109 protein-coding genes and 3 riboswitches (1 of these 112 running past the window's edge) are annotated in these 112,025 nt (G+C 63.9%); of the genes, 42 read left to right on the plus strand and 67 right to left on the minus strand.

Annotated features, from left to right (window positions below; all coding sequences use genetic code 11):
* Window positions 1-638: 638 nt before the first annotated feature.
* The 7 genes from NCT32_RS17785 to norR all read right to left on the minus strand — a co-directional run bounded on the left by NCT32_RS17785 (window position 639) and on the right by norR (window position 7,803).
* Complete coding sequence (locus NCT32_RS17785) at window positions 639-1,448, minus strand: cytochrome c (protein ID WP_061115746.1); 810 nt, start codon at window positions 1,446-1,448, stop codon at window positions 639-641.
* Entirely contained in the window at window positions 1,445-3,070 is a 1,626-nt protein-coding gene (locus NCT32_RS17790; RefSeq protein ID WP_061115745.1) for a b(o/a)3-type cytochrome-c oxidase subunit 1, read from the minus strand. Before NCT32_RS17790 ends, NCT32_RS17785 begins: the two co-directional genes overlap by 4 nt.
* Window positions 3,060-3,626: a cupredoxin domain-containing protein gene (locus NCT32_RS17795; RefSeq protein WP_061115744.1), complete on the minus strand. Its 567-nt coding sequence runs from the start codon at window positions 3,624-3,626 to the stop codon at window positions 3,060-3,062. Before NCT32_RS17795 ends, NCT32_RS17790 begins: the two co-directional genes overlap by 11 nt.
* 45 nt (window positions 3,627-3,671) lie before the next feature.
* Window positions 3,672-3,842: a hypothetical protein gene (locus tag NCT32_RS17800; protein WP_086960614.1), complete on the minus strand. Its 171-nt coding sequence runs from the start codon at window positions 3,840-3,842 to the stop codon at window positions 3,672-3,674.
* Between the two features lie 14 nt (window positions 3,843-3,856).
* Window positions 3,857-5,074 carry a cytochrome c gene (locus NCT32_RS17805; protein ID WP_061116061.1) on the minus strand — a complete coding sequence of 406 codons (1,218 nt, stop codon included), beginning with the start codon at window positions 5,072-5,074 and terminating at the stop codon, window positions 3,857-3,859.
* A 58-nt stretch (window positions 5,075-5,132) separates the two neighbouring features.
* The gene (locus tag NCT32_RS17810) at window positions 5,133-5,744 is read right to left on the minus strand and encodes a c-type cytochrome (RefSeq protein WP_250477494.1); all 612 of its coding nucleotides are present in this window, start codon (window positions 5,742-5,744) and stop codon (window positions 5,133-5,135) included.
* Between the two features lie 457 nt (window positions 5,745-6,201).
* Window positions 6,202-7,803 carry a nitric oxide reductase transcriptional regulator NorR gene (gene norR, locus NCT32_RS17815; protein WP_061115743.1) on the minus strand — a complete coding sequence of 534 codons (1,602 nt, stop codon included), beginning with the start codon at window positions 7,801-7,803 and terminating at the stop codon, window positions 6,202-6,204.
* Between the two features lie 122 nt (window positions 7,804-7,925).
* Here norR and hmpA point away from each other — a divergent pair, with 122 nt between their 5' ends.
* The 6 genes from hmpA to NCT32_RS17845 all read left to right on the plus strand — a co-directional run bounded on the left by hmpA (window position 7,926) and on the right by NCT32_RS17845 (window position 12,214).
* Window positions 7,926-9,107: an NO-inducible flavohemoprotein gene (hmpA, locus tag NCT32_RS17820; RefSeq protein ID WP_250490464.1), complete on the plus strand. Its 1,182-nt coding sequence runs from the start codon at window positions 7,926-7,928 to the stop codon at window positions 9,105-9,107.
* 212 nt (window positions 9,108-9,319) lie between these two features.
* On the plus strand, window positions 9,320-9,757 hold the full coding sequence (locus NCT32_RS17825; protein WP_061115741.1) for a carboxymuconolactone decarboxylase family protein: 438 nt from the start codon (window positions 9,320-9,322) through the stop codon (window positions 9,755-9,757).
* Window positions 9,758-9,773: 16 nt separating this feature from the next.
* Entirely contained in the window at window positions 9,774-10,178 is a 405-nt protein-coding gene (locus NCT32_RS17830) for a cupin domain-containing protein (protein ID WP_086960666.1), read from the plus strand.
* A 255-nt stretch (window positions 10,179-10,433) separates the two neighbouring features.
* A complete protein-coding gene (locus NCT32_RS17835; protein WP_061116059.1) occupies window positions 10,434-11,663 on the plus strand; it encodes an NnrS family protein in 1,230 nt (409 codons plus the stop codon).
* A gap of 75 nt (window positions 11,664-11,738) precedes the next feature.
* A complete protein-coding gene (locus NCT32_RS17840; RefSeq protein WP_250477428.1) occupies window positions 11,739-11,879 on the plus strand; it encodes a hypothetical protein in 141 nt (46 codons plus the stop codon).
* Window positions 11,880-12,037: 158 nt separating this feature from the next.
* Window positions 12,038-12,214 carry a hypothetical protein gene (locus NCT32_RS17845; protein ID WP_250477429.1) on the plus strand — a complete coding sequence of 59 codons (177 nt, stop codon included), beginning with the start codon at window positions 12,038-12,040 and terminating at the stop codon, window positions 12,212-12,214.
* Window positions 12,215-12,436: 222 nt separating this feature from the next.
* On the opposite strand, the gene oxlT is transcribed toward NCT32_RS17845, so the two are convergent.
* From oxlT to NCT32_RS17880, 7 genes are all read right to left on the minus strand, one after another.
* Window positions 12,437-13,750 (minus strand): oxalate/formate MFS antiporter, encoded by a 1,314-nt coding sequence (oxlT, locus tag NCT32_RS17850; RefSeq protein ID WP_250477430.1) that lies wholly within the window; start codon window positions 13,748-13,750, stop codon window positions 12,437-12,439.
* Window positions 13,751-14,096: 346 nt separating this feature from the next.
* On the minus strand, window positions 14,097-15,431 hold the full coding sequence (locus tag NCT32_RS17855) for an OprD family outer membrane porin (RefSeq protein WP_250490465.1): 1,335 nt from the start codon (window positions 15,429-15,431) through the stop codon (window positions 14,097-14,099).
* Between the two features lie 273 nt (window positions 15,432-15,704).
* Window positions 15,705-16,688 (minus strand): murein tripeptide/oligopeptide ABC transporter ATP binding protein OppF, encoded by a 984-nt coding sequence (oppF, locus tag NCT32_RS17860; protein WP_061115686.1) that lies wholly within the window; start codon window positions 16,686-16,688, stop codon window positions 15,705-15,707.
* Complete coding sequence (locus NCT32_RS17865) at window positions 16,681-17,667, minus strand: ABC transporter ATP-binding protein (protein WP_250477432.1); 987 nt, start codon at window positions 17,665-17,667, stop codon at window positions 16,681-16,683. Before NCT32_RS17865 ends, oppF begins: the two co-directional genes overlap by 8 nt.
* Before the next feature lie 3 nt (window positions 17,668-17,670).
* Window positions 17,671-18,561 carry an ABC transporter permease subunit gene (locus tag NCT32_RS17870; RefSeq protein ID WP_061115684.1) on the minus strand — a complete coding sequence of 297 codons (891 nt, stop codon included), beginning with the start codon at window positions 18,559-18,561 and terminating at the stop codon, window positions 17,671-17,673.
* Window positions 18,562-18,572: 11 nt separating this feature from the next.
* Entirely contained in the window at window positions 18,573-19,493 is a 921-nt protein-coding gene (gene oppB / locus NCT32_RS17875) for an oligopeptide ABC transporter permease OppB (RefSeq protein WP_061115683.1), read from the minus strand.
* A gap of 39 nt (window positions 19,494-19,532) precedes the next feature.
* On the minus strand, window positions 19,533-21,170 hold the full coding sequence (locus tag NCT32_RS17880) for a peptide ABC transporter substrate-binding protein (protein ID WP_086960599.1): 1,638 nt from the start codon (window positions 21,168-21,170) through the stop codon (window positions 19,533-19,535).
* 438 nt (window positions 21,171-21,608) lie between these two features.
* On the opposite strand from NCT32_RS17880, the gene NCT32_RS17885 reads away from it, so the two are divergent.
* Window positions 21,609-22,619 (plus strand): LysR substrate-binding domain-containing protein, encoded by a 1,011-nt coding sequence (locus NCT32_RS17885; RefSeq protein WP_250490466.1) that lies wholly within the window; start codon window positions 21,609-21,611, stop codon window positions 22,617-22,619.
* Window positions 22,620-22,634: 15 nt separating this feature from the next.
* On the opposite strand, the gene NCT32_RS17890 is transcribed toward NCT32_RS17885, so the two are convergent.
* Window positions 22,635-23,102, minus strand: a complete 468-nt coding sequence (locus NCT32_RS17890) for a VOC family protein (protein ID WP_061115682.1) — start codon at window positions 23,100-23,102, stop codon at window positions 22,635-22,637.
* A gap of 206 nt (window positions 23,103-23,308) precedes the next feature.
* Between NCT32_RS17890 and NCT32_RS17895 the strand changes: the two genes are divergently transcribed.
* The 3 genes from NCT32_RS17895 (at window position 23,309) to NCT32_RS17905 (ending at window position 27,619) form a co-directional block, all read left to right on the plus strand.
* Window positions 23,309-24,070, plus strand: coding sequence for an SDR family NAD(P)-dependent oxidoreductase (locus tag NCT32_RS17895; RefSeq protein WP_061115681.1), 762 nt, complete (start codon window positions 23,309-23,311; stop codon window positions 24,068-24,070).
* A 141-nt stretch (window positions 24,071-24,211) separates the two neighbouring features.
* Window positions 24,212-25,879, plus strand: a complete 1,668-nt coding sequence (ggt, locus tag NCT32_RS17900; RefSeq protein ID WP_409219296.1) for a gamma-glutamyltransferase — start codon at window positions 24,212-24,214, stop codon at window positions 25,877-25,879.
* A gap of 333 nt (window positions 25,880-26,212) precedes the next feature.
* Window positions 26,213-27,619, plus strand: coding sequence for an NCS2 family permease (locus tag NCT32_RS17905; protein ID WP_061115679.1), 1,407 nt, complete (start codon window positions 26,213-26,215; stop codon window positions 27,617-27,619).
* 84 nt (window positions 27,620-27,703) lie between these two features.
* Here NCT32_RS17905 and NCT32_RS17910 read toward each other — a convergent pair whose 3' ends face one another.
* The 10 genes from NCT32_RS17910 to NCT32_RS17955 form a co-directional block, all read right to left on the minus strand.
* The gene (locus tag NCT32_RS17910) at window positions 27,704-28,426 is read right to left on the minus strand and encodes a hypothetical protein (protein WP_250477434.1); all 723 of its coding nucleotides are present in this window, start codon (window positions 28,424-28,426) and stop codon (window positions 27,704-27,706) included.
* Window positions 28,427-28,621: 195 nt separating this feature from the next.
* The gene (locus tag NCT32_RS17915; protein WP_061115677.1) at window positions 28,622-29,059 is read right to left on the minus strand and encodes an SRPBCC family protein; all 438 of its coding nucleotides are present in this window, start codon (window positions 29,057-29,059) and stop codon (window positions 28,622-28,624) included.
* Window positions 29,052-29,375 (minus strand): helix-turn-helix transcriptional regulator, encoded by a 324-nt coding sequence (locus NCT32_RS17920; RefSeq protein WP_250477435.1) that lies wholly within the window; start codon window positions 29,373-29,375, stop codon window positions 29,052-29,054. Before NCT32_RS17920 ends, NCT32_RS17915 begins: the two co-directional genes overlap by 8 nt.
* Before the next feature lie 140 nt (window positions 29,376-29,515).
* Complete coding sequence (locus tag NCT32_RS17925) at window positions 29,516-29,665, minus strand: hypothetical protein (RefSeq protein WP_250490467.1); 150 nt, start codon at window positions 29,663-29,665, stop codon at window positions 29,516-29,518.
* A gap of 114 nt (window positions 29,666-29,779) precedes the next feature.
* On the minus strand, window positions 29,780-30,241 hold the full coding sequence (locus NCT32_RS17930) for an RbsD/FucU family protein (protein WP_061115676.1): 462 nt from the start codon (window positions 30,239-30,241) through the stop codon (window positions 29,780-29,782).
* A gap of 59 nt (window positions 30,242-30,300) precedes the next feature.
* Window positions 30,301-31,422, minus strand: a complete 1,122-nt coding sequence (locus NCT32_RS17935) for a succinylglutamate desuccinylase/aspartoacylase family protein (RefSeq protein WP_061115675.1) — start codon at window positions 31,420-31,422, stop codon at window positions 30,301-30,303.
* Window positions 31,423-31,496: 74 nt separating this feature from the next.
* Window positions 31,497-32,285 (minus strand): ABC transporter substrate-binding protein, encoded by a 789-nt coding sequence (locus NCT32_RS17940; protein WP_061115674.1) that lies wholly within the window; start codon window positions 32,283-32,285, stop codon window positions 31,497-31,499.
* Window positions 32,286-32,388: 103 nt separating this feature from the next.
* Window positions 32,389-33,483 (minus strand): calcium:proton antiporter, encoded by a 1,095-nt coding sequence (locus tag NCT32_RS17945; protein WP_061115673.1) that lies wholly within the window; start codon window positions 33,481-33,483, stop codon window positions 32,389-32,391.
* Window positions 33,484-34,002: 519 nt separating this feature from the next.
* Window positions 34,003-34,746 carry an SDR family NAD(P)-dependent oxidoreductase gene (locus NCT32_RS17950; RefSeq protein WP_061115672.1) on the minus strand — a complete coding sequence of 248 codons (744 nt, stop codon included), beginning with the start codon at window positions 34,744-34,746 and terminating at the stop codon, window positions 34,003-34,005.
* Window positions 34,743-35,588 (minus strand): fumarylacetoacetate hydrolase family protein, encoded by an 846-nt coding sequence (locus tag NCT32_RS17955; RefSeq protein ID WP_061115671.1) that lies wholly within the window; start codon window positions 35,586-35,588, stop codon window positions 34,743-34,745. Before NCT32_RS17955 ends, NCT32_RS17950 begins: the two co-directional genes overlap by 4 nt.
* A 132-nt stretch (window positions 35,589-35,720) precedes the next feature.
* Between NCT32_RS17955 and NCT32_RS17960 the strand changes: the two genes are divergently transcribed.
* On the plus strand, window positions 35,721-36,659 hold the full coding sequence (locus NCT32_RS17960) for a LysR family transcriptional regulator (RefSeq protein ID WP_061115670.1): 939 nt from the start codon (window positions 35,721-35,723) through the stop codon (window positions 36,657-36,659).
* A gap of 45 nt (window positions 36,660-36,704) precedes the next feature.
* Here the strand turns inward: NCT32_RS17960 and NCT32_RS17965 are convergent, their stop codons facing one another.
* Window positions 36,705-37,136, minus strand: a complete 432-nt coding sequence (locus tag NCT32_RS17965; protein WP_061116053.1) for an OsmC family protein — start codon at window positions 37,134-37,136, stop codon at window positions 36,705-36,707.
* 346 nt (window positions 37,137-37,482) lie between these two features.
* Between NCT32_RS17965 and NCT32_RS17970 the strand changes: the two genes are divergently transcribed.
* Window positions 37,483-38,823 carry an FAD-binding oxidoreductase gene (locus tag NCT32_RS17970; RefSeq protein WP_061115669.1) on the plus strand — a complete coding sequence of 447 codons (1,341 nt, stop codon included), beginning with the start codon at window positions 37,483-37,485 and terminating at the stop codon, window positions 38,821-38,823.
* 128 nt (window positions 38,824-38,951) lie between these two features.
* Window positions 38,952-39,605, plus strand: coding sequence for a DsbA family protein (locus NCT32_RS17975; RefSeq protein ID WP_250477437.1), 654 nt, complete (start codon window positions 38,952-38,954; stop codon window positions 39,603-39,605).
* A gap of 29 nt (window positions 39,606-39,634) precedes the next feature.
* Here NCT32_RS17975 and NCT32_RS17980 read toward each other — a convergent pair whose 3' ends face one another.
* The 3 genes from NCT32_RS17980 to NCT32_RS17990 form a co-directional block, all read right to left on the minus strand.
* On the minus strand, window positions 39,635-40,537 hold the full coding sequence (locus NCT32_RS17980; RefSeq protein WP_061115667.1) for a flagellar brake protein: 903 nt from the start codon (window positions 40,535-40,537) through the stop codon (window positions 39,635-39,637).
* A 174-nt stretch (window positions 40,538-40,711) separates the two neighbouring features.
* Window positions 40,712-41,725, minus strand: a complete 1,014-nt coding sequence (waaC, locus tag NCT32_RS17985; protein WP_061115666.1) for a lipopolysaccharide heptosyltransferase I — start codon at window positions 41,723-41,725, stop codon at window positions 40,712-40,714.
* Window positions 41,726-41,915: 190 nt separating this feature from the next.
* Window positions 41,916-42,788, minus strand: coding sequence for a neutral zinc metallopeptidase (locus tag NCT32_RS17990; RefSeq protein ID WP_061115665.1), 873 nt, complete (start codon window positions 42,786-42,788; stop codon window positions 41,916-41,918).
* Window positions 42,789-43,136: 348 nt separating this feature from the next.
* On the opposite strand from NCT32_RS17990, the gene NCT32_RS17995 reads away from it, so the two are divergent.
* From NCT32_RS17995 to NCT32_RS18005, 3 genes are read left to right on the plus strand one after another with little or no spacing between them, the layout of a single operon-like run.
* Complete coding sequence (locus NCT32_RS17995) at window positions 43,137-44,534, plus strand: cytochrome ubiquinol oxidase subunit I (RefSeq protein WP_061115664.1); 1,398 nt, start codon at window positions 43,137-43,139, stop codon at window positions 44,532-44,534.
* Between the two features lie 4 nt (window positions 44,535-44,538).
* Window positions 44,539-45,540, plus strand: coding sequence for a cytochrome d ubiquinol oxidase subunit II (gene cydB / locus NCT32_RS18000; protein WP_061115663.1), 1,002 nt, complete (start codon window positions 44,539-44,541; stop codon window positions 45,538-45,540).
* On the plus strand, window positions 45,518-45,655 hold the full coding sequence (locus tag NCT32_RS18005; RefSeq protein ID WP_250477438.1) for a hypothetical protein: 138 nt from the start codon (window positions 45,518-45,520) through the stop codon (window positions 45,653-45,655). Before cydB ends, NCT32_RS18005 begins: the two co-directional genes overlap by 23 nt.
* 18 nt (window positions 45,656-45,673) lie before the next feature.
* Here the strand turns inward: NCT32_RS18005 and NCT32_RS18010 are convergent, their stop codons facing one another.
* Together NCT32_RS18010 and mnmH are read right to left on the minus strand one after the other, a co-directional pair.
* On the minus strand, window positions 45,674-46,726 hold the full coding sequence (locus NCT32_RS18010; RefSeq protein WP_061115662.1) for a permease: 1,053 nt from the start codon (window positions 46,724-46,726) through the stop codon (window positions 45,674-45,676).
* Window positions 46,727-46,752: 26 nt separating this feature from the next.
* Window positions 46,753-47,820, minus strand: a complete 1,068-nt coding sequence (gene mnmH / locus NCT32_RS18015) for a tRNA 2-selenouridine(34) synthase MnmH (protein WP_061115661.1) — start codon at window positions 47,818-47,820, stop codon at window positions 46,753-46,755.
* Window positions 47,821-47,960: 140 nt separating this feature from the next.
* Here mnmH and NCT32_RS18020 point away from each other — a divergent pair, with 140 nt between their 5' ends.
* Together NCT32_RS18020 and eutC are read left to right on the plus strand one after the other, a co-directional pair.
* Window positions 47,961-49,337, plus strand: coding sequence for an ethanolamine ammonia-lyase subunit EutB (locus NCT32_RS18020; RefSeq protein ID WP_061116051.1), 1,377 nt, complete (start codon window positions 47,961-47,963; stop codon window positions 49,335-49,337).
* Window positions 49,334-50,104 carry an ethanolamine ammonia-lyase subunit EutC gene (eutC, locus tag NCT32_RS18025; protein ID WP_061116052.1) on the plus strand — a complete coding sequence of 257 codons (771 nt, stop codon included), beginning with the start codon at window positions 49,334-49,336 and terminating at the stop codon, window positions 50,102-50,104. The genes NCT32_RS18020 and eutC overlap by 4 nt, the downstream gene beginning before the upstream one ends.
* A gap of 155 nt (window positions 50,105-50,259) precedes the next feature.
* On the opposite strand, the gene NCT32_RS18030 is transcribed toward eutC, so the two are convergent.
* From NCT32_RS18030 to NCT32_RS18040, 3 genes are all read right to left on the minus strand, one after another.
* Entirely contained in the window at window positions 50,260-52,122 is a 1,863-nt protein-coding gene (locus NCT32_RS18030; RefSeq protein ID WP_061115660.1) for a sigma-54-dependent Fis family transcriptional regulator, read from the minus strand.
* Window positions 52,123-52,249: 127 nt separating this feature from the next.
* Window positions 52,250-52,423, minus strand: coding sequence for a DUF1328 family protein (locus NCT32_RS18035; RefSeq protein WP_086960659.1), 174 nt, complete (start codon window positions 52,421-52,423; stop codon window positions 52,250-52,252).
* 157 nt (window positions 52,424-52,580) lie between these two features.
* A complete protein-coding gene (locus NCT32_RS18040) occupies window positions 52,581-53,738 on the minus strand; it encodes an OpgC domain-containing protein (protein ID WP_061115658.1) in 1,158 nt (385 codons plus the stop codon).
* Window positions 53,739-54,029: 291 nt separating this feature from the next.
* Between NCT32_RS18040 and NCT32_RS18045 the strand changes: the two genes are divergently transcribed.
* A complete protein-coding gene (locus NCT32_RS18045; protein WP_061115657.1) occupies window positions 54,030-54,779 on the plus strand; it encodes a TerC family protein in 750 nt (249 codons plus the stop codon).
* 107 nt (window positions 54,780-54,886) lie between these two features.
* Here NCT32_RS18045 and NCT32_RS18050 read toward each other — a convergent pair whose 3' ends face one another.
* Genes NCT32_RS18050 through NCT32_RS18065 form a run of 4 tightly spaced genes read right to left on the minus strand, consistent with a single transcriptional unit; the run spans window position 54,887 to window position 58,009 of the window.
* Window positions 54,887-55,291 (minus strand): DUF4186 domain-containing protein, encoded by a 405-nt coding sequence (locus NCT32_RS18050; RefSeq protein WP_061115656.1) that lies wholly within the window; start codon window positions 55,289-55,291, stop codon window positions 54,887-54,889.
* A 7-nt stretch (window positions 55,292-55,298) separates the two neighbouring features.
* On the minus strand, window positions 55,299-56,024 hold the full coding sequence (cobM, locus tag NCT32_RS18055) for a precorrin-4 C(11)-methyltransferase (RefSeq protein ID WP_061115655.1): 726 nt from the start codon (window positions 56,022-56,024) through the stop codon (window positions 55,299-55,301).
* Window positions 56,021-56,779, minus strand: coding sequence for a cobalt-precorrin-6A reductase (locus NCT32_RS18060; RefSeq protein ID WP_061116050.1), 759 nt, complete (start codon window positions 56,777-56,779; stop codon window positions 56,021-56,023). The genes cobM and NCT32_RS18060 overlap by 4 nt, the downstream gene beginning before the upstream one ends.
* Before the next feature lie 18 nt (window positions 56,780-56,797).
* Complete coding sequence (locus NCT32_RS18065; protein WP_061115654.1) at window positions 56,798-58,009, minus strand: bifunctional cobalt-precorrin-7 (C(5))-methyltransferase/cobalt-precorrin-6B (C(15))-methyltransferase; 1,212 nt, start codon at window positions 58,007-58,009, stop codon at window positions 56,798-56,800.
* A gap of 76 nt (window positions 58,010-58,085) precedes the next feature.
* Window positions 58,086-58,275, plus strand: a riboswitch (cobalamin riboswitch).
* Between the two features lie 33 nt (window positions 58,276-58,308).
* Between NCT32_RS18065 and cobG the strand changes: the two genes are divergently transcribed.
* From cobG to cobJ, 4 genes are read left to right on the plus strand one after another with little or no spacing between them, the layout of a single operon-like run.
* On the plus strand, window positions 58,309-59,604 hold the full coding sequence (gene cobG, locus NCT32_RS18070) for a precorrin-3B synthase (RefSeq protein ID WP_250477439.1): 1,296 nt from the start codon (window positions 58,309-58,311) through the stop codon (window positions 59,602-59,604).
* The gene (locus NCT32_RS18075) at window positions 59,597-60,223 is read left to right on the plus strand and encodes a precorrin-8X methylmutase (protein WP_061116048.1); all 627 of its coding nucleotides are present in this window, start codon (window positions 59,597-59,599) and stop codon (window positions 60,221-60,223) included. Before cobG ends, NCT32_RS18075 begins: the two co-directional genes overlap by 8 nt.
* Window positions 60,220-60,948, plus strand: coding sequence for a precorrin-2 C(20)-methyltransferase (locus NCT32_RS18080; RefSeq protein ID WP_061115653.1), 729 nt, complete (start codon window positions 60,220-60,222; stop codon window positions 60,946-60,948). Before NCT32_RS18075 ends, NCT32_RS18080 begins: the two co-directional genes overlap by 4 nt.
* Window positions 60,936-62,588 carry a precorrin-3B C(17)-methyltransferase gene (gene cobJ, locus NCT32_RS18085; protein WP_061115652.1) on the plus strand — a complete coding sequence of 551 codons (1,653 nt, stop codon included), beginning with the start codon at window positions 60,936-60,938 and terminating at the stop codon, window positions 62,586-62,588. Before NCT32_RS18080 ends, cobJ begins: the two co-directional genes overlap by 13 nt.
* Here cobJ and NCT32_RS18090 read toward each other — a convergent pair.
* The 4 genes from NCT32_RS18090 to cobW all read right to left on the minus strand — a co-directional run bounded on the left by NCT32_RS18090 (window position 62,564) and on the right by cobW (window position 69,130).
* Window positions 62,564-63,124 (minus strand): VWA domain-containing protein, encoded by a 561-nt coding sequence (locus NCT32_RS18090; protein ID WP_086960656.1) that lies wholly within the window; start codon window positions 63,122-63,124, stop codon window positions 62,564-62,566. The two genes, cobJ and NCT32_RS18090, sit on opposite strands and share 25 nt — an antisense overlap.
* 146 nt (window positions 63,125-63,270) lie before the next feature.
* The gene (locus NCT32_RS18095) at window positions 63,271-64,266 is read right to left on the minus strand and encodes an ATP-binding protein (RefSeq protein WP_061115650.1); all 996 of its coding nucleotides are present in this window, start codon (window positions 64,264-64,266) and stop codon (window positions 63,271-63,273) included.
* On the minus strand, window positions 64,263-68,039 hold the full coding sequence (cobN, locus tag NCT32_RS18100; protein ID WP_250477440.1) for a cobaltochelatase subunit CobN: 3,777 nt from the start codon (window positions 68,037-68,039) through the stop codon (window positions 64,263-64,265). The genes NCT32_RS18095 and cobN overlap by 4 nt, the downstream gene beginning before the upstream one ends.
* A 5-nt stretch (window positions 68,040-68,044) precedes the next feature.
* Window positions 68,045-69,130, minus strand: a complete 1,086-nt coding sequence (gene cobW / locus NCT32_RS18105; protein ID WP_061115648.1) for a cobalamin biosynthesis protein CobW — start codon at window positions 69,128-69,130, stop codon at window positions 68,045-68,047.
* A 121-nt stretch (window positions 69,131-69,251) separates the two neighbouring features.
* A riboswitch (cobalamin riboswitch) is annotated at window positions 69,252-69,510 on the minus strand.
* Between the two features lie 108 nt (window positions 69,511-69,618).
* On the opposite strand from cobW, the gene NCT32_RS18110 reads away from it, so the two are divergent.
* The 4 genes from NCT32_RS18110 to NCT32_RS18125 all read left to right on the plus strand — a co-directional run bounded on the left by NCT32_RS18110 (window position 69,619) and on the right by NCT32_RS18125 (window position 72,459).
* Window positions 69,619-70,023 carry a cobalamin biosynthesis protein gene (locus NCT32_RS18110; RefSeq protein ID WP_250477441.1) on the plus strand — a complete coding sequence of 135 codons (405 nt, stop codon included), beginning with the start codon at window positions 69,619-69,621 and terminating at the stop codon, window positions 70,021-70,023.
* Window positions 70,024-70,313: 290 nt separating this feature from the next.
* Entirely contained in the window at window positions 70,314-70,916 is a 603-nt protein-coding gene (cobO, locus tag NCT32_RS18115) for a cob(I)yrinic acid a,c-diamide adenosyltransferase (protein ID WP_061115646.1), read from the plus strand.
* 5 nt (window positions 70,917-70,921) lie between these two features.
* Complete coding sequence (locus tag NCT32_RS18120; protein WP_061115645.1) at window positions 70,922-72,220, plus strand: cobyrinate a,c-diamide synthase; 1,299 nt, start codon at window positions 70,922-70,924, stop codon at window positions 72,218-72,220.
* Window positions 72,217-72,459, plus strand: coding sequence for a DUF1289 domain-containing protein (locus tag NCT32_RS18125; protein ID WP_061115644.1), 243 nt, complete (start codon window positions 72,217-72,219; stop codon window positions 72,457-72,459). Before NCT32_RS18120 ends, NCT32_RS18125 begins: the two co-directional genes overlap by 4 nt.
* 54 nt (window positions 72,460-72,513) lie before the next feature.
* Here NCT32_RS18125 and NCT32_RS18130 read toward each other — a convergent pair whose 3' ends face one another.
* Complete coding sequence (locus tag NCT32_RS18130) at window positions 72,514-73,290, minus strand: CbtA family protein (protein WP_061115643.1); 777 nt, start codon at window positions 73,288-73,290, stop codon at window positions 72,514-72,516.
* A gap of 9 nt (window positions 73,291-73,299) precedes the next feature.
* Entirely contained in the window at window positions 73,300-73,533 is a 234-nt protein-coding gene (locus NCT32_RS18135; RefSeq protein WP_061115642.1) for a CbtB-domain containing protein, read from the minus strand.
* Window positions 73,534-73,561: 28 nt separating this feature from the next.
* Window positions 73,562-73,688: riboswitch (cobalamin riboswitch) on the minus strand.
* Window positions 73,689-73,736: 48 nt separating this feature from the next.
* Between NCT32_RS18135 and NCT32_RS18140 the strand changes: the two genes are divergently transcribed.
* The 3 genes from NCT32_RS18140 (at window position 73,737) to NCT32_RS18150 (ending at window position 75,124) form a co-directional block, all read left to right on the plus strand.
* Window positions 73,737-74,318 (plus strand): histidine phosphatase family protein, encoded by a 582-nt coding sequence (locus tag NCT32_RS18140; protein ID WP_061115641.1) that lies wholly within the window; start codon window positions 73,737-73,739, stop codon window positions 74,316-74,318.
* 79 nt (window positions 74,319-74,397) lie between these two features.
* Window positions 74,398-74,769: a DUF1428 domain-containing protein gene (locus tag NCT32_RS18145; protein ID WP_061115640.1), complete on the plus strand. Its 372-nt coding sequence runs from the start codon at window positions 74,398-74,400 to the stop codon at window positions 74,767-74,769.
* A gap of 40 nt (window positions 74,770-74,809) precedes the next feature.
* Entirely contained in the window at window positions 74,810-75,124 is a 315-nt protein-coding gene (locus NCT32_RS18150) for an antibiotic biosynthesis monooxygenase (protein ID WP_061115639.1), read from the plus strand.
* 94 nt (window positions 75,125-75,218) lie between these two features.
* Here NCT32_RS18150 and NCT32_RS18155 read toward each other — a convergent pair whose 3' ends face one another.
* The gene (locus NCT32_RS18155; RefSeq protein ID WP_061115638.1) at window positions 75,219-75,530 is read right to left on the minus strand and encodes a hypothetical protein; all 312 of its coding nucleotides are present in this window, start codon (window positions 75,528-75,530) and stop codon (window positions 75,219-75,221) included.
* A 129-nt stretch (window positions 75,531-75,659) separates the two neighbouring features.
* Complete coding sequence (lhpI, locus tag NCT32_RS18160) at window positions 75,660-76,592, minus strand: bifunctional Delta(1)-pyrroline-2-carboxylate/Delta(1)-piperideine-2-carboxylate reductase (RefSeq protein WP_086960595.1); 933 nt, start codon at window positions 76,590-76,592, stop codon at window positions 75,660-75,662.
* A gap of 259 nt (window positions 76,593-76,851) precedes the next feature.
* On the opposite strand from lhpI, the gene ppk2 reads away from it, so the two are divergent.
* The gene (gene ppk2 / locus NCT32_RS18165) at window positions 76,852-77,748 is read left to right on the plus strand and encodes a polyphosphate kinase 2 (RefSeq protein ID WP_061116047.1); all 897 of its coding nucleotides are present in this window, start codon (window positions 76,852-76,854) and stop codon (window positions 77,746-77,748) included.
* 21 nt (window positions 77,749-77,769) lie between these two features.
* Here ppk2 and NCT32_RS18170 read toward each other — a convergent pair whose 3' ends face one another.
* The 5 genes from NCT32_RS18170 to NCT32_RS18190 all read right to left on the minus strand — a co-directional run bounded on the left by NCT32_RS18170 (window position 77,770) and on the right by NCT32_RS18190 (window position 85,004).
* Window positions 77,770-77,994, minus strand: coding sequence for a hypothetical protein (locus NCT32_RS18170; protein WP_061116046.1), 225 nt, complete (start codon window positions 77,992-77,994; stop codon window positions 77,770-77,772).
* 172 nt (window positions 77,995-78,166) lie between these two features.
* Window positions 78,167-79,666, minus strand: a complete 1,500-nt coding sequence (locus NCT32_RS18175) for an efflux transporter outer membrane subunit (RefSeq protein WP_409219293.1) — start codon at window positions 79,664-79,666, stop codon at window positions 78,167-78,169.
* A 5-nt stretch (window positions 79,667-79,671) separates the two neighbouring features.
* Window positions 79,672-82,872 carry an efflux RND transporter permease subunit gene (locus tag NCT32_RS18180; RefSeq protein WP_061115635.1) on the minus strand — a complete coding sequence of 1,067 codons (3,201 nt, stop codon included), beginning with the start codon at window positions 82,870-82,872 and terminating at the stop codon, window positions 79,672-79,674.
* Between the two features lie 31 nt (window positions 82,873-82,903).
* A complete protein-coding gene (locus tag NCT32_RS18185) occupies window positions 82,904-84,106 on the minus strand; it encodes an efflux RND transporter periplasmic adaptor subunit (protein ID WP_061115634.1) in 1,203 nt (400 codons plus the stop codon).
* 79 nt (window positions 84,107-84,185) lie between these two features.
* Window positions 84,186-85,004 carry an alpha/beta hydrolase fold domain-containing protein gene (locus NCT32_RS18190; RefSeq protein WP_250490468.1) on the minus strand — a complete coding sequence of 273 codons (819 nt, stop codon included), beginning with the start codon at window positions 85,002-85,004 and terminating at the stop codon, window positions 84,186-84,188.
* Window positions 85,005-85,222: 218 nt separating this feature from the next.
* Between NCT32_RS18190 and NCT32_RS18195 the strand changes: the two genes are divergently transcribed.
* The 3 genes from NCT32_RS18195 to NCT32_RS18205 all read left to right on the plus strand — a co-directional run bounded on the left by NCT32_RS18195 (window position 85,223) and on the right by NCT32_RS18205 (window position 86,991).
* On the plus strand, window positions 85,223-86,233 hold the full coding sequence (locus NCT32_RS18195; RefSeq protein WP_061115632.1) for a LysR family transcriptional regulator: 1,011 nt from the start codon (window positions 85,223-85,225) through the stop codon (window positions 86,231-86,233).
* Between the two features lie 204 nt (window positions 86,234-86,437).
* Window positions 86,438-86,809, plus strand: a complete 372-nt coding sequence (locus NCT32_RS18200; RefSeq protein WP_061116045.1) for a DUF4148 domain-containing protein — start codon at window positions 86,438-86,440, stop codon at window positions 86,807-86,809.
* Window positions 86,810-86,841: 32 nt separating this feature from the next.
* The gene (locus tag NCT32_RS18205; RefSeq protein WP_250477442.1) at window positions 86,842-86,991 is read left to right on the plus strand and encodes a hypothetical protein; all 150 of its coding nucleotides are present in this window, start codon (window positions 86,842-86,844) and stop codon (window positions 86,989-86,991) included.
* A 48-nt stretch (window positions 86,992-87,039) separates the two neighbouring features.
* On the opposite strand, the gene NCT32_RS18210 is transcribed toward NCT32_RS18205, so the two are convergent.
* Complete coding sequence (locus NCT32_RS18210) at window positions 87,040-89,562, minus strand: adenosylcobalamin-dependent ribonucleoside-diphosphate reductase (RefSeq protein WP_061115631.1); 2,523 nt, start codon at window positions 89,560-89,562, stop codon at window positions 87,040-87,042.
* 173 nt (window positions 89,563-89,735) lie between these two features.
* Between NCT32_RS18210 and mobB the strand changes: the two genes are divergently transcribed.
* Entirely contained in the window at window positions 89,736-90,278 is a 543-nt protein-coding gene (gene mobB, locus NCT32_RS18215) for a molybdopterin-guanine dinucleotide biosynthesis protein B (protein WP_061115630.1), read from the plus strand.
* Here mobB and NCT32_RS18220 read toward each other — a convergent pair.
* The 4 genes from NCT32_RS18220 to NCT32_RS18235 all read right to left on the minus strand — a co-directional run bounded on the left by NCT32_RS18220 (window position 90,257) and on the right by NCT32_RS18235 (window position 94,095).
* A complete protein-coding gene (locus NCT32_RS18220) occupies window positions 90,257-90,466 on the minus strand; it encodes a DUF2783 domain-containing protein (protein ID WP_061116044.1) in 210 nt (69 codons plus the stop codon). The genes mobB and NCT32_RS18220 overlap by 22 nt on opposite strands.
* A complete protein-coding gene (locus NCT32_RS18225) occupies window positions 90,466-92,145 on the minus strand; it encodes an FAD-dependent oxidoreductase (protein WP_061115629.1) in 1,680 nt (559 codons plus the stop codon). Before NCT32_RS18225 ends, NCT32_RS18220 begins: the two co-directional genes overlap by 1 nt.
* A 608-nt stretch (window positions 92,146-92,753) precedes the next feature.
* Window positions 92,754-93,536, minus strand: coding sequence for an IclR family transcriptional regulator (locus NCT32_RS18230; protein WP_061118122.1), 783 nt, complete (start codon window positions 93,534-93,536; stop codon window positions 92,754-92,756).
* Between the two features lie 49 nt (window positions 93,537-93,585).
* Window positions 93,586-94,095, minus strand: coding sequence for a cupin domain-containing protein (locus NCT32_RS18235; RefSeq protein ID WP_061118121.1), 510 nt, complete (start codon window positions 94,093-94,095; stop codon window positions 93,586-93,588).
* Window positions 94,096-94,184: 89 nt separating this feature from the next.
* Here NCT32_RS18235 and NCT32_RS18240 point away from each other — a divergent pair, with 89 nt between their 5' ends.
* Both NCT32_RS18240 and NCT32_RS18245 read left to right on the plus strand, forming a co-directional pair.
* Window positions 94,185-94,922, plus strand: coding sequence for an ABC transporter substrate-binding protein (locus NCT32_RS18240; protein WP_061118120.1), 738 nt, complete (start codon window positions 94,185-94,187; stop codon window positions 94,920-94,922).
* A 10-nt stretch (window positions 94,923-94,932) separates the two neighbouring features.
* Window positions 94,933-95,355 carry an N-acetyltransferase gene (locus tag NCT32_RS18245; RefSeq protein ID WP_061118119.1) on the plus strand — a complete coding sequence of 141 codons (423 nt, stop codon included), beginning with the start codon at window positions 94,933-94,935 and terminating at the stop codon, window positions 95,353-95,355.
* Between the two features lie 57 nt (window positions 95,356-95,412).
* Here the strand turns inward: NCT32_RS18245 and NCT32_RS18250 are convergent, their stop codons facing one another.
* A complete protein-coding gene (locus tag NCT32_RS18250; RefSeq protein ID WP_061118118.1) occupies window positions 95,413-96,102 on the minus strand; it encodes a DJ-1/PfpI family protein in 690 nt (229 codons plus the stop codon).
* Window positions 96,103-96,161: 59 nt separating this feature from the next.
* Here NCT32_RS18250 and NCT32_RS18255 point away from each other — a divergent pair, with 59 nt between their 5' ends.
* Together NCT32_RS18255 and NCT32_RS18260 are read left to right on the plus strand one after the other, a co-directional pair.
* On the plus strand, window positions 96,162-97,220 hold the full coding sequence (locus tag NCT32_RS18255; RefSeq protein WP_061118117.1) for a GlxA family transcriptional regulator: 1,059 nt from the start codon (window positions 96,162-96,164) through the stop codon (window positions 97,218-97,220).
* A 174-nt stretch (window positions 97,221-97,394) separates the two neighbouring features.
* A complete protein-coding gene (locus tag NCT32_RS18260) occupies window positions 97,395-100,316 on the plus strand; it encodes an EAL domain-containing protein (protein WP_061118116.1) in 2,922 nt (973 codons plus the stop codon).
* Window positions 100,317-100,328: 12 nt separating this feature from the next.
* Here the strand turns inward: NCT32_RS18260 and NCT32_RS18265 are convergent, their stop codons facing one another.
* Window positions 100,329-100,565: a hypothetical protein gene (locus NCT32_RS18265; protein ID WP_061118115.1), complete on the minus strand. Its 237-nt coding sequence runs from the start codon at window positions 100,563-100,565 to the stop codon at window positions 100,329-100,331.
* A 118-nt stretch (window positions 100,566-100,683) separates the two neighbouring features.
* Here NCT32_RS18265 and NCT32_RS18270 point away from each other — a divergent pair, with 118 nt between their 5' ends.
* Both NCT32_RS18270 and pqqA read left to right on the plus strand, forming a co-directional pair.
* Window positions 100,684-100,917 carry a DUF2795 domain-containing protein gene (locus tag NCT32_RS18270; protein WP_061118114.1) on the plus strand — a complete coding sequence of 78 codons (234 nt, stop codon included), beginning with the start codon at window positions 100,684-100,686 and terminating at the stop codon, window positions 100,915-100,917.
* A 317-nt stretch (window positions 100,918-101,234) separates the two neighbouring features.
* Window positions 101,235-101,309, plus strand: coding sequence for a pyrroloquinoline quinone precursor peptide PqqA (pqqA, locus tag NCT32_RS18275; protein WP_008353049.1), 75 nt, complete (start codon window positions 101,235-101,237; stop codon window positions 101,307-101,309).
* A gap of 62 nt (window positions 101,310-101,371) precedes the next feature.
* Here the strand turns inward: pqqA and NCT32_RS18280 are convergent, their stop codons facing one another.
* The 9 genes from NCT32_RS18280 to NCT32_RS18320 form a co-directional block, all read right to left on the minus strand.
* Window positions 101,372-101,605, minus strand: a complete 234-nt coding sequence (locus NCT32_RS18280; protein WP_250477444.1) for a hypothetical protein — start codon at window positions 101,603-101,605, stop codon at window positions 101,372-101,374.
* A gap of 119 nt (window positions 101,606-101,724) precedes the next feature.
* Window positions 101,725-103,143, minus strand: a complete 1,419-nt coding sequence (locus NCT32_RS18285) for an aspartate aminotransferase family protein (RefSeq protein ID WP_061118113.1) — start codon at window positions 103,141-103,143, stop codon at window positions 101,725-101,727.
* 46 nt (window positions 103,144-103,189) lie between these two features.
* The gene (locus tag NCT32_RS18290) at window positions 103,190-104,668 is read right to left on the minus strand and encodes an NAD-dependent succinate-semialdehyde dehydrogenase (protein WP_061118158.1); all 1,479 of its coding nucleotides are present in this window, start codon (window positions 104,666-104,668) and stop codon (window positions 103,190-103,192) included.
* A gap of 256 nt (window positions 104,669-104,924) precedes the next feature.
* Window positions 104,925-105,407 carry an Lrp/AsnC family transcriptional regulator gene (locus tag NCT32_RS18295; RefSeq protein ID WP_061118112.1) on the minus strand — a complete coding sequence of 161 codons (483 nt, stop codon included), beginning with the start codon at window positions 105,405-105,407 and terminating at the stop codon, window positions 104,925-104,927.
* A gap of 1 nt (window position 105,408) precedes the next feature.
* Entirely contained in the window at window positions 105,409-106,431 is a 1,023-nt protein-coding gene (gene doeB / locus NCT32_RS18300; RefSeq protein WP_061118111.1) for a N(2)-acetyl-L-2,4-diaminobutanoate deacetylase DoeB, read from the minus strand.
* A gap of 4 nt (window positions 106,432-106,435) precedes the next feature.
* Entirely contained in the window at window positions 106,436-107,662 is a 1,227-nt protein-coding gene (gene doeA, locus NCT32_RS18305) for an ectoine hydrolase DoeA (RefSeq protein WP_061118110.1), read from the minus strand.
* 11 nt (window positions 107,663-107,673) lie between these two features.
* Window positions 107,674-108,678 (minus strand): cyclodeaminase, encoded by a 1,005-nt coding sequence (locus NCT32_RS18310; RefSeq protein WP_061118109.1) that lies wholly within the window; start codon window positions 108,676-108,678, stop codon window positions 107,674-107,676.
* A gap of 4 nt (window positions 108,679-108,682) precedes the next feature.
* Window positions 108,683-109,648: a hydroxyectoine utilization dehydratase EutB gene (gene eutB, locus NCT32_RS18315; RefSeq protein ID WP_061118108.1), complete on the minus strand. Its 966-nt coding sequence runs from the start codon at window positions 109,646-109,648 to the stop codon at window positions 108,683-108,685.
* Window positions 109,649-109,728: 80 nt separating this feature from the next.
* Complete coding sequence (locus tag NCT32_RS18320) at window positions 109,729-111,126, minus strand: PLP-dependent aminotransferase family protein (RefSeq protein WP_061118107.1); 1,398 nt, start codon at window positions 111,124-111,126, stop codon at window positions 109,729-109,731.
* A 234-nt stretch (window positions 111,127-111,360) separates the two neighbouring features.
* On the opposite strand from NCT32_RS18320, the gene ehuB reads away from it, so the two are divergent.
* Window positions 111,361-112,025, plus strand: the 5' portion of a protein-coding gene (gene ehuB, locus NCT32_RS18325) for an ectoine/hydroxyectoine ABC transporter substrate-binding protein EhuB (protein WP_061118106.1). The gene runs 190 nt beyond the window's last position; the window shows 665 of its 855 coding nt (coding positions 1-665); the start codon lies at window positions 111,361-111,363; its stop codon lies off the right edge, out of view.

Consider the following 112,025-nt stretch of genomic DNA (forward strand, 5'->3'; position numbering starts at 1 on the left):
TTGGTTTATTAGCACTGCCCCTGTGCGGGGCGGCAGTCACTTTCTTTGCTGCTGCAAAGAAAGTAACCAAAGAAAGCAGCTCGATAGGCCCGCGGTCACACGCAGTTTGGCCATGCTTGCCATGTGATCGTGGGCTGCCTAAGTGTCGCCCTCATAGGCCACACCGGGCTTGGATCGCGCACGGTCTGTCTCATCGCACCACTCCACTTGCTGGTTCAGCACCAAATAGCTTCGGCACAGCGCTGCGCGCTGCCGACGGGTCTACCAGGGAAACCAACCTATCGCACATGCAATGAGATGGATGCGTTAGCGACGAAGCGCGCGCAAACCCGATGAACCCATCGGCCGCGAAGCGGGCCAGAGCCTTTTGGTGCTGAACCGCTCCGCTGTGCGGCGCGCGGCGACAGACCGTGCGCGAGCCAAGCCCGATTAGTCTTGTGAGGGCGACACTTAGGCAGCCCACGATCGGCTGGCAAGCGTGGCCAAACTGCGTGTGACCGCGGGCGTCTCGAGCTGCTTTCTTTGGTTACTTTCTTTGCAGCAGCAAAGAAAGTGACTGCCGCCCCGCATAGGGGCAACGCTAATAAACCACAAAGAAAACGGGATCCGGCGAAATCAAAGTCAACCCCAAAAACAAATCACTTAGCATTCGCATTCAACTCCCGCGCGTAATACATCGCCGCCGCATCGATCTCCTCCGGCGTCATGTTGCGCGCAACATTGCGCATCACCTCGTTAACATCGTTCGTCCGCGTGCCATTGGCAAACGCGATCAATTGCGACTTGGTATAAGCCGCCGGCAAGCCATCGAGCCAAGGGCTACCGGCCTTGTTATCGATGCCCCCATGACACGCCGCACATGGCGCGATATTGCGCATCGGCGCACCATGCGCGACGATCGCCGGCGCGAGCGCGTCGCTCACCTTCCGCTGCGCCGGCGGCCGCGGCAAATTCGCGTAATACGCCGCGAGATCGCGCATATCCTGATCGCTCAGGTTCATCGCCATCGGCGACATCACCGCGTTGGTGCGCGCGCCCTTCTGGAAATCGATCAGCTGCTTGTAAATCACCGACGCATACTGCCCCGCCAGATTCGGCGAATTCGCGTCGCTCATGCCGCGTTCCCCGTGGCACATCGTGCAGCGCAAGGCCAGCGTCGCGCCACGCCCGATCGAATTCGCGCTTACGTTAGTGAGCAACTGCGGGGTGATCTCGACGCCCGTGAGCTTCACCTTCGGCTCGACGGCCGCGCCGCCCGCATACCACTCGCGCGGCACGCCCGCCGCGCTGCAGATCGCATTCCAGATACCGGTGAACGGCGCGTCGCGCTGCACGGAAGGCAGCCATACGAAACCGATCAGCGCCGACACCACGGCGATGCCGATCGTCCCCAACACGCTGACGGCGAACCAGCGGTTGCGGAAGGTGAAGAGGCGTTCGTCGCTCATCGCTGCGCTCCGATCGGCACTGCGGGCACCGCCGTATCCGAACGCGCGAGCAACTGCGCAATCGGGTAGCCGTAGTTGACGAGCGTAAGGCCGATCATCAGCACGAGCCACAGCGCAAAACTGTTCAACGCCACGGGAAGCGTGCGCGGCTCATGCACCGCGCGGCTGAAGCGGAACTCCTCGATCGCCGTGCGCGGCGCGCGATGCGCCTTGATCAGGACGATGAAAAACAGCACCGCCGATACGACCAGAATCAGCCCGCCCAGCACTGAGATCACCACATAGACCGCTTGCGCGGCGATCGCCGGATCGCTGTAGTCGTAGAACGCCATGCGCCGCGGCATCCCCAGAATGCCGACGAAATGCCACGGGAACGTGAGCACGATCATGCCGATGAACCATAGCCACAACTGCCAGCGCATCAGCTTCACGCTCTCGAGTGCGCGCCCGGTCAGATGCGGCCACAGATCGTACGCGATCACGAAATACATGATGACGATCGCGCCGCCGAAGATCAGATGAAAGTGCCCCGTCACCCATTGCGTATTGTGGACCGTCGAGTCGAGCTGATAGCTCATGTTGATGAGCCCGCCCGCCCCGCCGAAGCCGAGCATCACGAAAGAGAACGCGACGGCCAGCATCATCGGGTTGTCCCACGGCAAAGCCTTAATCCAGCCGAGCGGCCCGCGTCCGCCGCGCAGCCGCGCTGCAATCTCCACCGATGCGCAGATCGTGAACACGGTGAGCAGTGTCGGCACCGCGACGAGCGCGGTGAACACCGAGTGCATGAACTTGAAGCCCGAGCCCACTTGCGGATCGGCGAAAAGGTGGTGAATGCCGATGGGCATCGACACGACGAGGAACAGGATGAACGAGATGCGCGCCATCGAATCGCTGTAGAGACGGCCGCCGATCGCACGCGGAATGATGGTGTAGTACGCGATGTACGCGGGCATCAGCCAGAAGTAGACGATCGCGTGCAACGTCCACGAGAAGAACACGCGCGCGAGGCCCGCGTCAATCGTCGACTTCCAGCCGATCGCGACGGGCAGGATCATGAACAGCACTTCGATCGCCGCGCCCACCGCCGTCCAGCCCCACAGATAGGCACCGGCGACGGTCGCGAACATCGCGAGCGGCACCGGCTTGCCCGCGTTCTCGCGCTTCCACGACGCGAGGTTCACCGACATCAGCGCGACCCACACCCACGAGCCGACCACCACGAACACGACGCCGATGTAATAGAACACGTTGCCGATCATCGGCGGATAGAAGGTGTAGAGCACGGACGCGAGGCCCATTGCGACGGGCACCGTCGCCGTGACCGCGCCCACCGCGACCAGCCAGAAGCCGAGCCACGCCCAGCGCAGGCCGACGAGCGGGCGCTTCAGCGCAAGCTCGCTCACCGCGTAGCCGAAGCCCATCGCGATGAGCGTCGGGAACGCATAGCCCATCACGGTGCCGTGCTCCGTCACCGAGCGATAGTAGAGTTCCGGATTCTGCAGCCACGGATGCAACGGGCTGCGCACGAGCATCTGCCATGCGCCGAGCAAAAGCGCGACGCCGAAGGCGATGAAAGCCAGCCAGAAATGCGCGAGTACGAGGCGCTTGCTATTGAACACAGGACACTCTCCGCGAATTGGCCGGCATCTTGTCGGCCATCTGCATGAATTCGGCGCGGTCCACCACCTTCACGTGCGCCCACATGTTCTGATGCCCGGTGCCGCAGTACTCGTGACAGGGCATCAGATGCTCGCCGGGCTTGTCGAAAGTCGTCTTGAACGTCGAGACATAGCCCGGCTCCAGCATCGAATTGATATTCGTGTCGGTGATCAGAAAGCCATGCACGACATCCGAGCTCGTCGCGCGGAAGGTCACCGGCACGCCCGCCGGCACCACCAGGCATTGCGGCGTGAACGAGTACTGCTGCGCGACGATGCGCACCGTCACCGAGCCATCCGCCTCGGGCGCGGCGCCGAGATTGCTTTCGATGAATTCGCCCGACACATGCAGCGTTTCAGGGCGAATCGTCTCGACGCGCGACGGCGGCATCATCGACCAGTGCACGCCGGTATAAACGACCATGCCGACGAGCACGACGACGATCGCGAGCACGAGAATCGCCCAACGCCGTTCGACCCGTTCGGCGATGTCGTGCGAGCTTGGATTGATGGCCATATGCGATGCCTTAGTGAACCTTCCGAATCGTTGAGGTCGCTGAGATCACTGAATCACGCCACGCGGCAGGAACACGGCGAAATAGAAGACGAACCAGAGGCCGATGACGATCGCCGTCGAGATGCCCGCGAGCGCAATCGCGCCCGATGGGCCGCGCTTCACGATCTCGTCGAGCTTCGCGTCCTGCCTCGCGATTTCATTCGGGTCTTCAGTCATGGTGTCGTCGATGCTCAGTAAAGTGGCGCCGAACGCAGCTCGTTCACTTCCTTCACGCTGACCGGCGTGCCGCGGTTGCCCCACGCGGTGCGGATATACGTGACCACGGCCGCGACCTCGACATCCGAGAGCGACTGCGCGAACGGCGGCATGCCGTAGGGCTTCGGGTTTTTGAAAGTGCCGGGCGGATAGCCGCCGTTCAGCACCATTCGAATCGGGTTCACGGCCGAACTCATCACGATCGACTGATTGTTCGCGAGCGGCGGAAAGTCGGGTGGCTTGCCCTGGCCCTGCGCGGCATGGCATTCGGCGCATTGCGCGTCGTAGATCTTCTTTCCGAGCGGCGAGAGGCTCGTCTTTTCTTCGACGGCCGCCTGGCTCGGCGGCGCCGACTTGTCGCCGGAGCGCGCGGGCAGCGCCTTCAGATAGACGGCCATCGCGCGAACATCTTCCTCGGTCAGATATTGCAGGCTGTCGTAGACAACTTCGGCCATCGGCCCGTACACGGCGCCGCGATTCGACACGCCCGCATGCAGAAGACCGACGATGTCGTCGAGGCTCCAGTCGCCCAGACCCGCTTCCTTGTTCGACGTGAGCGACGGCGCATACCAGTTCTGGATCGGGATCAGGCCGCCTTCGAACGCCTTCGATTTCACGTTGCCGCCGAGCGCGTTGATGGCCGTATGGCACATCGAGCAGTGTCCGAGGCCTTCCACCAGATACGCGCCGCGATTCCATTCGGCCGATTGCGACGCATCGGGCTCATACACGCCTTCGCGGAAGAAAAGCGAACGCCAGCCGAGCAACAGCTCACGACGATTGAAGGGGAAACGCAGCTCGTGCGGCCGGTTCGGCTGATGCACCGCCGGCGTGGACATCAGGAATGCGTAGATCGCGTCGGAGTCGGCGCGCGTGACTTTCGTGTATGACGTGTAGGGCATCGCCGGATAGAGCAGCGAGCCGTCGCGGGACTTGCCCGTGTGCATCATCGCGAAGAACTCTTCGGCGGTCCATTTGCCGATGCCCGTCTCCTTGTCCGACGAAATGTTCGGCGTATAGAGCGTGCCGAAGGGCGTGTCCATCGGGCGGCCGCCGCCGAACGTCTTGCCCGCGGGCAGCGTATGACACGCGATGCAGTCGCCCGCGCGCGCGAGATATTCGCCGCGCTTGACGGTGGCGGCATCCGCGCCTTGCGCCGCGGCCTGGCCGATCGGCGCGGCGCACGCCGCAATGAAGACCGCGACGGTCAGCGCTCGGAAATGTCGAAAACGGAGCACGTTGGGGTCTCGGTTAGTTATGGACGCTGCCGCAGGCGAGCGGCATCCTGAGCGAGCCGGCGGCGACCGGCACCGGATTCGCCGGCGCGGGCAGCGACGCGAGATAGGCCGCTATCGCGGTGATGTCGCGGTCGTTCAACAGTTTCGCGACCTGCCCCATGCAATCCGGCGCGACGGTCGAGCGCGTGCCGTAACGCCACGCGCCGAGTTGCGCGCTGAGATAGTCGGCATGCAGGCCGAGAAGGCCGGGAATCGCGGGCTCCATGCCCGTCATCGCCGCGCCGTGGCAACTCACGCAGGCGGGCACATTGCGCGATGCATCGCCCTTCGTGACGAGCGTCTTGCCGAGATCGAGCGTTTTCTCGTCGACCCTCACGGCCGCGGGCGGCGCGAACGGCGGGCGTTCGCCCGCGAAGTAATCGGCCATCTGCTTCAGGTACGCGTCGGGCAGATAAGCGAGCAGGTAGTTCATCGGCGGATATTTGCGCCGGCCGTCGCGGAACGCGAGGAGCTGGTTGTACAGATAACCGGCGGGTTTGCCGGACAGGCGGGGGAAATAGTCGTTGTCGGTGCCCTCGCCGTGCGCGCCGTGGCAGGCCGCACAACCCATCACGCGGGCCTGCATGGTATCGGGGGCGCGTTCGAGCGCCGCGCCTCGCGCGGGGGCGTCCGCCGCGAGTACGCCGAAGCTGAAAAACGCGAAAAGCGCGGACAAGAAGAAAGCGCAGAGCTTTGCCACGTTTCGCACGTAACCCCCGTTGTCTTTGCCGTGTTCGATTTGCCGGGCGTGTGAGGCATGCGTCCGACGCGGTTTTTCAAGGCGCTGCGATGTTCTTGATGCCGATGGGTTGCGCTTGGCTTTTCTGATCTTAGAAGAGACGGCCTCTTTTTCCCAGTCTGGAGATTGTCTCAATGCACGACGTCGATGCGCATGACACAACGCATCGTTATTTGCGCTCGAACAATGAATCGCACATTTTTGAGATGGGCAATTGCGCCAGATCAACCCGCTGGGGATTGCATACAGCAGCTTTGAACGATCAGGTCGATTATTTCGAGACGGGTAATGAGTTGCGGCGCGTTCACTTGAGGCCGAGGCGCCGGGCGAGGCGATTGAGATTGGCGCGATCCAGACCGAGCTCGCGCGCCGCCGACGCCCAGTTCTGGTTGTGACGCTTCAGCACATCGAGAATGAGCGTGCGTTCGTAGGCGGTCACCGCGTCGCGGAAGTCCGTGCCCGGCGCGGGCAACGGCGATGCCTCCGCCCGCGGCGCGCTAACCGTGGCTGTCGCGCCATCGCCGTTGAGCGTCAGATCGGCGGCGGTGAGCGTGAGGATGCGCGGACGCTCCCGATGCGCCGCGAGCGCCTTCAACGCGCTGCGCCCGATCAGATGCTCCAGTTCGCGCACGTTGCCGGGCCAGCGATACGCGAGCAGCGCGGCCTGCGCGTCGGCGGAAAGACGCAGACTCAGGAGGCCGAGGCGCGAGCGGTTCTCTTCGAGGAAGTAACCCGCGAGCAGCAATACGTCGCGCCCGCGCTCGCGCAGCGGCGGCACCACGAGCGGATACACCGACAGGCGATGATAGAAATCCGCCCGAAAGCGCCCTTCGCGCACTTCCTCGGCGAGATCGCGATTGGTTGCGGCGATGAGCCGCACGTCGACCTTGTGCTCGTTGTCCGAGCCGATGCGCTGCAACTGCCCGTTCTGCAGCACGCGCAGCAGCTTCGCCTGGACGGGCAGCGGCAGTTCGCCCACTTCGTCGAGAAAGAGCGTGCCGCCATCGGCGAGCTCGAACTTGCCGCGCCGATCCGACGACGCCCCCGAGAAAGCGCCGCGCACGTGCCCGAAGAGCTCGCTCTCGACGAGCGTATCCGGCAGCGCCGCGCAATTGAGGCTGACGAGCGGCTTGTCCGCGCGCGGCGACAGCGCGTGGATCTCGCTCGCAACGAGCTCCTTGCCGACGCCCGTCTCGCCGGTGATCAGCACGGTCAGATCGCTCGACGCGACGATCGCGATTTCCTCCAGCAAGCGGTTATGCGGCCCGCTGCTGCCGATCATTTCTCGCCGCCGCGGCCCGTTCGCCTGCCGATACACCTCCGCGCGCTGACGCTCCGCCTCGCCTCGTCTCGCGAGCGTGTCGATGCGCTCGGCCACGCGCACGGTCGCCGCCGCGAGACTGAGAAACGCCTGGAGCGATGCCATGTCGATACCGTCGAAGCGCGCAGGATCGAGCGCGTCGAGCGTCAGCAGACCCCACGCGCGCCCGTCGATGATGAGCGGACAACCGAGGCAATCGTGCACTTCGAGATGGCCGCTTACGCCCTTCACGAGGCCATCGTACGGATCCGGCAGGTCGGAGCCGGCGGCAAACCGCGTCGGCGCCTCGCGCGCGAGGATGCGCGCGAATCGCGGATGCTCGCTGACGCGAAACCGCCGGCCGAGCGTATCGCTCGACAGACCGTCGATGGCAAGCGGCACGAGTGTGTCGCCATCGAGCCGCAAAAGCGCAGTGGCGTCCCCCGGAAAGAGCGCGCGCAGCGTGTGCAGCAAACGACGGTAGCGCTCGGTGTCGGGCATCTCGCTCGACAGGTCCTCGATCAGCGGCACGAGGGCGTCGAGCAGCACCCTTGAAGTCATTGCGACTACTTCTGTAGTCTTTTGGACCAGAGTCGAATCGACCATGAATTTCGATAAACGATTGATTTAACGCCAATTCTACTCTGGCACGGAACGTGTATTGGTCTTGCCCGAGGAATTCGACGCGGAAGCGCCCGCTTCCGCCTTTCATCATGAGGAACCGAAGAATGCTGTCAGCCGAACACCGAGCCATCGTCAAGGCAACCGTCCCCCTGCTGGAAAGCGGCGGCGAGGCGCTCACCAGGCACTTCTACAACAAGATGCTCACCGAATACCCCGAAGTTCGCCCGATGTTCAATCAGGCGCACCAGGCAAGCGGCGCGCAGCAGCGCGCGCTCGCCAACGGCGTGCTGATGTATGCGCGGCATATCGACGAACTGGAGAAGCTCGGCGGCCTGGTCGGTCAGATCATCAACAAGCACGTCGCGCTGAACATCCTGCCGGAGCATTATCCGATCGTCGGGCGCTGCCTGCTCGCGTCGATCCGAGAAGTGCTCGGCGAGGAAATCGCCACCGACGCCGTCATCGAGGCATGGGCCGCCGCCTACGGGCAACTCGCCGATCTGTTGATCGGGCTCGAGGAAGGCATCTATAGCGAGCGCGAAAAGGCGCCGGGCGGATGGCGCGGCACGCGGCGGTTCGTCGTCGCTCGCAAGGAGCAGGAAAGCGACGAAATCACGTCGTTCTATCTCGTGCCCGAGGACGGCGGCGCCCTGCTCGACTTCCATCCGGGCCAGTACATCGGCCTGCGCCTTGTCATCGACGGCGAGGAACTGCGTCGCAACTATTCGCTCTCGGCGGCGCCCAACGGCCGCGACTATCGCATCAGCGTGAAGCGCGAGGCGAACGGCAAGGTGTCGAACTTTCTGCATGCGAACGTCCGCGAAAACGACGTGCTCGAGCTTTATCCGCCCGCAGGCGACTTCAGGCTGGAAAAGAGCGAGAAGCCGCTCGTGCTGATCAGCGGCGGTGTCGGCATCACGCCGACGCTCGCGATGCTTCAGGCCGCGCTCGAAACCAGGCGCCCGGTGCACTTCATCCACTCGGCGCGGCACGGCGGCGTCCATGCGTTCCGCGCGGTCATCGAAGAGCTGGCGGCGCGTCACCCGCAGCTCGAGCGCTTCTACTGTTACGAGCACAAGCGCGACGGCGATCACGAAGCGCATGGCATCGGCTTCGTCAACGAAAATCTGCTCGACGCGTGGCTACCGAAGAACCGTGATGTCGATGCGTACTTCCTCGGCCCGAAGGCGTTCATGAAGGCGGTGAAGAAGCATCTGAAGGTGCTCGGGGTGCCCGAGGCGCAGAGCCGCTACGAGTTCTTCGGCCCCGCCGCCGCGCTCGACTGATTCCGCGCGCGAGGCTGCGCCTGTGGACCCGCGGCGCGTGCCGCCGTGGGTTTTTTTGCGTCCTGATTCGAGCGGAAAGCAGTCCGGCGCCGATGCGGTGGCTACCTGAAATTCCATAAAACCGGTCATTTCAAACAGCCACTCCGAGGCCTAATCTTCTCTTGCCGCGCCGCTCTGGCGCGCTTTCCGAACCAAGCAAAGAGGATACGTCAATGGAACCCCGTCTCGACTTCTACAAGGCCAGCCCCGCCGCGATCAAGGCGCTCGTCGGTGTCGAAGAGCGCATCGCCAAGTCGGCGCTCGAAAAATCGCTGACCGAACTGGTGCGCCTGCGCGCATCGCAGATCAACGGCTGCGCGTTCTGCGTCGACATGCACACGACCGATGCGCGCAAGGGCGGCGAAACGGACCGGCGTCTGGCGACGGTCGTCGTGTGGCGCGAGACGCCGTTCTTCACCGATCGCGAACGCGCCGCCCTCGCATGGACAGAAGCGTTGACGCTGGTGTCGCAGGATCACGTACCCGACAGCGTGTGGGAAGCCGTGAAGCCGCACTTCAGCGACGAGGAAATCGTGGACCTGACACTTCTCATCTCCGCGATCAATAGCTGGAACCGCTTCGCCATCGCGTTCCGCAAGACGCCTGCATGAGGACATGGACATGAGCATGCGCAAATCTTTCGTTCTGGCCGCTGCGCTGATGATCGGTGCGGCGAATGCCGGCGCGCACGATACGAAGGGCGCGGAGGTCGTCGCGCCGGTGATGAAGCAGGCCATTCCCGAGGCAGCCGGCAAGAACGTGCTCATGGCGACCGTCTCGTACAAGCCGGGACAGGCATCGGAAGCGCACATGCATCCGGGGTCGATCTTCGCTTACGTGCTCGCAGGCCACGTCACATCGCAGCTCGAAGGTTCCGCCGCGAAGACGTATGGTCCTGGGCAATCATGGTACGAGCCGCCGGGCGCGCATCACATCGTGTCGAAAAATGCGAGCGCGACGAAGCCGGCGAAGCTGCTCGTGTTCGCGATCGTCGGCGACAACGATCCGGTCAAGCAGCCGATTCCGCACTGATCGAGGCGATGACATCGTGAACCGTCCGCGCGTTGCCGCTTGGCTCTTGAGCATCGTGCCCGGGCTCTGCGGGCTCGGGCAAGCGTGGTGTGTCCCGGCGCGGCTGTGACGCGCCGGTGCAGCTTCGGCCTGGCCTTGGGGACGCTCGCATGCGTGAAGCTAGCGCTCGCGTTGCCGATGTTCGCCGGCGCGAACCTGTTCATCGGTTACCCGTGCGCGCACTCGCGCGCACGGCGGTTCCATCGTGAGGATGTCATGAAGATCGCAGAACCCAGCACCGTTTTTGTCGCGGCGTCGCAAAAGCGCGAGCCGAGCCATTATCAGCGCGGCGCGCTATTCAATCTCGGCTTCCGGCCGTTCTATTTGTGCGGCGCGGCGTTCGGCGCAGTCGCGTTGACGGTGTGGTTGCTCGTGCTGTCGGGCGTGCCGCTTTCCGGCGGCTATCTGCTGCGTGCGGACCCGATCGGCTGGCACGCGCATGAAATGGTGTTCGGCTTCGCGGCGGCGATCATCGCCGGTTTTCTGCTGACGGCCGTGCGCGCCTGGACCGGACGCGACACGGCCAAAGGCGCGGTGCTCGCAGCGCTCACGCTGCTGTGGCTTGCCGGGCGCGTGCTCGTGTGGAGCGGTCCCGCGCTGCCGGCTGCGATCGTCGATAGCGCGTTCTTGCCCCTCGCCGCACTCCTGCTGCTCCGCGTGCTCATGAAGGCGGGCAACCGGCGCAACTATTTCCTCGCCGTCGTGCTGCTTGCGTTCGGCGCGCTGAACGCCCTGTTTCACGGCTTCGCGATCGATACGCGCGCCGATCTCTCGATGCGCGCCGTGTATGCATCCGCGGGCATCGTCGTATTGCTCGTCAGCGTGATCGGTGGACGCGTGATCCCGATGTTTACCGCCAACGCGATCCCCGGCTTCGTCGCGCGGCGCCGGCGCATCGTCGAGGCGACGGTCGCGCCGCTCACGCTCGCGGCGTTTTTCGCCGATGCCCTCGCGCTCGATGGCGCGATCGTCGCGCCGCTCGCCTTGCTGGCGTGCGGGGTGCATCTCGCGCGGATGATCGGCTGGCGCTCGTACGCCGTGCGCGGACGGCCCATTCTCGCGATTCTGCATCTGGCTTATGCGTGGTTGCCGCTCGGCTTCGCGCTGCTCGCTGCGTCCTCGCGAGGATGGACGCGCGTGCCCCATGGCCTCGCGATGCACGCGTTCGCGGCCGGCGCGATCGGCGGCGCGATCATCGCGATGATCACACGCACCGCACGCGGACATACGGGACGCCCGCTCGTCGCGGACAAGCGCGATATCGCGTGCTATGCGCTCGTGATCGCGGCAGGCGCGCTGCGCGTGCTCGGGCCGCTCGCCGCGCCTGCATGGCATTCGACGTGGATCTTCGCCGCGGGCATCTGCTGGGTGCTCGCGTTCGCGCTGTACGTCGCGGCGTACGCTGCGCCGCTATTCAGACCGCGTGCGGATGGCAAGCCGGGTTGAGAGGCAACACGTTTTGACATCGGGATGCGCCGGTTCCGCGAGAATCGCATCCCGCTTTCCCATTCCGATGTCACCATGAAGCACCTTCGTCATATTTGCGCCGTGGCGCTCGCCGTCGCTGCGCTCACGCTTTCCGGCTGCGGCCTTCTCGGTTGCAGCGCCTTCGCCACCAATGGCGGCGGCTTCGGCGGCTGTAGCGTCGGCACGCGGTTCTGATTCACCGTCCCTCCATATGCGGGGCTCGCTTCATCCGTCTCCTGAATAATCGTGCGTTCCCCGCGCGAGCCGGGTTGGCCCGCGCGCCCTTCGCGACGACACTACGTTCATTGGACAACCGTCGGCGACATCTAGCGCCGACATCGACTGGAGACAGCATGAGCGCTCACGTAAGTCTGGTTCTTCTCGCTCTCGTGTCGCCGGCGTGCGCGCTGGCATTGCGGGCGGGGATCGCCAGCATCGATACACGCGTGCCCCGCCTGGCGTTCTGCGCCGCGCTTCGAGGCGTGTCGAATCCGCGGCGTCATCTGCTTTCGTTTCGCGCGTCGCCGTAGCCCGCGACGGCGCTGAACGCCCATCCTGCTGCCGCAGGATCGCTCGAATCACGGGGATAAGGGAGCGAGGAGACCACCTGCCGGCGGCAAGACGAAACGCGCATCCGCAACGCGGCCTCGAGCGCCGCATCATCAGTCGCAAGCCGCGGAAAGCGCGAGCTCGATAACTAGAAACGGGCGACACGCCGGGTCGCCCGCCCAGCCGACCTCACGCCGTACGCATCACTCCTTCACCGCCGTGTAGGACATGTCCAGCGACGCCGCGCGCGCGTGCTTCTGCGAATGCGCGTTACGCATCGGCTTCAGCACGAAGAGCGCGAGCAGCGCCGATATCGCCGCCATGCCCGCCGCGAGCATGAACACCGCGTGCCAGCTTCCGGTCGTCGTCGTGATCACGCTCGAGAATGGCACGAGCAACGCAGCCGTGCCCTTCGCCGTATAAAGCAGACCCGCGTTGGTCGCCGCGAACTTCGGACCGAACGTGTCGCCGCACGTCGCCGGGAAAAGGCTGTAGATTTCGCCCCACGCGAAGAACACGATGCCGGTCAGCACGACGAACGCCGTCGGATTGTGCCCGTACTTCGACAGCGCGACGATGCCCACCGCTTCGATTGCAAACGCGACGAACATCGTGTTTTCCCGCCCGATGCGATCCGACACCCAGCCGAAAAACGGTCGCGTCAGGCCGTTGAGCACGCGGTCGATGGTGAGCGCGAAGGTCAACGCGGGCAGCGTCAGACCGAGTATCGACACGGGCGAATCGTGCAGCCCGAAGTCCTTCGCGATCGGCCCGAGCTGGGCCGTCGCCATCAGTCCGCCGGCTGCCATCATGACGAACATCAGATACATGACCCAGAAGATCGGCGATGCCAGCACCTGTTTCGGACTCGCGTTGTAGACCGCCGCCTTGACCGCGCTCTTCACCGACGCGATCATCTGCGCGGGCGGCGCGTAGAGCGCCATGCCGAGCAGGAACACCACGAGTCCCTGCCCCAGACCGAACCAGAGGAACGTCGCTTCGTAGCCGCTCGACTTGATCATGTGCGCGATCGGCACGACCGTCGCGGCGGAGCCCATCCCGAAACCCGCCGCCGTGATGCCCGCAGCCAGTCCGCGTCGCGCCGGGAACCACTTGAGCGCATTGCCGACGCACGTGCCGTACACCGCGCCCGCGCCGACGCCGCCGACAGCGGCCGCGAAGTACAGAAGCGGCAGCGACGACGCCACCGAGTTGATCGCCCATGCGATCGCGCACAGCAGGCCGCCGCCGACCACGACCGGCCGCGGCCCGTACTTGTCGACGAGATAACCTTCCACGGGCACGAGCCATGTTTCCGTCACGACGAAGATCGTGAACGCCACCTGAATGGCCGCGCGGCCCCAGTGATATTTCTCGTCGATCGGGTTGACGAAGAGCGTCCAGCCATACTGCATGTTCGCGATCATCGCCATGCAAATCACGCCGAAAACCAATTGCACCCACGGCGACGCCAGGCGCGACGCCTTGTCGTCGCGGTCCATCTGGTTCATTCCCATGCCTGTCTCCTTGGCAAATTGCCTTGTGTATTCGGACGCCGAACGGCGCCTCACGCGACGCATTTCATGTCGCATCGCATATACACAGTATGTGATATATCAAGTAAGTCAAGCGAAAGAAATGGCGGGGTTTTCACTAAGCGGATCTTGCTTCGAAAGCGCATGAAAGCTGCAGTGAGGAACAACCGCGCAGACAAAAAAAAGCCCGGCAGAAACAGGCCTGCCGGGCGATGAGCGTGGGCGAGACATGGCAATCCGCAGCACGCCCTTCCTTTATAAATGAAAGTTAAACGTAATGTAAACGGGTATTTCTGTAGGGTTTACGCTTTACCGCGTTTCGACAATTTCAGAAGATGTTGACGGGCACGTTGACCATCAGCCGGTACACATCGCTGGTGCCGTCCGGGTAGTAGGCGCTATTGCTGTGATGGTGCATGTAGTAGAACTTGACCGACGTGTTCTTGAACTTGCCATCCGGAATCGTATAGCTCGGAATCACGCCGATTTCATAGTGCGTGCCGTGGATCGGTTCACCGTTGACGAGATAGTTGGCCGCCTGAGCCGTGCCGCTGTTGGCCATCGCACTGCCATCGGCGTCCCAGCCATATGCACCCCACATCGTGAACTTGAGTCCCGGCACGCCGTACTGCTTCATGTTGAGCGTGTAGGACAGGCTCAACGACTTTTCATGCGGCTGGTTGTAGTCCACGTCGAGCGAGTTCGAGAGATAGTCGCCCGCCGACTGGCCCATGTAGTCGAACGTCTGATCGCTCACGATCTGCTGGAACGCGACCTGCACCGTATGCGCGCCGTGCGTGCCGGCAAGTGCCAGCGAATACGCGTTGTTGTTGATCGCGCCTTGCCGCTTGTCGCCGATCGCGCCCGTGTAGTAGTAGTTCAGCGAGCCGGTCCAGCGCACGGTCTTGGGATCGCCGATGCTCTGCGTCGCCGTCAGGTAGTACTGTTGCCACACGTTGTTCGCGACGCTGCCATACAGCGACACCGACGTATCGTCACCGTGCGTCCAGTCGCCGCCGAAGTACGTGAACTGCGAGACGTGCGTGCCGCCGTATTCGGTCGTCAGGCCGGTGACGGTCGTCATGCCGCGCGCGAGCACGCCATCCACCGTGCCGGCCTTGAGCGTCAGGTTCTTGATTTCATCGCTCGCAAGCGAGAAGCCGCGATAAGTCGGCGGCAACGCGCGGTTGTCGTGCGGTACGAGAAACGGGTTGTCGAAGAGTTGCTGACCGTACTTGAGCACCGTGTTCGACACGCGCGCCTTGACGTCCCACACGCCCGGATAGGCCCACGCCAATTGATTCGATCCGCCGCCGTCCGTGCCCACGTGCACGCGATTACCCGCCCCGTTGCCGCCGTTCAGCTTGAACGCGCCGAAGAGCGACACGTCGCCGCCGAGCCCGATCAGGCCCTTGGTATAGCCCGATTCGAAGACGGCCTGCGCGCCGAGCACCCACGCGTCCTTCTTGCCCGCGCCCTTGAATTCGTCATGCTCGGTAAAGGAGCGCATCAGCACGTTGAAGTGCGAATCCTCGAGGAAGCCCTTCGACTTCGCCTGACTGCTCACCGGCGCGTCCGCTTCGGTGTTGGGCGGCGCTTCGGTGTGACGCGAAACAGGCTGAGTTTCGGCTTCATCGGCGTGCGCGGCGACTGTCGCGGCCATGAAACCGCTGAACAACAAAATCGATAGCGCTAGTGAACGTTTTTGTTTTGTCACGAAAAAGATCTCCACTTATTTTGATTCAACTGCTGACGGCTTGATCGAAACGAAGGATTGCGAAACACCTCGCCCGGCGACGCTAGAAGCGTCGAGGCGTACAGGCGGATGAGCAAACGGAGCAAAGGACGGGCGACGCGTGTACTTTATTTATTGCGGGTGTGTCTTCCTCGAATATCGTTGATTTTCTGATTGGCGCGGATTGGCGCGAATCGCCATTCAAGCAAACAGGCACGCCGCCGATGAATCCGCCCCGAACGTGCGCAGCGCCGGCACTTCGCGCGAGCAGCGCGTCTGTGCCATCGGGCAGCGCGTATGGAACACGCAGCCCGAAGGCGGATCGATCGGGCTTGGAATGTCGCCCGACAGGATCTGCACGGTCTTGGCGCGCTCGACCGACGGATCGGGCACCGGCACCGCCGACAACAGCGCGCGCGTGTACGGATGGCGCGGCGTGCCGTAGAGCGCATGTTTCTCCGCGAGCTCCATCACGCGGCCGAGGTACATCACCATCACGCGATCGGAGATGTGACGCACCACGGCCAGATCGTGCGCGATGAAGATGAGCGCGAGCTTCATCTCCTTTTGCAGCGACTTGAGCAGATTCACGATCTGCGCCTGAATCGACACATCGAGCGCCGACACGGGTTCGTCGCAGATGACGAGCTTCGGCTCGACGATCAGCGCGCGCGCGATGCCGATGCGCTGGCACTGCCCGCCGGAAAACTCATGCGGATAGCGGTTGATCATCTGCTCGCGCAGGCCGACCTTCGCCATCATCGCGCGCACGCGTTCGTCCATGTCCCGCTTTGCGATACCAGGCCGATGCTCGACGAGCGGCTCCGCGATGATCTGTCCGATCGTCATGCGCGGATCGAGCGATGCGAGCGGGTCCTGGAAGATCATCTGCACGTCGCCGCGCACGCGATGCCATTCGCGCGCCGATGCACCCGAGAGCGTGGCGCCCATCCATACGATGTCGCCGGCCGTCGCGGGAATGAGGTTCAGGATCGCGCGCGACAACGTGGATTTGCCGCAGCCCGATTCCCCGACGACGCCGAGCGTCTCGCCCGCCTTTAAATCAAAGCTCACGCCGTCGACGGCCTTCAGCGTGCGGCGCGGCGCCCACGGCAGGCGGTTTTTCGACTTCACCTGAAAATGCACGCGCATGTCGCGCACGGAGAGGATCGTCGCGTCAGACATGGCTCGTTTCCTTCGTGACTTGATGAACCGGACGATGACAGGCCCGCAGCCAGCCCGGTCCGACGGCCTTCAGCGCGGGCGCATCGACGGCGCATTCGTCGCCGGCATCGGCGCAGCGCTCGTGGAACGGACAGCCCGCCGGCGGATGCGCCATGTTCGGCGGATTGCCCGGAATGCCGGTCAGCTCACCACCCTCGTGATCGAGGCGCGGCAGCGCGCGCAACAGGCCGATGGTGTACGGATGCGAAGGCTTCGCGAACAACGTGGCGGCATCGCACTGCTCCATCACGCGGCCGCCGTACATCACCATCACCTTTTCGCACAACCCGGCGACGACGCCGAGATCGTGCGTGATCAATACGATCGACGTGCCGAAATCGTGTTGCAGGTTGCGCAGCAATTGCAGGATCTGCGCCTGCACGGTGACGTCGAGCGCGGTGGTCGGCTCGTCGGCGAACAGCACTTCGGGTTCGCACAGCAGGGCCATCGCGATCATCACGCGCTGGCGCATGCCGCCGGACAGCTCGTGCGGATACTGCCCGATGCGATGCGCCGCCTCCGGAATGCGCACGGCTTCGAGCATCGCAATCGCGCGCTTCTTCGCTTCACGGCGCGTGACGTTCTTGTGCAGTTCCAGCACTTCGGTCATCTGCCGCTCGATCGTGAGATACGGATTGAGCGAGCTCATCGGATCCTGAAAGATCATCGAAAGGCGATTGCCGCGGATGCGGTTCATCGCGCGATCCGACATGCCGATGAGATTCTCGCCGCGATACATCGCCTGTCCGCGCGCGCGCCCGTTCGATGCGATGAGGCCCAGCATGGCAAGCACGCTCTGGCTCTTGCCCGAGCCCGATTCGCCGACGATGCCGAGCGTCTCGCCCTCTTCCAGCGAAAAGTTCACGCCGTTCACGGCGCGCACGGTGGCGTCGTGCGTCCTGAACTCGACCTGCAGGTCATTGACTTCGAGTAACGGCATGGCTCACCTGTCCTTCGGATCGAGTGCGTCGCGCAGCCCGTCGCCGACAAAATTGATGCAGTAAAGCGTGATCGACAACAGCGCCGCCGGGAACAGCAAGATCCACGGCGACGATTCCATCACGCCGACGCCGTCCTGAATCAGCACGCCCCAGCTCGTCATCGGCTCCTGCACGCCGAGTCCGAGAAACGACAGCACCGATTCCGTGAGGATGACGGCGGGCACGGTGACGGTCGTGTAGATCGCGACGATGCCGAGCAGATTCGGCACCACATGCCGCGCGATGATGCGTCGCGTCGGCACGCCGATCGCGCGCGCCGCCTCGACATACTCCTTCGAGCGGATCGAAAGCGTCTGGCCGCGCACGACGCGCGCCATGTCCATCCACGAAAAAATGGTGATGGTGACGACGACGAGATAGAACTCGCGGCCGAGCAGCGTCACCATCAGGATCGCGATGAGCAGGTACGGGATGGCGTACATCATGTCGACGATGCGCATCATCGCGTTGTCGACGCGTCCGCCGACGAAGCCCGCGATCGCGCCCCACACGATGCCGAGCGTGACGGACGTGAGCGTGGCGAGCGCGCCGATCATCAGCGAGACGCGGCCGCCGATCAGGCAGCGCACGAGCAGATCGCGGCCGGTGTCGTCGGTGCCGAAGAGGTGCCAGTTCGCGAGCGTGGGCGCCGCGCTCGTCGCGTTCCAGTCGGTGGAGTCGAATTCGTTCGGCAGGAGCCACGGCCCGACGATGCACGCGAGCGTGACCAGAACGAGCAGGATCAGGCTCACGACGGCGGCCTTGTTGCGCAGGAAACGCGCGCGCGCGTCCTGCCACGGGCTGCGGCCCGCGACGGCCTTTTCGAGCATGGGTGCAAGAGAAGCAGATTTCATCGCGCGCCCTTTCAATAACGGATCTTAGGATCGAGCCACGCATACGCGAGATCGACCAGCAGGTTGAGCACCACCGCCACGACCGTGACCAGCACGACGAGGCCGAGCACGAGCGTGTAATCGCGATTGGCCGCGCCGTTCACGATCAGCTTGCCGATGCCCGGCAGCGAGAACACCGATTCCGTGACGACCGCGGCCGTAATCGACGAAATGGCGAGCGGCCCGATCACCGAAACGACCGGAATCAGCGTCGGCTTCAGCGCATGACGCAGCACGACGGTGCGCATTGGCAGTCCCTTTGCGCGCGCGGTGCGGATGTAGTTCGTGTTCAGCACCTCGATCAGGCTCGCGCGCGTCACGCGGCCGACTGTCGCCACGTTGATCATCACGAGCAGCGCGACGGGCAGCGCCATGTAGCGCAGCTGGAAGTCGTTCCAGCCGCCCGCGGGCAGCCACTTCAGCAGGATCGCGAAAACGAGGATCAGCACCGGCCCGAGCACGAACGACGGGAACACGTTACCCGCGTTGCTGACGAGCATGAGCGCATAGTCCGCGATGCTGTTGCGATAGAGCGCCGCCGCGACGCCCAGCGCCACGCCGATCACGATCGCGAGGAGCATCGACACGCCCCCGATCGTGAGCGACACCGGCAGCGCCCGCAGCACGAGGTCGTTCACGCTCCAGTCGGCATAGCGGAACGACGCGCCGAGATCGCCGTGCATGAGACCGTCGAGATAAAACAGATACTGCTTCCACAGCGGCTCGCCGAGGTGGTACTTCGCCTGCAGGTTCGCAAGCACTTCGGCGGATACCTTGCGCTCGCCGTCGAACGGTCCGCCGGGCGTCGCATGCAGCAGCAGATAGCAGATCGTCACGACGATCAGCAGCGTCGGCAGCGTGAGCAGCACGCGCCGCAACGTGTAGGACCACATGAGCGTTCCCCTTCGCCTATGGCAGTGAATTCAGCGATGTCAGTGCTTGACGATGTAGAGATCCTTGCTGCCGTAGTGATCCATCGGGTTCTTCAGCGAGTAGCCGCCGACATAGCTCTTCACGAGACGCGGCAAGCCGTATTGCAACAGCGGCAGCATCGGGTAGTCGTCCATCACGAGCTTCGCGGCCTCAGTCTGCAATTGCGCGCGCTTCGCGAGATCCGCGGTTCCGGCCGCATTCTTGATGAGTGCGTCGGCCTTCGGGTTGCAGTTGAAGTTATCGTTCTGCTCCGACTTGCATTGCACGAGCGTAAGGAAGGTCGTCGCGTCGTTGTAGTCGGCCACCCAGCCATTGCGCGCGATCTGATAGTCGCCTTCATGGCGCTTCTTCAGCAGCACCTTGAACTCCATCGACTCGATGTCCATCGTGAGGCCGAGCTTCGTCTTCCATTCCGACGCGACGAAGATCGCCATCTTCTTGTTGTAGTCGCTCGTGTTCATCGCGAAACGCAGCTTCGTGCCCGGCTTCACGCCCGCCTGTTCCAGCAGCTTCTTCGCTTCCTCGACGCGCTTCGCCATCGGCCAGGCCGACCATTCGTAGTTCGAGACGTCCGCGCCGCTCACGCCCTTCGGCAGCAGGCCGTACAGCGGCGTCTGGCCATCGGCGGTCACGCGCTGCGCGAGCAGATCGCGGTCGATGACCATCGAGAGCGCCTTGCGCACGCGCACGTCCTTCAGCAGCGGATCGCGATTGTTGAAGCTGTAGTAGCGCGTGCCGAGAATCAGCGAGTTGCGGATGTCCTTCGGAAATTGCTGGCTGTACTTCGCGTACGTGCCCGTCGGCAACTGATACGTCATGTCGTTCTCGCCGGACTGGAACAGCTTGACGTCGGTGTTCTCGTCCTCGACCGGCAGGTAGGTGACCTGCGTCAACTGGACGTTCTTCTTGTCCCAGTAGTTCGCGTTCTTCGTCAGCACGAGCTTGCTGTTGACCTGCCAGTCCTTGAGCTGAAAGGCGCCGTTGCTGACGAGATTGCCTGGCTTCGTCCAGTCCTTGCCGAATTTTTCGACCGTCGCGCGATGAACCGGCCCGAAGTTCGGATTCGACATCAGTTCGGGCAGGAACGGCACGAGGCCGTCAGTCCTGACTTCGATCGTGTTCGCGTCGATGGCGCGCACGCCGAGCGCGCTCGCCGGCTTCTTGCCCGCCACGATATCCGCGCCGTTTTGCACGAAGGGGCCAAACACGCTCGCATACGACGACGCCGTTTTCGGATCGACGAAGCGCTGGCAGCCGTACACGAAATCGTTTGCGGTGACGGGATCGCCATTGGACCAGCGCGCGTTCTTGCGCAAGTGGAAGATCCAGGTCGTCGCGTCCTTCTGTTCCCACTTTTCCGCGACGCCCGGCACAACTTTGCCGTCCGGGTCGGTGGCGGTCAGGCTCTCGAACAGGTCACGCGAAACGTTGGCCGCCACCACGCTTTCGACCAGCGCGGGATCGAGCGTTTCGACCTCGGAGCCGTTGTTGCGCACGAGTTCCTGCTTCGCGGCGAGCGTAACGCCAGTCGGCACGATGGCGGCCGTCGCGTGCAGCGCGGAGAGGGCCAGCAGCGTCGCGGCGGCGGCGAGCTTCGTGCGTCGGATCGATACGTGGGGAACAGCAAAAAACGTCATGGGGAATCCTCTTTCTTTGTCTCGACTATTGGTTGTTGACTTTCGTTTTCCTTGCGTACGTTCGCAGTCCTTCGTGTAAGGGGTGTTTATCGCAAGTAGGATAAACAAGCTGACCGCAAACTTGGCAAATCTAACGAAAAGCTTTCTTGATGCCACCGCGTCGCTGCGGCGAAGTCACGTACAGATCACGCGCCTGGCGGACGATTCTTTTGCGGGACGCTTTCATTCGCGCTTCAGGCTGGCGGCGAGTATTTCGCATCAATAAGTCAGATGCCACTCACATGTGCTTATAGTCACTAAATTTTTCGAATAGTCGTTCAATTTGTTGAATCGAGGCACTTTGCGGTTTTTGCTGCATAGCTGGCCTTAAGGCAGCAAGTGCTTGTTTCCTATAAGATTGCGTCGCCGTATAACTGCCGCTTCAATGCCGTCCGAAAGATGATCCGTTTTCGCCAGATCGAGGCTTTTCGCAGCCTCATCATGACCGGCACCAGTGTCGGTGCAGCAAAAAAACTCCATGTGACGCAACCCGCGATCAGCCGGCTGATTGCCGACCTCGAAGCCGATCTCGGTTTCAGCCTGTTTTCGCGCATCGGCGGCCGTCTGAATCCGACGACCGCAGGGCTGCGCTTCTACAAATCCGTCGAGGAGAACTTTCTCGGCCTGGAGCGCCTGAAGCAGGTCGCCGACATGATCCGCGAGGAAGCGTCCGATGGCCTCACGGTCGCGTGCATGCCCGTGCTCGCAACGACGCTCCTGCCGCCCGTGCTCGCCGATTTCACCGAGCGGCACCCTGGCGTGCCGATCAAGGTGGACTCGGTGAAGGTGCCCGAGGTGCTCGTGAACCTGCAGAATCACAAGGCCGATATCGCGCTGAGCCTCGCGTTTCCGGCGGTCGCGGGCATCGAGGTCGAGACGCTGCTCAAGGCGCGCGCTTCCTGCGCGATGCCCGCCACGCACAAGCTCGCAAAAAAGAAGATCGTTCGACCATCCGACTTGCGCGGCGAGAAGCTGATCGGCTGGTTGCCGAATTCGCGCCAGCCTTACGAAGCCGAGCAATCGCTCATTTCATCCACCGAGGACCGGCCGCGTTATACGGTCTTCACCGACACGGCCCACACCCGCTATGCGATGGTCGCGGGCGGCCTTGGCATTTCGATCGTCGAGCCCTTCGGGGCGAAGGTCTGGCGCGCGCATGGTGTCGTCGTGCGGCCGTTCGAGACCGACATCGAGTATGAATATGTGTTGTCGTATCCGAGCAGCGGAATTCGCTCGGACCTTGTCGCGTCGTTCCGCAATTCGGTGAAGCGCGTCGTCGAGCACTATTCGTTCGAGGCCCCGCAGGAAGTCCTCTCGGGGGACGCCCCGAAGCGAGTCCCCCAAAACGACGCGCCGCACGATGACGCCGCAAGTGATACACCGGACGCGGTTTCTTCGAGCGCCGACTGACGCCCTGCGCGCCGTTCAGCCGCCGAGCAGTTTTCGCGCGCGCTCGCGCATCTGCCCGGCGGAGACATCCTCGATGTGAGTCGCGATCCACCAGACGTGCCCGAACGGATCGCGCAGCTTGCCACCGCGGTCGCCGTAGAACTGGTCTTCGACCGGGCGCAGGATCGTCGCGCCTTCGTCGGTGGCGCGTTGCGCGACCGCGTCGACGTCCGTCACGTAGAGATGCAGCATCACGGGCGTGCCGCCGACCGAGAGCGGCCCGATCGTCCCGTGATCGGGAAACTCGTCGCACAGGTAGATGACGTTGCCGCCGATTATCAACTCCGCATGTCCGATACGTCCGTCCGGCTGCTCGATCCTGAACGTTTCGGTCGCGCCGAACACTTTCGTGTAGAAGTCGATGGCGCTGGCGCAGCCCGCTACCGCCATGTAGGGAATCACGCCACGACGGTCATGTGGAATCGGATCGACTTGCGAGGCCATGTCACTCTCCTGGAATGTCGCGGACGCCCTGCCCGCGTCTGCTTCGACACGCATGCACCGCCGATGGTGCCCGGCCTTGATCCGGCTCCGCGTCTCGGGCATGCTGTGGGCCAATTCCGGCGGCCTCGCCTCGAACGCGCATTCGCGCTTCGCTTCATACTCTTGCTTGTCGTAGTCGCTTCAAACCCCATCCACACGGAGCACTCATGCACGATCTGAAAGGCAAAACGATCCTCATTACCGGCGCGAGCACCGGCATCGGCGCGGCGGCAGCAAGGGCGTTCGCGCAGTATGGCGCGAATGTCGCGGTGCACTACAACAGTTCGAAGGACAAGGCCGAGGAAGTCGCGAAGGACGTGCGCGCGCTCGGCGTCACGGCCATCACGGTCGGCGCGGACGTACGCGACTCGAAGGCAATCGACGCCGCCGTCGCGCAAGTCGTCGATACCTTCGGCAAGATCGACGTGCTCATCAACAATGCGGGCAGCCTCGTGAAGCGCGAGCCGATCGCATCCGCGAGCGACGAACTCTTCGACGAGATCATGCACATCAACGCACGCTCGGTGGTCGCGTTCACGCGCGCGGCGCTGCCGTCGCTGCGCTCGGGCGGCGGCGGGTCGATCATCAACGTGACGTCGGTGGCGGCGCGCAACGGCGGCGGCCCCGGCGCGCTGCTCTATGCGGCATCGAAAGGCTTTGTCAGCACGATCACGAAAGGCATGGCGAAGGAACTGATGCCTGACCGCATCCGCGTGAACGCGGTGGCGCCGGGCGTGATTCAGACGCCGTTCCAGGAACGCTTCACGACGCCCGAGCAGCTCGAATCGTTCCGCAAGTCGATTCCGATGGGCTTCATCGGCGAGCCCGACGATTGCAGCGGCGCGTTCCTCTACCTCGCGTCCGAGGCGATGTCGCGCTATGTGACGGGGCAGATCATCGACGTAAACGGCGGGCAGCTGATGCCCTGATCGTCGCACCGCGGCGCTCGTGGTATATAAAACGTCTGCTCTTTCGTCGCATGCAATAAAGGAGAAATACAGGAGATGCTTTTGAAAAAAGAACCGCGCATCCGGTCCCTCGCGCTCGGCGCCATCGTCGCGTCGGCGCTCATGACGGCGGGTTTCGTCGAGACAGCGCCGGCCTATGCGAAAACCGCCGACAACCAGCCGGCCGTTCTGACCGCGTCGGCGGTCGCCGTCGCGGACAAATACGCCGCCGACACCGCCGAGCAGATCTTCAAGCAGGGCGGCAATGCGGTCGATGCAGCCGTCGCCATCGCCTTCACGCTCGCCGTGACGTATCCGGAGGCGGGCAATATCGGCGGCGGCGGCTTCATGACGCTCTACGTCGATCATCGCCCGTACTTTCTCGACTACCGCGAGCGCGCGCCGCTTGCCGCCACGCGCAACATGTACCTCGACGACAAGGGCGAGGTCATCAAGGGCATGAGTCTCTACGGGCACCGCGCGGTCGGTGTGCCCGGCACGGTCGACGGCATGTGGGAAGCGCAGAAGCGCTTCGGCAAGCTGAAGTGGAAGCAGGTGCTCGCGCCCGCCATCAGGTACGCGCAGGACGGCTTCGAAGTCGACGATCAATTGATCAAGCGCCGCGACGACGCCTCGAAGGATTTCGCCGGCAAGACCAACTTCGACCTCTACTTCGGCGGCATGAAGGCGGGCCAGGTGTTCAAGCAGCCCGACCTCGCGAAGACGCTGCAGCGCATCTCCGACAAAGGCGCGAAAGGCTTTTACGAAGGCGAGACCGCCAACCTGATCGCCCGGTCGATGGAAGGCCACGGCCTCATCACCGCGCGCGACCTGAAGGACTACAAGGCCGTGTGGCGTCAGCCGATCACCGCGAGCTGGAACGGCTATCGCGTGATCACCGCGCCGCCGCCGAGTTCGGGCGGCGTCGGCCTCGTGCAGTTGCTGAAGATGAAGGCCGATATCAAGGACAAGTTTCAGGACGTGCCGCTCGATTCCGCGCAGTACATTCACCTCGTCTCCGAAATCGAAAAGCGCGTCTTCGCGGACCGCGCGCAATATCTCGGCGATCCCGATTTCTACAAGGTGCCGGTCGCGCAGCTCATCAACGACGACTACATCCTGAAGCGCGCGCAGGAAGTGAATCCCGATACGCCTTCGGACACGAAGAGCGTCCAGCCGGGACTCGGCACGTCGATGCCCGAGAAAGCGGAGACGACGCACTTCTCGGTGGTCGACAAGTGGGGCAACGCGGTATCCAACACCTACACGATCAACGGCTACTTCGGCTCGGGCGTGGTCGCGGAAGGCACGGGCGTCGTGCTCAACGACGAAATGGACGACTTCGCGTCGAAGCCGGGCGTGCCGAACATGTTCGGTGTCGTCGGAAGCGATGCGAACTCCATCGCGCCGAAGAAACGCCCGCTTTCGTCGATGACGCCGACCATCCTCACGAAGGACGACAAGGTCGCGATGGTGATCGGCACGCCGGGTGGATCGCGCATCTTCACGTCGATCTTCCAGGTCATCACCAACGTCTACGACTTCAACATGCCGCTCGCCGAAGCCGTGGGCGCGACGCGCTTCCATCATCAGCTGCTGCCGCCGAACACGATCTTTCAGGAGCCGTTCCATCAGCTCGATCCGGAGGTCATCAAGCAGCTCGAGGAGAAGGGCTACAAGTTCACGATGCAAGGCTTCAACGGCGACATTCAGGCGATCCGCATAGACGGCGACAAGCCCGAGCCGATGTCCGACCCGCGCGGACGCGGCGTGTCGCGCGTCATCCAGTAATGCGCCGCACAACGGCGAGCAAGTAAAATAGCGGACCGCGCCGGACTAGCGTTTGCCCTAGTCCGGCGTCGTGCCGGTCTTGCCAAAGCCCCGCCCCGCGAGCGATTCCGGGCATATAAGCCCCTCGGCATGACCGGCATGTTTTTCATGGGATTGGACCCCGCGTTCTGTTCCCCTAGTCTCTGTCCTGACCGAGTGCAGCCGCAAGCGCACGTCACTCGGCATCATCCAGAACTACATACGAGACGACCCTGACGATGGCCCCGCAGTGCCCGCCCCGCCACGAGCGCGGCGCACGGTTGCCGTTTCAGCGTGCTGATAAAGGAGCAGCTCATGATGGAATCCCCCGCCCAGCAGCTTGGCGACATCGATATCACCTCCACGGAACGAGACGAAAGCGAGCAGGCCGCGAGCGGCGGATTTCTCGATCGCTACTTCGGCATTTCGCAAACCGGCAGCACGGAAAAGCGTGAGGTCGTGGCGGGCGTCACGACGTTCCTCGCGATGGTCTACTCCGTGTTCGTCGTGCCGGGCATGCTCGGCAAGGCGGGTTTCGACACGAGCGCGGTGTTCGTCGCCGTGTGTCTCACCACCGCATTCGGCTCGCTCCTGATGGGCGTCTGGGCGCGCCTGCCGATCGCCATCGGCTGCGCGATCTCGCTGACCGCGTTCACGGCCTTCGGCCTCGTGCTCGGCAAGGGACTCCCGCCGGCGATCGCGCTCGGCGCGGTGTTCCTGATGGGCGTCGTGTTCACGGCGATCTCCGTCACCGGCGTGCGCTCGTGGATCCTGCGCAATCTGCCGACGGGCGTCGCGCACGGCACGGGCATCGGCATTGGCCTGTTTCTGCTGCTGATCGCGTCGAACGATGTCGGCCTGATCATCAAGAATCCCGCGCCCGGCATGCCGGTTTCGCTCGGGCATATCACGGCGTTTCCGGTGCTGATGTCGGTCGCCGGTCTCGCCGCGATCTTCGGTCTGGAGCGCCGGCGCGTGCCGGGCGGCATCCTGCTCGTCGTGGTCGGTCTGTCGGCAATCGGCCTGATCTTCGATCCGTCCGTGCGCTTTCACGGCATCTTCGCGCTGCCGTCGCTGTCGGCGCCGGGCCATGCCTCGCTGATCGGCGCGATGGACATCAAGGGTGCATTGTCGATGGCCGTGCTGCCGAGCGTGCTGGCGCTCGTGATGACCGCCGTGTTCGACGCGACCGGCACGATCCGCGCCGTGGCCGGCCAGGCGGGCCAGATCGACAAGAACGGTCGCATCGTCAACGGCGGCCGCGCGCTGACCGCCGATTCGCTCAGCTCGATCTTCTCCGCGTGCTTCGGCGGCGCGCCGGCGGCGGCATACATCGAATCGTCGGTGGGCGTCGCGGCAGGCGCGAAGACGGGCCTCGCGGCCACGGTCGTCGGCGTGTTGTTCCTCGTGGTGATGTTCCTCTCGCCGCTCGCCGCGCTCGTGCCCTCCTATGCGACGGCGCCCGCGCTCATGTACGTCGGTCTGTTGATGCTCGGCAATGTCAGCAAGCTGCATTTCGAGGATACCGTCGACACGATGTCGGGCCTCGTCTGCGCGGTGTACATCGTGCTGTCGGCGAATATCGTGACGGGCATCATGCTCGGCTTCACCACGCTCGTGATCGGGCGCATCGTCGCGGGTGAGTGGCGCAAGCTGAATGTCGGCACCGTGGCGATTGCGGTCGTGCTCGCGGTGTTCTATCTCGGCGGCTGGGCGATCTGAACGCTGGCTGCATCGTTTGAAACGCAAACGGCGCGCTGTCCGAAAGGACAGCGCGCCGTTTTTTCTCTGAAGCCCGCGGGCCCGTCAGCCAGCGACGCGCGTGCCGGCCATCTTGCGAATGCTGCGATCGACACGGAACATGATCAGCGAAAGCACCAGCGTAATGAACAGGGCTGTCGCACCGGCGACTACGCTGAGCGACTGAAGCGCCGAAATACGCTTTTCGGAAGCCTCTTCCTCCGCCGCGGTCTTTTTCAACGCGATGGCGGCGTGTTGCGTCTCCCACTCGGAACTGAACTGCGTGATGGCCGAACTGACCACCGAGAAGAATTGGTCTTGCGAGCCGTTGACTTTCTTGCCCACGTCGGCCCGCGACAGCACGTCGTCCAGATACTTCGTTTCCGCTTTCCCGAAGTTTGCGCCGCGATCGGGATTGTCCATCCATGAACCGACGAGTCCTTGCAGGTCGCTCTTCTCCAAGGCGAATCCGGTCCCCACGAGACGCTTTCCATGCTTGAGCAGGACGGTATGCACGCCGTCGACGAGCGCGGCTCTTTCCTTTTCCGCCGGGTCTGTCGGCGCGGCGTCGGTTTCATGCTGATCGGCGGCTGGTTCTGCGTTTTCCAGATGGAACGCCGACGCGCTGACTGAGATATCCGAAGGTACGGCCACTGCCTTCGCTTTGTAATTCATCGCGGCCGGCACGCCAGCCACGACCGCGACGATCAACGCCAGTGTCGCGAGCACCAGAAAGATGATTCTGACGAGTTGCAAATAGCCGTTCTCCAGCTTGCTTATGAAGTACATCGTGTGCGCCCTCTTATTCGAGATTTTTTGTCATGCCGACCACGTGGCGCGGCGGCATGGAGTCGAGACCGTCCGCTCGCGCGAACCGGTACGATTATCTCTGAGAGGAATCCTCACGATCCAGGCTTTCTGTAAATTTTCGAATTACCTGCGCGCTGGCGACACGGGCCGCCAGCACGCGTTGCTCGGGCGCTTCTACTTGTCGACGAGCGCCACTTGCCCCGTCTCCAGCAACGACTTGAGATTCGACAGAATCTTTGGCCACCCGCCCGACACGGCCTCGATGAACGGTTTGCTGTCGCTCACGTGCGTAATGGTGAGTTTGACCGCATCGCCCTGCTGCTCCAGTTCGTAAGTGCAGCGCGAATAGCCCGCGTCCTTCAGATCCTCGCGAAACTCGTTGCGCCATTTGAGCACGAGGCGTTTGCCCGGCTCGGCTTCGAGCACTTCGCCCGCGTCCGCGACGCGCCCGTCGGAGAACAGCATCTTCCATGACGAACCGGCCTGCCAGTCGGATTCCTGGTGCATGCCGAACCAATAACGTTTTATATGTTCCGGCGTCGTCAATGCTTCCCATAATTTATCGGGCGTCGTGCGGATGTAGGTCACATATACAAAGGTGTCGCTACTCATGATCGTCTCCTTCAAGCGTGCGTTTGAGGTCGGACAGAGCGTCCAGGCGCGGACGCTCGAACTTGCTGATCCAGCGTTGCGCGATCTCGTGGATCGGCACCGGATTGAGGAAATGACGCTTCTCGCGGCCGTGACGCTGCGTCGACACAAGATTCGCGGCCTCGAGTATCGCCAGATGCTTCGACACGGCCTGTCGTGTCATGCGAAGGCCATCGCATAGTTCGCCGAGCGTCTGCCCATTAGCTTGATGAAGCCTGTCGAGTAGTTGCCTGCGGCTGGCGTCCGCGAGTGCGCGAAAAACCGAATCGTCATCCATGAGCGCATTATGCAACCATTTGGTTGCATGTCAAGCGGCTTCGTTCGATAAAGCAGCGGCCCGAATGCAACAACGCCCCGGAAGCCTTGCGCTTCCGGGGCGTTGTTCGATGCTCTGACCGGGATGCAGTCGCGCGGTGCTTACTTGCGGCGATAGGATTCGACGAGAATCTCGCAGTTTTGCAGATGCAGTTGCAGCGCACGGTTCCACTCGCGACGCACCGCAGCCTTCGACGCGCGCAGCCAGGAACCGAACGAAACGAGCGGGGATTGTTGTGCAGTGGTTTTCATGAGCGGCTCTCAGGGTAAGTAGCTAGGGAATAACCCTAACTATACGCCGTTTACGCTGCATTGCAACAATTTCACAAAAATGCAACAGGGTATCCCCTAGGTCGCCGGTCAGACTTACTGCGGCACGTCCGGCGCGAGTTGCACGCCTTTCTTGAAAATGAAGCAGCCGTAGCCGCGCGTCTCGCCGGTGGCGATCACGCAATACGCCTTCTTCGCGCGCTCGTAAAACGCGAAGCGCTCGACCGACGCAAACGGCACGGCGCGACCTTCGGCGACGTCGATCTCGCGCTGGGCCTCGCGTTGCACGGCGGGCAGCGCGGCCGCGTCGCCGACGACTTCCATCCGCTCGGCGGGATGATCGACGAAGGTATCGAGCGGCAGCACCGAGAGCACCGCCTGCACCGCGCGCGGCGCGCCAACGCCATCGAGCCGCAGCACGCGGCCGAGCACGGTCTGACGAGCGACCGAATCGGCGGGAAAGTTGGCGTCGCAGATCACGACCTCGTCGCCGTGGCCCATCGCGCAAAGCGCGTGCAGGATGTCGGCGTTGAGCAGCGGATCGATATTCTTCAGCATGTTTTCTTGTTCTCCATGACGTTAGGCCCAGTCGATTTATGGTACGCGCCGCCGCGCCGCTAGGGCACGAGCAAGTCGCCCTGCCGCGCCGCGCCGTCGCCCGCGATGCGCGCGACCAGCATTCCCGCCGTCGCGAAACGTGTCCAGTGCCGCGCGTACAGCACGCCCTCGGTCTGCGCGACGAGCGGCACGAGCCGGTCATCGAGCGGGTCGAGCACGTCGGCGATGACGTCGCCCGCGCGCACCGTCTCGCCGATATCCCGCCGATGCAGAATGACGCCCGACACCGGCGCGTGCACGTATTCGCATCCGGCGAGTGGGGTCGCGCGATGACGCAGCGGCGGCGGTTCCTGCGCCTCGCCCGCGATCATGCCGATATGCGTCAGATAATCGACGATGGCCTGAGCATCGCGCGCAGCCATGTCGTGCGACACGTCGCGCACGCCGCGCAGTTCGAGCGTGACGGAGCGCGTGGCCATCGGAATCGGGAAACGATCTTCGAACGCGCCGCGCAGATAGCGCCACGCCGCCGTGCACGCCTCGTCGAACGGCTCGCCGCCCGACACGTCCGCGAGCAACTGCGCCTCGCTGCCGAGATAGCGCGCGAGCGGCTCGATCGCGGGCCACGCGTCAGGCGTCGTATAAAGATGCGCAACGGCTTCCCAGTCGCAATGAAGGTCGATGACGAGATCCGCATCGCACGCGAGCTTCATCAGTTCGAGGCGCTGCGACTCCAGTTCGGTCGCGGGCCGGCGCGCCGCGAGCGCATCGGAAAGCGCCGCGCGGATCACGCGCGCGTTGTGCGCTTCGTCATCGGCGAGACGGTCTTTCAGTTGCAACGCGAGTCCGGCGCCGAACTCGGGAAAGCGCCGGTTGAAGTCCTGACCCGAGCGCATCTCGAAGCGGCCCATCTGCGCGCCGAACCAGTGCTGATTCAGGCCCGCCGGATTCGCGACCGGCACGAGCACCACGCGCGCACCCAGACGTCCCGCGGCTTCCAATCCGGCAAAGTGCTGCTTGAGAATCCACGCGACGACCATGCCGGGCAATTCGTCCGCATGCAGCGACGCCTGGATATAAACCTTGGGCAAATCGCCGTCCTGCGGACCGAACCGATAGCTCGTGATCGCCCGCCCGGTGCCCAGCGACGCACCGACGAGCGGATGGTGATGAATCTGCATCTGCGAAAGTTCTCTCGTCGAAAAGAAAAGGCATCGCGAGCGATGCCTTTGCGGTCGAATGCGTCGGACGGCGATTAGTGGATCGAGATATCCGTCTCGAAGTACTTCGCCATGATGCGCTTGAACGTGCCGTTCTTCCTGATTTCGACGAACGCGTTGTTCAGGCCGTTCTTCAGATCGGCGTCGCCCTTGCGCAGCCCGATGGCCGTGCCCGGACCGATGATCGCCTTATCCTCCACGATCGGCCCGACGAGCGCGAACGGCTTGCCTTGCGGCTTCTTCAGAAAGCCGATGGCGGCTTGCGCGGCGTCGGTAAACATTGCGTCGATACGGCCCGCGACGAGATCCGCCTCGACCTGTTCCTGATCGCCGTACGGCACGACCGTCACGCCCTGCGGCTCCCACTTCACCTTCGCGTAACGCTCCTGCACCGTGCCCTGCTCGACGCCCACGCGCTTGCCCTTGAGCGATTGAGGCGTCGGCAGAATGCCCGAGCCGGCGCGCGCGACGAGTTGCGCGTGAGTGTCGTAGAGCGGCTCGGTGAAATCGATCTGCTTGAGGCGCTCTTCGGTGATGCCCATGTCGGACAAGACGGCGTCGAACTTGCGGGCCTTCAGGCCGGGAATCATGCCGTCGAAATTGTTTTCGACCCACACGCACTTGACCTTCATCTGCGCGCAAAGCGCATTGCCGAGGTCGATGTCGAAACCGGCGAGTTTGCCGTCGGCCTGCTTGGATTCGAACGGGGGATAGGAGGGATCGACGGCGAAGCGGATTTGCGTGATCTCTTTGGCGTGCGCCGAGAATGACACAGCGGCGAGTGCGGCCAGCACCGCCAATGATGCGGACTTCTTGAATGACATGCTTTTCCTTCTGGACTTTCGATGAGACGGCGAACCATCGCGCGCGAACGCGCGAAAAACCGTGAATGGTAACAAAAGCACACGATTGGCCGCACGACGCCGGTCAAGGCACGACCGAAAGAAACAGGAAAGTCGCAAATATCACGAGATGCACGACGCCTTGCAGGACCGTCGAGCGCCCGGTGCCGAGCGTGATGACGGACACGAGCAGCGTCAGCGCCAGCATGACGATTTCCTTGGGCGCGAGCCCGAGCGAAATCGGCTGGCCGATGACGATGGACACGACCGCGACCGTCGGAATCGTCAGGCCGATGCTCGCGAGCGCCGAGCCGAGCGCGAGATTCAGGCTCGTCTGCAGCCGGTTCAGGCGTGCCGCGCGCACGGCGGCCAGGCCTTCGGGCAGGAGCACGAGCGCGGCGATCACGATGCCGACCACGGCTTCGGGCGCGCCCGCCGCCGCGACGCCCGCCTCGACCGCCGGCGAAAGAAGCTTCGCGAGGCCGACCACCGACACGAGCGACAACATCAGAAAACCGAGCGCAAGCCACGCCTCGCCGTTGCTCGGCGGGGGCGCGTGCGGCGCGTCGTCTTCGTCGTGCGCGCCGGCGGCGACGGGCGGGGTGAACGGCAGGAAGTAATCGCGATGGCGGATCGTCTGCACGAACACGAACGTCACATACAGCACGAGCGAGATCACGCCGACGAAAATCAGTTGCGATGTGGACAGCGCAGGACCGACGACCGTGCTCGTGAAATTCGGCAAAACGAGCGTGAGCACGGAAAGCGCGCAGAGAATCGCGAGCGCGGCCGCCGCGCCCTGCAGTTGAAAGTCCTGAACGTGATGCCGCAAGCCGCCGATCAGCAGACACAAGCCGACGATCGCGCCACTGCAGATCATGATCGCGGCGAACACGGTATCGCGGGGCAGTCCGGCTTTTTCGGGGCCGCCGGAGAGCATCACCGAGACGATCAGCGCGACCTCGATCACCGTGACCGCGATGGCGAGCACCAGCGTGCCGAACGGCTCGCCGACGCGGTGCGCCACCACTTCCGCGTGATGCACGGCCGCGAACACGGCGAACGCGAGCGCAATCGCCGCGAGCACGATCATCACGGTGCTGTGGATGAACGCGGCGGCGGCCAGCACGACGAGCGCGAGAATCGGGGTGGCGAGGGTCCAGTCCAGCTTGAGTTTCATCGGCGCTCCGGGCGGATCGGGTGAATGGGATCGTCGGCTCAATGCGATGTGGCCGCAAGGTCTGCAAATCGCGCCGAATGAATCGGACCCGCTCGGGCGCCGGGCGTGCGAAGTGACTGCCGTGACAAGGGGCCGCAGACCCATCGGCATGATAGCGAAAACGCGGCGTGGCGCGTTCGCCCGTGTGCACGGTCGGTTATGCCGGGAAACTCGAGAGACTTGCTCCTCGCGCCGGCACGCCCGCCGGACAGCGCGCGAACCGGCGGAGGTGCCGATTGCGGCCGTGCGCCTCGCCGTCGGTCACGCCGCCTTGCGGGAGGCGTTGCGGGAAAGAGATGTGATCGAACCAAAGGGCGGCGAACGAGTTCGTCGCCCTTCTGACTACGAGAACACGAAGCACGCGACGAAAAGCGGCACGAAGCGCCCGAACACTTCGCGGTGGACCGGAGCGAAGTCGCGCGGCGCGGCTATGCAATCCACGTGCCTTCGATCTTGTGTCGGGTGCGACGCTATCCGCTATCAGTAAGTCGCGCGTCCTCCGGACAAGTCGAACACCGCGCCCGTCGTGAACGAATTTTCCGACGACGCCAGGAATGCAACCATCGCCGCGATCTCCTTCACTTCGACGAAGCGCCCGCGCGGAATCTTCGACAACATGTAGTCGATATGCTCCTGCTTCATCTGATCGAAAATCTTCGTGCGCGCGGCGGCCGGCGTCACGGCGTTCACCGCGATATCGAGGCCCGCGGTTTCCTTGCCGAGACTCTTCGTCAATGCGATCACGCCCGCTTTCGCCGCGCTGTACGCCGATGCGTTCGGATTGCCCTCCTTGCCCGCAATCGACGCGATATTGACGATGCGTCCGTAGCCGCGCGCGATCATCGTCCTGACGACTGCCTGATTGACGTGAAACGCGGCGTTCAGATCGACGTCGATCACGCGCGACCATTCTTCCGGCGCGTAGTCGGCGACCGTCGCGTTCGCGCCCGCGATGCCTGCGCTGTGCACGAGGACGTCGATCTTGCCGAAGCGATCCAGCGTGCGCGAAGTGGCGTTGGCGACCGCATCGCGATCGGTCAGATCGACGTGCATGGTCTCTACATCGCCCAGACAGACCCGCGCCTCGGACAGCGCGCCTTCATCGCGGTCCCACAGCGCGACGCGTGCGCCGCCTTCTCGCAGACGCTCCGCCACCGCGTAGCCGATGCCTTGCGCGCCGCCCGTCACCACGGCCGCGCGATTCGTGAAGTCGTACTGGTTCATGCGTCGACCGTCCGTTGCCGTTGTTCGCCGAGCCCTTCGATGCCAAGGCGCATGGTCTGCCCGGCGCGCAGATAGACCGCTTCGGGCTTCTGTCCCATGCCGACGCCCGGCGGCGTGCCCGTCGAGATGACATCGCCCGGTTGCAGGCTCATGAAGCGCGACAGATAGGACACGATTTCGCCGACCTTGAAGATCATCGTGCTGGTGTTGCCGTTCTGATAGCGCTTGCCATCGACTTCGAGCCAGAGCGGCAGCTTATGCGGATCGGGCACTTCGTCGGCGGTGACGAGCCACGGCCCGATCGGGCCGAACGTGTCGCAGCCCTTGCCCTTGTCCCAGGTGCCGCCGCGCTCGATCTGATACTCGCGCTCGGACACGTCGTTGATCACGCAATAACCGGCGACGTGGCTCATCGCATCGGCTTCCTCGATGTATGCGCCGCCTTTGCCAATCACGACGCCCAGTTCCACTTCCCAGTCGGTCTTCTTCGAGCCGCGCGGAATGCGCACGTCGTCGTTGGGGCCGACGACCGCCGACAGCCACTTGTTGAACACGACCGGCTCGGTGGGCACGGGCAGATTCGATTCCGCCGCATGATCGGCATAGTTCAGCCCGATGCAGATGAACTTGCCGATGCGCCCGACGCACGGGCCGATGCGCTCGCCCGAAGGCACGACCGGCAGCGTCGACACATTGAGCTTCGCGAGGCGCGCGAGCGATTCGGGCAGCAGCGCGTCGCCCGCAATATCGCCGATTACGCCGGACAGGTCGCGGATCGCGCCGCTGGAATCGAGAATGCCGGGCTTTTCCCGGCCGGGCGCGCCGTATCTAAGCAGCTTCATGAGTCGGTGTTTCCTTGACGGTTGGACAGAAGCCCACAATGTAGAGAAGCGGCTCACGCCTGGATAATGAAAGCTGCTGCCTGGGTGATAACTTTCAGTTATCTTCTCGTAGCCCCCTAGCCGCTCTCAGCCATGCTGCCGAATGCCGATTCCATCGCCGCGCGCCTGCGGCTCAAGCAACTGCGCCTCCTGATCGCCCTCGACGATCATGGATCGCTTCATCGCGCCGCCGACGAAATGGCGCTCACGCAGCCAGGCGCCACGAAGTCGCTGCGCGAAATCGAAGCCACGCTGGGCGCAACGCTCTTTACGCGTTCGCCGCAAGGCATCCAGCCCAACGAACTCGGTCGCTGCGTGATCCGCTATGCGCGGCTGATTCACATGGACGTTGCGCACCTGCGCGAGGAAATGGCGGGGATTCTGCAAGGCACGGGCGGGCGGCTCGCGATCGGCGCGATCACGGGTGCGGTCTCGGGCGTGCTCGTCGATGCGCTCGCGCGCCTGCGCGAGCGTCAGCCTCTGCTTACCGTCGAAGTGGTCGAAGACACGAGCGCCCGGCTTCTGGCCCTGCTCGATCAGGGCAGACTGGATGTCGCGATCTGCCGGGCGAGCGTCGCGCGCCAGCCGGATCAATATCACTACGTCGAATTGCGAGATGAGCCGCTCGCGATCGTCGCGGGCGTCGCGCATGCGCTCGTCGATGCGCCGCGAGTCGAACTGAGCGAACTGGCGTCCAGCCGATGGATCGTCTATCCGGCCATCATGCCGATCCGCAGCCTCTGCGAGCGCGAGTTCAAGGAAGCGGGCCTGCCGCTGCCGTTGCATCCGATCGAGACGGCATCGACCATCACCACCGTCCTGTTGCTGCAACGCGACCCCACGCTCGTCGCGATGATGCCGCTCGATATGGCGAGCTTTCTCGCCGATCACGGACTTGCAAGGCGGCTCGCAATCGCCGTGCGATCGCGCACGGAGCCGTATGGCGTCGTGACGAGGAAAGGCGCGACGCTGCCGGCGCCCGCGCGCCTCGTCATCGAAGAACTGACGCGCGTAAAAAACGCGGACGGGTGATGTGCCCGTCCGCGCCTTTGCATTTCTGTCCGACTGCCCGCCCGATTACGACACGAGTTCCGCGTTCAGCGTGATCTTCGCGTTACCCGCGAAGAGCTTCGACACCGGACAGCCTTCTTTCGCGGCCTGCGCGGCCTTGTCGAAGGCGGCTTTATCCGCGCCGGGAATCTTCGCCTTCAGATCGAGCTGGCAGGCGGTGATCGTGAAGCCTTCGCCGTCTTTTTCCAGCGTGACCGTCGATTTCGTTTCGAGGCTCTCGGCCTTCATGCCGGCCATCTCCAGTTGCAGCGAAAGCGCCATCGTGAAGCAGCCCGCATGCGCCGCGCCGATCAGTTCTTCCGGATTCGTGCCCGGACCTTCCTCGAAGCGCGATTTGAAGCCGTACGGCGCTTCGTTGAGCACGCCGGTTTGCGTCGAGATGAAACCCTTGCCGTCCTTGATGCCGCCGCTCCATTTTGCCGATGCTGTCTTTTGCACGAGAGTTCTCCAGAAGATGAAGTGGAACTGCGATGAACGGCGCCGCGCGATGTCGGCGCACGCGTAATGCACGTCTTGGTAATTCGCATGCGCCGTGCCCGGACCGGCACGCTCCGAGCGCGTCGCTTGCATCGTAGCGGATCGCGCCAGCGGGCGCAGAGAGCTTGCGCACCGGCCTATGGCGTTCGGACTATGCCGCCCGCTTTGCCTTGTGCAGCGAGGATTCTCGGGGTCCGGCTGCCGCTGGTCGATTTCATTCGTATGGTCAAAAGCGCTTGCTTCACTTAGCATCCTCTGACCCGCGGATCGACACGCCGCAACCACACGATAACGAACACCACCTCACATGGGTCCACCCACCGAACGCATCCCCGAAGATCGCACGCTTCCCAGTCACGTCGATGTCGTCATCGTAGGCGGCGGCGTCATCGGCATCAGCACCGCGCGTGCGCTAATCGAGAAAGGCCTGTCTGTCGCCGTATGTGAAAAGGGGTACATCGCCGGCGAGCAGTCGAGCCGCAACTGGGGCTGGTGCCGCGCGACGCACCGCGACTTGCGCGAGCTCGAGCTGAGTCTGGAAAGCCTCAAGCTCTGGCGACACATCGATGCCGAACTCGGCATCGACACAGGGTTTCGCCAATGCGGCATCCTCTACGCCGCCGACGATGCGAAAGCGCTCGCCGATCACGAAGCATGGCTCGCGCGCGCCGTGGCGCTCGTCGGCCGCGACGCGCTCGATTCGCGCATCGTTTCGCCGGATGAGACCGGCACGTTGATGTCGGGCGCCGCGCGGCGCTTCGCGGGCGGCATCTACACCCCGAGCGATGGCCGCGCCGAGCCGCAACGCGCCGTGCCTGCGATGGCCGTCGCATTGCGCGAACGCGGCGTGAAAGTGCTGACGCCCTGCGCGGTGCGCGGCATCGAGACGAACGGCGGCGCGATCAGCGGCGTCGTCACTGAGTACGGACGCATCGCGTGCGGGAGCGTGGTCGTCGCGGGCGGCGCATGGACGCGATATTTCGCCGGCAGCATCGGCGTGGATGTGCCGCAACTCATGGTGCGCTCATCGGTGATGCGCACGTCGCCGCTGGAGAATGGCCCCGACGTGAGCGCATGCAATCAGGAGATGGGATACCGCAAGCGTCTCGACGGCGGCTACACGATCGCCAACGCGTTTCATAGCTATCACGACATCACGCCGGACAGTTTTCGCCTGTTCACGAAGTTCCTGCCTGCGCTGAAAAGCCAGTTCGGCTCGACCAAGCTCGCACTGAATGCGCGGTTCTTCGAGGAATTGCGCCGGCCGCGCCGCTGGCCGCTCGATCGGCCGACCGTCTTCGAGACCTCGCGCACACTCGATCCCGCGCCCGTCGAGGCCTTCAACAAGGCCGCGGTCACGGAGTTCCGCGCGCTCTTTCCGGCGCTTGCCGGACTGCGCATCGAACAGGCGTGGGCCGGATACATCGACGTGACGCCGGATGCCGTGCCGGTCATCTCCGCCGTCGACGAAAAGCGCGGGCTCTTCATCGCGACGGGCTTCTCGGGGCACGGCTTCGGCATCGGGCCGGCTGCGGGCAGGCTGATGGCGGACCTCGTCGCCAACGACGCACCGCTCGTCGATCCGCGCGCGTTTCGCCTGTCACGATTCTTCGATGGCAGCAAGATCGAGATGGACGGCGGCTTCTGATACATCGGGCATGCGCGCGCCTGCGGTCGGCACGCGCTAACATACCGGTTTTGCGGACGCCGCCGTCTCGTGGCGTTCGCCCGGTTCAGTTAAACGGCGCACACGCGCCGTTCGTTTTTGAGGCTTACATGGCATCCACGTCTGTCCTTTACATCGACGTCTGGTCGGACTTCGTGTGTCCGTTCTGCTATCTCGAGACGCCCGTGCTCGATCAGTTCCGCAATGCCTACGGCGATGCGGTCGAGATCCGCTGGCACGCGTTCGAGTTGCGCCCCGAGCCCGCGCCGCTGGTCGATCCGAACGACGAGAAGATCGTCGAGTCCTGGGAAAACTCGGTCCGTCCGCTCGCGGAAGAACGCGGCGTGACGATGCGCTTGCCGCCGGTCACGCCGCGCAGCCGCAAGGCCTTCGAGACGGCCATGTTCGCGCGTGAATCCGGCCGCTTCGATCTCGTGCATCGGGCGATCTTCAAGGCGTATTTCGAGGAAGGCATCGATATTGGCGACACGGACTCGCTGCTCGACATCGCGGCAACCTGCGGTGTCGATCCGGAGATGCTCGAAGAAGCGCTCGATGACGGCACGTACACCGATCTCGTGATCGAAGATGAAGAGTTCGCGAAGAAGCTGGGCGTGAGCGGCGTGCCGTTCGCGGTGCTCTCGCGAGAGGCCGCGCCCGGCCAGGAACCGCCGCCGCCGATCGCGCTGCGCGGCGCCGCGCCGATCCAGCATTTCGAGGCGGCCGTCGAGCGGCTCTTTCCGGACGGCTTTCCGGGGGTCTGAACCGCCTTCGCGGTCGGTCGCGCGCGAGCCTAGCTGTGCTCGGCCATGAACGATTTCAACGCGATGCGCTGCGCCGGTTCGAGCGATTCGAACTCGAGCCCGTAGGCCGCACTGCCGTCGACGGGATCGGTCGAGCCCACATGACGCACGATCGCGATGGTGTCGATCTTCACGTCGACTCCATCGGTCTTGAACTGAAACGCGAGGTGCAGACGACCGCCCACTTGCGCGGCGGGATTGGCGACGGTCAAGGACATCCCGTAAGGGCTGATGTCGCTGACACGGCCCAGTTGCCGCGCAGTCTGCGGCTCACCATCGGCCACAAAGTGCGCGGCAAGCCGCGTCGGCATGCGCGCGAATTTGCGCGTGCGCAATCTGCGGATCGCGCCCGGCGCGGACAGCACCGCGTAGTTGAACGGCTCGCGACAGGTGGCATCGACGGTACAGGCGAAGCGGAACACGCCCCGCCCCGTGAGCGCGACCAGATCGACTTGCTCGCCGAGCGTCAAATCGAGCGGATCGAACCCGGCCATCAACGGTTGCGTCACGAATAGCGAGCGCTCTCCATTGCGACGCGGCGTCGAGAATCCGATCACCCGGCTCGCGTACATTGCGGAGCCCGTACCGCCGGTGCCGCGCAACCCGACCCGCGCGCCGATGGTGAGACCGATGTCTTCGAGCGTCAGCGGTCCGTCCTTGACGGCGTCGTCTTCAGCCACGCTCGGTGCCGGCTCCCGGAGCGCGCGGTGCGGCTCGAAATGGCGGAACATGAATTCGAGCGAGTGAGTGTCGGGCACGGTGGCGCCCGCATCGAAGAGCAGGGCGCCATCGGCGGCGACGATCGGCCATTCGAGGCAGGCGTTGAGCGGAATCTCGGAAGCTTCAAGGCGCACCAGCGACTGGCGCGCGTCCACGGCGGTTTCGGCGGTCATCTTTCGGACGATTCTTAAGTTTTTCGCAATCGTCGTGCTTGCCGAGTTTGCCGTCAAGTGCCGCCTGGCAAATTTTACGTTGGCGCACTTAGGTTTTTATCGCCAAATGGACTTCCTACCGGTTAGCGGCGGCCGCCGGTTTATGCGCATAAACGTTTTGATGCGAATGCGTTCTCAGCGAATCGTCGCGCCGGACTCGGCTGAACGAGAGAGCGGCGTGGAGCGCGCATTCGTCACGCTCTCGATCGCGGCGAGTACTTGCGGCACATCGGGTGGCGCGCCCTCTTCGCCGACCGAAATGGAACGCCCCGGATCGTCTACGCCGAAATGTTCGCGCGAGGTCGCGGCGAACAGCATGACCGTGCGACGCTGCAGCGCATGCGCGAGATGCACGAGCCCGGTGTCCGTGCCGACAACGAGTTCCGACGCCTGAATCCAGTGCGCGCATTCGACTACGGATAGCTTCGGCAGAACGACGGCGCCCGGCACGAGCGCTGCAATGGCTTGCGCTTCGCCCTGCTCGCGTTCCGTGCCCCACGGCAGCGCGATCGAGTAACCACGTGCGGCGAGCCAGCGGCCCACCTCGCCCCAATGCTCCTTCGGCCACTTCTTCACATCTGCCGACGTCGCGTGAAAAAGCATCGCAAAACGCGCGTCACGCGGAATATTCAGTTCGCGTGTGAGAGCCGGAAGGCGAATGTTGTAGTCCGGCGTGTCGTCGAGTTGATAGCCGAGTGCGTCGGCGACACTCACGCGCATGCCGCGCCACGCGTCGGTGAGCGGCCGAGGGCCGAAGCGCGCGTTGTACGCGAACGCCGCGCCGCGCTCGCCGAGATCCTGATTCTGGTAGCCGTAGCGCCGCCGCCCACGGGCGATGAACGCAATGATCGCGCTCTTGTACACGCCGTGAATATCGACGATAACGTCGTACTTCTCTGCCCGCAACTCGCCGATCGACGCCGCGATCTCCTTGAGATCGTTCCAGCTGCGCGCCTTCTTGAACTTGCGCAGCGGTGCGCTCAGCACGCGGTCGACGCCCGGATTCCAGCGGATGATATCGGCGAAGGCGGCGTCCGCTGCCCAGTCGATTTTGGCGGACGGAAACGCGCGCCGCAGATCGGACACGACCGGGAGCGTCTCGACGATATCGCCGAGCGACGTGACTTTGACGATCAGAATTCGCTTCATGGATGGTACGGGAATGCTCCGGTGCATGTTTCGGCACAGCAACACGCTGTGCCAGGACCGGAAAACCAGCGATTCTAATGAATTTGAGACAAAGGCACTGTCAGCGTTTGTAAGCGTCGTGCGTAAGCGGACGCGGCGACGGTTCCAGAATAGTCCAATCGGGCATGCCCGTCGCCGCGCGCGATGACGATCAGAGCGAGCGCGCCGAGAAGGTGTCGCACTGGCCGACGTCGCCCGACGACATGCCGCGCCGCAGCCAGCGCTGGCGCTGCGCGCTCGTGCCGTGCGTGAACGCTTCGGGCACGACACGCCCTTGCGACTGCTGCTGCAGACGATCATCGCCAATCGCGGCAGCCGCGTTCAGCCCTTGCTCGAAATCGCCCGGTTCGATCAGCTTCGCGTTGTCGCGTTGCGCGACCGCCGCCCAGACGCCCGCGAAGCAGTCCGCCTGCAACTCGACGCGCACCGACAGCCCATTCGCCTGCTCGCGCGTCATCCGCGAGCGCGCCTGATCGACCTTACCCATGATGCCGAGCACGTTCTGCACGTGATGCCCGACTTCATGCGCGATCACGTACGCCTGCGCAAAGTCGCCGCCCGCGCCGAAGCGGTCGCGCAACTCGCGATAAAACGAAAGATCGATATACACCTTGCGGTCGCCGGGACAATAGAAGGGGCCCATCGCCGACTGTCCCGTACCGCACGCGGTCTGCGTCGCGCCCGAGAACATCACGAGCCTGGGCGCCGGATAATCCTGATTCAATTGCGCCCGGAAGATGTGCTGCCACGTCTGTTCCGTGTTGCCGAGCACGCGGCGCACGAACACGGCGCCGGGATCGTTGGCGGGCTGCGCGTTGCGCGGCGCGGCCTGTTGTTGCGGCGCGTTGCCCTGCAAGACTTGCGCGCCGTTGATGATCGTCATCGGATTGATGCCGAAGAAATACGACGCTGCAAGCGCCACGATGATCGTCCCGATGCCGAGCGACCCGCCGCCGATGCGCAAGCCGCCTCCGCCGCGCCGGTCTTCTACGTTCTGACTTTCTGGCTGGTCATCGAGGCGCATGATGCTTCTCCTACCCGCGCGGTGCGCGTGGTCAAAAGCCATTATGGTACCCGCGCCCGCCGCACGTCTCGTGCCGCTTCAACGTAAAAGTTGTTTCTCAGCGCTTCATCGTGCGGCGTGCGATCAGTGCGGTCGATTGTCGCGAAAGCGTGTGCGCGCTCGTGCCGCACTGCACTATGCCGTCGCCCCGAAATAATCGAGGAATCAACCTCATAGCACCGCTAACCCCTTGAAACCGCGGCATTTGCGCGCAATGCACATTCACTGACGCAGCGCAACACTTTCTCGAAATAGCGCTAAGCTCCGCCCCGTTACACGTCTGGTGTGAACTTCAAGGCACAAGTCATCATGCATTCGACTCCCGAAGCACTCGATCTGGCGCGGATCCAGTTCGCGTTTACCGTCTCTTTCCACATCATATTTCCTGCGCTTTCCATCGGACTCGCGAGTTTCATCGCGGTGCTCGAGGGCGCCTGGCTCAAAACCGGCAAGCCGGTCTACAAGGAGCTGTGTCTTTTCTGGTCGAAGGTCTTTGCTGTCGCATTCGGCATGGGCGTCGTGTCGGGCGTCGTGATGGCGTACGAATTCGGCACCAACTGGGGCGGCTTTTCGAGCTTCGCCGGTCCCATCACCGGGCCGCTGCTCACGTACGAAGTGATGACCGCCTTCTTCCTCGAAGCGGGCTTCCTCGGCATCATGCTGTTCGGCTGGAACAAGGTGGGTCCGAAGGCGCACTTCGGTGCGACGCTGATGGTCGCCATCGGGACGATCATCTCCACGTTCTGGATTCTCGCGTCCAATAGCTGGATGCAGACGCCGCAGGGCTTTCGCATCGAAGGCGACCATGTGGTGCCGGTGGACTGGTGGGCGATCATCTTCAACCCGTCCTTCCCGTACCGGCTCGCGCATATGGCGATTGCGGCGTTCATCGTCGCGGCGCTCGTCGTCGCCGCTACCGGCGCGTGGCATCTGCTCAAAGGCCGGCGCGATCCGGCCATCAGAAAGATGTTTTCGATGTCGCTCTGGCTGCTGCTCGCATTGACGCCGGTCCAGGCGCTCGTCGGCGACGCCCACGGCCTGAACACGCGCGAACATCAGCCGGCCAAGATCGCGGCGATCGAAGGCATCTGGGACACCGAGAAAGGCGGCACCGCGCTCAATCTCTTCGGCATTCCCGACATGGAAGCCGAAACCACGAAGTACGCCGTATCGATTCCGCATCTCGGCAGCTTGATCCTCACGCATAGCTGGGACGGCGAGATTCGCGGACTGAAGGAGTTTCCCAAGCAGGACCGCCCGAATTCGACGCTCGTGTTCTGGAGCTTTCGCGTGATGGCGGGTCTCGGCGTGCTGATGATCGTGATGTCGGTTGCCGCGTGGTGGCTGCATCGCAAGCGCAGGCTGTTCGATGCGCGCTGGTTCCATCGCTTTGCACTGGCGATGGGCCCGACCGGATTCATCACGCTGCTCGCGGGCTGGGTCACGACCGAAGCCGGGCGCCAGCCGTGGGTCGTGTACGGCGTGATGCGCACGGCCGATGCCGTGTCGCCGGTCACCGCGCAGCAAGTCGGCGTGTCGCTGCTCGCGTTCGTCATCGTCTACACGATCGTGTTCGGCACCGGCATCTACTACTTGCTCAAGCTGCTGCGTCACGGTCCCGCGTTGCCGGGGTCGCACACGCCCACATCCGACGGCAGCGCGCGCCGGCCGCTCAGCCTTCCGCATCAGTCCATCGAAGGAGCCTAAGTATATGGACCTCACACTCGCCTGGGCCGCGATCATCGCGTTCGGTCTTTTCCTCTACGTGGTGCTCGACGGCTTCGATCTCGGCATCGGCATTCTCTTTCCGTTCTTCCCCGACCAGCGTGATCGCGACGTGATGATGAACACCGTCGCACCCGTCTGGGACGGCAACGAGACCTGGCTCGTGCTCGGCGGCGCGGGACTCTTCGCCGCCTTCCCGATGGTCTACTCGACCGTGCTGTCCGCGCTTTATCTGCCGCTCGTGCTGATGCTCGTGTGCCTGATCTTCCGCGGCGTGTCGTTCGAGATCCGCGCGAAGGCGCAGCGCACGAAGCCCATGTGGGATCTCGCGTTCATCGGCGGATCGGCGGGCGCGACCTTCTTTCAGGGCGTGGCGCTCGGCGCGTTCCTGGGCGGCATTCCCGTCGCCGATGGCCGTTTCGCCGGCGATCCCTTCGGCTGGTTCTCGCCCTTCTCGATCTTCACGGGCGGCGCGCTCGTCGTCACGTATGCGCTGCTCGGCGCGTGCTGGCTGATCGCGAAAACCGAAGGCGATCTGCAGCGGCGGATGTATCGCGTGGTATGGCCGCTGACGCTTTTGCAGCTCGCGACGATCGCGGTGGTCAGCGTCTGGACGCCGCTGCAGGATGCGGGCATCGCGTCGCGCTGGTTCGATTCGCCGCTGTTCTACCGCCTGCTGCCGGTGCCGGTGCTCGTCGCGGCTTGTGCATGGGCGATGCGCCGCTCGATTCAGTCGCGTCACGAGAAGCGTCCGTTCGCGGTGGCGCTCGGCTTCGTGCTGCTCGGCTACGCGGGACTCGTCGCGAGCATTTCACCGCACGAGATTTTCCCCGGCGTGTCGATCTGGGACGTGGCCGCGCCCCGTTCGAGCCAGCTCTTCACGATCATCGGCGCGGCGGTGATCCTGCCCGTGATCGTCGCTTATACGACGTTCGGTTATTGGGTCTTCAGGGGAAAGGTACGTCATGGCGAACATCATTACCACTGAACGCGCACGGAAGATTTTCTGGTTCGTCGCGCTGTGGATGGCGGGCGTCGGCGGCACGATGCTGCTCGCGCTCCCGTTCAAGTTGCTGATCCGGGCGGGAGCCGCGATTCACTGACGCGCGAAGCCCGCCCGCTCAGAACCACGCCGCCGCGATCAGCCCGCCCACGATCCCGAACACCACCACCGCGGCCGCCACGAACGCGAGCACGCGTGGAGGAAACGACCGCGCGAGCATCGCGAGCGACGGCACGCTGACGGGCGGCAGCGTCATCAGGAGCGCGCCGGCCGGGCCCGTCGCCATGCCGAGCGACAGCATCGCCTGAATGATGGGCACCTCGCCCGCCGTCGGAATCACGAAAAGCGTGCCCGCGACGGCAAATGCGGCGATCCACAGCATGCCATTGCCGATATCCGGCCCGATGTGCGGAAAGAGCCACGCGCGCGCCGCGCCGAGCAGCAGCACGAGCACGATGTACTCCGGCACGAGCCGCAAGGTCATGCGGCCGAGGATCTTGACCCAGCGGGAGAACGCAGTGCCGGGCTCGTCTTCTTCGATCAGCTTCGCGAGCGCCTGACGCGACGCTGCCGCCTGCGCCGGCGTCACCATGCGGTTCACCGCGTAGCCAAGGCCGAACACCATCAGAACGCCGAGCACGAGGCGCAAACCGGTCCATTGCCAGCCGAGCACGAAGCCCATGAAGACCAGCGCCGCCGGATTGAGCACCGTATTGCCGAGCCAGAACGCGACAGCCGCGCCCGGCGCCGCCTCGCGCGCGCGCAGGCCCGCGACGACCGGCGCCGCGCAGCACGTGCACATCATTCCCGGCAAGGACATGAGGCCGCCATTCACGACGCTGCCGAAATTGTGCTCGCCGAGCGCCCGCGCGACCCAGCGCGGCGGAATCAGCGCCTGCACCGCGGAGCCGAGCAGCAGGCCGAGCACCATGGCCTGCCAGATCGCTTTGCCGTAGGCCATCGCGTAGTCGAGCGCAGCTTGCCATGAAGGTTCCGGCGCGCTGGCGGACGTGCCCATCAAAATTGACTTACCGATCGAATGCTGGCTCGCCGCGACGAACGCGCGGTTGTAGTAGGGAAACCATTTCACGTAGAAGAGGCCTGCGACGGCGATCAGCAGGAACACCATCCAGCCGAGGGCGACGCGCGGTTGTCGGAGCGTGGTCATAATTTTTTGTTTCGTGGGGTGAAAATGGGTCAGCCGAGCGCGGGCGTCGTCTCGGCAAGTTGCGCGAGAAGGGCCTTCGCCTGCTCGATGTTGTCGGCGTCGTTCGGACGGAACAGCACGTGCGCCGCGTGCGGCAATTGCGTGTAGAGCGCCTGATTGCTGCGCCGGTACGCGGGATCGTAATGGTGGTCGATCAGTTCGGCAAAGAGCGCGGCGCGCGCGTTCTCATCGATCAGCCGATGCCAGTGCGCCACGCGCTCGCGGCTATGCAGTGCGACGAGCTTCGTCAACTGCGCCTTGAAGAACGCGGGATCGTCGAAGAGATGGCCGTAGTCCTGCAACAGAAACGCGATGCGGTCCTCGCGGCGCGCTTCCACCTGCACGCACGACGCCACGTGCAGATTGTCGAGCACGGCATCGGGCATCGTGATCGAGCCGATGCGCCGCCCTTCCGCCTCGACGAAAACCGGCTTGGCGGGATCGAAACCCGAGAGCGCGTGCACGAGCGCCGAATCGAATGCTTTTTGCGACGGCTGCGCGCGCCCCGGCAGCGCGCCGAGCAGCGATCCGCGATGCGCCGCGAGCGCTTCCAGATCGAGCGTCTGCGCGCCCGCCGAGTCGAGCGCCTGCAATAGCCGCGTCTTGCCGCTGCCGGTATGGCCGATCAGTGCGATATAGCGAAACCGCCCGGGCAGCGTGCCGAGCCGCTCGATCACGTCGCGCCGGTAGCTTTTGTAGCCGCCGTCGAGTTGGCGCGCCTGCCAGCCGATCATGTTGAGCCACGTCGTCATCGAGCCCGAGCGTTTTCCTCCGCGCCAGCAATAGACGAGCGGCCGCCAGTTGCGCGGCTTGCCGGCGAAGATCGTGTCGAGATGCGTTGCGATGTTGCGCGCGACCATCGCCGCGCCGACGCGCGTCGCCTCGAACGGCGACACCTGCTTGTACATCGTCCCGACGATCACGCGCTCCTCGTTGCTGAGCACGGGCGCGTTGATCGCGCCGGGAATGCGGTCTTCGGCGAATTCGAGCGGCGTGCGGACGTCGACGATTTCGTCGAAATCGCTCAGACGATCGATGGAAACGAGCAGGTTTTTCACGGGCTGCGGGCGGGTTTTGGCTGAATCAAGCGGAAAATTATCGCATGCAGGCGGATTTCGGCCCGACGGCGCATTTTTGAGCGCGGCGCGGCGCGCGCGAAGCGGCTAAAGTGCATCAATCGATCCATCCGGGGGAAGCGATGAGCTATCACGAGACGATCGGCGCGCGCCGCTACCGCTTCGACGATCTGAAGACGCTGCTCGCGCGTGCCAGCCCGCGCCGCTCCGGCGACGAACTCGCGGGCGTCGCCGCGGCGACGGAGGAAGAGCGCGTCGCCGCGAAAATGGCGCTCGCGCAGGTGCCGCTCGCCGCGTTTCTCGACGAGCCGCTCATCCCCTATGAAGACGACGAAGTCACGCGCCTGATCGTCGATACGCACTCGCGCGAGGCCTTCGCACCGATCGCGCATCTGACCGTCGGCGAATTCCGCGAGTGGCTGCTCGCCGACAGCACCGACACCGCCGCGCTCGAAAGCATCACCATGGGCGTCACGCCGGAAATGGCCGCGGCCGTTTCCAAGCTGATGCGCAACCAGGACCTGATTCTCGCTTCCAGGAAGCGCCCGGTCGTCACCCGCTTTCGCACGACCATCGGATTGCCCGGACATCTGTCGGTGCGCCTGCAGCCGAATCACCCGACCGACGATCCGAAGGGCATTGCCGCATCCATGCTCGACGGCCTCCTTTACGGCTGCGGCGATGCGGTCATCGGCGTGAATCCCGCCTCGGATTCGCCCGCCGCCATCGGCAAGTTGCTGGCGATGATGGACGACTTCCGCCAGCGCTACGACGTGCCGATGCAATCGTGCATTCTCACGCACGTCACCAACACGCTCGCGGCGATCGAGCAAGGCGCGCCCGTCGATCTCGTGTTTCAGTCGGTCGCGGGCACCGAGCGGGCGAACGCGAGCTTCGGCGTATCGCTCGGGCTGCTGGAGGAAGCGCACGATGCGGCGCTGTCGCTTCGGCGCGGCACAGTTGGCGACAATGTCATGTACTTCGAGACGGGACAAGGCAGCGCACTGTCGGCGAATGCGCATCACGGGCTCGATCAGCAAACGTGCGAAGCGCGCGCATACGCGCTCGCGCGGCGCTTCAGACCGCTTCTGACGAACACGGTGGTCGGCTTCATCGGCCCGGAGTATCTTTTCGATGGCCGGCAGATCATCCGCGCCGGACTCGAAGATCACTTCTGCGGCAAGCTGCTCGGTGTGCCGATGGGCTGCGACATCTGCTACACCAATCACGCCGAAGCGGATCAGGACGACATGGACACGCTGCTCACGCTGCTCGGCGTGGCGAACGTCAACTTCATCATGGGCGTGCCGGGCGCGGACGATGTCATGCTCAACTACCAGAGCACGTCGTTTCATGACGCGCTCTACATCCGCCGCGTGCTGAACCTGAAGCGCGCGCCGGAGTTCGAAGCATGGCTTGCGAAGATGCGCGTCACCGATGGTCACGGCAGCCTTCTCGCGGCGCCCGCGCAACCTCTGCTCGAATGGATCGACTCATGACGGACGCCGACGCATGGAACGCGCTGCGGCGCTTCACCAACGCGCGCATCGCGCTCGGCCGCGCGGGCAGCAGTCTGCCGACCGCGCCCTTGCTCGCGTTCGAACTGGCGCATGCCCAGGCGCGCGACGCGGTGCATCAGCCGCTCGATACGGCCGCGCTGGGCGCGACACTGCGCGCCGCCGGTTTCGAGACGCTGGACGTGCAAAGCGCCGCGCCGGATCGCGATCATTATCTGCGTCGCCCGGATCTCGGCCGCATGCTCGACGAGGCGAGCGTTGCCCGTTTGAGCGCGCACTCCGCCGCGACCGACGATCCGCCCGAACTCGTCTTCGTCGCCGCCGATGGCTTGTCGGCTTTTGCTGCGCAACGTCATGTCGCACCGTTGCTTATGTGTCTGCGCGGAACATTCGACGGCTGGAAGGTGGCGCCCGTCGTGATCGCGACGCAGGCGCGTGTCGCGCTGGGCGATCGCATCGGTGAGCTTTTACGGGCGAGGATCGTCGTCGTGATGATCGGCGAGCGGCCGGGACTCAGTTCGCCCGACAGCCTCGGGCTTTATGTGACTTACGCGCCGCGCGCCGGGCGCCACGATGCCGAGCGCAACTGCATCTCGAACGTGCGGCCCGAAGGACTCGATTACGAGAATGCGGCCTTCAGGCTGATGTGGCTGTTGAATGAAGCGCGCAGGTTGAAGCTCACAGGTGTCGGTCTGAAGGATCATAGCGGCTCGTTACCCGCGCGGGATGATGGGATTGTTGAGGGTTAGGTTTTTGTTTCGCCGGATCCCGTTTTCGTATTGGTTTATTAGCACTGCCCCTGTGCGGGGCAACGCCAATAAACCACAAAGAAAACGGGATCCGGCGAAAAAAACCAGCCATCCACGGCAATCTCGCTGGCCGAGCAAAAAAAACCGAAGCGTCGTCAAACCCGCAACTTCCGATACAACGTCGTACGCGAGATGCCGAGCGCCCGCGCCGTCGCCGACACATTGCCCCCGTGCGCCCTGAGCGCCGCGGCCACCGCGCTCGCTTCGATATCCACGAGACGCGCCCCGCTCACCGGCAGCGGCGCGTCTTCGATCAAACCGCCTTCACCGAGCTCATCGAGAAAATCATGCGGCAGATGTTCGACACCGATATGCGTGTCGTGATCGTCGAGCATGGCCGACGCGGTGCGCAGCACATTGCTCAATTGCCGGAAGTTGCCCGGCCACGGATGACGCGCGAAGAGCGCGAGCACGTCGTCATCGATGCCGACGATGCGGCCCGCGAAACGCTCGTGGCGCAGCATCTCGTCGACGACCGCGCGCAGATCCGTCCGTTCCGCGAGCGGCGGCAGCGTCACCGAAAGGCCATTGATTCGGTAATACAGGTCCTCGCGAAACGTCCCCTGCGCAACGCACTCACGCAACCGGCGGTTGCTCGCGCAGACGAGCGTGAAATCGACCGGCACCGCGCGCGCCGCGCCGAGCGGCTCGACGACGCGTTCCTGCAGCACGCGCAGCAAGCGGCTTTGCATCGCGAACGGCATATCGCCGATTTCATCGAGGAAGAGCGTGCCGCCGTTCGCCTGCACGATCTTGCCGATCGCGCCGCGCTTCGCCGCGCCCGTGAATGCGCCCTGCGTATAGCCGAAAAGCTCCGATTCGATCAGCGTCTCCGGCAACGACGCGCAGTTCACCGCGACGAACGGCCCCGTGCGGCGCGGCGAATCGCGGTGAATCGCGCGTGCGAGCATTTCCTTGCCGGCGCCCGTCGGCCCGCCGATCAAAATGGCGATGTTCTTGCCGATGACCTTCCGCACGCGCGCCACGATGTCGTTCATCTGCGCGTCGCCGGTGCAGAGATCGGCGAGGCTCGACCCGCTTTGCTCGCGCACGGCCATCGCGGTTGTCGCAGGCGACACGCTGGATGCCGGACGCGCATGAAATTCGATACTCGCGAACACCGCGACGCCGCTATGCAGTTCGAGACGGCACGGTGCGTCGCCCGCGCACGCGATCAGCGAGTCGACGCGCTCGCCGAACAGCGCCTCGAGCGTCTGTGAGCGCAGATGCGCCAGTTCGAACCCGAGCTGGAATTGCGCGCTGCGGTTCGCGCACAGAAGGCGGCCGTCGAGATCGAATACGGCGAGGCCCTCCATCAGCGTGCCGATAAACTCGGGCCGGCTGTGAAAGCGGATGCGCAACCCGTCGCCGAACGCGCTCGCGATCAGGCGGTTCTCAATCATCTGCCCGGACATCTTCACGAGCGCCATCGTGTGCTGGTGATAGCCGCGCCGGTCGCCAGTCACATCGAGGACGCCGGAGAGATTGCCGTGCGGATCGAGGATCGGCACGCTCGAACAACTGAGGAAATGATTGGCGCGCAAATAATGCTGGTCGCCATGAACGGTGACGGCGGTGCGCTCCGCGATCGTCGTGCCGATGGCGTTGGTGCCCTGATGCGCTTCACTCCACACCGCGCCCGCCCTCAGCGCGACTTTTTCGGCACGGGCGAGAAAATCGTCGTCGCCGAGCGAATGCAGGATAAGACCGCTCGCATCCGTCAGCGCGATCATGCTGTGCGTATTGGCGATCTGCGCATACAGCGTTTCCATCACCGGCAGTGCGTGCGCAAAGAGCGCGCGGCTCTCGCCGACCTTGACGGCGAGTTCCGCGCCCGACAGCACGGCGTAATCCGGGCGCATCGTCTCGCACAACCCGAATGTGGCGGAGCGCTCGTGCGAATGACGGATGACGTCGCATTGCGCAGGCTGCAAGGCCGCGCCGATGGCATGCTGCATCGCCTCCTCCTTTCCGGTTCACTGTCGCTCGCTTGTCTCTCGCGGCAATGTAACACCGTCGCGGCGTGCGGGTCGATGCGAGGAAGCACGCAGACGCGCCCGCACGGCGTTTCCGACGTTCCCGGCGCTACAGCACGAGCGAACCCGCCGTGATCGCGATGACCAGGAACACGACGAACAGGATCAAGAAGATGAAGAAAAAAATCTTGGCGATGCCCGCCGCGCCGGATGACACACGTGTAAAACCGAAGAAACCGGCGACGACGGAAATGATTGCGAACAGGATGGCGAGCTTCAGCATGACGAGTCCGTTGTGTGTTGAACTGCCTTCAGCGTGCAAGCTGCATGCCATGACGGTCATCGTCGATTTTTGTCGCGTGCGACGAGAAAATTCGACAGTTAGTTGCGCATCGGCTCAGAAAAAAGCGGGCAGCGAACTGCCCGTCTGAATAGCGTTCTCAGCGTACCGCCCGCGCCCGAGTGTCGGCGGTTGCTGCGACGGTCGCACGCGCGGCAGTGGCTACCGGCGCCGGCTGTCGCGTGCCGAGCCACGTCGCGACCCGACGGTGCGCGTGCGGCACGGCGAGCAGCGCGCCGATCGCGATGGCATCGGCGGCAAGGCCGGCTGGCACGTTGACGAGGCCATCGGTGAGGGTGAACAGGATCGAATCGACGACGAGCGAGATCACCGTCCCCGCAACGAAGGACACCATGCCGTCACGCCCCAACGCGCCGACCCACGGCAAACGACGCGCCACGGCCTTGACGACGCCGTAACGCGCCAGATTCGCTGCAATCCACGCGATGGCCAGGAAATTGACGACGCGCGGTCCGGCCAGATCGCGCTTGAAAGCGCTATCCAGCACGGGCGGCAGCACGAGCAGCTTGTAGTACGCCATGCCCGCGATCAACGCGACCGCGCCCGCACTCACGATCCAGCCGAAGCGGTTCGTGCTCACTCGCCGGTAAACCGGCTGGCAGCGCGCCAAAACGCCCAGCACGAACATCAACTGCCACGCGGCGGGATTGAAATCCCACAGGTTGTCATCGACGGACGGCATGTATTCGCCAATCTGCGATGCGAAGGCCCACAACGCGAGGCTCAGACCCAGCAACAGCCAGGGCTTGCTGCGCGCGAGCGGCAGCATGAGCGGCACGGCGAGCGCGAAGAGCGCGTACATCGGCAGAACGGCGGCAAGATACGGCTGGCGCTCGAATGTGAGAATCTGCGCGATCGACGAAAGCGGCTGCGACATCAGGCTGTCGAGGTCATGCAGCGCGAGATTCGGCGCGTGGCCGAAAAACGGCCGCAGCAGGAAGGACGCGACGAGCATCAGCGAGGCGGTGACCAGAAACGCGCGATAAAGCTCGAACGCGCGTTTGAGGAAGCGCACGCGGGCCACGCTTTCGGAGCGTCGCTGCGCGAGCGACCCATACGCCGTCGCCGTGGCGAAACCGCCGAGGAACACGAAGACTTCGGCGGCGTCGTTCAGCGCGAACGAATGAAGCGTGAAGCGCGACACCATGCTGCCGCCGATATGATCGACGACGATGATGAGCAACACCAGTCCGCGGAAGAAGTCCAGCTCGACGAGACGTTGTGATTTTCCCTGCATGCGGCTTGAGTTCGGTGTGTCCTGGCGACAGGAAGTTGGACGGCGGCCACGGACACGCGGCACGAAAGCATAGGAGTTTACCCGTAAATGCGGCGGCGCATCATCAGAACAGGCGCAAATAATCGTTTTAATTCCGGTATTTGCGACCGATAACGACCACAGCGCGACGACGGGTGGGCTTGTCACCGCGGCTTGAGCATCACGATTTGCATGAAGTTTTCAAGTTCCTTTCACTATCGGCGGCGATCAGGCTAATATCTCGCCCTCACCTGTCGAATCATTCCCCGGACCATGGACTATCTCGTCGCCCTTCTCGCCGATCCCGCCGCCTGGGCCGCGCTCGCAACGCTCGTCGTCATGGAAGTCGTGCTCGGCATCGACAACCTGATCTTCATTTCCATCCTGACCAACAAGCTGCCTGCGGCGCACCGGGAGCGCACGCAGCGCATCGGCATCGCGCTCGCGCTCGTCATGCGGCTCGGGCTGCTCGGCACCGTCGCGCTGATCGTGCGGCTCACAACGCCCATCTTCGAAGCGTTCGGTCACGGCTTCTCATGGCGAGACCTGATTCTCATCGCGGGCGGCGCGTTTCTCGTCTGGAAGGCGACGACCGAAGTCCATCACCACGTTACGCACGACGACGACGGTCATGCCGGCGCCGAATCGGCCAAGTCGCTGACGCCGCTGTCGGCGATCGGCCAGATCCTGCTGCTCGACCTCGTGTTTTCCATCGACAGCATCGTGACCGCGGTCGGCATGACCGAGCACATTCCGATCATGTTCGTCGCGGTGATCGCCGCCGTGACCGTGATGCTCTTCGCCGCAGGCCCGCTGTCGCGCTTCATCGAGCGCAATCCGACGATCGTGATGCTCGCGCTCGGCTTCCTGCTCGTAATCGGGATGACGCTGATCGCCGAAGGATTCGGCACGCATGTGCCGAAGGGCTACATCTACGCGGCGATGGCGTTCTCGGCGCTGGTCGAGGGGCTGAACATGCTGTCTCGCCGGGCGAGGGGACGACGAGCCCCGGGCCCGCGATGAACGGCGCCCTTGCTCGCGAACGCGGCTAGCGCTCACCCGGCGCCGTGCGCGGGAGCGCCTGTTGCGCCATCGTCCTGCCCGCCGGACGAGTCACGCTGAACGGCGCATCAGAAAGGTAATTCGCGCTGCGGATTGTCGGGCGCGGCGTCCTTCGCAGCCGGCAGCGGTTGCGCGCGCAGCCAGCGCGCGATCGCATCGACGACATGTTGTCGCCCGGCGTCGTCGAGCGCCTTGCCTGCCGCGATGCCGTGCCACTTGGCGAGGCACGTACGGCAGCACGTCGCCGTCGCGTGCTGCGCGATGAACACCGGATGCCCGCGAAACGGCGTCTGCTTGCCGTCGTTCAACGGCGCTTGCGGCGCGAGCCGCTTGCCGATCAACTCATGCGCCTGCGCGATCACCGTGTCGACGCCCTTTTCCCGCAGATATTTCCCCTCGCGCACGCCGAGCGCGAAACGCCGCCGGAAAGCCGATTTCGCGAGCGCGTCGAACACGGTGTCGAGGTCGCGCATGGCGTGATCAGTCCTTCGCGTAGAGCGTCGAATCCGCGAAGCCGTCGGCGGCCAGCACGCGGCCGACGAGAATCATCGCCGTGCGCTCCACGCCCGCCGCACGTACTTTCGACGCAATCTCCGCGAGCGTTCCTTCGATGCGCGTCTCGTCCGGCCAGCTCGCGCGAAACACGACCGCCACCGGACAATCCGCGCCGTAGTGCGGCACCAGGTCCGCGACGATGCGCTCGATATGCCGCACGCCGAGATGGATCGCGAGGGTCGCGCGATGACGTGCGAGATCCGCGAGACTTTCCCCTTCCGGCATCGACGTTTTCGTCGCGTAGCGCGTGAGGATCACGGTCTGCGAGATGCCCGGCAACGTCAGTTCCCGCTTCAGCGCCGCCGCCGATGCCGCCGTCGCCGTCACGCCCGGCACGACTTCGTAGGGAATCGCGAGCGCGTCGAGCCGGCGGATCTGCTCGCCGATCGCGCCGTAGAGCGACGGATCGCCGGAATGCACGCGCGCCACGTCCTGCCCGTTCGCGTGCGCGTCCTGCAACAGCGCGACGATGGCGTCGAGGTCGAGCTCGGCCGTGTCGATGCACTTCGCCGCGCGATGCCCGTCGAGCACGTCCTTCGGCACGAGCGAGCCGGCATAGAGAATCACGGGACACGTGCGGATGAGCCGCTGTCCCTTGACGGTGATGAGTTCGGGATCGCCCGGCCCCGCGCCGATGAAATAGATCGTCATGTTTCCGATGTGTCGATTGAGTCGAGCCAGCGCAGCAGCGCGTCGCGCGCGCTCGCGGCGTCGTCGAACGTTCTGTGCGCGTCCGGCAGCGACGGCCGCGTGAGCATCACGACCGGCAAGCCGCGTTCGCGCGCGACGGCGAGCTTCGCTTCGGTCGCGCGGCCGCCGCTGTTCTTGCTGACGACCACATCGACGCCCGCCGCGTCGAACAGCGCGCGCTCGCCTTCGAGATCGAACGGGCCGCGCGCGTCGATGATCTTCGCGCGTTCGTTGCCCGGATGCGCTTCGAGACAGCGAACCGTCCAGCGCTGCGACGCGGGAATTTCATGCAGATGCGCGAGCGCCTCGCGCCCGAGCGTGAAAAGCGGCCGTTGAAATGCCGCGATACGCGCCACGATTTCGCGCCAGTCGGCGGCATCGCGCCAGTCGTCGCCCGGCTGCGGCTGCCACGCGGGACGTCGCACCGCCCAGAGCGGCACGTCCGCGAGCGCACAGGCGGCGTGCGCGTGACGGCTCATCTGCGCGGCATACGGATGCGTCGCATCGACGACGAGCGCGATGTTCTCCGCGCGCAGATAGCGGGCAAGTCCGTCGATGCCGCCGAAGCCGCCGACGCGCACCGTGCACGTCAGGTCGCCCGGCACGCGCCCGAGGCCCGCGAGACTGTAGACATGCGCGGCGGGCAGTTCGCGCGCGATGGCGAGCGCGTCGCCGGTGCCGCCGAGCAGCAGCACGCGCTTCGAGTTTCCCGGCATTTCCTTACGCATGACTCGTCACGGCTTGCTCGCATGCAACAGCGTGATCGGCAGCGCCTGACGCCACGTATCGAAGCTGCCGAGCGGCTCCGCCTGCGCGACACCGATGCGCGTCAGCTCGCCGCCATGCCGCCCGCGCCATTCGACGAGCGCCGCCTCGCTTTGCAGCGTCACTGCATTGGCGACGAGCCGCCCGCCCTGACGCAGGCGCGCCCAGCACGCATCGAGCACGCCCGGCACCGTCAATCCCCCGCCGATGAATACGGCGTCAGGCGCGGGCAGGCCGTCGAGCGCGTCGGGCGCCTCGCCCTTCACGAGCTGCAGCGCGGGCACGCCGAGCGCGTCGCGGTTGTGCTCGATGAGACGCTGCCGGCTTTCGTTCGCTTCGATCGCAATCGCGCGGCACGCGCCATGCGCGCGCATCCATTCGATACCGATCGAGCCGCAACCCGCGCCGACATCCCACAAGAGTTCGCCCGGTTGCGGCGCGAGGCGCGCGAGCGTCACGGCACGCACGTCGCGCTTCGTGAGCTGGCCGTCGTGACGATAAGCGTCGTCGGGCAGGCCCGGCGTGAGCGGCGGACCCGCGTGCCCGGCGTGCGTGCGGCATTCGATCGCGACGAGATTGAGCGCGGCGACGAGGGGCTCGCGCCAGTCGTCGGCACGTTCGTCGATGCGGCGCTCCTCGTCCCCGCCCAGATGCTCGAAGACGGTCATGCGGCTCGCGCCGAAGCCATGCGCGGTCAGGAGCGCGGCCACGGCGGCGGGCGTCGCGCCGTCGGCGCTCAGCACGAGCAGACGCACGCCGCGATGCAGGCTCGCGAGCAGCGACGCGACCGGCCGCCCGACAAGCGATACGCACACGGCATCCTGCAGCGCCCAGTGCAAACGCGCCGCCGCGAACGACAGCGACGACGGCGCGGGAATGACGCGCATTTCGCCGTTGGCGACTTCACGCGCGAGCGTCGCGCCGACGCCAAAGCACATCGGATCGCCGCTCGCGAGCACGCATATGCGGGTCTTGCCGTCGCCGCGTCCGGCGAGCACGGCGTCGAGTGAAAAGGGTTTAGGCCACGGCACACGGCTCGCGGCAATGCGCGCCGGCAGCAACGCGAGATGGCGCTCGCCGCCGTGAATCGACTGGGCGTCGAGCAGCGCGCGGCGCGCGACGCGGGACAGGCCGTGCCAGCCATCTTCGCCGATCCCTACCACGGTCAGCCAGTTCGACATGCGCGGCCTCCTTCATGCGATTTGGAATGCGCTTCGGGCGGCGGCCCTGAAGCGCCTGGATGGTCGATAAAAGCGGGCATAATACAGGTCCGTCGGTGCCCGGAGTCGAAGAGACCCAGGGCCTAAGAGGGAACACAGAAAACTGTGGCTGCCCCCGCAATTGTACGCAGCGAGTCCGCGCTCCACTGCCACTGGTTTCTACCGGGAAGGCCGGCGCGAATGAAGACCTGCCAGCCAAGAGACCTGCCGACTCACCGCATTCGCGCGACGCCGACCGGGCGGGGTGTACCGGTTCGCTCATGACGCGCGAAGCCCAACGGGTCACGCTTTTGACTTCATTCGACCGCTCATCGCTCACGACCGCGCCGCGCGCTTTTGCGTGCCCGGGCCTGATGCGCATCGTGCCCGCGCGGGACGGCGGCCTCGCGCGCCTGCGACTGGCGGGCGGCGTGTCGAGCGCGCACGCGGCGCGGGCCGTTGCGCGGGCGGCGCGCGAATGCGGCTCCGGCGTGATCGAGGTGACCAATCGCGCGAATCTGCAGTTGCGCGGCATCCGCGACGACGCCCACGCCGCGCTGATCGACATTGCGCTCGAGGCGGGCCTCGGCCCCTCGACGGCCGGCGCCGACGACATCCGCAACGTGATGCTCAGTCCGCTCGCGAGCGACGACACGCGCGCGCTCGCCGATCGGATCATCGACGCGATGCAGGCCGACGCATCGCTTCATGCGCTCTCGCCCAAGTTCGCGCTGCAACTCGATGCCGGCGAGCGCCTCGCGATGCTCGATCATCCACACGACCTGTGGCTTTGCGCAATCGACGATGGCGCGCGCTTCGCGTTCGGCTTCGCGGGCACGATGCGGCAGCGTCCGTCCGGCGCGATTCATCGCAGCGATGTGGTGACGTTCGTGTCGGGCGTGCTGCGCAGGTTTCTCGCGCTGGCCACGCCAGAAGAGCATCGTATGCGCGATCTGCTCGCGCGTATCGGCGTCGCGCGCTTTCTCGAAGCATTCGATGTCGATGCAGCCGTTCAGAACTGGCGACGCGGACCCGCCGATGCATCGCTGCGCCTCGGCGCCCACGCGGAGCCGTTTCGCGCGACGTGGTACGCAGGCGCGCAAACACCCCTCGGACGCCTCGACGCGACCACGCTCGAAGCCCTCGCCGATATCGCCGACACGCAAGCCGAAGGCCGCCTGACGATGACGCCGTGGCAAAGCGTGCTGATACCCGGCATCGCTGCGCATGACGCGCATGACGTACTGCAGCGCCTTCACGCGCTCGGCCTTGCGATCGACCCGCGCGAACCGCTCGCGCGCCTCATCGCGTGCGCGGGCTCCGAAGGCTGCGCGAAAAGCCGCGCCGACACCAAAGCGGACGCGCATCGCCTCGCTTCGCTTCTGCCTTCGGATGAAGGCGAAGTGCATCTGAGCGGCTGCGAGCGTTCGTGCGCGGCGGCGCATCCGGTCCCGGTGACGCTCTATGCAGTCGCGCCGGGGCGCTATGACCTACATCGCGGCGCACGAACCGTTGCGCACGATCTGACCATCGAAGAGGCGGCCGGACGGCTCGCCCGGAGCCATGCCGATGCCTGACTACATCCGCGACGGAGCGGAGATTTATCGCCAGTCCTTTGCGACGATCCGCGCCGAAGCCGACCTCGCCGCCATTCCCGCCGATCTTGAAAAGCTCGCGGTGCGCCTGATCCATGCGTGCGGCATGGTCGATATCGTGAGCGATCTGCGCTTCTCTTGCGGTGCGGGCATCGCCGGCCGACGCGCGCTCGCAACCGGCGCGCCGATCCTGTGCGATGCGCGCATGGTCGCCGAAGGCATCACGCGCGCGCGGCTTCCCGCCGATAACCGTGTCGTCTGCACGTTGAGCGATCCATCGGTTCCCGAACGCGCCCGCGCGATGAACAACACGCGCTCGGCCGCCGCGCTCGAGTTGTGGCGGCCGCATCTCGAAGGCGCGATCGTGGCGATCGGCAATGCGCCCACCGCGCTCTTTCATCTGCTCGACATGCTCGATGCCGGCGCACCGAAACCCGCGCTCATCCTGGGCTTTCCGGTCGGTTTCATCGGCGCGGCGGAATCCAAGGCGATGCTCGCCGCCGATAGCCGCGGCGTGCCCTTCGTCGCCCTGCTCGGCCGCCGCGGCGGCAGCGCGATGGCGGCAGCGGCGGCGAACGCACTTGCTTCGGAGGCCGAATGATGCGCGGGCATCTCTTTGGATTGGGCGTCGGCCCGGGCGATCCCGAGCTGATCACGCTGAAGGCGCTGCGCTTGCTCAAGTCAGCTCCCGTAGTCGCTTATTTCGTCGCGAAGGGCAAGAAGGGCAATGCGTTCGGCATCATCGAATCGCATCTCGACGATACGCAGACGCGGCTGCCGCTCGTCTATCCGGTGACGACCGAGGCGCTCGAACCGCCGCTCTGCTACGAGACGATCATCAGCGCGTTCTACGACGAAGCCGCGCTCACGATCTCCGGTCATCTCGAAGCCGGGCGCGATGTCGCGGTGATCTGCGAAGGCGATCCGTTCTTCTACGGCTCGTACATGTATCTGCACGACCGTCTCGCCGGACGCTTCGATGCGCATGTGGTGCCCGGCGTATGCTCGATGCTCGGCGGCGTCGCGGTGCTGGGCGTGCCGCTCGTGTATCGCAACCAGAGTCTCTCGGTGCTGTCGGGCGTGTTGCCGGAAGACGATCTGAAGCGCCGTCTCGAAGCGGCGGACGCGGCCGTCATCATGAAGCTCGGCCGCAACTTCGAGAAGGTGCGGCGCGTTCTCAGCGAGCTCGGACTCGATGAACGCGCGCTATACGTCGAGCGCGCGACGATGGCCAATCAACGCATCGTGCCGCTCGATGAAGTCGATCCGATGGCGTCGCCGTATTTCTCGCTGCTCGTCGTGCCGGGGAAGAAATGGCGCGCGTGAGCTCTTCCATGCCGATGGCGATCGTCGTGCTCGGTGCGGGGGCGCTCGACACGGCGCGGCGCATTCAGGCGAAATTCCAGCAATCGCGCGTGCATGGCCTCGCCCGCCGCGTGAACGCGGACATCGCGTATGACGACTTCGGGGCGCACGTGCGCGCGCTGTATGCATCGGGCACGCCGGTCGTCGCGCTGTGCTCGGCGGGCATCGTGATTCGCGCGCTCGCGTCATCTCTTGCCGACAAGGGCGCCGAACCACCCGTGCTCGCCGTTGCACAGGATGGCAGCGCGGTCGTCCCGCTGCTCGGCGGCATGAGCGGCGTGAACGTGCTGGCGCGCGAAATCGGCACTGCGCTCGGTGTCGCGCCCGCGATCACGACGAGCGGCGAACTGCGCTTCGGTCAATGTCTGCTCGCGCCGCCCGAAGGTTACGCCCTCGCGGATATCGAGCAAGGCAAGCGCTTCGTGTCCGGTCTGCTCGCGGGCGACGCCACGCGCATCGAAGGCCACGCGCCCTGGCTCGACGATGCCGACCTGCCCCGCGCCGACCATGCGCGTTTTGCCGTGCGCATCACGCCCTTCGCTGCGCACGATGATGACAATCTCGTGATCCATCCGCGTTGCGTGCTCGCGTGGATCGGGCATGTATCGCCCGATGACGATGTCGCTGAACGCATGCGTGCGGTCATGCGCGCGCAGGGACTATCGCCGCTTGCGCTCGCGGCCCTGGCAGCGCCTGTGCGTTACATGACGACGCGATCACTGGAAGACGCCGCGCATGCCTTGAATGTGCCCCTGCGCTTTTGCGATGCCGCGCCATTCGACGCCGGCGATGCGCCGCGCATCGCATTGCACGTAAGCGATGCGCCCATCGACGCGCAATCGATCGGGCGTGCGCGCGGCACGCTGACCGTGATCGGACTCGGCCCCGGCAGCGCGGAACTGATGACGCCGGCCGCACGCGCCGCGCTCGTCGCAGCGCAAGACGTGCTCGGCTACGAAACCTATGTGCGCATGGCTGGTCCTTTCCGTGACGATCAGCGCGTGCACATGACCGACAACCGCGAGGAACTGCAACGCGCGCGTCACGCCTTCGAACTGGCGAGCGAGGGACGGCGCGTGGTCGTGGTGTCATCGGGCGATCCGGGCGTCTTCGCGATGGCCGCCGCCGTGCTCGAAGCACTGGACGAAGGCCACGCGGCGCATCCCGAATGGAGCGCGGTGAAACTCGCCATCGTGCCGGGCGTGTCGGCATCGCTCGCGACCGCCGCGCGTGCAGGCGCGCCGCTGGGCCACGATTTCTGCGTGCTGTCGCTGTCGGATAACCTGAAGCCGTGGAGCGTGATCGAGAAACGCATCGCGCATGCGGGCGAAGCCGATCTCGTGATGGCGTTCTATAACCCGCTGTCGAAAGCGCGGCCGTGGCAATTCGATCGTGCGATCGGCATCGTGAAGCGTTATCGCGATCCGCACACGCCCGTCGTGCTGGGAAGAGACATCGGACGCCCGGCTGAAGCGTTGCGCGTCGTCACGCTTGGCGAACTGAAAAGCGAACTCGTCGATATGCGGACGATGGTGATCGTCGGTTCATCGACCACGCGTGTAGTCGGTGATTGGGTCTATACGCCGCGATGGTATGAGTAATCATCGCCTTCGCTCAGCGCATCGGCGGTGATGTATCGTGCGCCCCAGTCATGCGCGAGTGCCTTGCCGCGTCCGGCTGGAATCGAACCCTCTTCGAAATCGACGACGACGATCTCATCCGCCGACGCCGGCGCCTGCGGCTTTTCATTCGTGCGCCCGTCGGTCAGCACCCACAACCAGCGCCGTTGCGACGGTCTTTGTCTTGCCGCGCGTTCGAGCACCGTGGCGGCGCTCGCCAACCCGAGCGTAAGCGGCGTGCCGCCACCGCCGCCGATCGGCGCGACCCAGCGTTCATTGAACCAATGCGCCACGCCCGGCTGCCGACGCACTTCGGCACGCCCGCCGCCGAAGCACACGAGCGCGATCTTCGCGCGCTCGCGATAGGCCCGATCGAACAACGCAACGAGCATGCCTTTCGCGCGCGCAAGCCGCTCGCCCGCGAGCATCGAGCCGGAGCAATCGAGGAGAAAGCAATGCAGCACCGCGCCCTCGCCCTGCGTGCGTCGATAGCGAAGATGCCGCGCCTCGAAACGCATCGACCGCTTCGCGCGCAACGTGGACAGCCAGTCGATCGACGCGCTCGCGTCACCCTCGCGCCCAGCGTAGCGGCCTTTCGTGCGCGATTCGTTCCATCGAGGGCGACGCCCTGCGTCGAGGGCATCCGCGTCTCGCCTTCGATGGATCAGGCTTTTTTTGCGGCGAGCGACCTCACTTCCTTGACCTTCGCGGTTCCGGCCGGCTCCGGCGGCATGTAGCCCCAGTCGGATTCCGCCGCGCTCGCATCCCGCGGCGCGGGTTCACGTCCGGCCGGTTCGCGTGAAGGCGATCCGGCTTCTCGCCGGCGATGCTTCAACACCGCATCGGCGACACGCTCGACATGCGTTACGGCCACGTTCGCTGCATTCTCCAACGCGGCCAGCGCCCGCGCCGCGCGCAGCATCACGATGTCCGCACGCAAGCCGTCCACATGCGCCTCGATGCAAAGCTCGCTCACGCGCGCATGAACCGCATCGTCGAAATCGAATTGCGTGAGCGCCGCGCGCGCCGCATGAATGCGCTCGGCCAGCGACGCCTGTTCGGTCGCGTGCCGCGCGCGAAACGCATCGGGATCGGTATCGAATGCAAGCCGCGACTTGACGATGCGCTGCCGCACGAGCGCATCGAAGCAATTGCTCATCTCCACAGCCAGACCAAAACGATCCAGCAGTTGCGGGCGCAACTCGCCCTCTTCCGGATTCATCGTGCCGATCAGCACGAAGCGCGCGTCATGCCGGTGCGAAATGCCATCGCGTTCGACGATGTTGACGCCGCTCGCCGCGACATCGAGCAACTGATCGACGAGCGGATTCGGCAGAAGATTCACTTCATCGACATACAGCACGCCGAGATGCGCCTTCGCGAGCAGGCCGGGCGAAAACTTCACGCCGCCGTCACGCAATGCGCTTTGAATGTCGAGCGTGCCGATCAACTGCTCTTCGCTTGCGCCGAGCGGCAAGGTCACGAGCTTTCCCTCGGGCAACAGTTCCGCGAGTGCGCGCGCCGCCGTGGATTTTGCCGTGCCGCGCGGCCCGCTGACGAGCACGCCGCCGATCGAGGGATCGACTGCCGCAAGCAAAAGCGCTTGCTGCAAGGGCGCTTGTGCGACTAACGCGGTGAAGGGAAAAGTGAGCGGGTTCAATTGTGTCGGCCCTCGATGCTTTGTTCGACATCGAGCAGATGCCGTTCTATCTGCTCGCGGTAGCCGGCGGGTTCCTGCCACAGGCCGCGTTGCATCGCTTCGAGCAGGCGCTCGCAGATCGATTGCAGCGCGTGCGGATTGTGTCGCGTGATGAAGTCGCGCGTGTCGGCGTCGTTCACATAGGCGTCGGTGACGAGCGCGTATTGATGATCCGACACGACGCGCGCGGTGGCGTCGTAGCCGAAAAGATAATCGACGGTTGCGGCGAGTTCGGATGCGCCCTTGTAGCCATGCCGCTTCACGCCATCGATCCACTTCGGATTGACGACGCGCGAACGCACCACCCGCGCGATCTCTTCGTTCAATGTGCGCACGCGCGGCGCGGCGGGATTGCTGTGATCCGCGTTATACGCCTGCGGCTGCAAGCCCGATAAATAACGCACGGCCGCGACCATGCCGCCCTGAAACTGATGATAGTCGTTCGAGTCGAGCAGATCGTGTTCGCGGTTGTCCTGATTCTGCAGGACGACATCGAGCGTCGAAAGCCGCGTGCCGAAGGTCGCGCGCGCTTCGACGCCATCGCCCGTCTGCGAATACGCGTAACCGCCCGTGCTTTGATAAGCCGCGGAAAGATCCGCGTCGGATTGCCATTGTCTTGCGTCGATCAGTTCCTGCAAACCCGCGCCATAGGCCCCCGGCTTCGTGCTGAAAACGCGCCAGCCCGCGCGCCGCCGCGCTTCCTTGCCTTCGATGCCGCGTGCGATCAATTCGTCGCGTTCGCGCAGGATGCGCGCGCGGATCGGGTTGACGTCGTCGGTCTCGTCGTCGAGCTCGGCTACGGCCTGCACGGCGGCATCGAAGAGATGGATGAGGTTCGCGAACGCATCGCGGAAAAAGCCCGATACGCGCAGCGTCACGTCGATGCGCGGCCGGTTGAAGATCGATATCGGCAGAACCTCGAAGTCGGTCACACGATGGCTGCCCGCCGCCCATTTCGGCCGCACGCCAATCAGCGCGAACGCCTGCGCGATATCGTCGCCGCCGGTGCGCATCGTTGCCGTGCCCCACACCGACAAGCCGATCGCGCGCGGAAAATCGCCGTGATCCTGCACATGACGCTCGACCAGCGCGTTCGCCGACTTGAGCCCGAGCGACCAGGCCGCTTGCGTCGGCAATGCGCGTGTATCGACGGAATAGAAGTTGCGGCCCGTGGGCAGGACATCGGGCCTGCCGCGCGATGGCGAACCGCTCGGACCCGGCGGCACGAAACGCCCCTCGAGGCCGCGCTTGAGTTGCAAAAGCTCTTGCGGGCCGCATGCGTCGAGGCGTGCGAGCACGTCGCCGCGCAAGCGTTCGAGCACGAGCGATGTATGCGAACCGGGCGCGGCGGCATCGTCAGTTGACAATAGTTGCGTCGCTAACGATTCGAGGCGTTCGCGCGTATCGCCCTGATGACGCCACGGCGCATCGTTCACTTCGACGAGCGCGCGCGGGCGCGGCCCGCTCCACGGCGCCGCCCAGTCGGCGTCGAGCGGATCGAAGTGATCGGGCAGTTGCAGATCGCGCGCGATCGCCGTGATGAGGCTCGCGTTCGCGCCCTGTCCATCGCCGATCGGAAAGCGGCCGAGCGCGAGCAACGTGTCGCGGCGCTGCACGCCTTGCGGCGATACGCCGAACACGTGCAGCCCGTCGCGAATCTGCGCTTCCTTCAACTCGCACAGATACGCATCGGCGCGCGTGAGCAAGGCGTCTTCGCTCGTGACGTCGCGTGGCGCATCGAGGCCAAGTTCTTCGTGCAACCTGTTCTCGACGATGGTCGCGAGGATCGACTTGCGCAACAGCTTCGCGCGGCGCGCATCGACCATCAGCGCTTCGTAGTATTCGTCGACCTGACGCTCCAGATCCTGCAACGGCCCGTAGTTCTCGGCGCGCGTGAGCGGCGGCATCAGATGATCGATAATTACGGCCTGCGCGCGGCGCTTCGCCTGACTGCCTTCGCCCGGATCGTTCACGATGAACGGATAAAGATGCGGCATCGGTCCGAGGATCGCATCGGGCCAGCACGACGACGACAACGCGATGCTCTTGCCCGGCAGCCATTCGAGATTGCCATGCTTGCCGACATGCACGAGCGCATCCACCTGAAAGCGCAGACGCAACCAGAAATAGAACGCGAGATACGAATGCGGCGGAACGAGTTCGGCGTCGTGATAGCTCGCGTAATCGTTGCGTTCGCGCGAACGCGAAGGCTGAATCCCCACGAAGACTTCGCCGCAACGATAGCCCGAGATCATGAAGCGGCCGCGTCTCACCGTAGGGTCGTCTTCGGGCGCGCCCCAGGTCTTTTCCAGCGCGGCGCGCGCATCGGCGGGCAGCGTGCGGTACGCATCGAGATATTCATCGACCGAAAGACTTTGCAGCGCGGGCCGCAAGTCGCGCACGATGGGATCGTTCGTGACGCCTTCGGTCAGCGCGGCGATGAGCGCATCGCCAGTCTCTGGAATGTCGCCCACGCGATAGCCTTCGCGCGCGAGCATCGACAGAATGCCGATGGTCGATGCGGGCGTGTCGAGTCCCACGCCGTTGCCGATGCGCCCTTCGCTTGCCGGATAGTTCGCGAGCACGAGCGCGATGCGCTTCTGCGCGTTCGGCGTCTGGCGCAGCCTGCACCAGCGGCGGCTCAGTTCGGCGACGAAGCGCACGCGTTCCGCATCGGCCTGATAGCGCACCACGTCCACCTGCGTATGCTTGCAGTAATAAGCGAGTCCCTTGAAACTGATCGCGCGCGTGATGATGCGGCCATCGACTTCGGGCAGCGCCACATGCATCGCGACGTCGCGCGAGTTCAGGCCGTGATTGTCCTTTTGCCAGTCGTCGCGATTGCCGCCGCTCAGGATGACCTGGAGCACAGGCGCATCGCCCGCGACTTCGAACGTTTCGTCTTGCCCGATCACGCTCGCGGCGAAGGCCGTCGTATTCAACACGAGCGATGCGCGATGCTCCGCGCATAAACGTTCGACGACTTCGCGGCTCACGCTTTCCTTCAGCGATGAAATTGCGATCGGCAGCGGATTCATGCCTTCTTTCTCGAGCGCTTCGATGAGCGCATCGAACACGGCGGTATTGCCCGACTGCAAGTGCGCGCGATAGAACAGGATCGCGGCGACGGGTGCGCCTTCTGTCCATCGTGCCTGCCAGTCTTCGATGGCGGCGGTATCGCGTTCGGGATGATAGATCGCGACCGCGGGCAGCGGCCTCGGCGGTTGCGGTTCGCGCCCGAAACCGAACGCGCGATGCGCAATCGAGCGCAGGAATTCTTCCGCATTGCGCGCGCCGCCTTCGCGTAGATAGCGCGACAGCTCGCGGCAAAACTCCGCATCCGCCGTGCTCTTGCCGATGAGATTCGGATCCTCCGTGAGATCGCCTGAAAACATAGCGAGCATCTGTTGCTCTTGCTTCGCGAGCGCGACGAGCCGCTCGATGCCATAGGGCCAATACGATTCGCCGCCGAGGTGATCGACGATCACGACCCTCGCGTGACGCAACACGTCGTCGACATAGAAATCGACCGATGCCGGCTGGCGTAAAAACGATTGATTCGCGAGCCGCACGTCGGGAAAGCCCGCTTCGAGTCGCGGAAAGACGCTCGCGAGCAACGCAAGCGTCGTGTCGGCGGAACTGAGCACCACGATCGGCGCACGTGTCTGCTCGATGCGCATGACGCCTTGCGCATCGTCGACGAAGCCTCCCGGTGTCGTGCGAAGCAGATGCATCGCTGTTACGCCTGCACGGAGGCGCTTGCGAGCGCCGCGTCGAAGGCACGTTGCAGCGCGTCGCGATCGAGGTCTTCGCCGATCAGCACGAAGCGGCTTTGCGTCTTCGCTTCATCGGCTTGCCACCGGCGATCGAAATAGCTGTCGAAACGACGTCCTACGCCCTGCACGACGAGCCGCATCGCCGCGCCCGGCAATGCCGCGAAACCCTTCACGCGATAGATCGTGTGATGCTCGACGAGCGTGTGCAACGCCGCGATGGCCTGCTCGCGGGATTCGACCCTGCCATGAACGACGACCGAATCGAACGCGTCATGATGATGATCGGCATGGCCTTCTTCGTCGGGCGAGCCGTGATGATCGTGCCGCAGATGGATCGTTTCTTCCGATGCAGCTCCGAGGCCGAGCAGCGTATGCACGTCGAGCCTGCCCATTTGCGCGGGCACGATCTTCACTTCGGGCGGGATCTCGGGGCGCACGAGCGCTTCGACTTTGTGCAGCGCTGCCTCGTCCATGAGGTCGGTCTTGTTCACGATGACGAGATCCGCCGACGAAAGCTGATCTTCGAACAACTCATGCAACGGCGATTCGTGATCGAGATTCGGATCGGCCTTGCGCTGCGCATCGACGGCGACGGGGTTCGACGCGAACTGGCCGCTTGCGGCAGCGGGGCCATCGACCACGGTGACGACCGCATCGACCGTGAACGCGTTCTTGATCGACGGCCAGTTGAACGCCTGCACGAGCGGCTTCGGCAACGCAAGACCCGATGTTTCGATCAGCACGTGATCGATGCCATCGCGCCGCTCGACGAGCTGCTCCATCACCGGATAGAACTCTTCCTGCACGGTGCAGCACAGGCAACCATTTGCGAGTTCATACAGATTGCGGTCTTTTGAGCCGGCTTCGTCGTCGCAGCCGATGCCGCAACCCTTCAGGATTTCCCCGTCGATGCCGAGCTCGCCGAACTCGTTGACGATGACCGCGATGCGCTTTCCTTTCGCGTTGGACAGGATATGGCGCATCAGTGTGGTCTTGCCGCTGCCGAGAAAGCCGGTCACGACCGTGACGGGGATCTTGCGGGTTTGCATCGTAGCTCCGTGGCTTCGTATGCGTGCGCTTCGTGTCGCGCGATGCGTGGCAACGCTGCGGCATGAAAAAGGAAAGCACACGCTTGAATGAACATGGGCCGCGCCGCATCCCCGCGACAGCGATCCTCCGTGAAAGTCTGGCCGGTATCCGGGCTGACGACCGCGCCGCTTCGCCTTCCCGCGCGTTACTACGCGCAGTGGCCTCGAAGCCGGCTTCCCGATCGTGCGATGAAAACATCGCGCGCGCGGGGAATCGCTTACCGTTGCGGGGGCAGCGCAGGTTGACGTCCGCTCGATCGGTCGAAAGGAACGTGTCCTGCTTCCCGTTTAACTGCGCACGAGAGAATCCGCGCGCGAGCACCAAAACTGCGTGAAAGTCTAGGCCCGGCGCGCGCGAGCGTCAAGAAATGACGCCGCTCGCGCGGTGTCATAATGTCGGCCCACGCAGCGCACTCTCGTCATTCACCATGAAATCTTCGATCGTTCGCATGAATGTGCCTGCAATCATGCGGCTCGCCGTCGGCATCGGCTGCAGGCGCGACACGAGCGCCGATGCGATCGAACATGCGGTGCGCGTCGCGCTGGGCACGCTCGAATTCGGCGACATCGCGATCGTCGCGAGCATCGATGCGAAGCGAAACGAAGCGGGCTTGCTCGCTTTCTGCGCACGTCATGGCCTGCCGCTGCGCTTTTATACCGCCGATGAGATCGCGCGCACGCCTCGCACGGCGATGTCACATCACGCGGCGAAACATATGAACGTCGATGGCGTATGCGAGCCATGCGCGCTGCTTGCAGGCAACGCGCACACGCTCATCGTGCCAAAGACGATCGGTTGCGGCGTAACTGTCGCGGTCGCAATGGCGCATGAACCCGATGCGAACGGAACATGAACACCGGTTTGGCCGTGGTGCGCGGGCGCGCCGTTTCGGCGAGCGGCTTTGCAACGGGTGGCTTGAACTTATCGCGGCAAAGCCAGACGAGAACGGCCAGCGCCACGAGTTCCAGATAGAGATAGAGCGCGTCCATTTCCTTGCTCCTGAAGTCGGTGATTGCGTGACTGCATGATGCCCACCGTCTGTTAGCGCAGAATTAAGCCGAAAACGCGGCCGCTGCTGATGTACGATACGGCCGTCTTTCGTCATGCAAAGACCCGCTGCAACCCCATTCGAATGGAGTCGATGTGAAAACCGATACCGAATCGCATCTGCGCATGACCCAGCGTCGCAAGGAAGGTCACGAGAAAAAGCAGGCCGCCGCCGATCATGAAAAAGGCCTGCTGATCGTGAATACCGGCAACGGCAAGGGCAAGACCACGGCGGCGTTCGGCATGGCCGTGCGCGTGCTCGGTCATGGGATGAAGCTCGGCGTCGTGCAGTTCATCAAGGGCGCGCTGCATACGTCCGAGCGCGATTTCCTCGGCGCGATCGCGCATTGCGATTTCGTCACGATGGGCGACGGCTATACCTGGAACACGCAGAACCGCGAGGCCGACATGGCCACTGCGCGCAAAGGCTGGAACGAGGCGCGGCGCATGATCGAAAGCGGCGATTATCAGATGGTCGTGCTCGATGAACTGAACACCGTGCTCAAGTATGAATATCTGCCGCTCGATGAAGTGCTCGACGTGCTCAAGGCGCGGCCCGCGATGCTGCACGTGGTCGTGACCGGCCGGCATGCGCCCGATGCGCTGATCGAACTCGCCGACCTCGTCACCGAGATGCGGCTCGTGAAGCACCCCTATCGCGAGCAGGGCGTGAAGGCGCAACGCGGCGTCGAGTTCTGAACGCAATGCCCGACTGCCCCGCTCTTTTCATCGGCGCAAGCGCGTCGCATCAAGGCAAGACCACGGTGACGGCCGCGCTTGCGCGCCATCACACGCGCCGTGGCCTGAACGTGCGCGTGTTCAAGACCGGCCCGGATTTTCTCGATCCGATGATCCTCGAGCGCGCATGCGGCGCGAGCGTGTATTCGCTGCATCTCTCGATGGTCGGGTTCGACGCGTGCCGCGCCTTGCTTGCACAGGCCGCCCGCGAGGCCGATCTCATTCTCATCGAAGGCGTGATGGGTCTTTTCGACGGCACGCCAAGCAGCGCCGACCTCGCCGCCGCGTTCAACGTGCCCGTGCTCGCGGTGATCGGCGCGCACGGCATGGCGCAGACCTTCGGCGCGATCGCGTTCGGGCTCGCGCGTTATCGCGCGGACGTGCCGTTTCATGGCGTGCTCGCCAATCGCGTCGCGTCGGCGCGCCATGCGCAGATGCTGTCGGAGACCATTCCAGAGGGGCTGCTTTATTGCGGCCATCTGTCGAACGCGGACGATATCGCGCTGCCCGAGCGTCATCTCGGTCTCACGCAGCCTGACGAAATCGCGGGCCTCGACGCGCGCCTCGATCGCGCCGCCGACGCGATCGCGCAAACCGCGCTCGCGGATCTGCCGCCGCCCGTTCATTTCGACGATACGACCCTTCCCGCGCCCCCGCGTCTGCTCGACGGGATGCATATCGCGATTGCGCGCGACGCAGCGTTCTCGTTCGTCTATCCGGCGAACGTCGATCTGCTCGCCGAGATGGGCGCGCGCATCAGCACATTCTCGCCGCTCGCCGACGAATCCGCGCCCCACGATGCGGATGCGCTCTATCTTCCCGGCGGTTACCCCGAGCTGCATGCGGCAAGTCTCGCGGTAAATGCGAACGCGCGCGCGTCGATCGCCGAACACGTTGCAAAAGCGAAGCCGGTCGTCGCGGAATGCGGCGGCATGCTCTATCTGCTCGACACGCTGACGGACATCGAAGGCACACGGCACGCGATGCTCGGCATTCTTCCGGGCGATGCCGCAATGCAACGCAAGCTGTCGCGCCTCGCGATGCAGCGTATCGACACGACGCACGGCGCGATGATGGGCCACACGTTCCATTACTCGACTCTGCACACGCCGATGCAGGCCGTCCTCGAGGCGAAACACGCGACGACGGGCACATCGGGCGAAGCGCTCTATCGACACGGGCCGGTCACGGCCACTTACATGCACGCTTACTGGCCGTCGAATCCGGCCGCCGCTGCCGCGCTCTTTCGCGGCGAATCACTATGACGACGACGCAAGACATTCGCACGCCGCTCGATCTCGCATTCACGATCGAGCGCGCAAAGACGCAGGAACCCATCGGCTCGCCCTGCACCGACGTCTGCAAGCTCGATCCGGAAACGGGCTTATGCCTTGGATGCTTCAGAAGCCGCGAAGAAATCAAGACCTTCAAATCGATGGACGAAGCCGCGAAGCTCGATTTATTCGACGCGTTGCTCGCACGGCGTGCGGCAAGCGCGAAATAGAAAGCCCACGCTTCGATCGAAACGTGGGCCGGACAATCGAGCCTGCAAGAAGCGTCAAGCCGCCGCCATTCTCCTGACAGCCGGCCGGTCCAGTTCACGTGCGGCGAGTGCGCCGAACACGAGACCGAGCGTCGTCCAGATCAGCGCCTGAATGCCGATCGCGGCCAGGCGGAAGTTCCACAAGAGCGACGCGGAGAAATCGGCGGGCACTTCGTCGATGCGCGGCAGTGCAAGCTGCGCCACCACGATCACGACGAGATACGCGGCCGAGGCGATAAGCGTCGCGTTCCAGCCGTCATGTCGCGCCGCCATGCGCCGCCAGAGCCACAGCGCGAACACGGCCGCCGCGATGGAAATGGCCACCATGCCGAAGAAGAGCGCCGTGCGCGGCCCGATGGTGTCGGGATTGCCGACCGCCGGCGGATTCGGCGGGTACTTGAGGAACGGCACGATGGCGACGCTCACGAAGCCGAACAACGCCAGAAGCGCCGACGTGCCGCGCGCGTGCAACGCGCCGAGGCGCCCATAAGCAAACGCGAACACGAGCGAGAAGAGACCGCCCAATGCGGTGCCGAACACCGCAACGCCCGTCAGGAGGCCGAGACCCGCTTGCGTATCGCGGGAGACGAGTTCTTCGTCGCCGTGATCGTGCGAATGCGCGGCGCCTCTCGCGGCATCGGCATGCTCATGGTCGTGCGCCTGCTCGTGATGTTGCTCGAACGCGATGGCGCGCGCCACCGACGGCTCCCCGAACGCACGAGCGAAACCGAAGCCGATCAGGCCCGCGATCAGCCCCGCGATCATGCCGCGTATCAGCAAAGTGCGAATCATGACGCGTCCTCAGTGGCACGGAAAGCCGAGCAGATGCCGGCCATCGTGAACGAACTCGTGGACGTACATGCCCGAGAAGATCGACGTCGCGCCCTGCTCCGCGCCGACGAAATAGATTGCGATCAACAGAAGAAGGCCGATGAAAACGGCCCACGGGAGCACTTCGCGCACCGGAAGGGGCACGGGTGCGTCGAGCGACGGGGAAACCGGAGCGGAAAAGGCCGGCGTGTTGGAAGCATTCATGGTGGTTCTCCAGGGAAAAGCGCGTCCCGATTGACGAAGAGCATGCAGCGGGGTCTGACTCGCGGCGCAACGCTTTCACGCTGACGAACGCATACAGTGGCGCGACCGTGCCGGATTTGCACCGGCTTCCTCGCACTGCAAGCTTGCCATTCTATGATGATCGGCGGCAAAGTAAAACGATTCCGATTCGCCCGGCGACTCCCTTGGAACTCATTCTGTTGTGCCACGCCGCTACGCGCGCGATGAAAACCGGCCACTTTCCCGGAGGCGACGATCATGCCGAGCATGATGCACGCATTCAACTCGCGCCGCTGCGGGTGGGGCCACGCTCCGTGCGGGATACACGCGTGATCGCGAGCCCGGCGCGCGTAGCGCGCCAGACCGCGCAATGGATCGCCGATGCTTTCGAAATCGCGCCCGCGTTCGACGATATCGACTATGGCCGCTGGCGCGGGCACTCGATACGCGAGACAGCCGAGCGCGAGCCCGAGCAGGTCGCCGCGTGGCTTGCGGATCCAGAAGCGCGCGGACACGGCGGCGAGAGCGTTGCCATGCTCGCAGCGCGCGTCGCGCAGGGGCTTGCATTCGTCGATCGCCTGAATGCGCGCGAGCGCTGCATCGTGGTCACGCATGCGATCGTCGTCAAAGTGGCGCTCGCGCATATGCTCGGCATGCCGCTCCAGTCCGTGTACGGAATGAATTTCGCGCCGCTTTCATCGACGGTGCTCAAACGCGCCTCGCCCGCCGACGCATGGACCGCCGAATCGCCGCATGAAGCGGCCTGAACTTCGTTGCTGACACATCGCTCAAACGAGCAGCGCATCGCACGCGCGGTCCGCTCTCGAACCGATTCAGGAGACTCAGATGCCGCATTACGTGGATGGATTCGTCGTACCCGTGCCGATCGACAAGATCGACGCCTACCGCACCATGGCCGAGGCCGCCGGCAAGATCTGGCTCGAGCATGGCGCACTGCAGTTCGTGGAGACCATCGCCGACGACGTCAAGCCCGGCAAGCTCACGTCGTTTCCGCAGAGCGTGCAAATGAAGGAAGGCGAGACCGTGGCGTTCTCGTATATCGTCTACGCGTCGCGCGAGCAGCGCGACAGCGTCAACGCGAAGGTGATGGAAGACCCGCGGCTCAAGGCGATGATGGAATCCGGCGATCCGCCATTCGATCCGCAGCGCATGTTCTTCGGCGGTTTCACGACGCTCGTGGAACTGGGGCGTAGCTGATTCTTATGTTTTTGACCTGACGAGAAGGAAACGCTTCGACATGTATATCGCCATGAACCGCTTCAAGATCGTGCCCGGCGCCGAAGCCGACTTCGAACGCCTCTGGAGCAGCCGCGACACGCATCTCAAGGATGTGCCGGGGTTCGTCGAGTTTCATCTGCTCAAAGGACCGGTCAAGGACGACCACGTCCTCTATTCGAGTCATACGATCTGGGCGAACCAGGCGGCCTTCGAGAATTGGACACGATCCGACGCGTTTCGCGCCGCGCATCGCAACGCCGGCGGCGAGACGCGCCAACTCTATCTCGGCCACCCCGAATTCGAAGGCTTCGAAGTGATTCAGACCGTCAAATAAGCGCTCCGAGCGTGCCCTCGAACGACCGGGCGCTTTTCCGTGAGCACGCGCGTTTTACACTGATGTGAAAAAACGCGCGTTCAGCGAACTCTCGTCAGGCCTTTGCGCCGCGTGCCATGCGCTGCAACGTCGACGAATCGATCGCTGCGGCGCAGATGCGCACCGCTTCTTTCAGCGTGCGCGGCCGGCCCTCGCCGAACTGCGATTCGAGCATGGCCACGGCGCGCAGACGCTCGTCGTTGCCGAGCTTTTCGCCTGTCGCAAGCTCCAGCACGGAGATGAAGTAGCCCGCGGGCGGCGCGGCGCTCGCCTGGGGAGCCGCCGGGCGCTTCCCTTTAGCGCTTTCGCGCCCGTCACCTTGCGCCGGAATCCACGGGTGCCATTTGCTGTCATATCGACTTGTCATGGGTCAGTTCGCTGGCTTGATTGCTGTGGCGCACATTGCGCGCCGTTAGTCTCGGGACGCTGTCGCCCCTCTTTTCAATAGACAAACAATTAGCAAGTCGCGTTCCAAGCAGCATTTCCCTCGTGCGGTCTATCGCACCTGCGAGCTTTCCTCCGACAAAACCGCCCGCGCCACGCGACAGGTCGCGAGATCCCACGCCGCACAGCCGACCGATTTGAACACGACGGGCCGCTCGGCCTTTTTCGGAGCGGCGAGCGCTTCGGCGAGCGCATGCACCGCGTTCCAGTCGACGCCCGCGAGAATGAAGTCGCCCGCTTCGTGACGCGCGCCCGCGAGGTCATCGACATAAAGCTCGCTCGCGTGGACGGTCGCGGCGGCGATCTCTGCGGCATCGGCGGTAAAGGCGCCCACGCCGATCACGAGCCGCCCCGCACGCGCGGGCATCGTGTAGACGGGCGTCTTGCTCGTGGTGGCGGCGATGACGACATCGACCGAATCGGGAATCGTGGTGTCTTCGAGCACGGCGAGATTGCCCGAAGCCGACGCATGCGCGGCGCAAAAATCGCGTGCGCGTTCAGGACGGGAGCCCTGTACGCGAATGCGCGCATCCGGATAAACGGCGGCGAGCGCCTCGACGTGATACGCAGCCTGCTTGCCCGTGCCGATCACGAGCACCTCGCGCGGCGCGACGACGTGAAGGGCGCGGATCGCGAGCATCGACACGGACGCCGTGCGCCGCCCCGTCACGGTGGGACCGTCGAGCATGAATTGCGGCACGCCCGTCGTGGCGTCGTACGCGGTGACCTGACCGTGGATCGTCGGCAAGCCGCGTGCGCCATTGCCGGCGCATACATTGACGAGCTTGTGCATCGCGATATCGGCGGCGCTCGCGGGCATCGACAGCATGACGCCGCCCTCGATCGGCACGACCATGCGCTCCGGACTCACGATGCGGCCCGCCGCGTAGTCGAGCATCGTTGCGGCGAGCGTGTCCACGAGCCGGTCATAAGGCACGAGGCGCGCGGTTTGGGCTTCGTCGAAACTCTGGATCGTTGCGGTCATCGTGTTCGCTCGCGGTAGATGTTGAGATGAGGTCGACAATGCCATTGGCATGCCATCGAAATGCCGGAACATTCTAACGGCGCGCGGCGCCGTGTCACAAAGCCGTGCGCCGGATTTGAGGCCGCACGCGCGGCTTTCTACAATGTTTGAATCGACCGTTGTCGTATGAATGCCATCGAATACCGTCATAATCGCCCGGCCCGCGCCGCGACCGGTCAAACGCGACGGCGGCAGCCCAGGAACGCCCACGGAGCCCTTCATGAATCAGACGGAAAAACAGCGCCGCTTCCACGCCGACATCATCGACAGCTACGACGAAGAGTTCGAGATGGAAGTCGACGACCGCTTCCTGGACGGCGAATCGACCTTCTCGGAAGAAGAACGGCGCTTGCGCAAAACCTATTTCCGCGAGCTGTTCCGTCTGCAGGGCGAGCTCGTGAAGCTGCAGGACTGGGTCGTGAACAAGGGGCATCGTCTGGTCGTGCTGTTCGAGGGACGCGATGCGGCGGGCAAAGGCGGCGCGATCAAGCGCATCACGCAGCGCCTGAATCCGCGTGTGTGCCGCGTGGCGGCGCTTCCTGCGCCGAATAATCGCGAGCGCACGCAGTGGTATTTCCAGCGTTACGTGTCGCACTTGCCCGCGGCGGGCGAGATCGTGCTGTTCGACCGAAGCTGGTACAACCGCGCGGGCGTCGAGCGCGTGATGAACTTCTGCACCGACGAAGAATATGAGGAGTTTTTCCGCTCGGTTCCCGAGTTCGAGAAGATGCTGGTGCGCAGCGGCATCCAGATCATCAAGTACTGGTTCTCGATCACCGACGACGAACAGGAAGTGCGCTTCGAGGCGCGTATCGAAGACCCGCTCAAGCAGTGGAAGCTGAGCCCGATGGATCTGGAGAGCCGACGCCGCTGGGAAGCGTACACGGTCGCGAAGGAAGTCATGCTCCAGCGCACGCACATTCCCGAAGCGCCGTGGTGGGTCGTGCAGGCCGTCGACAAGAAGCGTGCGCGCCTGAACTGCATTCATCACCTGTTGAGCCAGGTGCCGTATCACGAGATCGAGCATGAGCCGATCAAGCTGCCCGAGCGCGTATTCAATCCCGATTATCTGCGGCAACCCGTGCCGGATGAAATGTACGTTCCTGAGGTGTATTGACGTTCGATGATACGGCTCGCGTCAGCAGCAGTTGCTGCAGGGAACGCGCTTCACGGCGACATTACCGCGCTGACGCGCCACGGTGTGACGCAGCGCGAACTGATATGCGTGCTGCGAACCCTTGAGCACCATCACGAACATGACCTGCGCGAGATTGAAGTCGAGCGTGACCATCAGGCGCGTCAACAGTAGCAGTGGCAGCACCACCGCCGGCTGATACAGTTGTCTTGCGATCAAGTCTTTCATCATCGGCTCCCTATCCCATGATCAGAATTCTAAGGAATGGAGCCTCGCGGATAAACGCCGCCCAGGTGAAGACATATGTTCCGGGAGACGAACAATCCACTGCGTCTCTCCGATCCTTCTTTTCAGCGAACACTAACGAATTGGCCCCGCGCAATGCGGGGCCATATTCACGTCACTTCTGAGCGAGACTCGGTTCGGGCACCGGCGCGGGCTTTGCATCGCCCCAGCCGCCGCCCAGTGCGCGGATCAGATTCACCGTCGATACCGCCTGTGTCCCACGCAGCTGGACCGACGCGCGCTGCGTCTGCAGCACGGTACGCTCCGCATCGATCACGTCGAGGTAGTTCACCGCGCCTTCGGTGTACTGCGTGCGCGAAAGCTGCGCGGCACGCACCGATGCTTTCACGGCATCGTCCTGTGTCGCTGTCTGGTCTTCGAGGATGCGCAGATCGGAAAGGTTGTCCTCCACCTCGCGGAACGCAACGAGCACCTGTTGACGATAGCTCGCGACATCCTCTTCATAAATGGCGCGCGCATTCGCGAGATTGCCCTTGCGCCGGCCGCCATCGAAGATCGGGATGTTCAGCGCCGTGCCCGCGAACGGCCCGAGCAGGAACGTGCGGCTCGACCACTTGAAGAGATCGCCGAGCGTCGCGGATTCGAAGCCGCCCGAGCCCGTGAGCGTCAGCGACGGGAAGAACGCCGCCTTCGCCACGCCGATGCGCGCGTTCGCCGCCGCCATCGCGCGTTCCGCCGATGCGATATCCGGCCGACGTTCGAGCAGCGCCGAGGGCAGCCCCGGCGGCACGCGCACCGTGACCGGCTTGAGCGGGTTCGCGGCTATAGAGAACTCGGCGGGCGCCTTGCCGAGCAGCACGGCGAGACTATGTTCCGATGCCGCGCGCAGACGTTGCACCGTCATCGCATCCGAGCGCGCCGTCGCCAGTTCCGACTTCGCCCGCGCAACATCGAGCTCGCTGATATCGCCTTCGGTGTAGCGGCGTTGCACGAGCTTCAGCGCTTCCTCGCGCAACTGCACGGTGCGCGTGAAGACATCCGTCTCGGCATCGAGCTCGCGCAGATTGAAGTAGTTCTGCGCGACGTCCGCCTGCAACGCCAATTGCACGGAGCGGAACAAGGCCTCGCTCTGCTGCGTGTCCGCATTCGCGGCCTGCACCGAGTTCGATACGCGGCCGAACAGATCCACTTCATACGACGCACTCGCCTGCGCGCGCCACAACGTCTGCGCGGGCACGTTGCCATCGGCCGGCAGGAACTGCGATGCCGGCGAGAGCTTCTCGCGCGTCGGGCCGAAACCCGCGTCGAGCGTCGGAAAGAGGCCCGCGCGGGCCGTCTGGTTGATCGCGCGCGCTTCCTTCACGCGCGCCGCTGCCGCCTTCAGGTTCTGGTTCGCGTCCTGCGCCTGCTTCTCCAGATCGTTGAGCGCGGCGTCGTCGAAGATCGTCCACCATTCGCCGCGCATCATCTCTTCCGAAGGCTGCGCGGTCTTCCAGGTGCCCGCTTCCGATGCATCGAGCGGCTTTTGCGGCGTTTCCTTGTACGCGGACGGCGCATTCACGTCCGGCTTCTCGTAAGTGGGCGCGAGCGAGCAGCCCGCCACCAGCAACAGCGAAGCCATCAGACTCGATAACACATGTAGCTTATTCATCATCGACCTCATTGCGCCTCGTAGGAGGCACCGATACCGCGCATCTGCGGATGCGAGCCGTGCTTGTCCGTCACATGCTCGGTGCGGGACAGCTTGCGCAGGATCACGTAGAACACCGGCGTCAGCATCAGACCGAAGAGCGTCACACCCAGCATGCCGAAGAACACCGCGACGCCCATTGCGTGACGCATCTCCGAACCCGCGCCCGTCGAGAGCACGAGCGGCACCACGCCCATGATGAACGCGATGGACGTCATCAGAATCGGGCGCAGACGCAGGCGGCTCGCTTCGATCGCGGCCTGCACGATCGAGCGGCCCTGCATCTCCAGCTCGCGTGCAAACTCGACGATCAGGATCGCGTTCTTCGCCGACAAGCCCACCAGCACCATCAAGCCGATCTGCGTGAAGATGTTGTTGTCGCCATCGGTGAGCCATACGCCGAGCAGCGCCGACAGAATGCTCATCGGCACGATCATGATCACCGCGAGCGGCAGCGTCAGGCTTTCGTACAACGCGGCAAGCACGAGGAACACGAGCAGCACGCTGATCGGGAACACCCACAGTGCCGCATTGCCCGCGAGGATCTGCTGATACGTGAGATCGGTCCATTCGAACTTGATCCCGCGCGGCAGCACTTCCGCCGCGATGCGTTCCGCCGCCGCCTGCGCCTGGCCCGACGAATAGCCCGGCGCCGGGCCGCCGTTGATGTCCGCGGCGGTATAGCCGTTGTAGCGAACGACCATTTCAGGGCCATACGTCGGCGTGACCTTCACGAGCGACGACAAAGGCACCATGTCGCCATTCGCGTTGCGCGTCTTCAACAGGCCGATGTCTTCCGGGTTCGCGCGAAACGGCGCATCCGCCTGCACGCGCACCTGATACACGCGTCCGAAGCGATTGAAGTCGTTCACGTAGAGCGAGCCGAGATAGACCTGCATCGTGTCGAACACGTCCGTCACGGACACGCCGAGTTGCTTCGCCTTCACGCGATCCAGATCGACATTCAACTGCGGCACATTGATCTGATAGCTGGAGAACGTCGGTCCGAGCTCGGGCGTCTGCGATGCGCGCTTGATGAACGCCTGCGTCGCATCGGCAAGTGCCGCATAGCCGAGCGCGCCGCGATCCTCGAGCTGCATCTTGAAGCCGCCGAGCGTGCCGAGACCGAGGACCGGCGGCGGCGGGAACACGGCGATGAACGAACCCTTGATGCCCGCGTACTTCTGATTCAGCGCACCCGCAATGGCATTCGCCGACAGCGCCTTGTCATGCACGCGCTCCTTGAAGGGCTTCAGCGTGACGAACACGATGCCCGCGCTCGACGAGTTGGTGAAGCCGTTCACCGACAAGCCCGGAAACTCCACCGCGCTTTCCACGCCCGGTTGCTTCAGCGCGATATCCGACATCTGACGGATCACGCCTTCGGTGCGATCCAGTGATGCACCGTTCGGCAGTTGCGCGAAGCTGATCAGATACTCCTTGTCCTGCGCGGGCACGAAGCCGCCCGGCACGACCTTGCCCATCAGCACGGCGCCGGCGAGCAGCACGGCATACACCACCATCATCAAGGCCTTGCGATTGATGACGCTCTTTACGCCCTTGCCATACGCGTCCGAGCCGCGATGAAACACCTTGTTGAAGCCGCGAAAGAAGCCGCCGAACACGCGGTCCATCCCGCGCGTGAGCCAGTCCTTCGGCTCGTCGTGGCCTTTCAGCAGAAGTGCTGCGAGCGCGGGCGACAAGGTCAGCGAGTTGAACGCGGAGATCACCGTCGAGATGGCGATGGTCATCGCGAACTGCTTGTAGAACTGGCCCGTGAGACCCGACATGAACGCGAGCGGCACGAACACTGCAACCAGCGTCAATGCGATCGCGATGATCGGCCCGCTCACCTCGCGCATTGCCTGATACGTGGCTTCTCTCGCCGACAAGCCCGCCTCGATGTTGCGCTCCACGTTCTCCACGACCACGATCGCATCGTCCACGACGATACCGATCGCGAGCACCATCCCGAACAATGACAACGCGTTGATCGAGAAGCCGAACGCGAGCAGCAGCGAGAACGTACCGACGATGGACACCGGCACGGCGAGCAACGGAATGATCGACGCGCGCCACGTCTGCAGGAACACGATCACCACGAGCACCACGAGCGCGATTGCTTCCGCGAGCGTATGAATCACCGCTTCGATGCTCGAACGCACGAACTGCGTCGGGTCATAGACGATCTGATATTCCAGGCCCGCGGGCATGTCGGCCTTCAGCTCCTTCATCGTCTTGCGGACTTCGTCGGAGATCTGCAGCGAGTTCGCGCCCGGCTGCTGATTGATTGCGATTGCAACCGCCGACTTGTTGTCGAGCAACGAGCGCAAGCCATATTCCGATGCCGCGAGTTCGACGCGCGCCACATCGCTCAGATGCGTCACCGCGCCATCCGGCGATGTCTTCAGCACGATGTCGCGGAACTCCGACTCGTTCTGCAGGCGGCCGCGCGCATTCACGTTCAGTTGCAGCGGCACGTTCGGCAGCGTCGGCGAACCGCCGATCACGCCCGCGGCGACCTGCACGTTCTGCTCGCGGATCGCGTTGACGACATCCGTCGCCGTCATGCCGCGTTGCGCGACCTTCTGCGGATCGAGCCATACGCGCATCGAGTAATCGCCCGAGCCCCATAGCTGCACTTCGCCCACGCCCGCAATGCGTTCGAGCCGGTCCTTCACGTTGATCAGCGCGTAGTTGCGCAGATACGTCATGTCGTAGCGGCCGTTGGGCGAGTTCAAGTGAACCACCATCGTCAACGTCGGCGATGACTTGATCGTCGTCACCCCCAGGCGCTGCACGTCCTGCGGCAGACGCGGCAACGCCTGATTCACGCGGTTCTGCACGAGCTGCGTGTTCTTGTCGGGATCGGTGCCGAGCTTGAACGTGACCGTGGTCGTGAGGTTGCCGTCGCTATTGGCCTGCGACTGCATGTAGAGCATGTCCTCCACGCCGTTGATCTGCTCTTCCAGCGGCGAGGCCACGGTCTCCGCGATCACCTTCGGGTTCGCGCCAGGATACTGCGCATGCACGACGACCGAAGGCGGCACGACTTCCGGATACTCGGAGATCGGCAGCTTGAACATCGCGATGATGCCTGCCAGCAGCACGACCACCGATAGCACGCCCGCGAAGATCGGGCGGTCGATGAAGAATTTGGATATGTTCATGACGGGTTCTGTGTGTTGCGGATGACGCGCATCACTGTGCCGATGCGGTCTTCACGGCGGGCGCGGGCGCAGCGCCGCTGTCGTTCATGGCGACGTTGTTGGCCTTGATCATGTCGTTGGGACGCACGCGCTGCAAGCCGTTGACGACGATGCGCTCGCCCGGTTGCAGGCCCTTCGAAATGACACGCAAGCCTTCATGCGTCTGCCCGAGCGTCACTTCGCGGTACTGCACGCGGTTGTCCTTGTCGACGACCATCACGTACTTCTTGTCCTGATCGGTGCCGATGGCTTCGTCTTCCACGAGCACGGCCGGATGCGGCGTGCCGCCACCCACTTTCACGCGCGCGTAGAGGCCCGGCACCAGCGTGCCGTCCGGGTTGCTGAAGCGCGCGCGCACGCGGATCGTGCCGGAGGTCGTATCGAGCCGGTTATCGACGGAATCGACAACGCCCTCGCGCGAATAGCCGTCTTCGTTCGCGAGACCGAGCGACACTGGCACCGCGCTGCCCGCATCGCGGCCGAGATAGCGCAAGTACGTTTGTTCATCGACATCGAACGATGCGTAGATCGGCGACACGGACACGAGCGTCGTCAGCAACGGCGCATTCGCGCCCGTAGACACGATGTTGCCGACGGTGAGCTCCGCGCGCGACACGCGCCCCGCCACCGGCGCGACGATATGCGTGTAAGCGAGATTGATCTTCGCGGTCTCGAGCGCAGCCTGCGCGGCCTTCAGGTTGGCGACGGCCTCGCGCGCGGCGTTCTGCTTTTCGTCGTAGTCGCGCTTGGCGATCGCGTTATCGGCGAGCAGCCGCTCTGCGCGCGCCGCATCCGTCGACGTGTAGCCATTGCGCGCCTGCGCCGCCGCGAGCTGCGCCTGTGCGCGATCCACTTCGGCTTCGTAAGGGCGCGGGTCGATCGTAAAGAGCGCATCGCCCTTCTTCACGAGCTGGCCATCCTTGAAATGTACGGCGACGATCGTGCCCGGCACGAGCGGGCGAATGTCGACGTGATCGACCGCTTCGAGACGGCCCGAATAGCTCTGCCAGTCGGTGATGGTCTTCGACACCACGGCCGCGACGTCGACTTCCGTCGCGGTCGGACTGTGAGCGGCAGCCTTGGCTTCGTTTATTGCTGAATCGCCGTGTCCGCGCCAGGCGGTATATCCGCCCGCGCCCACGATGATCAGCGTCGCGCCTAGCGCGGCGTAGATGCGTTTGCGAGTGAAAGACATGGTGAGAGCTCCGGTTGCGTTGAGATTGTTGTTGTGTATTGCGTGCGATGCGCGCCGTTTCTTGCGCTTGCTTCCGTATTTACTTCGCGCGCGCCAGCCGTTTTCTGAAGAACGTCACGACGTCGGCGAGCGCATCGGGATGCGCGGCGAGCGCCTGATGGGACGTCTTGCCATGACGCGTAACCTCGGTCGGCACGCCCGCCGCGATCAGTTCGCCCGCGTATTTCTCCGCTTCGATATGCAGGAGGTCGTGCTCGGCGCTCGCGATGATCGCTGGCGGCAAGCCGCCGAGACGGCGCGACTCGAGCGGCGCGGCATACGGATGCAGGCGTTGCGAAGCATTTGGCAGATACGCGCGATACCACTGCGCGCATTCGCATGCTTCGAAATCGGGGCACAGCACTTTGCGTTCGTCGGCGAGACGCGTCATGCTCGGATCGAGCAGCGGCGCGAGCAGCGCTTGCGCGGACATGCGAATATCGCCGCGATCACGTGCGATGGCAGCGACGCAAGTCGCGAGATTGCCGCCCGCGTCATGACCGGCGACGCCGATACGCTGCGGATCGGCGCGCTGCGCGCGGGCCTGCGCGACGGCCCATTGCGCCGCGCGATAGCCGTCCTCGGGCGCGGCCGGAAACGGAAACGCCGGCGCGAGCGAATAGCCGACCGATACGACCCACGCGGGCGTATCGCGTGCGATCGTCGCGGCGGCAATATCCGCGTCGTCGAGCCCTCCGCGAATAAAACCGCCGCCGTGGAAGTAAAGAACGATGGGCAACACCGTGCCATCCGATGCGGGACGATAGCTGCGCAGCGTGATGGGTTGCGTGTGTCCCGTGATGTGCACATCTTCGATGCACAAGCGGGAGCTCGACTCCAGATCCAACAGTGATGCCATGGTTATTTCCGGTGCAAGGCCTGTGCTGCAAGGCCTGCACGCATAAGTTGCGATGCTGCGAATTCTGGAGTCCGCGCCTTTTTTAATAAATGCCTATAATCCGGCAACACAATTCGGTCGCACCGAACAATCGTGGTTATCCCTTGCGATCGTTCATTCCGTTATTTTTTAGCGCTCGCTTAAATAGTTGCGTCGCTAAGTAAAGAAGGTGAGAGAACATGGATCGGCTACAAGCAATGCAGGTATTCACCCGCGTCGTGGACACCAATAGCTTTTCGCGCGCAGCGGATACGCTCAATCTGCCGCGCGCCTCCGTCACGACGATCATTCAGAATCTGGAAGCGCATCTGAACGTGCGTCTGCTTCAGCGCACGACACGCAGGCTCAATCTCACACCCGATGGCGCCGCGTATTACGAGCGCTGCGTGCGCATCCTCGCGGACATCGAGGAAGCCGAAGGCTCGTTCTCGAACAACGGAAAGGGTCCGCACGGCAAGTTGCGTGTGGATATGCCGGGGGCGATCGGGCGGCTCATCGTGATGCCGCAGCTATGCGATTTCCATACGCGCTATCCGGAGATCGAGTTGATGATGGGCTTTGGCGACAAGCCGGTCGATCTCATTCAGGAAGGCGTCGATTGCGTGATTCGCGTGGGCACGCTGCAGGATTCGAGTCTCGTTGCGCGCCGTATCGGCGTGTTTCAGGGCGTGACGGTAGCGGCCCCGCAATATCTCGAACGCAACGGCACGCCGAGAACGATCGAGGATTTGCAGAATCACACGGCGGTGAATTATTTTTCGAGCCGCACCGGGCGCGTCATGGATATGGATTTCGTCATCGACGACGAAACCATCGAAGTGAAGATGCGCGGCATGATCGCGGTGAACGACGCGGAAGCGTATCTCAGTTGCGGGCTGAAGGGCGTCGGCATCATTCAGGTGCCGCGTTTCATGGCGTTGCCGCATCTGCGGGCGGGCGAGCTCGTCGAAGTGCTGCCGCAATGGAATCCGCTGCCAATGCCGATTTCCGCGGTGTATCCGCATAACCGGCATCTGTCGCCGAAGGTGCGCGTGTTCGTCGACTGGGCAGCCGAATTGTTCGAACGCTGCCCGCTTCTGCAAGGCCAGAAGGATGCGGAAGAACGCTGCCTTCCTACGAGCACGTCATCGCCGACCATCGTGCGGCACGGCACGCCTGAAGTCGCGGGCACCGAAGATATCGTCGCATAGCCGATTATCTTCCGGGGCGGTGCAAACGCCCGCCCAACAAGCCCTCGCGCCATTATTCGCCGAAATCGATAAATCTATTCGCGGATACGGCATTTATCCGCGTGTGCCGCGCGACTACATTCACTCCCAACGCAGCGTGCTCATTTTCCAATTGCAATTCGCAATTGCCCGCACGCCGCAATCGGAATGAAAGGAGTCGCAAGCATGAAACAGCTCATCACGGGATTTTCTCTCGCAGCCATCTCCGCTGTCGTCACGACTACCGCATTCGCGGAAGGCGGCCAAGGCATCGGCCGCGCAGGCACGTATCAGGTCCAGACGCAGACGGAAGCGACCTCGAGCGATACGCCCAAGACGCGCGCCCAGGTGCGTGCCGAACTCGTTGCAGCGTATTCGAACGGCTCCCTGCCGGCATTGAATCGCAACTCGTATCCGGAACGCGGCATGTGGGGCGATGCCGTCGCTGCGCAAAGCGAGCAACGCGCACGCGATGCGGCGCAGGCGGAAGCGCGCAACCGCGAGATCGTCGAGTACGCCAATGGCTCGGCGGCGCAAGGCAATGTGACGACGCGCTGATCGTCGCGTCAGAAAGGATTCAAGAGGCCATCATGTTCGAAAACACGTCACTCGATCAGTTCTCGCTTCTCGACGAACTGCCTTCACTCACGCCGGTGTGGCACCCGTTCACGCAGCACGCTGCGCATGCGCCGGCCGTTGCGCAAGAGACGAAGCAGGAGAGCACTGAACGCTCGCACTGAGCGAGACATGAAAGGCGCGGACAAAAGCCCGCGCCTTTTTTATTCAACTCAACCGCACGCGCCGATTTCGCCGCATGCCGTGCAGAAGTCGCAGCCGTCCTTGCGGATCACTGCATTTGCACCACACGTCGCGCATTTCCGGCCGTGCATCAGGGAAAGGCTATGCGGATCGATCTCACCTCCCGCGATACCCTCGGATACCTCCTCGCGTTCATCGGCTACAGCTACCGGATGCGGCGCGCAATCGGCACGCTTGCGCGCAAGCACGCGCGACGGTACCTGGTTTCCTTCTGCGTCGAGAAAACCGCGACGATAAAGAATCTGCTGGATCGCATACGCTAACGCGGCGACTTCCGAATCGTGCCAGCGCGGACTGCGATGTCCGTCGAGCCGTTCGACATCGCCGAGTCGCACCTGTCCGCGGTCCCACGACACTTTTCGCATGTCCTGCAGCGTGCGCGCCGCGAAACCGCCGCGCGCGGCCAGTGACAGCGAACGCATCGTCGCCGTGATCCATTGCTGTGATTCGTCGCGCTGCCCCGTGGGAATGAAGAACTCGATGGGCCGCTCGATCGTCACGTCCTCGCCGCCGATACGCCCCGTCACTTCGATGAACGAGACCGCGAGATAAAGCGACTTCTTTCCCGCCTGCGTCAGATACTCGACCTTCTCGATGATCGCGGGCAACTCGCCTCTCGGCCGATGATCGATCGCAATGCGCAACGGATCGAGATCGAGTTCGGGGTCGGGCGAATCGCTCGGCGTCTCGGCGGGCGTGACGGAGAGCACCGCGCCCAGCGTCTCGTTCGGCCGATATGTCGCAAGCCCCTTCAGTCCGCGCCGCCATGCCTCGAAATAGAGATCCTGAAACTTGTCGAATGGATAATCTGCGGGCACGTTCACGGTCTTCGAAATCGATGTATCCACGAACGGTTGCACCGCGGCCATCATCTCCATGTGATCGTGCGCGGACATCTGCAGCGCGCTGATGAAATAGTCGGGCAGCGCGTTCACGTCGCCGCCCATCTCGCGATATAGCCGGTACGCGTGATCTTCGACGGGGAAGGTCTGACGTGAACCGTCCGCCATGCGTTTCGTGCGTTGATAGGTCCACGAGAACGCCGGCTCGATGCCGTTCGATGCGTTGTCCGCGAACGCGAGGCTCACGGTGCCCGTCGGCGCGATCGACAGCAGATGACTGTTGCGAATGCCATGCTCGCGTATCGCGCGCTTGATGTCGTCGGGCAGGCGCGAGGCGAACGTGCCCTCTGCCAGATAATGCTTCGCATCGAAGAGCGGAAACGTGCCGCGCTCTTTCGCGAGTTCGACCGATGCGCGGTACGCCTCGTCGCGCATCGTGCGCGCGACCCGCGTGGCGAAGTCGCGCCCTTCCTGCGCGTCATAGCGAAGCCCGAGCATCACGAGCGTGTCGCCGAGGCCGGTAAAGCCCACGCCGATGCGGCGCTTCGCTGCGGCTTCGCGTGCCTGCTCTTCGAGTGGCCAGAGCGTGACGTCGAGCACGTCGTCGAGAAAGCGCACTTGCGTGCGCGTCGTGCGTGCAAGGCCGTCCCAGTCGAAGGACGGCGCGCCGCCGCGCATCTGCGCGAACGGATCGTGCACGAAGCGCGTGAGATTGAGCGGACCGAGATTGCAGCAGCCGTATGCGGGCAGCGGCTGTTCGCCGCATGGATTGGTCGCGCGAATCGATTCGACCGCGCGCAGATTGTTATCGTCGTTCATGCGCGACATGAACACGACACCCGGCTCGGCGACGTCGTAAGTCGAGCGCATGATCGTGTTCCATACTTCGCGCGCCTGCACTTCGCGATAGACCCAAAGGCCGTCCTCGCGCTGGTGCATGTCCTCGGCGGCACGCTGCGCCGGTGACGGTTCGGCCTTGTGCACGAGCTGCCATGTGGCGTCGTCGGCGACGGCCTGCATGAACTCATCGGTCACCGCGACCGATACATTGAAATTGTTCCAGCGCCCTTTCGTATGTTTTGCCGCGATGAATTCGAGCAGATCGGGATGCGAGCAATCGAGAATGCCCATTTGCGCGCCGCGCCGCGAGCCCGCGCTTTCGACCGTGCGGCACGATGCGTCGAACACGTCCATGTAGCTGCATGGACCCGATGCCGCCGATCCCGTCGAATGCACACGCGCGCCGCGCGGACGGATCGCCGAAAAGTTATACCCGACGCCGCCGCCGCGACGCATCGTCTCGGCTGCCTGCAGCAGCGCGACGTAAATACCCGGCAAGCCGTTGCTGTCGACGTTCTGTATCGCATCGCCTACGGGCTGCACGAAGCAATTGATGAGCGTCGCGTCGATGCCCGCGCCGGCCGCGCTCATGATGCGCCCCGCGCCGAGCGCGCCGCGCTTGAAGTTATCGACGAACTCCGCTTCGATCTTCGCGCGCGACTCTTTCGGCTCGGCAAGCGCGACACCGCGCGCCACGCGCAGGTAAATATCCTCGACGCGCGTCTCGTCGCCCTTGGCATATTTTTCGAGCATCACGTCGACGGAGAACTGCTGCGGTGCGAGAGCGGTGCTGGGATTGTCTTCAGCCATGTCGGAGATCCTTTGATTGCTGAGCCTTGCGCGATGGGGTCGGAAAGGCGTTGCGCGCGCTTGGCATGAACTGCCGCAAAGGCAATGCCCGACGATAGCGCGATTTCTCGACGCTCGCCATCGACCCGTTAAACTCGTCTGATCGAAACCAGTTCAATCAGCCGACCATACGCATGAATTCGCGTCATCCGCCGTTCTTCGGCATTTCGGGCCGCTCGGGCCAGGGCAAGACCACGTTGATCGAAGCGCTGCTGCCGTGGCTGCGCGCACACGGCCTCATGGTCAATGTCATCAAGCACAGTCATCACTCGATCGAACTCGAGCCGCCGGGCAAGGACAGTGCGCGCTTTCGCCGCGCGGGCGCCGCGGAAGTGCTGATCGCATCGCCTTACCGGTATGCGATCGTGCGCGAATTGAACGGCGACGCGGAGCCGCCGCTTGCCGAACTGGCAGCACGGCTGTCTCACGCGGACCTCGTGATCGTCGAGGGATTCGCGCGTGAAGCGATGCCGCGGCTCGAAGTCGTGCGGCCCTCGGCGGGCCGCGATCCGCTTTACGAGACCGATGTGGAGATCGTTGCAATTGCAACCGATGATGCCGCCGCGATCGAATCGAGCTTGCCGATACTCGATCTGAATGACATCGCGGGCATCGGCGCGTTCATTTGCGAGCGCGTGGGCATCGTGCTGAAAGATCAGCTTTCGGCGAGGCCGTGACGCGCCATCGCGAGTGCTTCTTTCAAGACGTCGTTATCGCCGATATGGTTCGCGAGCAGCAGCACGAGCTTCGCGTTGAGCATCTGGCTCGCTTCGTCGGAGAGTCCGTTGTGCGCGTCGATGAGGCGCTCGTAGAACGCATCGTGATCTGCGATATTCAGTTCGAGATTGAGCTTCATACGATTCATCATCCGTTGCAGGTTGCACGTTTGACCGCCGCTGCGACCGATGCGGCATCGAAGGCGCGCCAGCGCGCGCACACATGTTGATCGGGACGCAGCAGATAGAACGTGCCGGGCCGTGCATCGAAGCGATGCGCGACCATGCCTTCCACGTCTTCGATCACGGTCACGCCCGGCACCGCGCAGGTCATGCCTCTCGGCACGACGATCAGCGCACGCACGGGCAACGGCGCCTTCGACAACGCCGCGAGGCTTTGCGCGCAAACCTCCGGGCCGTGACCGAGTCCGCAGAAATAGATGCCCGTGAACGCGCCGCCGTGAGTCTGAGGCAAGAGCCATGCGTCGCGGTCATCGACGCGCACGGGCGCATCCACGCACGGCGCGCCGGGAATCATCGCGCAATCGAAGGCATCGCCATCCGCGTCGGGTGTATTGAGCGTCGAGTCGCGCAGCACCGCGGGCACCGAAAGACGCCCGCTGTTCGCCATGCGCCGCGCGAATGCGCAATCCTTCGCGAGATTGAGCGTCGCATCGCGAAAGAGGCGTGATACCGCGCTCTTCGGGGTGATGAAGTCGGTGGCGCGCGTCGAGTTGAGGATGTTTTCGTCGGCGGCGTATTCGCGTTCGGACGCGTAGGTATCGAGCAGCGTGTGCGGCGCATCGCCGTTCGCGACGAGCCTGAGTTTCCACGCGAGATTGTCCGCGTCCTGCACGCCGCTGTTCGCACCGCGCGCGCCGAATGGCGACACGCCGTGGGCCGAATCGCCCGCAAAAATGATGCGCCCGTGTCTGAAGCTGTCCATGCGCAGACACGAGAACGTGTACACGCTCACCCATTCCAGTTCGAATTCGGCGTCTTCGCCGAGCAGCGCCTTCACGCGCGGAATCACACGCTCGGGCGCTTTTTCAGCGACGGGGTCCGCGTCCCAGCCGAGCTGAAAGTCGATGCGCCATACGTTATCCGGCTGACGATGCAATAGCACAGACTGGTTCCGATGAAACGGCGGGTCGAACCAGAACCAGCGCTCGGTGGGAAACGGCGCCTTCATCTTCACGTCGGCAATCAGGAAGCGATCTTTGAACGTGCGCCCGTGGCTGTCGAGACCGAGGGACTTGCGCATCGGGCTGCGGGCACCATCGGCGGCCACGACATACTGCGCCTTGAGCGAATAGTTTCCATCGGGCGTTTCGATCTGCAATTCGACGTGATCGTCATGCTGCGTGACGCCGGTGACAGTGCTCTTCCAGCGCAATTGCAGTTGCTCCAGCTCCATCGCGCGTTCGGCGAGAAAGCCTTCGACGTAGTACTGCTGCAAGTTGATGAACGCGGGCCGCGCATGTCCTGTTTCCGGCAAGAGATTGAACGTGTAGACGAGGTCGTCATGCAGAAATACCTTGCCGACGTTCCAGCTCACGCCCTTCTCGATCATCCTGTCGCCGCAGCCAAGGCGATCGAAAATTTCCAGCGTGCGCTTGGCAAAGCAGATTGCGCGCGAGCCGGTCGACACCGTGTCGTCGTTGTCGAGCAGCACGGTGCGCACGCCTTGCTGGGCGAGGTCGATGGCCGTTGCAAGACCGACCGGGCCCGCGCCGACCACGGCGACGGGATAAGGCGAGGACGCGGGCGCATCGTGCTCGGGCGCGCGCTCGTATTCAAAGCGCAGACTGGCGTAATTTACGGACATTCGATCGTCTCCATCGTCGAGCCTGGCTCGGCTCACGCGCGAATTTCTTCGCTCTCGGTTATCTGTTCATCATTGTACAAGTCGTTTTATACTGTTGAATTTAGGTTTACCCGTATGTCGACCGGTGCTGGCTCTTGACGATTGCAAACTTTCGGCTGGATCCCGTTTTCGTGTCGGTCTAATAGTTCCCCCTGTGGGGGCAGCACCTACTTTCTTTAGGACCGCGCCGCTGCCGAGGGATACGCGGGGGAAACCATCAAAAGGGAGCACACGCGGACCCGGTTGACCCATCGGCCGCAAAGCGGGCCGGAGCTATTTCGCGCCGAACCCGTTTGTCGTCCAGCGCAAGGTGACAGACCGTGCGCGATCCAAGCCCCGGGCGTTTTGTGGGGGCACTCGCTATTGCCGGGCCATTAAGTCAATCGCCTGTGCGGCGGCCGGCATGAAGCACTTTGGATGGGAGAAGCTGTTTCTTTGGTCACTTTCTTTGCAGCAGCAAAGAAAGTAACTGCCGCCCCGCACAGGGGCAACGCTAGCAAACCAATAACAAAACGGGATCCGGCGTCAAACCGAGAGGAACCACCTACGGACGCTCGGAACGCACCGAATCAGACAGCGACGAAACCGAGCATCTTCGATACGCGCTGCGCGCACGCGTGCAGTCCCTTCGCGATGTCGCCATCCCATGCGCCGTCGAACGAGCCGCTCGGTCCGATCGCCGTGATCGCGAGCACGATATGGCGCGTGTGATCGAACACCGGCGCGCTGATCGCGCTGATGCCGGCGACGGGTTCGTCGATCGCTCTCGCGATACCGTGCTCGCGCACTTCGGCGAGCATCGCGTCGATCTGCGCGCGCGTGTACTCGCGACGCTCGGCGCCGGTCTGCAACGCGCCCGCGCGCTCGATCGCGACGAGCGCATCGACCGTCATCGGCGGCAGGTAGGCGGCGAACGCGCGGCCCGTCGCGGTCTGCAGCAGCGACATCACCGTGCCCGTGCGCATTGTCACGTGGATGGGCACGCTCGCCTGCTGGATGTGAACGATGGTCGGTCCATAACTACCCGCGCTCGCGAGCGCGACCGTATGCTCGATGCGCGGCGTCATGTTCGCCACTTCCGCAATCGCGAGACGCACCGGATCGACGCGCTGCAGGCTGATCAGCCCCATTTGCAGCGCGAACGGGCCGAGTTCGTAGCGGCCCGTTGCGGGGTCCTGCTGAATCAGGCCGAGATTGCCGTACGACACGAGATACGGATGCGCCTTCGCCGAGGGCATGCCCGCCTTTCTCGCAAGATCGCCGAGCAGCATCGGGCCGCCATGATCCACCAGCGCACGCAAGAGCGCGCCTCCGACTTCGATCGATTGAATCCCGCGGCGCACTCCGCTCATGCCTGACCTTCTGTTGTTGTCGATGATGCGCGCGATGATAACCGCATCGTCACGGCTTGGGGCCTAGCCTGGCGATCAACTCGCGATGTTGCGGATAGCGTGCTTCCAGCGTCCCAGGCGTGGCGAGTTCGAACTCGCTGAACTCGAAGCCCGGCGCGACCGTGCAGCCGGCGAGCGCCGCGCCTTCTTCATCGTGACATTCGGCCGCGAACCAGTCGCCCGCTTTGACGACGGCCTGAAACAGGGTATCCGCATGCTCGAGCGCGTTGCCGAGGCGATGCGTGACGAGCGTGCCGTTCGCATCGAGCACATGGACGTCGATGGGATCGCCGGCGTAGAAATGCCAGACTTCGTCGGAGCGGATGCGATGCCATGCGGAATGCCCGCCGTCACAGAGCAGGAAATAGATCGCGGTCGAGGCCGAGCGCAATTCGCCTTCGCTTTCGCGCGTGACGTTGCCGCTCGCGCGATAGGTCTCCCGGAAGAACCCACCTTCAGGATGCGGTTCGAGCTTCAGCCGCGCGATCAATTCCCGGCTGTCGATGCGTGTGCGCTGCATGTCGTTCCTTTGCCAGAGCGGTCGTGGTTCGCGTATTCTGCATCGGATTGCCCGTGTGAATACTTTCCTTCATTCAAGCGACGGACACCATGACTCTCTCCTCTTCCTTGCTGAACGCCTTCGCGCCGACAGGCACGCTGCGCGCATCGATCAATCTCGGCAATCCGATTCTCGCGCATCGAACCGACAGCGGCGAGCCGGGCGGCGTATCGGTGGATATCGCGCGCGAGCTCGCATCGCGGCTCGGCGTGCCTGTCGCCTTCACGTCGTTCGACCGGGCCGCGGAGTCGGTCGAAGCGGTCACGAACGATGGCGCCGATATCGGCTTCTTCGCGATCGATCCGCTGCGCGGCGCGGGCATCGCGTTCACCGCACCCTACGTGCTGATCGAAGGCTGCTACCTCGTGCGCGATGCGTCGCCGCTCACGCGCAACGAGGATGTCGATCGCGAAGGCAACCGCATCATGGTCGGCAAGGGCAGCGCATACGATCTCTTTCTCACGCGCGAGATCAAACATGCGCAAATCGTGCGCACGGCGTTGTCGCAGACCGTCGTCGATGAGTTTTTGCGCGACAACCTGGAAGTCGCGGCGGGCGTGAAGCAGCAACTCGAAGCCGATGCAGCGCGCACGCCCGGCTTGCGCCTGCTCGAAGGACGTTTCATGGTGATCCAGCAGGCGATGGGCCTGTCGAAGACCCGCAGCGACGAAGCTGCGCGCTATCTGAGCGAATTCGTGGAGGATGTCAAACGCTCAGGCTTCGTCGCCGAGGCGCTCGCGCGGCACGGCATCAAGGGCGCGTCGGTCGCGCCGGCCGCGCAGAGCTGAGCGATCCGATATGAGCGCAGACGTCACCGTCGCCGTGACCGACTGGATCGACGCGACTTTCGAGCAAGACGTCGCGGGCGCCCTCGCCGCATTCAATCGCGCGCGGCTCGGGCCGAGCCAGCAGCGCGATCTCGCCGTGTCGCTGTATCGCGATGACGATTTTCTCGGGGGGCTCGCGGGCTACACCGCGTGGGATTGGCTCTTCGTGAAATGGCTGTGGATACGCGAGGACGCGCGCGGCGCCGGACTCGGCGCACGCGCGCTCGAAGCCGCCGAAAACGAGGCGAGAAAGCGCGGCTGCCGCGCCGCGTGGCTCGATACGGTCAACCCCGCGGCGCGCGCGCTCTACGCGCGCTGCGGTTACGAGACCTTCGGCGAGCTTGCCGATTTTCACGCGGGCCAGGCGCGCTATTTCATGCAGAAGCGATTCTGAACACCCGGCGTTTTGCATTCTGCATTCATTGAGCCTTCTTGCATGATGCGTTTTGTATTACGCATTCAATTTCAGTCGCGCTGCGGCGCGCGCCGTGATCGCGCCGCGCGCCGCCAGCGACGGCGCGCAACGTTCGCGCACATCGCTGACGACGGCCGCGGGCGCATGCGCCGGATCGCCCGCGTCGAACGGCGGCGCGGGCGCGTATTCCATCTGCAGTTGGATCGCCTGCGCCTCGTGCTCGCCGACGAGTTCCGCCGCGAGCGTCAACGCGAAATCGATCCCCGCCGTGATGCCGCCACCCGTGAACAGATTGCCGTCGCGCACCACGCGCTCGTGCACCGGCATGGCGCCCAGCTCCGCGAGCAGTTCGTGGTAGGCCCAGTGCGTCGTCGCACGCTTGCCGCGCAGCAGGCCGGCCGCGCCGAGCACGAGCGAACCGGTGCAAACCGACGTCACGTAACGCGCGCTCGCCGCCTGCTCGCGAAGGAACGCGAGTGTCTCCTCGTCTTCCATCAGATCTCCGACGCCCGAGCCGCCGGGCACGCACAACACATCGAGCGCGGGGCAATCGGCGTAGGTCGCGTCGGGCGTGAGGATCATGCCGGCGCTCGATTTCACCGGCTCGCGCCTCTTCCAGACGAGATGCACCTTCACGTCGGGCATGTGCGCGAAAACGTCGTAGGGGCCGGTCATGTCGAGTTGCTGCAGGCGCGGGAACAGCAACAGGCCGATATGTAGCGTCATGGTCTTCTCCTTGGTCGATGGTGTGTGCAGTGGACGAACCGATGCTACGCCGCTAGGCTATGGCGAAATTGACACACGCCCCACGTTTTCCGCCAACTTCGTTTCCGGAGACCGCCATGCCGGCCGACGCCCCACGCACCATCGACGTGCTCGCCTTCCCTGATGTCCAGTTGCTCGATGTCGCCGGTCCGTTGCAGGTCTTCGCATCGGCGAACGATCTTGCAAAGGCTGCGGGCTTGCCGCCGCCGTATCGTCCGCGCGTCGTCGCGCGAGGCGGTACGGTGCGCGCCTCGGCTGGACTGGGGCTCGTCGGCGACGCGCTGCCCGCGCCGAACGAAGCGTGCGACACGCTGATCGTCGCGGGCGGTTGGGGCGTGCACGAAGCGGTGCACGATCGCGAACTGGTCGACTGGGTGCGCGCGCGCTCGGCGCACGCGCGGCGCACGGCGTCGGTCTGCACCGGCGCATTTCTGCTCGCGGCGGCGGGCCTGCTGAACGAGCGGCGCGCCGTCACGCACTGGACGCGCTGCGCGGAACTCGCCACGCGCTTCCCGTCGGTCCACGTCGAGCCCGATCCCATCTTCATCCGCGACGGCGACGTGTGGACTTCCGCCGGCGTCACGGCGGGCATCGATCTGTCACTGGCGCTGGTCGAGGACGATCTCGGGCGCACGCTCGCGCTCGACGTCGCGCGCCAGCTCGTCGTGTTCCTGAAGCGCCCCGGCGGGCAGGCGCAGTTCAGCGCGGCGCTGTCGCTGCAGAAATCAGGCGAACGCTTCGGCGAACTGCATGCGTGGATCGCCGAAAATCTGGCGGGGGATCTGTCGGTCGGCGTGCTGGCTGCGCGCGTCGGCATGAGCGAGCGCAGCTTCGTGCGCCATTACCGAGCGCAGACAGGCACGACGCCCGCGCGCGCGATCGAACGCATGCGGCTCGAAGCCGCGCGGCGCCTGCTCGGCGATACGGCGCTGCCCGTGAAGCGCGTCGCCGCGCGCTGCGGCTTCGGCACCGAGGAAACCATGCGCCGTGGTTTTCTGCGTTCGCTCGGCGTGTCGCCGCAGGCTTATCGCGAGAGATTCACCGGGCACGACCGCGCCGACGCCGCGCAACCCGCATGAACGCCCGCACGTGCCGGCGCGACGGCTTTTTTTGTCCTGCGTACTCAAGGCTGTAAGCTCGCTGCCGTTACCCCATTAAGAACGTTTGCTTGAGGCGCGCGCCCCGGGCGGCGTGCGAGCGCAGTCGCTGAACGAGAACCGCCCGCCGTGGCGACAAAATGGCCTGGAGCGCCGATGAGTGTGTTTCCCGCGTACGACGCGCAGGTTGCCCGCGCAACCGCGGTCGAACCTGCAGCCGTAACGGCGACCGACGACAAGGTCTTCGCCAGCGTCGCGCCATCGATCGACGCCCTGTTGCACGAGGCCGCCGCGATGGGCTGCCCGCAACAGTGGGCGTGGTATCGCGCGGGCGAGCAATTGCATCTCGAGCGGCGCGGCGATACGCCGCTGCCCGGCGCGCAGACATGGCCGCATAGCATCGCCGAGGAACGGCTCGCGGAGATCTGCGGCGCGCAGGGCTGGCACTGCTGGCCGACCGGGCGCGGCGAAAGCGTGCTCGGCTGGCTGCTTGCGCCCGTCGCGCATCGCGACGACGCGCATCTCATCGAACTCGCGCGCACGCTCGGCGAGCGCGTGCAGGCCGACGCGCTCGCGCGCGCGCAACTCACGCAGCGCGTGCTCTATGAGATTGCCTATCTCGCGAGCTCGGTGCCCGAGCGCGCCGATTTTCTGCGTGGCGTGCACGAACGGCTCGGCACGCTCATCGACGCCGAGAATTTTTATCTGGCGCTCTACGATCGCAAGTCGGGGAAGATCACGTACCCGTATTACGTCGATGTGATCGATACCGATGTCGTCGCGGCCGAGAACTACGACATTCTGAATCCGGCGCGCCTGTCGATGACCGGCCAAGTGCTCACGAGCGCGCAGCCGCTTTTCATCACCGCCGCCGATATCCGCGCGGCCGAGCGCGCGGGCCGTTTCTACTGTATCGGCGATCGCCCCGAGTTCTGGATGGGCGCGCCCCTCAAGAATGCGAGCGACGAAGTGTTCGGCATGCTCGCGATGCAGGTCTACGACGTGTCGCGCATTTACACCGCCGAGGACCGCGCACTCTTTCTCGTCGTCGCGCGCCATGTGGCGATGGCGCTCGACCGAATCCTGCACCGCGCGGATCTCGAAGAGCAGGTCGCGCGCCGCACCTCCGAACTGTCGAAGCTCAACGCGGCGCTGCGTCATGGCATCGCGGAGCGCGAGCGTTCCGAGCACTTGCAGGCGGCGCTGTATCAGATCGCCGAGCTGTCGAGCCGTCCGGGCGACATGATGGAATTCTTTCGCAGCCTGCATGGCATCGTCGGCGAGTTGCTGTATGCGCGAAACTTCTTCATCGCGCTCTTCGAAACGGAAACGGGCGAAGTGTCGTTCCCGTATTACGTCGACGAGATCGTGCAGGAGCGCCCCGCGCCACGACGCGGTCAGCGCGGCCTCACGGAATACGTGATACACGAGCGGCGTCCCCGCCTCATCGATCATTCGGAAGCGTTGCGTCTCATCGAAGAAGGCGCATTCGAGATCGAGCATCGCGAAGTGCGCCTGCGTTCGTGGCTCGGCATTCCGCTCTTCGATGGCGACGTCGTGCGCGGCGTGCTCGCCGTGCAAAGCTATTCGCCGCTCGTGCGCTATTCGCTGCGCGATCAGGAGTTGCTGACCTTCGTGTCGCGCCATATCGACACCGCGCTCTCGCGCCGTCGCGATGCCGAAGCGCTGCATGCCGCGAATCTGGAACTCGAAGCGCGCGTGCAGGCCCGCACGCGCGAACTCGACGATGTCAACGCGCGCCTGCTCTACGAGAACTCGCACGATTCACTGACGGGCCTGCCCAATCGCAGCCATCTGATGCAAAAGCTGCGCTGCGCATGGCGCGACTATCAGACGCGCGGCGACCAGCTCGCGGTGATGTTCATCGACCTCGACCGCTTCAAGGTCGTGAACGACAGTCTCGGCCATCACTTCGGCGACATGCTGCTCGTGCAGGCGGCCGCGCGTCTGCGCGACTGCCTGCGCTCGACCGATCTGCTTGCGCGTTTGGGAGGCGATGAATTCGCCGTGCTCTCGCCGAATGCGCACGTGCGCGACGCGGTATCGATCGCCAAGCGCATCCTGGCCGCGTTCGATCTGCCGTTTCATATCGAAGAGCATGTCGTGTTCTCGTCGTGCAGTATCGGCATCGTGAGTGCGGACAGTCAGTTTCATACCGAGCCCGCCGATCTGTTGCGCGATGCCGATACGGCGATGTATCGCGTGAAGAACGCGGGCCGCGACAGCTTCGTCGTATTCAATCAGGAACTGCGACGTCAGGTGTCGGATCAGGTGGAACGCGAAGGCGCGCTGCGCAACGCCATCAAACGCGACGACGAACTGGTGCCCTACTTCCAGCCTATCGTCGATGTGAAAAGCGGCGAAGTCGTTGCGCTCGAAGCATTGATCCGCTGGCGTCAGCCCGATGGTCACCTCGTCGGGCCGGGTGAATTTCTTCCTTCGGTCGAAGGCTTGAGGCTCATCGGCAGGCTCGATCTGTATATGCTGGAGCGTGTCGCGGCCATCCTCTCCAATGCGCGCTTTGCGCACTGGCCGCCGGTGCATGTGAACTGCTCCAGCTACAGCATGACGCGTCCGGAATTCGCCGACGACGTGCTTGCATTGTTGCGGCGTTATCGCGTGTCGCCGTCGCGCGTGTGTCTCGAGTTGACGGAAGGCGCGCTCGTCGCCGAACCTGCGCTTGCGCGCCGCACCATGCAGCGCCTCGCGGACAACGGCATGTCCGTCGTGCTCGATGACTTCGGCGCGGGCTTCTCATCGTTGAGCTACGTGCATCAGTACCAGTTCACGGGCCTGAAGATCGACAAGTCGTTCATTCTCGAACTCACCGAAAGTCCGCGCAGCCGTGCGATCGTGCGCGCAATCGTCCGCATGGCCGAATCGCTCGATCTGACGCTCGTTGCCGAAGGCGTCGAGGACGCAGCGACGCTTGCCGTGCTTCGCGACATGGGTGCCGCGCAAGCGCAAGGCTATTTCTTCGACAAGCCGCTGCCGCTCGACGCGCTCACACGCGCATCGCTTGCGCCGCGCTCGACGACGGCAAGCGCGGCGCTATGAGTGCACCGCGCTTCAAGGCATGCCGCCCAGCGACGGCGAGATGATGCTGCCCGGCTCGCCCTTGGGCTCGCCGCTTTCATCGAACGCGGCGCGTGTCGAAACGGGCGCGTGATTCTTCGCGCAGGTCTCGACGCTGTCGTTGCCGAGGCATTGCTGAAAGCTGTCGGCGGTGGCCTTGGCGTCGAAGGTATAGATAGTGTCGCCGACCTTTATTTCTGTGTCGGACACGCGGTCTGCTGAGATAGTCATGTTGCGCTGCCTCCATTTTCGTTGAGTCGCGCCGACGAGACAGCATCAAGCGCGCCGAGGACGGGTACAGCCGTTGCTGATTCGTAAGCGTTATCGTCGCGTCGAACAGGAGGCGTAAATGGCACAGCATCCCGCGCATTCGCAGAATCATCGGCATCCGGACGAGCCGCCACCCCAAGAAATCGCCCGCGCGCTCAAGGGCGCCGAGTATCCGATGGGCAAGGAGAAACTTATGGCGCTGGCCAAAAGCAATGGCGCGGACGGCGAAGTTATCGCCGTACTCAACAAAATGACCGATCGTAATTTTGATAGCGCAGACGCCGTGCTGCGTGAAGCAGCCCGTGCGGAGTGATATGCGCGGCTTTCAAATGTACTCCGCGATGCGGCATCCATCGTGTTGCATCGCGCGACCGACACTTGTCTGAGCAATAGCTATTCTTGGCAGGTCCGACAGGGTTATCCCTCATCCGGACGGTGTTCGAGGGTTTCCATCACCGCTATAAATAAATTAAATGAACGCCGGTGCAATTTCCAATCGTGCATATGTCTTTATCGCGCTAGGATGAGAATGCGTCGATTTGGGATGCGCGGCTTTGCACGGCGCCCGCAGCAGTTGAACCGCGCAATGGCCCGGCATCCGTCTGGCCAATCATTGCACACGGAGGCTCTATGAAGTGGGAAACCCCGAGTTTCACCGATATGCGCTTTGGCTTTGAAATCACGATGTATATCGCCACACGCTAAATCGAAAATGACAAAACGGCCATAAAAATGGCCGTTTTGTTTTTCAGCTTATCGGATAGCCGTCATTTGCGCTGTAACGGTTCGGTATGTTTATTCGCCGGATCGGGAAGATCCGCGTTCTGCGCATCGAGCCCGCCCTTGCCCGGGACCTCCGGCTCATTGCCCGACCCATACGGCACTTCCGCCGTCTGATGCGGGTGTTGATCGAGCCGCCGGTTCTCCGGCTCGATTTCCGCTGCATTCGGCTTGGGAGCGGAATGCGGTTGCTCATGGCGCTTCTCTTCGCTATCGCTCATCGTAAGTCTCCTTTCGCTTGTTACGTCGAAGATACGAGAGCAACGCGCGTACCACTACGCGAAAACAAAGAGGCCCGCATCTGCTGCGGGCCTCCGTTAGCACCACTGCAGTGAGAAGCTCAGATTGCCTGCGTCGACAGTGCCGAGCCGATCACTTCGTTCGCCACCGCATCCACGGCCTCTTTCACGATGCCGACGATTTCGTCCACTTCTGCACGCGTCGTGACAAGCGGCGGCGCGAAGCCGAGGATATCGCCATGCGGCATTGCACGCGCGATCACGCCGCGTTCAAGCGCCGCCGCCGATACCTTCGGGCCGACCTTCAACGCCGCATCGAACGGCTTGCGCTCGCCCTTGTCGGCCATGAATTCGAGCGCCGCGAGCATGCCCGCGCCGCGCACTTCACCGACGAGCGGATGCGCATCGAACGCTGCATGCAGTTGCTGCTGCAAATACCCGCCGACATCGGCGGCATTCTGCGTGAGGTTCTCGCGCTCGAGAATATCCAGGTTGGCGATCGCCGCGGCCGCGCAGATCGGATGCCCCGAATAGGTCCAGCCGTGGCCCATCGGACCGAACTCCTGCGAACCTTTCTCGATGACATCCCACACCTTCTCACCGACGATCACGCCCGACAACGGCGCATATGCGCTCGTGAGCCCCTTCGCGACGGTGATGAGATCCGGCTTGATGCCGAAATGCTGCGCACCCATCTTCGAGCCGAGACGACCGAAGCCGCACACGACTTCATCGGAAATCAGCAGGATGTCGTGCTTCCTGAGCACGTCCTGGATTGCTTCCCAATAGCCTTGCGGCGGCGCGATGATGCCGCCCGTGCCCATCACCGGCTCCGCGATGAACGCGGCGATCGTATCCGCACCTTCCTTCGCGATCAGCCTTTCCAACTCTTCCACGCAATATGCGGTGAACGGCGCTTCGCTCATGCCGGCCGGCGCCTTGCGATACCAGTGCGGACAAACCGTGTGCTTTACGCGATCGATCGGCAGATCGAAGTTCTGATGGAAGCTCGGCAGTCCCGTGAGACTGCCCGTCACGATGCCCGAGCCGTGATAGCCGCGCTCGCGCGAAATGATCTTCTTCTTGTTCGGGCGGCCGAGCACGTTGTTGTAGTACCAGACGATCTTGATCTGTGTTTCGTTCGCGTCCGACCCGGACATGCCGTAATACACCTTCTTCATGCCTTCGGGCGACCAGCCGATGATGCGTGAGGACAATTCGATGATCGTATCCGTCGAGTGACCGACATACGTGTGGTAATACGCGAGCTTCTTCGCCTGCTCATAGATCGCTTCGGCTACTTCGGTGCGGCCATAGCCGATGTTCACGCAATAGAGACCCGCGAACGCATCGATATAGTTCTTGCCCTGATGATCCTGGATCCGGATGCCCTTCGCGCCGGTGACGATCTTGCCGGGCAGCGCGCCGCTTGCATGATCGTGCGCATGCGTCGACGGATGCATGAAGTGCGCGCGGTCTTCGGCGAACAGTTGCTCGAGCGATTGATTGTGCTGGGTCATGTGCTTCTCCTTGATTCGATGATGCGTGTCTTTGAGGATAGTTCTTTCAGGCCGCGCTCGTGAGCGGCAGGCCGAGATTGCCGAGGCAGAAATATTTCGTTTCGACGAAGGGCTCGAAGCCTTCCGCGCCGCCTTCGCGGCCGAGACCCGATGCTTTCATGCCGCCGAAGGGAATCGGCGCGCCGGTGAATTTCACGCCGTTCACCGACACCATTGCGAAGTCGAGTCGACGCACGAGCTGAAAGATCGTGTCGATGCGATTCGCGCACACGTAGGCGGCGAGACCGTATTCCGTGTCATTCGCGCGCATGACGGCTTCGTCGAGCGTATCGAACGCGGAAATCGCGGAAACAGGCGCGAAGTTCTCTTCGTCGTATATGCGCATGCCCGGTTTGGCATCGGCGACGACGGTCGGTTCATAAAACCAGCCGCCGAGCGCATGGGCGTTGCCGCCTGCGGTGATGCGCGCGCCCTGCGCTTTCGCATCCTCGACACGCGCGACGGTCGCATCGAAAGCGGCCTGATGCATGAGCGGGCCGACATCGACATCGGCTTCGAATGCCGTCCCCACTTTCAGCGCCTTAACCGCTTCCGTATAGCGTTCGACGAATCGTTCATAAAGCGAACGCGCGACGAGAATGCGATTTGCGGCGCAGCAGTCCTGGCCCGAGGTCTGGAACTTCGCGCCGACTGCGACGCGCACGGCGTGCTCCAGGTCCGCATCTTCGGTCACGATGAAAGGCGCATTGCCGCCCAGTTCGAGCGCGAGCTTCTTGATGCCCGCCTGCGCCGCCGTCTTCGCGACGAGAGTGCCGACGCGCGTCGAACCCGTGAAACTCACGGCGCGCACGCGCGTATCGCTGACGAGCGTTTCCATCGCCATTTGCGGTTCGCCGATGACGACGTTGAACACGCCCGGGGGAAAGCCGGCTTCTTCGGCGAGTTGCGCCAGCGCGATCGCGGAGAACGGCGTTTCGTGTGCTGGTTTCACGACGACGGAACAGCCCGCTGCAATGGCGGCGGCGGCCTTGCGCGTGATCATCGCCACAGGGAAGTTCCACGGCGTGATGAGCGCGGCGACTCCGACCGGCTCCATCACCGTGCCGAGATGCGCGCCGTCGATATGGGTCGGAATGGTGCGGCCCGTCAGACGCTTCGCTTCGTTCGCGAACCATTCGATGAAACTTGCCGCATACGCGATCTCGCCTTTCGATTCGGCAAGCGGCTTGCCTTGTTCGAGAGACAGAATGCCCGCGAGGTCGGATTGATGACGCATGATGAGCTCATGCCAGCGCAACAGCAGTGCGCTGCGCTTTTGCTGCGGCATCCAGCGCCAGGACTGGAATGCGCGATCGGCGGCGTCGATTGCGCCGACGATTTGCGCACGATCGAGCATCGGCACATGACCGATGACGTTTTGATCGGCGGGATTGGTCACTGCGATGGATGCGGCGCTGTCGCTATGGACCCAGCGGCCGTCGATATAACAAAGCGATTTGAATAGAACGGGATGACCCAGCAGCATGTTCGTCTCCTTGCTCGAAGCGTGCATTCGCTTGATTGATTCGATGCATCTAGTCTACGGTTCGTGCGGTCGGGGGATTTTTTGTTATCGGCTGGGCGTGTTGTTGTTTTTTCTGTCTGGGTTGAGGGTTTTTGGGGGTTTTTGGGGCGGGGCATTTGCGTGGAATCCTGTTTTCTCGTTGGTTTATTAGCGTTGCCCCTGTGCGGGGCAGTGCTAATAAACCAATAACGAAACGGGATCCGGCGAAACCACAAAGTCACATCACATCATCAGCCCAATCCGGCGGCCCACTAGCCACATCCTTCACGACTTTGGTAACGATATAGGTGAAGTACCTCTCGATCCCCAACTCCTCCACGAGCAGTGAATCAATGAACCGCTGATAGTGATCGATATCCCGCGACACGACCTGCAGCACGTAATCCACGCCACCCCCGGTGGCATAGCACTGCACGATCTCGGAAGCCGCCGCGACGCGCTCCTCGAAGCGCCGCATATCCTGCGCGGTATGACGCGATAGCGTCACCTCGACGACGATGCGGCTGCCCTTGAACGCACCGGTCCAGTCGATATCCGCGCGATACCCCCTGATGAGTCCGCTGTCTTCGAGCTTCTTCACGCGCTCCCACGCAGGCGAGATCGACAGATTGACCTCCTCCGCAAGGCGCGATTTCGTAATGCGGCCATCCCGCGCAAGAATCCGCAGAATAGCCAGATCGTAGCGGTCGAGCTTGATCAAGTCACACGCTCACGGCAATGTTGCGCTCGACGATATCCGCGACCACGGCCACGGTATCGCCCGTTTGTACAAGGCCCGGAAAGTGCCGCGCCGCCAGCAACCCGTCACGCTTCGCACGATATTCAACCGGCGCCGCCCCCGTGCGCGTGATGTCGTACACGCGCGCCAGCACGTCGCCCGCCTTCACCATGTCGCCAAGATCACGGCACATTTCGAGCAGGCCCGCATGCTCGCTCGTCGTGTAGCAGGAGCCATCCGGCATGTCGAGCAGCGTCGTCGTGCGCGCCTGATCATGCGTCACATCTTTCTCGATGATGCCCGCATACGCGAGAAATCCGTACACACCACGCTCCGCGACCGCGACGCTCTTCGCCGTCGACGAGCCGCCGCCGCCCAGTTCCGTCGATACGAACACCTTGCCCGCCTCCTCCGCTGCACTGTCATAGAGGCCGATGCTATCGAGCTCGAGCATGCGCATCGAATACGGCGCGCCGAACGCGCGCATCGCAGCTTCGCAACGTGATTGCTGTGTACCGTCGCTCAGCACGTGAATCGCCGCGAACGGCAGGAAGTCGAGCGTGCGGCCGCCCGCGTGGATATCGAGCACATAATCGGCGAGCGGCAACAGATGACGCTGAAAGTAATCCGCGATCTTCTCGGTCACCGTGCCGTCCGGCTTGCCGGGAAAGCTGCGATTCAGGTTGCCCGCATCGATCGGCGAGGTGCGCGAACCCGCACGAAACGCGGGATAGTTCATGAACGGCACGATGATCACGCGGCCGTTCACGTCGCCGGCCCTGAGTGTCGATGCGAGCTTCGCCAGCGCGATCGGCCCTTCGTACTCGTCGCCATGATTGCCGCCCGTGAGCAGCGCGGTCGGTCCGTCGCCGCGCTTGATCACGGTGACCGGAATCATCACCGCGCCCCACGCCGAATCGTCGCGCGAATACGGCAGCTTCAGGAAGCCGTGCTGTTCTCCATCGGCGTCGAAGTCGACGGTCGGGCTGATCGGTGACGCGCGCATCGTGCTACTCCTTCACGAACAATTTGCGAGGCGTGTTGCAGAAGGTCTCGACGCCGGTGTCCGTAATCAGGATGCTCTCCGTGATTTCGAGGCCCCAGTCGTCGAGCCACAGGCCCGGCATGAAGTGAAACGTCATGCCGGGTTCGAGGACGGTCTCGTCCCCGGGACGCAGGCTCATCGTGCGCTCGCCCCAGTCGGGCGGATAGCTCGCGCCGATCGGATAACCGCAACGGCTGTCCTTCTCGATGCCGAACTTGCGCAGCACCGCGAAGAATGCATTGGCGATGTCCTCGGTCTTGTTGCCCGGCTTCGCCATCGCAAGGCCCGCTTCGATGCCTTCGACAACCGCCTTCTCTCCTTCGATGAAATGCTGCGGAGGCTTGCCGAGATACACCGTGCGCGAGAGCGGGCAGTGATAACGCCTGAAGCATCCGGCGATTTCGAAGAACGTGCCCGCATTCGCGGTGAATACCGAGTCGTCCCATGTGAGGTGCGGCGCGGCGGCATCGGCACCGGTCGGCAACAGCGGCACGATCGCGGGATAGTCGCCGCCGTAACCGTCGGCGCCCGTGATGCCGGCCTCGTAAATCTGTGCGACGAGGTCACTCTTCTTCATGCCCGGCTCGACCTTGTCGAGGATGCGCGCATGCATCTTCTCGACGATGCGCGCCGCCACCCGCATGTACTCGATTTCACGCGCCGACTTCACCGCGCGCTGCCAGTTGACGAGCGCGGTGGCGTCGACGAACTTCGCGTCCGGCAGATGCTGGGTCAACGACGCATACGCCTTCGCGCTGAAGTAGTAGTTGTCCATCTCCACACCGATGCGCTTCTTGTCCCAGCCGCGCGCGGCGATCACTTCGGTCGACAGGTAATCCATCGGATGGCGCACCGGCGACTGCACATAGTGATCCGGATAGCCGACGATATCGTCGTGCGACATGAACACCGTGCGCTTCGCGCCGTTCGCGTCCTGCCCGCGGCCGTACCAGACAGGGTCGCCGTCCATCGCGAGCAGCACACATTGATGCACGTAGAACGACCAGCCGTCGTAGCCGGTGAGCCATGCCATGTTGGTCGGGTCGGTCACGATCATGAGATCGATGCCCGCCTTCTCCATCGCACGCCGCGTCTTCGCGATGCGCGCGTCGTACTCGCCGCGCTCGAACGGCAGGCGTACCACGGGCGCCCTGCGTTCATCCGCTTTCTTCTGTTGCATGATTTCGGACATCGTCCCCTCTATCAAGCGGTCACATCGTTGTGAAAAATGGTTCCTGCCTGGACCGCGCGCGCACGCTGAATGGCGAGCGTTGCGATCGCGGTGTCCTGCGCGCCGGTGCCGGTCAGATCGCACACGGTCACTTCATCGTCGTTTACGCGGCCCTGCGCCTTCTTCGCGATGACGTCGCCCAACTCCGGGAAAGACGCATCGGCAGCGATCACGCCGGCCTCGATCGCGTGATGCAATTCGCCCAGCACACGCACTTGCTGCACGCGATCGCATACATAGCGCGCCTTCGCAAAGACATCCGGTGCGATCTCGTTCTTGTGCTCGGCGTCGGAGCCCATCGCCGTGATATGCAGGCCGGGATGCAGATCCCGCGCGTGAATCAAGGGCTCGCGGCTCGGCGTCGTCGTGATGGCGATATCCGCATGCTTGAGCGCCTGACTGACACTGTCCGCGACATCGCATGGCAAGCCTTCGCAGTCACGCGCAAATCGATGCGCGCTTTCGGCATCGCGCGCCCATACGGTGACGTGCTCGATATCGCGCACGAGACGCAACGCCTTCAATTGCAGACGCGCCTGCTCGCCCGCGCCGATGATCGCCACGCGCCTCGCATCCTTGCGCGCAAGCCAGCGTGACGCGACCGCGCCCGCGGCCGCGGTGCGCACCGCGGTGAGATAGCCGTTGTCGAGCAATACGGCCTCGGTGAGGCCCGTGCGCGCCGACAGCACCAGCATCAGCCCGTTCAGGCTCGGCAAACCCAGCGACGGATTGTTGAAGAAGCCCGGACTGACCTTGATCGCGAAGCTCGGAAAGCGCGGCAAATAAGCGGTTTTCACGTCGACTTCGCCTTCGTGCTCGGGTATGTCGAGACGCAGGATCGGCGGCATCGCAACCGCTTCGGTCGCGAGCGATTTGAACGCGGCTTCGACTTGCTCGATCGCGTCGAGGTCGAGCGGCACGAGCTTGCGCAATTGCGCCTGCCCGAGCAGCACGGTGGAGGTATCGATGTTGGACATGGGTTCAGGCCGCTCCGATCAGGCGGCGATGCGTTTCGATATCGATATTGCTGCCGCTCACGACGATGGCGATGGGCCCGTCCTGCACCGCAATCGCGCCATCGAGCAGCGCCGCGATGCCCACCGCGGCCGCGCCTTCGACGACGAGCCGCTCTTCGCGATACGCATGCACGATGCCGCGCGCGATCGACACTTCATCGAGCAGCACGACGTCGTCGATGAGATCGCGCGTCATCGCGAAGGTATGCCGGTTTTCGAGGCCGATTCCGCCGCCGAGCGAATCGGCGAGCGTCTCCAGTTCATCGACGAAAACCGGCTTGCCCGCCGCGAGACTCGCGTGCATCGCGGCGCCGCGTTGCATGGACACGCCGATCAGCTTCGTACCGGGACGGATGTTCTTTGCCGCGAACGCGATGCCGCTGAAGAGCCCGCCGCCCGACAAGGGCACGACGATGCTCGCCGTATCCGGCAGCGCTTCGAGAATTTCGAGGCCGATGGTGGCCTGTCCCGCGATCACGCGTTCGTCGTCGAAAGGCGGCACGAATGCATAGCCTTCTTCGCGCACGAGACGTTGCGCTTGCACCTGCGCATCGTCCTGACTCTTGCCGTGGATGACGACGCGCGCGCCGAGCGCCGCCACCGCATCGACCTTGTTCTTCGGCACGAGCGACGACATGCACACCGCCGCTTCCATGCCGAGCGCGCGCGCCGCGTGCGCGACCGCGCGGCCATGATTGCCCGTCGATGCCGTGACGACACGGTTGCATCCCTGCTCGGCGAGTTGCGCGAGCGCATTGGTCGCGCCGCGCAACTTGAAGCTGCCCGTGGGTTGCAACGTTTCCAGCTTCAAATGGACCGGCACCCCCGCGATGCGCGAGAGTGACAACGAATGAACCAGCGGCGTGACGAGCGCGCGGCCTTCGATGCGCTGGCGGGCGCGGTAGACATCGGCGAGCGTGAGTGCGGACATGAGTGACTGGGTCGCGTGTTGGGTAACGATGCAACCCAGTCTAATGTCCTAAAAAATCGTTTTCGATTGTCCTAGTTCATTTAGTTGAAGTCGTGCACGTGCGGGTACTGGCCGAAGACCTCGCGCATGGTTTCCACGGCCGTGCGGAACGTACTCTCGCCGACTTCCGCGCCCACGCACAGCCGCACGGCATTGGGCCGGTCCGCGCCGCGCACGAGAAACGGATCGGGCGATGTCACCGCGATATTGCGATTGCGCAGCTCGCGCGTGATGCGATCCGCTTCCCATTCGTCGGGCACGCGCAGCCAGACCGACAGCGCGTTCGGATGACTGCCGAGTACATAGTCGCCGAGCACTTCGCGCACTACGCCCTGGCGCGCGGCAAGCCGCTCGCGCTGAATCTGCACGAGACGTTGCGCCGTGCCATCCATGATCCAGCGTGCGCTGACTTCCGCAATCGGCAATGTCGCCATCCAGCAACTGACGCGCAGCACGCTTTCCGCGCGCAATGCAAGACGCCGCGGCACCGTCATGAAGCCGGTACGCAGGCCGCTCAGCACCGATTTGGTCATGCTCGTGCAGTAAAACGCGAGTTCCGGAATCAGGCTCGCAATGGGTGTCTGCGTCCTGGCGGGCAGCGCACCGTAGACATCGTCCTCGATTACATACACGCCATAGCGCTCCGCGATACGAGCAATGGCGCGGCGGCGCGAATCGGGCATCAGCGCAACCGTGGGATTGTTCAGTGTCGGCGTGCACACGAGCGCGCTCACGCGCTCGCTGTCGCAGACCTCCTCGAAGTGCTCCGGGCGAATGCCGTGCTCGTCGATTTCCAGGCCTTTGAGCGTAAACCCCAACACATTTGCAGAGCCGATCACGCCGTGATCCGTGAGGCTTTCGCACAGCACCGTATCGCCGGGCCCGACGATGCTCGCCAGCGCGAGGAAGATGCCATGCGCGGCGCCATTGGTGACGAGCAGGGTCTCCACCTTCGCGGGCATGTTGAGCGACGCGAGCCATTCGACGCCCGCCTGGCGATGACTGTCGAAGCCCGCTATCGGCCTGATTGCGCGAATCCACGGCTGATCGTCGATGGTCGACAACGTCGCGCAGACCTTGCGCCACATCGCGTCGTGCTCGGCCGTATGCACGATGCGCGCAATGGAAAAATCGACCACCGAACGCTCGGCCGTGTCGAGCATGTAATTGGACATCGTTTCGGTCACGCGCGCGGTGACGAAGCTGCCGCGCCCGACTTCGCAACGAATCAGCCCTTGCCGCTCCAGTTCCTTGTACGCGTTGGTCACGGTCTGCACGCTGATCGCGAGATCCGACGCGACTTCGCGCTGCGGCGGCAAACGTGCGCCCGATGCGAGCGCGCCGCTTTCTATGTCGGCCGCCATCGCCTTGACGAGCCGCTTGTATTTGGACTGCACGCCTTGCACCGTGCGCACGGCGTCGCGCCATCTTTCATTCACGTGCCTGCTCCTCGCATGCCTGGTTCCATGCGCAATAGTGGCGCAAAAGCGCGCGTGAAAATAATTGTCCTAGAGCAATCGGAACAAATATATGGCTTTGTATTCTGCGTCGGTGGCTGCGCTGCGAGTCGATTCAAAGCCCTGCGGGATAAGGGTTTTCTCGGTGATTCGCGCATTCGCGCCATCGGATGGCCTACTCGATCACGCTTGAAAAACCATCACTACGGGAACGATATGAACACGAAGCGACTGTCTGGAATGCTGGCAGCAGCGTGCGTCGCGGCAGCTAGCCTTGCCGCCTATGCCACGAGCGCGAGCGCGGAAACCACGTTGCAGCGCATCCAGCGCACCGGCGAGGTGCGTATCGGCTATGCGAACGAAACGCCTTTCGCCTACACGACGCCCGATGGCACCGTGACCGGCGAATCGCCCGAGATCGCGAAGAAAGTGTTCGCCAAGCTCGGCGTGAAGAAGGTCGATGCGGTGCTCACCGAATGGGGCGCGCTGATACCGGGCCTGAAGGCCGGGCGCTTCGATGTGATCGCGGCGGGCATGTACATCACGCCGGAACGTTGCAAGCAAGTGGCGTTCGCCGATCCGCAATACCAGATTCCCGACACGCTGCTGACGATGAAGGGCAATCCGAAAAACCTGCACAGCTATGCCGATGTCGCAAAGCAACCGGACACGAAACTTGCTGTGATGGCAGGGACGGCCGAACTCGGTTATGCGCGCCAGGCCGGCATCAAGGACGACCAGATCCTGCAGGTTCCGGACACCACCGCGCAATTGCAGGCCGTGCGCGCGCGCCGCGCCGACGCAGCGGTCGGCACCGCATTGACGATGAAAGGTCTCGCCGGAAAAGGCGGCCCGCAGGTCGAAGCGATCAGCCAGTTCAA

This window comes from Caballeronia sp. INML2 (assembly GCF_023631365.1).
Classification (GTDB): domain Bacteria; phylum Pseudomonadota; class Gammaproteobacteria; order Burkholderiales; family Burkholderiaceae; genus Caballeronia; species Caballeronia turbans.

Bases quoted from the DNA above. Each gene is read 5' to 3' on its own strand.
- NCT32_RS17785 (WP_061115746.1), bottom strand. From the start codon at position 1,448: ATGAGCGACGAACGCCTCTTCACCTTCCGCAACCGCTGGTTCGCCGTC.
- NCT32_RS17795 (WP_061115744.1), bottom strand. From the start codon at position 3,626: ATGGCCATCAATCCAAGCTCGCACGACATCGCCGAACGGGTCGAACGG.
- NCT32_RS17800 (WP_086960614.1), bottom strand. From the start codon at position 3,842: ATGACTGAAGACCCGAATGAAATCGCGAGGCAGGACGCGAAGCTCGAC.
- NCT32_RS17810 (WP_250477494.1), bottom strand. From the start codon at position 5,744: ATGCAGGCCCGCGTGATGGGTTGTGCGGCCTGCCACGGCGCGCACGGC.
- norR (WP_061115743.1), bottom strand. From the start codon at position 7,803: ATGGTCGATTCGACTCTGGTCCAAAAGACTACAGAAGTAGTCGCAATG.
- hmpA (WP_250490464.1), top strand. From the start codon at position 7,926: ATGCTGTCAGCCGAACACCGAGCCATCGTCAAGGCAACCGTCCCCCTG.
- NCT32_RS17825 (WP_061115741.1), top strand. From the start codon at position 9,320: ATGGAACCCCGTCTCGACTTCTACAAGGCCAGCCCCGCCGCGATCAAG.
- NCT32_RS17830 (WP_086960666.1), top strand. From the start codon at position 9,774: ATGCGCAAATCTTTCGTTCTGGCCGCTGCGCTGATGATCGGTGCGGCG.
- NCT32_RS17835 (WP_061116059.1), top strand. From the start codon at position 10,434: ATGAAGATCGCAGAACCCAGCACCGTTTTTGTCGCGGCGTCGCAAAAG.
- NCT32_RS17840 (WP_250477428.1), top strand. From the start codon at position 11,739: ATGAAGCACCTTCGTCATATTTGCGCCGTGGCGCTCGCCGTCGCTGCG.
- NCT32_RS17845 (WP_250477429.1), top strand. From the start codon at position 12,038: ATGAGCGCTCACGTAAGTCTGGTTCTTCTCGCTCTCGTGTCGCCGGCG.
- oxlT (WP_250477430.1), bottom strand. From the start codon at position 13,750: ATGGGAATGAACCAGATGGACCGCGACGACAAGGCGTCGCGCCTGGCG.
- NCT32_RS17855 (WP_250490465.1), bottom strand. From the start codon at position 15,431: ATGGCCGCGACAGTCGCCGCGCACGCCGATGAAGCCGAAACTCAGCCT.
- oppF (WP_061115686.1), bottom strand. From the start codon at position 16,688: ATGTCTGACGCGACGATCCTCTCCGTGCGCGACATGCGCGTGCATTTT.
- NCT32_RS17865 (WP_250477432.1), bottom strand. From the start codon at position 17,667: ATGCCGTTACTCGAAGTCAATGACCTGCAGGTCGAGTTCAGGACGCAC.
- NCT32_RS17870 (WP_061115684.1), bottom strand. From the start codon at position 18,561: ATGAAATCTGCTTCTCTTGCACCCATGCTCGAAAAGGCCGTCGCGGGC.
- oppB (WP_061115683.1), bottom strand. From the start codon at position 19,493: ATGTGGTCCTACACGTTGCGGCGCGTGCTGCTCACGCTGCCGACGCTG.
- NCT32_RS17880 (WP_086960599.1), bottom strand. From the start codon at position 21,170: ATGACGTTTTTTGCTGTTCCCCACGTATCGATCCGACGCACGAAGCTC.
- NCT32_RS17885 (WP_250490466.1), top strand. From the start codon at position 21,609: ATGATCCGTTTTCGCCAGATCGAGGCTTTTCGCAGCCTCATCATGACC.
- NCT32_RS17890 (WP_061115682.1), bottom strand. From the start codon at position 23,102: ATGGCCTCGCAAGTCGATCCGATTCCACATGACCGTCGTGGCGTGATT.
- NCT32_RS17895 (WP_061115681.1), top strand. From the start codon at position 23,309: ATGCACGATCTGAAAGGCAAAACGATCCTCATTACCGGCGCGAGCACC.
- ggt (WP_409219296.1), top strand. From the start codon at position 24,212: ATGACGGCGGGTTTCGTCGAGACAGCGCCGGCCTATGCGAAAACCGCC.
- NCT32_RS17905 (WP_061115679.1), top strand. From the start codon at position 26,213: ATGATGGAATCCCCCGCCCAGCAGCTTGGCGACATCGATATCACCTCC.
- NCT32_RS17910 (WP_250477434.1), bottom strand. From the start codon at position 28,426: ATGTACTTCATAAGCAAGCTGGAGAACGGCTATTTGCAACTCGTCAGA.
- NCT32_RS17915 (WP_061115677.1), bottom strand. From the start codon at position 29,059: ATGAGTAGCGACACCTTTGTATATGTGACCTACATCCGCACGACGCCC.
- NCT32_RS17920 (WP_250477435.1), bottom strand. From the start codon at position 29,375: ATGGATGACGATTCGGTTTTTCGCGCACTCGCGGACGCCAGCCGCAGG.
- NCT32_RS17925 (WP_250490467.1), bottom strand. From the start codon at position 29,665: ATGAAAACCACTGCACAACAATCCCCGCTCGTTTCGTTCGGTTCCTGG.
- NCT32_RS17930 (WP_061115676.1), bottom strand. From the start codon at position 30,241: ATGCTGAAGAATATCGATCCGCTGCTCAACGCCGACATCCTGCACGCG.
- NCT32_RS17935 (WP_061115675.1), bottom strand. From the start codon at position 31,422: ATGCAGATTCATCACCATCCGCTCGTCGGTGCGTCGCTGGGCACCGGG.
- NCT32_RS17940 (WP_061115674.1), bottom strand. From the start codon at position 32,285: ATGTCATTCAAGAAGTCCGCATCATTGGCGGTGCTGGCCGCACTCGCC.
- NCT32_RS17945 (WP_061115673.1), bottom strand. From the start codon at position 33,483: ATGAAACTCAAGCTGGACTGGACCCTCGCCACCCCGATTCTCGCGCTC.
- NCT32_RS17950 (WP_061115672.1), bottom strand. From the start codon at position 34,746: ATGAACCAGTACGACTTCACGAATCGCGCGGCCGTGGTGACGGGCGGC.
- NCT32_RS17955 (WP_061115671.1), bottom strand. From the start codon at position 35,588: ATGAAGCTGCTTAGATACGGCGCGCCCGGCCGGGAAAAGCCCGGCATT.
- NCT32_RS17960 (WP_061115670.1), top strand. From the start codon at position 35,721: ATGCTGCCGAATGCCGATTCCATCGCCGCGCGCCTGCGGCTCAAGCAA.
- NCT32_RS17970 (WP_061115669.1), top strand. From the start codon at position 37,483: ATGGGTCCACCCACCGAACGCATCCCCGAAGATCGCACGCTTCCCAGT.
- NCT32_RS17975 (WP_250477437.1), top strand. From the start codon at position 38,952: ATGGCATCCACGTCTGTCCTTTACATCGACGTCTGGTCGGACTTCGTG.
- NCT32_RS17980 (WP_061115667.1), bottom strand. From the start codon at position 40,537: ATGACCGCCGAAACCGCCGTGGACGCGCGCCAGTCGCTGGTGCGCCTT.
- waaC (WP_061115666.1), bottom strand. From the start codon at position 41,725: ATGAAGCGAATTCTGATCGTCAAAGTCACGTCGCTCGGCGATATCGTC.
- NCT32_RS17990 (WP_061115665.1), bottom strand. From the start codon at position 42,788: ATGCGCCTCGATGACCAGCCAGAAAGTCAGAACGTAGAAGACCGGCGC.
- NCT32_RS17995 (WP_061115664.1), top strand. From the start codon at position 43,137: ATGCATTCGACTCCCGAAGCACTCGATCTGGCGCGGATCCAGTTCGCG.
- cydB (WP_061115663.1), top strand. From the start codon at position 44,539: ATGGACCTCACACTCGCCTGGGCCGCGATCATCGCGTTCGGTCTTTTC.
- NCT32_RS18005 (WP_250477438.1), top strand. From the start codon at position 45,518: ATGGCGAACATCATTACCACTGAACGCGCACGGAAGATTTTCTGGTTC.
- NCT32_RS18020 (WP_061116051.1), top strand. From the start codon at position 47,961: ATGAGCTATCACGAGACGATCGGCGCGCGCCGCTACCGCTTCGACGAT.
- eutC (WP_061116052.1), top strand. From the start codon at position 49,334: ATGACGGACGCCGACGCATGGAACGCGCTGCGGCGCTTCACCAACGCG.
- NCT32_RS18030 (WP_061115660.1), bottom strand. From the start codon at position 52,122: ATGCAGCATGCCATCGGCGCGGCCTTGCAGCCTGCGCAATGCGACGTC.
- NCT32_RS18035 (WP_086960659.1), bottom strand. From the start codon at position 52,423: ATGCTGAAGCTCGCCATCCTGTTCGCAATCATTTCCGTCGTCGCCGGT.
- NCT32_RS18040 (WP_061115658.1), bottom strand. From the start codon at position 53,738: ATGCAGGGAAAATCACAACGTCTCGTCGAGCTGGACTTCTTCCGCGGA.
- NCT32_RS18045 (WP_061115657.1), top strand. From the start codon at position 54,030: ATGGACTATCTCGTCGCCCTTCTCGCCGATCCCGCCGCCTGGGCCGCG.
- NCT32_RS18050 (WP_061115656.1), bottom strand. From the start codon at position 55,291: ATGCGCGACCTCGACACCGTGTTCGACGCGCTCGCGAAATCGGCTTTC.
- cobM (WP_061115655.1), bottom strand. From the start codon at position 56,024: ATGACGATCTATTTCATCGGCGCGGGGCCGGGCGATCCCGAACTCATC.
- NCT32_RS18060 (WP_061116050.1), bottom strand. From the start codon at position 56,779: ATGCCGGGAAACTCGAAGCGCGTGCTGCTGCTCGGCGGCACCGGCGAC.
- NCT32_RS18065 (WP_061115654.1), bottom strand. From the start codon at position 58,009: ATGTCGAACTGGCTGACCGTGGTAGGGATCGGCGAAGATGGCTGGCAC.
- cobG (WP_250477439.1), top strand. From the start codon at position 58,309: ATGACGCGCGAAGCCCAACGGGTCACGCTTTTGACTTCATTCGACCGC.
- NCT32_RS18075 (WP_061116048.1), top strand. From the start codon at position 59,597: ATGCCTGACTACATCCGCGACGGAGCGGAGATTTATCGCCAGTCCTTT.
- NCT32_RS18080 (WP_061115653.1), top strand. From the start codon at position 60,220: ATGATGCGCGGGCATCTCTTTGGATTGGGCGTCGGCCCGGGCGATCCC.
- cobJ (WP_061115652.1), top strand. From the start codon at position 60,936: ATGGCGCGCGTGAGCTCTTCCATGCCGATGGCGATCGTCGTGCTCGGT.
- NCT32_RS18090 (WP_086960656.1), bottom strand. From the start codon at position 63,124: ATGCGTTTCGAGGCGCGGCATCTTCGCTATCGACGCACGCAGGGCGAG.
- cobN (WP_250477440.1), bottom strand. From the start codon at position 68,039: ATGCATCTGCTTCGCACGACACCGGGAGGCTTCGTCGACGATGCGCAA.
- cobW (WP_061115648.1), bottom strand. From the start codon at position 69,130: ATGCAAACCCGCAAGATCCCCGTCACGGTCGTGACCGGCTTTCTCGGC.
- NCT32_RS18110 (WP_250477441.1), top strand. From the start codon at position 69,619: ATGAATGTGCCTGCAATCATGCGGCTCGCCGTCGGCATCGGCTGCAGG.
- NCT32_RS18120 (WP_061115645.1), top strand. From the start codon at position 70,922: ATGCCCGACTGCCCCGCTCTTTTCATCGGCGCAAGCGCGTCGCATCAA.
- NCT32_RS18125 (WP_061115644.1), top strand. From the start codon at position 72,217: ATGACGACGACGCAAGACATTCGCACGCCGCTCGATCTCGCATTCACG.
- NCT32_RS18130 (WP_061115643.1), bottom strand. From the start codon at position 73,290: ATGATTCGCACTTTGCTGATACGCGGCATGATCGCGGGGCTGATCGCG.
- NCT32_RS18135 (WP_061115642.1), bottom strand. From the start codon at position 73,533: ATGAATGCTTCCAACACGCCGGCCTTTTCCGCTCCGGTTTCCCCGTCG.
- NCT32_RS18145 (WP_061115640.1), top strand. From the start codon at position 74,398: ATGCCGCATTACGTGGATGGATTCGTCGTACCCGTGCCGATCGACAAG.
- NCT32_RS18150 (WP_061115639.1), top strand. From the start codon at position 74,810: ATGTATATCGCCATGAACCGCTTCAAGATCGTGCCCGGCGCCGAAGCC.
- NCT32_RS18155 (WP_061115638.1), bottom strand. From the start codon at position 75,530: ATGACAAGTCGATATGACAGCAAATGGCACCCGTGGATTCCGGCGCAA.
- lhpI (WP_086960595.1), bottom strand. From the start codon at position 76,592: ATGACCGCAACGATCCAGAGTTTCGACGAAGCCCAAACCGCGCGCCTC.
- ppk2 (WP_061116047.1), top strand. From the start codon at position 76,852: ATGAATCAGACGGAAAAACAGCGCCGCTTCCACGCCGACATCATCGAC.
- NCT32_RS18170 (WP_061116046.1), bottom strand. From the start codon at position 77,994: ATGAAAGACTTGATCGCAAGACAACTGTATCAGCCGGCGGTGGTGCTG.
- NCT32_RS18175 (WP_409219293.1), bottom strand. From the start codon at position 79,666: ATGATGAATAAGCTACATGTGTTATCGAGTCTGATGGCTTCGCTGTTG.
- NCT32_RS18180 (WP_061115635.1), bottom strand. From the start codon at position 82,872: ATGAACATATCCAAATTCTTCATCGACCGCCCGATCTTCGCGGGCGTG.
- NCT32_RS18185 (WP_061115634.1), bottom strand. From the start codon at position 84,106: ATGTCTTTCACTCGCAAACGCATCTACGCCGCGCTAGGCGCGACGCTG.
- NCT32_RS18190 (WP_250490468.1), bottom strand. From the start codon at position 85,004: ATGGCATCACTGTTGGATCTGGAGTCGAGCTCCCGCTTGTGCATCGAA.
- NCT32_RS18195 (WP_061115632.1), top strand. From the start codon at position 85,223: ATGGATCGGCTACAAGCAATGCAGGTATTCACCCGCGTCGTGGACACC.
- NCT32_RS18200 (WP_061116045.1), top strand. From the start codon at position 86,438: ATGAAACAGCTCATCACGGGATTTTCTCTCGCAGCCATCTCCGCTGTC.
- NCT32_RS18205 (WP_250477442.1), top strand. From the start codon at position 86,842: ATGTTCGAAAACACGTCACTCGATCAGTTCTCGCTTCTCGACGAACTG.
- NCT32_RS18210 (WP_061115631.1), bottom strand. From the start codon at position 89,562: ATGGCTGAAGACAATCCCAGCACCGCTCTCGCACCGCAGCAGTTCTCC.
- mobB (WP_061115630.1), top strand. From the start codon at position 89,736: ATGAATTCGCGTCATCCGCCGTTCTTCGGCATTTCGGGCCGCTCGGGC.
- NCT32_RS18220 (WP_061116044.1), bottom strand. From the start codon at position 90,466: ATGAATCGTATGAAGCTCAATCTCGAACTGAATATCGCAGATCACGAT.
- NCT32_RS18225 (WP_061115629.1), bottom strand. From the start codon at position 92,145: ATGTCCGTAAATTACGCCAGTCTGCGCTTTGAATACGAGCGCGCGCCC.
- NCT32_RS18230 (WP_061118122.1), bottom strand. From the start codon at position 93,536: ATGAGCGGAGTGCGCCGCGGGATTCAATCGATCGAAGTCGGAGGCGCG.
- NCT32_RS18235 (WP_061118121.1), bottom strand. From the start codon at position 94,095: ATGCAGCGCACACGCATCGACAGCCGGGAATTGATCGCGCGGCTGAAG.
- NCT32_RS18240 (WP_061118120.1), top strand. From the start codon at position 94,185: ATGACTCTCTCCTCTTCCTTGCTGAACGCCTTCGCGCCGACAGGCACG.
- NCT32_RS18245 (WP_061118119.1), top strand. From the start codon at position 94,933: ATGAGCGCAGACGTCACCGTCGCCGTGACCGACTGGATCGACGCGACT.
- NCT32_RS18250 (WP_061118118.1), bottom strand. From the start codon at position 96,102: ATGACGCTACATATCGGCCTGTTGCTGTTCCCGCGCCTGCAGCAACTC.
- NCT32_RS18255 (WP_061118117.1), top strand. From the start codon at position 96,162: ATGGCGAAATTGACACACGCCCCACGTTTTCCGCCAACTTCGTTTCCG.
- NCT32_RS18260 (WP_061118116.1), top strand. From the start codon at position 97,395: ATGAGTGTGTTTCCCGCGTACGACGCGCAGGTTGCCCGCGCAACCGCG.
- NCT32_RS18265 (WP_061118115.1), bottom strand. From the start codon at position 100,565: ATGACTATCTCAGCAGACCGCGTGTCCGACACAGAAATAAAGGTCGGC.
- NCT32_RS18270 (WP_061118114.1), top strand. From the start codon at position 100,684: ATGGCACAGCATCCCGCGCATTCGCAGAATCATCGGCATCCGGACGAG.
- NCT32_RS18280 (WP_250477444.1), bottom strand. From the start codon at position 101,605: ATGAGCGATAGCGAAGAGAAGCGCCATGAGCAACCGCATTCCGCTCCC.
- NCT32_RS18285 (WP_061118113.1), bottom strand. From the start codon at position 103,143: ATGACCCAGCACAATCAATCGCTCGAGCAACTGTTCGCCGAAGACCGC.
- NCT32_RS18290 (WP_061118158.1), bottom strand. From the start codon at position 104,668: ATGCTGCTGGGTCATCCCGTTCTATTCAAATCGCTTTGTTATATCGAC.
- doeB (WP_061118111.1), bottom strand. From the start codon at position 106,431: ATGCGCGCGTCACCGATCAGCCCGACCGTCGACTTCGACGCCGATGGA.
- doeA (WP_061118110.1), bottom strand. From the start codon at position 107,662: ATGTCCGAAATCATGCAACAGAAGAAAGCGGATGAACGCAGGGCGCCC.
- NCT32_RS18310 (WP_061118109.1), bottom strand. From the start codon at position 108,678: ATGTCCAACATCGATACCTCCACCGTGCTGCTCGGGCAGGCGCAATTG.
- eutB (WP_061118108.1), bottom strand. From the start codon at position 109,648: ATGTCCGCACTCACGCTCGCCGATGTCTACCGCGCCCGCCAGCGCATC.